Source organism: Sorangium sp. So ce185 (assembly GCF_051526825.1).
GTDB classification, from domain to species: Bacteria; Myxococcota_A; Polyangia; order Polyangiales; family Polyangiaceae; genus Sorangium; species Sorangium cellulosum_D.
This window is the reverse complement of sequence record NZ_CP150316.1, coordinates 10,571,991-10,687,333: the sequence shown is the minus strand read 5'-3', so window position 1 is coordinate 10,687,333 and position 115,343 is coordinate 10,571,991. Positions and strand designations below refer to the sequence as shown.

Genomic DNA, 115,343 nt, shown 5'->3' with positions numbered 1-115,343 from the left:
CACCGCGCTGTCGATCGCGCTCGTCATCGGCTCGAGCGCGCTCATCTCGGCCCGATGGGCGCCGGGGTACGTCCTTGTCTGGCTGATCGGCGCCTACGTCCTGCTCGGGGTGGTCGAGTCGCTCTGGCGCCCTCCGGCGCGGCGCGGGGGCGCGCCGGGCGAGCCCGCCGCCGCGCTGGGGGCGTGTCCCCGGGGCGGGGAGGAGCGGCTTTCGTCTCGACGCGGGCGCTGAGGGTCGCCGGGCGGCGCGGAGCGGCCTGGTTCCGAAGGCTCCGCGCGCTTTCAGACGGGTCGCCGGAGGCGCCGCGGACCCCTGAAACCCCGCGGATGCGCGAAAGCGAGGGCGGGCGCGAGGGCAGTGCTCAGAATTGAACATGAAGGCGGGGAGGCGGGAAGAAAAGATCAATGATCTTCCTGCCTTCCCGCCTTCATGTGAACTCTCTCCGGGCAAATTTGAGCACTACCGGCGCGAGGCACAAGGAGCGTCCAAGTCGAGGCTCGCGCGCGGAAGGCGTTGACCGGATGCCCAACCGCTGGGACGTTCGTCGTCGAATGATCACCCCCGATGCTCCCCTCGGCTCTCCCGCCGCGCTCGCGCAGAGCCCGCCCGCGGGGCTCGCGCCGCTCGAACGCCCCGGCTTCGGCGCGGGCCTCAAGGCCATGCTGGGCGGCTACGGGTATCTCTTTCGCACGCCGGACCTCTGGCCGCTCGCGCTCGTCCCCACGGGCATCGCGCTCGTGCTCACGATCGTGCTCTCCATCGTCGGCGTGAGGGTCGCGCCGTCGCTCGTCGAGCTGATCGTGAAAGAGCCGGGGACGGGGGGGCTCTGGACCGTGCTCATGGCCGTGCTGCGGATCCTGTCGCTCGCGGTGGTGCTCGTGGCCGCGCTCGCCATCTCGTTCGGGCTCGCGAAGCCGCTCTCGGGGCCCGCGCTGGAGCGGATGGTGCGCAGGGCCGAGGCCGATCTCGGGGCGCCCGCGTGGCCGGGGGTCGGCTTCTTCGCGGACATGTGGCGCGCGCTGCAGTCGTCGCTCGTGGCGCTCGCCTTCACGCTCCCGATCCTCATCGTCCTCGGCGTCGTGGGTTTCCTCTTCGCGCCGGCGAGCGTCGTCGTCGTCCCGCTTCAGCTCGCGGTGACGGCGCTCGCGGGGGCCTGGGACCTCTGCGACTGCCCGCTGTCGATCCGCGGCGTGCCCGTAGCGGCGCGGATCGAGTTCGTGCGCCGGAACCTCGCCGCGGTGATGGGCTTCGGATTTGGCCTCGCGCTGCTCTCGTTCCTGCCTTGCTCGCTGCTCATCGTGCTCCCGGCCGGCATCCTCGGGGCGGCTCGACTCGTCGTCATGCTGGAACGGTGGGAGGGCACGAAGCGAGCGCCGCGCTGAGCTCGGGCGACGATCGGGGCACCCACAGCTCCGGCGAGAGCTCCCCCTCCGGCGCCATCGCGAGCCCGCGCCGCGCAGAAGCGAGCGCCGGCGCCAGATCCAGGCTCCGCAGCGCGCGCTCCGCCGCCCTCGCGTGCCAGAGAGCCGCCTTCCCTCGGACCGCTCCTTGCTCGAAGTGCTCGGCGAGCACGACAGGATCCGGCTCACCCGCGCGTTCCAGCCAGGCCCCGGCGAGCCCGTGGCCGACCTGACGGTCGCGATCCAGGAGCATCGCGTAGGCCGCCTGCCGGACCAGCGCGTGCTGAAACGCGTATTCCTCCTCCCCTGCGAAGCGATGCTCGCCCCGCCGCGCCACGATCTCGCGCTGGGCGAGGTCCGCGAGCAGCTCGTCCGAACGCCTGGCGCCCACGCCAGGCGGCACAGGAGGACGCTTCCAGCGCCGCAGGAGGCCCCGCCGCCCCGCATCGTGACGACCTACGGCTTCGACGAACGTCACCAAGAGCGGCTGCTGGTGCCGGAATTCATCACCTATGCCTGGTGCGCTGCCTTCTGGTACCAGACGCCGTCGAAGGTGCGCGCGCAGGTGTCGAAGGCGCGCCGGAGCCAGTACGCACGGATCGCGCGGCTGCCGCCCCTTCTGGGTGAAAAACTCGATAAGGCCGGCGTCCCGTTCTACGCGCTGCGCTTCGTGGCGTACGCTGAGACGGTCTTGGAGCAGGAGGAGAGGGCCCGCAAGGTCCTCGCGGGCGAGCGTCCGCCGCGCCGGATGCCGCCACCCCCGGACGAGAAGGCCGCCAAGGCGACGAAGCGCCGGAGGGGGCGACCCGCCTACCCCCGCGCGCAGCCCGGCGAGAAGAAGCCCCGAGCCGAGGAGCAGGGCAGCCCCACCGCGCAGCCCCATGGAGACGATGCCACCGAGCAGCAGGCCAACCAGTTCGACGAGGTCATGTCCCTGATCGCCTTCCACCTCGCCGGCAAGCTCGAGTCCAACAGCGACCCCGACAACGAAAGCGCCGATGACGACCTCGACGAGGAGGCACCGCTCTAGTGAGCCCGCGCACCGATCGGGCAGCACCGCGGATCATGGTGCCTGGCACCCGCGCAGAATTACCAAATCGACCTCCCAAGATCGGCCCCTCGGGCGCTCCCTCGAAACGACCTAACTGCGTGTCACCAGAGCGTTTCTTCGCCTGACCAGATCCCGGTAACTCGCGACGAGTTACCGGATCATCAGAATTACCATTTCGGGCCTCCTCACGGGTTCTCGTTCAGGCTCCGTCCCGAACCCGAAACACTACAACAACGGAGGTTCGATACGGCAGTAGCAGCTACCCTTGCGCCGTCGGCGGCTCCAGACGCGCGGTCGGCGGGCCGCGTTGGCGGGCGACGCTGCTGCACGGGCCGCATCGTGCGCAGCCCCAGGCGTTCGGCCGTCAGCGCGCGGTGACCGTGACCTGCCCCATGGGGGCGCTCCGACGAGCCGCCCGCGCCCGGGGGACGTCGCGCAGCTCCAGGCGTGCGGTCGCCAGCACTCCGTCCAACGCCGTCGAGCGCCGTCCTGCCCACGATGCCGCGACGAGCCGCCCTGGCGGGCGACGCTCGTGCAGGGGCGACGTCGTGCAGTTCTAGACGCGCGGCACGAGCTCCCGTCGCAGCCTCACCGCTGGCTTCGCCCGCCGGTGAAGCGGCGCAGGTGCGAGCGTGAGCGCGGCTGCCGCGCTCTCGCCCATAGCCGAGGCAACTTTGGCCGGCTAGTATGCCCCAAAGTAAGAATTTTGACCACACTCGATCGAGGCTCGCGATGACTGAGCGCATTCCGTCATCCAGGCGCCAATTCTCGACAAAGCGGCCAAGACGTGGCGACTTCTGTCGATTGACGCCGAGCGGCCGGCGTCAGTACCGTGCCGGGATGCGTTACATTGCGCATTCGCTCTCGATTTTTCTCACACTCGGGGCCGCAACAGGCTTCACCAACTCGGCCAGTGCCAACGGCGTCCATCCGCAGGCGAAACCGAGCGGCAGTTCATCGGTGAAGGACCTTGTTCGGCGTGGTCAGCGAGCGCGCAGTGCGGGGCAGTGGACGGAGGCCTACGCCGCCTACAAGGCGGCCTTCGAGGCGGCAGACCCGGCGTCCAGCACGGGGCGAGAGCGTGCGGAGATCGCCGGGGAGCTCGGGTTGTGCGAGCTCGCGCTGAACAAACACCGTGACGCGGCCGAGCACTTGGCCTGGAGCCTTGGGCAGCTCGAGGCGCTCCCTTTGCCGCTGCAGAAAAGGTTCGAGGAGGGGCGACGCAAGGCAGAGTCGTTGGTGGCCGTGCTCATCCTGGCCGTGGATCCGCCGGACGCCGAGGTGCTCGTCGACGGCAAGCAAGTCGGCCGGCCCGCGCGCACCTACACGCTCTACTTGGAGCCGGGCCGACACATGGTGCGGGCCCGAGCACCCGGCCGCGAAGACGCGCTCCATGCCATCGGCGCCGTGGCAGGCGCGAAGCACGACATCGCGATGGTCTTGCCGCGCACGTCGGCGCGCGAAGCCAAGGAGGGCGGGCCGGTAGCACGGAACGACACGCCGCAAACCCCGAGCTCTCCGCCGGTTGCGCGCACAGGGCCTCCCAGCCCATGGGCCTCCTGGCCGGGGAGGGCGCGGATCGGCGGCATCGCGGTGACGACGGCGACGGCGGCGGCCGGTGCGATCCTTCTCCTGCGCGCTCACGTCGTCCACGGCGACCTGCGCGAGGGAGACGCCGCGCGTCGCGCGCAGGGATGGACGTCGCACACGTGCCGGGAAGCGAGCGCACCCGCGGCGTGCGCCGACATTCACGACCAGGTGAACGAGCGGGACTTGTTCGCCACGCTCGGCAAGGTGTCGCTGGTGACGAGCGCCGTGTTTGGCGCGGCGACGGCGGCCTCCTTTTTCACGGAGGTCGCCGTCTTCGGTGCCGGGCCGAGAGCCACTGGCGTCCGCGTCGTCCCCATGACAACGAGCGAACGGGCTGGGGTGCTCCTCGAAGGAGCATGGTGAGGCGGAGGCGAGGTCATGCGTTCTAGATCCGTGGGTCGCGGTCGAGGAGGCCTCCGCTCGCTGGCGTCCATCGCGCTCGGTCTGGCCGGCGCGGCCGGCAGCACGGGGTGCTACTCCGACAACTGCGCGGACGCCTACCTGTGCGAGGTTCCGCCGCCGGAGCCGTCACCTTGTGACGGGCATCCGGCGACGGCACTGGCGCTCGACATGTGCGGCGTGTTCGTCAGCGAGCAGGGCGACGACGAGAGTTCCGGCACGAAGGACGCGCCGGTGAGGACGTTGCAGCACGCGGTCGGCCTCGCCGCGCACGGTCGAGGCAACGGCCAACGGCCGACCCGGCGCGTGTACGCGTGCGGCGGGTTGTTCGAGGAGGAGATCGCGCTGCCCTCGGGGGTTGACCTCTGGGGCGGGCGTCTCTGCGATGACGGCGACGATTGGTCGTATGAGGGGTCGTTCGGCGGACCGGATCACCCGACGATCATTGCTCCGCCAGTGGGGATCCCGCTGCGGGTCCTCGGGGGAGACGATGCGATCATCGCCGGGGACGACGCGACGTCCATGATCTCCGGCGTGCGCGTGATGGCGGCCGACGCCTCCGCGAGCGACGGCAAGTCGTCGATCGCGATGATCCTGAGCGCCGGAGCCAGGGCCATCGTGCGGGAGAGCGACATCCTCGCAGGCGATGCCAGAGATGGAGAGCCGGGCGAGGACGCGCCGAGCTTCCGTGCGAGCTCCGGCTTGGTCGGGAACAACGGCGCGGACGCCTGCACCGCGGACGTGGCGCCGGGCGCCATTCCGGTCGTGACCGTGTGCGGCGATGGTATCGAGTCGAGGGGTGGCTACGGGGGCGACGGCGGCCTCGAGATGGGCGGCGATGGTGCTTCAGGGCTGCCGGAACCGGTCGGGAATCCGCCCGAGCTCGGCCTGGGCGGCTCCGGCGCGTCCACGATGCCGTGCAAGCCGGGGGAGAACGGAGCCAACGGCGCCGATGCAGAGCGCGCTGCCGGAGCGGTGGGCGCTGGCCGCCTGGACGTCAACGGATGGGTCGGCGTCCGCGGGGAGGACGGGAAGCGGGGCGGCGTCGGTCAGGGCGGCGGCGGGGGCGGCGGCGGCAAAGGGCGCGACGACATGAACGCGTGTCCGGCAGGTCGGCCGCAAGGCGGTGCGTCCGGCGGAGCGGGCGGCAGCGGCGGTTGCGGGGGCAAAGGGGGCCAGGGGGGCGACTACGGCGGAGCGAGCATCGCGATCGTGGCCTTGCAGGGGAGCGCCATCACGGTCGAGGCCGGCAGCAAGGTCCTCGGGGCCAAGGGCGGCGATGGCGGGGTCGGCGGAACGGGCCAGTGGGGAGGCTTGGGCCTTGCCGGCGGCAATGGTGGACGCGCTTTTCTGATCGAGGCGTCGCGAGGGTGCCGCGGCGGCTTTGGCGGCCGCGGCGGCCGCGGCGGCGATGCGGGCGGCGGTCTCGGGGGCCACTCGCTCGGCATCGGCTCCGTGGGCGCGTCCGTGGCCATCTTGGAGCACGCGACGGTCTTGCCCGGCGAAGCCGGCAAGGGCGGCCTCGGCGGCAGTGCAGCCGAGGAAAGCAACACCGGCCAGGGGGGAGAAGGGATTGCGCTGTTCTGGTACCGGTTCGACGCGCCAGCCCCGGAACCACCTCGATGAGACGCCCCGTGCTGGCGGCGCACGTCCGGAGACGCCCATGAAAAAGAGCACCGCGGCTACCTTGGTTCTTCTGCTGTCCCCGTGCGCGACCGGGTGCGGAACCGCCCCCGACGTGAACGACCCTGGCGTGACGCCCTGCGAAGGCACCTCGTGCGAGGACGAACCGCCCCCGGAGTCGGTCTGCATCGAGCACGTCGCCGCCGACATCCTCGACGACGGCTGCGGCGTGTTCGTCGCCGGAAACTACGGCGGCGGCGACGACATGAACCCCGGCACGAAGGCGAAGCCGGTGTACACCATCGCGCGCGCCGTCGAGCTCGCGCGCGTTGGACGAGGGCGCGTGTTCCTCTGCAACGAGGGGTTCATCGTGGAGCAGATCAATGTGCCCTCTGGCGTGGATCTCCGCGGGGGCTTCCACTGCCGGAACTGGGTGCGCGACCCCCTGCGCCCGTGGACCCTGTTGAACCACAGGGCGGTCCGCGGCCCCGTGGTGATCGTCGAGCCCGCGGGCCCCGAGGACAGCGGGGCCGCGGACGGGGTGTCGACGATCGCCGATCTCCACATCCCATCATGGGGCCCGGTCGGCGTGCTCGTTCAGTCGAGCACGGCGGTGGAGATCCTGCGGAGCGAGATCAGAGCCAACGGAGGAGAGGGGGGCATCGATGGCGAGCAGTGGCCGACCAAGCAACCGGACGCACCAGATGGCATGTTCGGTGGGGACGCGTGCTCGGCGACCGTCGTCGCCGGCGGGCCTGCGCCCGTGAACCGGTGCGAGAGCGGGCACACGAGCGTCGGCGGCAAGGGAGGGGACGGGCGGCCCGACAGCGCCGAGGATGGAGGCGACGGGGAGCCCGCCTACGCTTCGCCCTCGCGCGGCGGTCTCGGGGAGCGGGACAACCAGAGTTGCTCCATCGGATCCACCGGGGGCCCGGGGGCTCCGGGAACACAGGGCGCACCGGGCAAGGGCATCGGGCGCCTCACCGAGACAGGATGGGCGGGCGACACGGGGGGCGAGGGCACCTGGGGCACGCCGGGCCAGGGCGGCGGCGGCGGTGGCGGTCGCTGGGGTGGGCTGGCCCTGTGCGGCGTGGCCTCCAAGGGAGGCCCAGGAGGAGGCTCGGGCGGGGCTGGCGGTTGCGGAGGCCGCGGGGGCCGCGGGGGAGCGAACGGACAGCCGTCCATCGGCGTCCTCTCGCTTCACGCCCGGGTGACCGTGCGCGACACCAAGATCACGACGTCCCGCGCCGGCTCGGGCGGCGACGGCGGGCCACCCCAGGACGGCGGCAGAGGCGGCAGAGGCGCACGGGGCGGAGCGCTGGGGGATGGGTTCTACTCCTGTCTCGGCGGCCATGGCGGCGATGGCGGGCCCGGCGGCTACGGCGGCCCAGGGCGTGGCGGCGATTCGATCGGCGTCGCCTACCTCGACGAGGACCAGCTCACGCTCGATGGCGTCACCTTCGAGCTCGGACCGCCGGGCCCGGGCGGGACGAGCTGGAATCACGATGGCAGCACGACGCTGGGAGAGAGCGGCAAGGCCCACGAGACGCTTCGGTTTTCTGAATAGTCGCCAATCGCCTCCCGGAAGGACGACGGCACGGATCTCCATGACGGCTACGAGGGAGCTCCGGGATCGGCGTCTACGAGCCAGCTATCCAGGAAGCGGGAGGCCCACGCGACCATGGCGGCCGGCGGGTCGCCTTCACCGTCCCACGACGCGACCAGCGTTTCGAGCTCGCGCGCTGCGGCCTCGAGCTCGCGCTTGGAAGCGATGCCGCGTGGAGTCGTCGGCGGATCCATGAGCACCCGAATTTTTGCAAGTACCCTCAATACTTCCTCTTTGCGCAGGACCCCATCCGTCGTCACCACCCAGTAGGAAGAACCGCTCTGCACCTCAGGCATCAGGGCCCATGCGATTTGATAGAGCGCCGCGAGCACGGTAAGCACCGCAACGAGCGAATCTGTAAGCTTGCTCGCTTCGACATCTGCACCGGGCGCCGACACTTCAGACGGCGATGGCTTCACCCATGTATGCTGGTTCGAAAACAGGCAATCGTAGAGTCTTACCTCGCCGGGAAGCCGCAGGCCCGCTGTCACGTCCGGTACGAGCACGGTCCCGATCTCTGGCGGCATGGGCTCGCAACCGAAGGTCGCTTCAATATCACGGGAGATCCACTCCGCACATGGTTGCTCGTCGGGCAACAAATCGAAGGAGACATAGCGCTCTCTGACGGTAGCGAACCTGAGGCTATCGTCCGGACGCGACACGACACCTGGATCGAATGGGCTTCGATGAACAATGACATGCATGCCTCGAAATTTGACCGAGAACAAGTCCCTCGTTTGTTTGACGATCTCGATCGTGCGCGAGCTGTGGACGATGTAGTAAGGAGCCAGGAAGCTCACTTGGAACCACAGGGTTCGGTCAGTAGAATCGGGCAGATCGATCGTGAAGGAATAGCAGCCGTCCCAGCCGCCGGTGGGGAGATGTAGCGAGTGGTTCATGAGCATCCCAGGGAAGCGGTCTCCGATGCGACGCAGCATTGAGTGCCAGCGCTCGTCCTTTGATGCCTGGATCCGCGCTGCCACGAGCCGGGCGTGCTCTTCCGTCTTCTCGCAGAGCCGGTCGTCGATATCACCATTCTCGGTGACTCCGACCCCACGAGGATAGTATCGATAGACAATATCGAGCAGCTCACCGATGCTGTGCTTCATAGACCCCCAATCCTTGGGCCGATGTGTCTGTACTATCCATCCAGCAGCGGGCTCTGCAACAGGAGAACGACGGCGCGGATCTCCACGACGGCTACGAGGAAGCTCCGGGCCTCCGGTCGAACGGCCAACTCGCCAGGAACCTGGAAGCCCAAGCGACCATGGAGGCCGGCGGCTCGCCTTCACCATCCCACGCAGCGACCAGCGCTTCGAGCTCGCGCTTGGCAGCCATGGCGCGGAGAGTCTCTGGCGATTCGTCGTGCGGACGCATGCGCGCAAGCTCCTCTATCATCTTATCCTTGTGCAGGAAGCCATCCGTCGACGCCGACAAAAAGACGGCTGGCGACTGTCGTTCTGGCTCCGGCAGCTTTCGAACCATCGCCGGCAACCTGAGAATCAATCCAATCTGGTAGTGCGCCCGGAGCACGGTAAGCACATCGGCAAACCGTTCCGTGAGGCTGCTCACATCGACTTCTGCGCGACGTGCCGGCTCTTCGGACGGCGACGGTTTCACCCATGTATGCTGGTCCGAAAACAAGCAGTCGTAGAGTCTGACCTCACCGGGAAGGCGCACGCCTGGTGCCACATCCGGCACGAGCACGGTTCCGACCTCCGGTGGCATGCGCTCGCAACCGAAGGTTGCTTCGATCTCATGGGCGATCCAGTCCGCGCACGGCTGCTCGTCGGGCGACAGATCGAAGGCGACGTATCGCCGGGTTACGGTGACGGTCCTTGGGCTTTCATGGTCCGGGTTCGAGATGAGCCACGGATCGAGCGGGCTTCGAGACACGATGAATAGCATACCCCGAAAAGAGACCGTGAATGAGTCCCTTAGCTCCTTCACTATTTCGATTGTGCACGATCTGTGGACAATGTAGTAAGGAGCCAGGAAGCTTATTTGAAACCACAGCGGCTCACCGGTGGAATTTCGAAGATCAATCGTGAAGGAATAGCAGCCGTCGCAGCCACCGGCAGTGAGATGCAGCGAGTGGTTTCTGAGCGTACGAGGGAAGCGGTCTGCGATGCGACGCAGCATGGAATGCCATCGCTCATCCTTTGATGCTTGAATCCGCGCGGCCACGAGCCGGGCGTGCTCTTCGGTCTGACGGATGAGCTCTTCGTTGACATCATCGGCGATCCCAACGCCACGTGGGTAGTATCGGTACACAATGCCTAGTAGTTCGTCGAGACTGTGCTTCATGGATTCTGGACCCTGGCGCCGAGGGGTTTGTAAAAGTCGCTCGCAAATTGCTGTATCATCCTAGATTTGAGCGTCCTGCAGAATATACCAGGAGGGAGATCCTCGCCTCCGTCGTTCTTGTACACTTCATTCGCTGACCAGTTCGCCACATCGGCGCTGATACTGGCTGCCCTCTTCGCCGAGATCTTCCCCCAAACCTCGCTTTGCAATGGCATCCCGATGTGAACCATGCACGCATCGTCGCCCTCTTGATTGTGGGAAAAGACCAGATATGCCTTTGCCTCCTGCCAACCACCCGCGACTGTCCCATCGTGGGCAACGATCGTAACAAATTCGAAAGCCCGCGGGTCAATCGGCTTAGTACCTGTGCACCCCATCTGCGGAGCGCCGCTCTGCTGGCAGGGATCTGCCGGCTTCTCCGGGCTCGGTGTCGGGCGCGCTTCTTCTTCTTCTTCTTCCTCCGTCTTGTTGCACTGGAGCTTGCGCTCGCCGCCTTCCGGCGGCTCCGCCCCGAAGTCACCCGACGCGACGGAGGTGTAGACGGGAACGGGCGGCCCGACTGGTCCACCTGCGCCTTCACCCTTAACCCACTCCTCGCGGGGATAGCAGTCTCCTACCGTCCAGTTGCAGGCCGCCAGCATGTAGATGGCGACAGCCAGAATCGGAAGCAGAATTCCTTTTGCGTTCATTTTGCACTCCATCGAAGCACGGGGCCGACAACAACAAGCACCGATACGTGACCTGGGAGAACAAGGCTGCTCCCGCCGATCCAATCGACATTGGCGCTCACGGCCACGCCGAGCGGTCCTACGATGTACGCATTGATTTGCGCATGTGCCCCTGCCGCCATCCCGGCAACGTGCCCACACAATGTGCTTCCACAAGCCGGCATGATGTAGATCGCGACGGATGGGCCAGCGCTGAAATCGCCGTTCTTCCAACCATATCCAAGCGCGACGATGGTGCTATTGTAGACACCGGCCCCACCTATCTGGATTGGAGGCACGACGCTGAGCAGATCGTGAACATTTAATAGGATGTTGCCGTTAATGCGCCACGATATTCCCGCGTGCGGACTCACCGCCAGGTGCGTCACGGTGCCAGCCTGGATCCCCCCGAAGCCAATTCCGGCACTCAGCTCGGATGCGTCTGCCTGCGTCGGAACGACACTGAGCAGGAGAGCGAACACTGCCGACGATGAGATCTGCCGGTCTGTCGTCCTCATCGTCTCCCTCCCGGTCGTCCGAAACACGCGAGCAACGTGGCGACGCGGCCCATTCTTCTGATCACGGGATCGGCGTCAAACGGAATCTTGACGAGAACACTACACGGGCCAGGGCTCGTACCGTCCGGAGCGTGCGCCAGCGCGCAGCGACCTGCGCGGCTGCGGCGCGTGTCGGCCTGCTGGCGCCAGCTGCCTGTCCACGCCGCCGCGAGAGCGCGCTACCGGCCACACGCCCCGGGCTGCACGATGTCGGCTGCAAGCCCGACCCAGCGCGGCGCCTTGCACGGGCGGGGGTGACGGCGCGCTGTGACGGCCGCGCGCGGGGGCGCCGCACGCCGTCGCTCGCGCGGCCACGCCGCCCGCGAGCGCGGCGCCTGGCGGCGGCCTGCGCGATCAGCGACGACGACGCGCTAGCGCTCACGCGCCTGGAGCCGCACGACGTCGCGCTCGCGTCCGCGCCGGCCGCGAGCACCGCACGTCGCGGCGCCATCGGCGGGCGGCCACGAGACCGGCTACGGATCGTCCGATAGGGCTCCGCAGACCCCGCAGCCCCGACCATCCCGCGGCCCCCGCCGCTGCTCAAGGGCTTCGCCGCGGTAGTGTTGCGCAGGTGCGCAGGCGGCTACGCAGCGGGAGTGTTCGTCAACCAACTGGTGAACGAACAGCCTCCGCCCGGAGCTCCGCACGACGCCGCGGCCGCTCCGCAAGCGCTGACCTCGACGCCTGGGCTACGCTACCTGCTCGGGCGACTGCGCCGCGCGGATGACGGGCGCCGAGCTGGTCGACGCGCGCCGCACCGAGCTCGCGCGCGGGGGTCATCACCTCCGCCGCTCCCGAACTCGACCAGACGGGCCTCGACGCCGGCGATGGCCCCGAGCTCGCCGGCGCCCCGCGCTCGGGCGCATCGTGGGGGAGCTCGGCAGCTCGCCCTCGGCGAGGGGATCTTCTCCTCCAGGTAGAAGTGCCGCGCACGCTCGGGGCCGTCGCCGTCCACCTGGTCGAGTTCGGGGCCGTCGGCGAGCTCCTCGAGCGCGGGCGTCGAGGTGGACGCCGGCGCGCGGCGAGCCGACGCCCGGCGTGGAGGGCACCGGAGCTCGCGTCAGAGCGAGATGGTCAGCCGGTCGACGGGGAGCAGCCGCTCCCCCAGGCGATTGGCTATCGCACGGTAAATGGCTTCACCGATTGCGGTCGTGCGGCTGAGATCCACGTCGATCACGCGCGGATTGCTCAGGTGCACATCGAAGCTCGATCCATCGAGGGGGAGCACCTTGAGCGTGATGCGCACGGTGACCGTGCCGTGCGCGTCGCGCCGCAGACGGCGGTGGAGAGTCGCCCCCAGGCGCGCGGTCAGCTCGCAACCGCTCACGCTCACGTCCTCTGCACCGTGGATGACGAGCGTCTTGTTGCCGGCCGGACCCAAATCGTCGAGGCGAATTCCCGCTGCGACGGCGTCGACTCGCTCCAGCAGATCATCGTGGAACGCGGTACCCAGCAAACCGACGGACTCGCACGGCAGTGGCTCCTGGGCGTTGGCGGGCGCCAACGCCAACATCGAAAGCGCAGCAAACGCAAGGAATGCAAGAAACGGGGCGCGAAGCGAGAAGAAACGATGGACCATTGCACTCTCTCCTTTAACGATTCTCCTTTTCTGATTTTACTATACTGAGAGTGGCGCCGGTAGCGCTGGCCTACGGCTCGAAGGCTTGGACATTCAGGACGGACGACATGACAACGCTCGGGCTGAAGAGCCCACGGTTGTTCAGTACGAAGAGGTGGCGGCACCATCGTCGTTCAGTAGTGGGGGTGTTCGTCATTCGTCAACCGGGTGGTGGACGAACAGCACCCACACAGGAATCTGCCGCACCGCGCACGATGCCGCTTGACAACGGCGGCGGCACCGTTCTTCCCGGCATGCGCTTCAATCTCTACGACCGGAGCGGCGGAGAGTGGCCGCGCCGAGTTCGCGCCCGCGCTCCTCATCGCCGGCACCGCTCCTGTGCTCGGCCAGATGGGCGACGACGCCACGCTCGCCCCCGAGCTGCTCGTTGCCAGCGTCGCTCCTACGCTCGACCAAGTGTAGAGCCACTAGCCGAGCTGACCGACGTCCGCCTCGACATTTGTGGCGGCCCCGAGCGTGCCGAGGTGGACGACGGCGGCCCCAAGTTCGCGCGCGGCGACCTCGACGTTGGCTAGGCGTAGAGCGGCCCCCGGCCCGACGCCCGCACCGCGGGACCGCGCCGATCAGCTCCGGCGCCATGTGCTCGACGGCGGCCGCGCCGAGTTCCTCCTTGTCGAGCTGCTGGATGGTGAACGACCACAGCCCCGAGCGCGTGCCCCAGACGCAGCGATCCTAAGCCGCGCCGTTGATGACCCGCGACCGCTAGCACTGGCACGGGTGCGCGCCAATGGCCTCGTACAGCTCCCCCGACATCCCCGCGCTTGCCGCGCAGGCTGCCGGGTACAGCAGCCAACATTTCGAAACTCCTCAGAATTATTTCTGCGTCTCCGAATCGTTTCCCCCTTGCAGAAGCGATCCCCGAAGACGCTCGCCGCGCGCAGCAGGCGCCGGGCTTCCAGCGGGAGCGCCGACAGCCTCGCCTCCACCATCCCCAGCACCGTCTCCGGCAGCGTATCGCTGCGTCCGTCCACCGCCGCCCGGATCAGCTCCTCGATGAAGAATGCATTTCCCTCCGCCCGCTCCACAAGCGCCGCGACCTGTCGAGCGGCGGCTGGATCGCGCAGCGCGGCCGATACCATCGCCTCCGCCGCCCGCTTCGACAGCGGACCCAGGCGGACCTCCTGCGCGTTCCGCTCCGCCCACAGCCGGGGGAAGATGTCGTGCAGCTCGGGCCGCGCGAACGCGAGCACACCGAACGGCTCGTCCTCGAGCTCGCGCAGCGCCACGTCGCAGAGCTTCACGCTGGCCGGATCGCCCCAGTGCAGATCCTCGAGCACCCAGAGCAGCGGCCCCCTCCGCGTCACCGCCCGCATGAAATCCCATATGGCAGTCGACGTCCCGGGGAGCCCAGGCGAGGCCGACGCGCGCGCCCGCAAGCCAGCGCCGACGTCGGTGGTCACGGACCATCAGCGCCCGGGCGAGGCGGCTTGCGTCTGGACCTCACGGACACGACGCTGGCAGCGCTCGTGGTCGGCGCGGGCCTGCTCCTCCGGGAAGCCGAGCAGGCGCTGGCGGATGTCGAGCGGCATGCAGTAGTTGGTCGCGGTCCACAGCTTCGGGTCGTCGGCGCCCGAGAGCGGCTCGAGGTCGCTCCACACGATCACCGTCTTGTCGTCCGAGGCCGTGACGATGCGCCTTCCATCGGGGCTCCACACCGCCGTGTTGACGGCATCGTCGTGCCCAAGGAGCACGAGGGGTTGTCCCGTGCCGTCGGCCTTCCACACGCGCACAGTCTTGTCCTGCGACGCGGAAACGATGCGCTGGCCGTCTGGGCTAAACGCCGCCGCGTAGACGCGGTCGTCGTGTCCAAGGAGCACGAGGGGCTGGCCCGAGCCGTCGGCCTTCCACACGCGCACCGTCCTGTCCTCGGACGCGGAGACGATGCGCTGGCCATCGGGGCTCCACGCCGCCCTATAGACGACACCGTCGTGACCACGGAGCACGAGGGGCTGGCCCGAGCCATCGGCGTTCCACACGCGCACCGTCTTGTCTTTCGACGCGGAGACGACGCGCCCGCCATCGGGGCTCCACGCCGCCCCATAGACGACAGCGTCGTGACCACGGAGCACGAGGGGCTGGCCCGAGCCATCGGCGTTCCACACGCGCACCGTCCTGTCTTCGGACGCGGAGACGATGCGCTGGCCGTCAGGGCTCCACGCCGCTGGATTGACGCGACCGTCATGGCCACGGAGCACAAGGGGCTGGCCCGAGCCGTCGGCCTTCCACACGCGCACCGTCCCGTCCCACGACGCGGAGGCGATGCGCCGGCCGTCGGGGCTGAACGCCGCCCCATAAACGATATGGTCGCAACCACGGAGCACGAGGGGCTGGCCCAAGCCGTCCGCCTTCCACACGCGCACCGTCCTGTCAGAAGCGGCGGAGACGATGCGCTGGCCATCGAGGCTGAACGCCGCCGCGTTGACGCAGTCGCTGTGACCACGGAGCACGAGGGGCCGGACCGAGCCGTCGGCGTTCCACACGCGCACCGTCCTGTCTTCGGACGCGGAGACGATACGCTGGCCGTCGGGGCTCCACGCCGCCGTAGGGACGCGGTCTGCGTGACCACGGAACACGAGGGACTGGCCCGAGCCGTCGGCGTTCCACACGCGCGCCGTCTTGTCAAAAGACGCGGAGACGATGCGCTGGCCGTCGGGGCTAAACGCCGCCCCATAGACGCTACCGTCGTGACCACGGAGCACGAGGGGCTGGCCCGAGCCGTCGGCGTTCCACACGCGCATCGTCCTGTCTTCGGACCCGGAGACGATGCGTCGGCCGTCGGGGCTCCACGCTGCCGTATGGACGAAATCGTCGTGACCACGGAGCACGAGGGGCTGGCCCGAACCGTCGGCGTTCCACACGCGCACTGTCTTGTCCATCGACGCCGAGACGATGCGCTGACCGTCGGGGCTGAATGCCGCCGCATAGACGCGGTCGTCGTGACCACGGAGCACGAGGGGCAGTCCCGAGCCGTCACTGTTCCACACGCGCACCGTCTTGTCCCACGACGCAGAGGCGATGCGCTGGCCGTCAGGGCTAAACGCTGCTGCATAGACGACAGCGTCGTGACCACGGAGCACGAGGGGCAGTCCCGAGCCGTCAGCGTTCCACACGCGCACTGTCTTATCTGCCGACGCGGAGACGATGTGCTGGCCGTCGGGGCTGAACGCCGCCGCATAGACGTGGTCCTCATGACCACGGAGCACGAGGGGCAGTCCCGAGCCGTCACTGTTCCACACGCGCACCGTCTTGTCCCACGAAGCGGAGACGATGCGCTGGCCGTCGGGGCTGAATGCGGCAGACCAGGCCAGATCCTCGTGGAGGAGCACCATCGTGGCGACGCCTGCACCCCGTGCCCACCGCGCAAGCTCGCCCCATCCCGGCGGCGCCGGGCCCGGCTCGATCTCGCGGAGGAGCGCGAGCATCGTGGTGGGGTCTCCCTGGCACTCGCGGGCCGCGGCCATCCGCGTGGCATTCCGGGCGCTCGCGGCGCTGCGCTCTGCCTCGGCCCTCTCCGCCTCGGCCCTCTCCGCCGCCCGCTTCGATTGGACCGCCAGAGCGGAGACCAGGAGCACGACCAGGCTCAGGGCACCGAACAGCACCGCGACGACCTGCCTCCTCCTCCGTCGTTCCCGCTCCCCCAGCGCCACCACCGCCGCGAGGTAGCGCGCCTCCCGCGCGCCCTGCTGCGCGCCCGCCGCCGGGCCCTGCCGCTTCTGCCAGCGCCGGGCTTCCTCCGCCGCCTCGCCTCGCCAGAGCAGGCCGTCGGCGCAGCCGCTCGCCTCCCATTGCTTGGCCGCGGGGCGCACCCGCGCGAGGAACTCCGCCGCCTCCTGGTTGTCGTCCAGCCATCGCCCGAGCTTGGGCCAGCTCTCGATCAGCGACTCGTGCACGAGCTCCACCGTCGGGAACGCGCGCTCTTCGGCGGTTTCGATCAAGAGCAGCCGCGCCTCGCAGAGGCGGAAGACTACCCGGTCCACGGCGTCTACCTGTTCGTCGAGCTCTCGCAGGTCGGGCAAGCTCACCACGGCGCGCGTCCGCTCGGGTGAGACCAGCCGGAGGAAGATCGCCCGGCAGAGGCTCTGCTCGATCCCCGAGAGACCTGCGAGCACCGCGTCGGCATGGGTGGAGAGCGCCCCTGCGACCCCCCCGAGCTTTTCGTAGCTCTCCTGTGTCAGGAGCCGGCGCCCACGATCGCGCGCCTCCCACAGCTTGGTCGCGGTGAACTGCAAGAGCGGCAGGGGGCTCGCCGCGCTCTCCAGGGCGCGGAGCATCGCTAGCGTCATCTCGGCGGTCTCGAAGCGATAGCCGAGAGCCTCGACCGGCCGCATCAGCGCCGCCACGAGGCCGTTCGGGTCGAGGGGCGGCAGGAACCAGAGCCCGCGGGTCACCTCGGTCATGAGCCGGCGATCTTCGGCCAGCCGGTCGAGGAAGTCCGAGCGCATGCAGAGCACGACGCGGAGCGGGGACAACGCGTCGTCGGCGACGCCCTCCAGGCACGCGACGAACGCGGCCCGCTCCGCCGGATCGATGCCCTGCGTGTAAAGCTCCTCGAGCTGATCGACGAAGACGAGAATCTTGTGCTCTGCGCTCTGGCTGCGGCAACGCGCGCGCAGCCGGGCGCCCAGGAGGCCGGGCTGGGCGCGCAGGGCCGCGATGAGCGCATCGGGATCGCTCGCCGAGGAGAAGGCGTGCGAGCTCGACGCGTCGGGTGGAGCTCCCGTCGTCACCGGCGTGGCCGCGATCTGCGCGAGCAGGTCGGCGAGCGCGTGGAGCGGCCTTCGCCCCGGCCTGCGCGTGAACGCCTCCCAGGGCTCGCCCGAGCGCTTCAGCGCCGGGATCACGCCCGCGCGCACGAACGACGATTTTCCCGCGCCCGACGGCCCGGCAACCATCACGAGCGGCTGGCTGCGAAGACGTCCGACGAGCGCGGCGACGTCGTGATCGCGCCCAAAGAAGCGCCCGGCGTCCACCTCCTGGAACGCGCCCAGCCCGGCAAAGGGGCTCGCGTCCTCGCGGAGCGCCGGCGCCTTCGCGCCCGGCAGCAAGGGCTCGAGCGCCGCGATGAGCTCCTCGGTTCCGCCGAAGCGCTCGTCCGGGCGCTTCTTCAGGCAGCGATCGATCACGTCGCCCAGCGCGCCCAGGTCGGGACGCGTGTCGCTTGCGCGCGGCATGGGCACGTCGAGACGCCGAACCTGCCCGAGTTGCCCCACCGCGAACGGCGCGAGCGGGTGCGTCCCGGTGCAGAGCTCGAAGAGCATGATCCCCACGGCCCACAGATCCGTCCTGGGATCGACCTTCTCCGCCCGCCATTGCTCCGGCGCCATGTACGGGACGGTGCCGACGAGCGCTCCTTCCTGCGTCAACGCCGGTAGCCAGCGCGAATGCGCGCCCTGGGCCGCGAGCCGCTCGATCTCGTCGGCGTCGAGCTGCTTGGCGATACCGAAGTCGAGCACCTTGATCGGCCCCGCCTCGGTCAAGAAGACATTCTCCGGCTTGAGGTCACGGTGCACGATCCCGAGCGCGTGGGCGCAGCCCAGCGCGCGCACCACCGGGAGCATCAGCTCGACCGCGAGGCTCAGCGGCAGCGGCCCTCCTCGCTCGACCAGGAAGGCGCGCAGCGTGCGGCCCTCCAGGTGCTCGAGCACCATGTAAGGAACGCGGTCGACCTCGTCCACCTCGTGGATCACCACGATGTTCTCGTGCTTGCAGCGCGCCGTGGACCGCGCCTCGGCGAGGAAGCGCTCGGCGCTCCGGCCGTCGGACTCGAGGAGGACCTTGACGGCGACCAGTCGGCCCAGCTTGGTGTCGCGGGCCAGGTAGACCACGCCCATGCCACCCTGGCCCAGCTTGCGGATGATCTCGTAGTGCTTGAGGGTGGAGTCCACCTGCGGAGCCGCGACCGCCGGGTGCAGGGGTCGCGACCGCAGGGCTGCGGTGGCGATCCGCGCGCGACCGAGGGCGCCCGTCGCGTCGTCCTGATCGCTGGTCTGGAGGACCTCCCCCGGCGGCGATCCCTCGGCGACGCCACGCAAGGATTCTCCCGGAGGCACCGCCACGCTACTGAACTCCAGCTCGGCCAGCCGAGCGACGATGACGCGGCAAACCGCACATCCGTCGATGTGGTGCGCGATCGCCTCGAAACCTGACGGATACGCGGCGTACTCTGCGAGCTGGTTGTCCGTGGGGCAGTCCGACGTCGGCTCGATGGTGCCCGACTCTTACCACACGGAGCGGGACTGTCAGGCGGCACGCCTTCTTGACGGCGCGCCGACATCAGCCATTCTCCGCAGGTGGATCAAGCGAGCGGTCTCTCCTCTGCGTTCGCGGCGGGCCTCGGCGGGGGCGGGGTGATGCCCGAGGCCGATCCCGGCGCGACGATCGCGGCGCTCTTCGAGGCGGGGCAGGCGGCCTTCCCGGCCATCGCCGTCGAGGCGACCGCGCTGGCGCGCTACCTCGGCGAGCGTTGCTCGGCCGCGGGCGGCGCGCTGCCGCCTCCGTCGCTCGCGGCGGACGTCTACCTGGCGTGCGCCTGCGTCCTCGGGGTACCGGGTGCGCACGCCGCGTTCGAGCGGGAGTTCTCCGGGGTGATCGCGCGCGCGGCGGCCCGCGTCGAGCCGTCGCCCGCCTTCGCCGACGACCTCCGGCAGGTGGTCCTCGAGGGCCTCTTCAGCGCGCCGCCCTCGGCCACGCCGAAGATTGCCGGGTACGCGGGGCGCGCGCCGCTCCGGACTTTCCTGCGCGTGATCGCGGTACGCACCGCGATCAACCTGCGGCGGCGCAAGGCGGACATGGCGAGCACCCCGCTCGACGAGGCGCGGGAGATCGCCGCCTCCGTCGACGTGGAGGCCGCCTACCTCGAGGCGCGCTACAAGGCCGAGTTCGAAGAGGCCGTGCGCGTCGCGATGGGGCGCCTCTCGCCGAAGCAACGCGCGCTGCTTCGCCTCCACCTGCTCGACGGCCTGAGCATCGACGTCCTGGGCGCGCATTACCAGGTCGGGCGCGCCACGGCGGCGCGCTGGCTTGCGGCCGCGCGCGAGGCGCTGCGCGAGGGCACGCGCGCGGAGCTCGTCGCCAAGCTCGGCCTCACCGAGTCGCAGTACGCGAGCCTGGCCAGGTTGATCCGGGGCCGGCTCGACGTGAGCGTCGCCTCGCTCCTCCGCGAGTAGGCACACCTCGCCAGACTATTTTTGAGACTTCGTCCGCCTCACGGTGACTTCCCGGTAGGCACGCGGGTGTGAGCCCCCGGCCCTCCTGGCGAAGGAAGGGCCTGGCACCACGGCGAAACGCCGTGGACCGTTCGGCGACGTCGCACGTCGCACGTCGCACGTCGCCGATAGAGCGTGACGAGAAAATTGCACCCGAAAAGGATCAAAAAGGACGCGATCCCCCGCACGCCGCGTCCTCCTCGCAGCCGACCGAGGGGCGCGCCGCCAATCCCTCCTCGCCCTCGCCTCGCCGCTTTCCTCGCCACCGCCGCCCTCCTCGCGTCGGCGCCCCTCGCGTGCGCGCCCCCGGGCGATCCGAGAGGGGCAGATGGCTCGGACGCCGCGGGGCGACGGCCTGAGCATCGACGTCCTTGGCGCGCATTACCAGGTCGGGCGAGCCACGGCGGCGCGTTGGCTTGCGGGCGCGCGCGAGGCGCTGCGCGAGTTCACGCGCGCAGAGCTCGTCGCCAAGCTCGGTCTCACCGAGTCGCAGTACGCGAGCCTGGCCAGGCTGATCCAGGGCCGGCTCGACGTGAGCGTCGCCTCGCTCCTCCGCGCATAGAGCTCCTTTCGCAAACGTACGGCGCGAGGGCTGCGCTTCGCGTAGCGCACGTGGGTGCCGCCTTGTCTCGGGAGACAAAAGCTAGCCCCGCGCGCGCGAAGGACGTTTGCGGCCGTCGGGGTAGCCATGCCCTCGCCAAACTATTTTTGAGACTCCGTCCACGTCGCAGTGACCTTCAAGTGGGCAGAGCGATGTGGGCCCCGGTCCTCCTCCCGAGGGGAGGGATCTGGCCACGCGAGCCCTCACATCGTGCGAGATCACACGCCTCGTAAAGGAGACACCATGAGAAATACATTCGCCTTCGCCATGTTCGGAGCCACGCTTCTCGCCGCCACGGCGAGCGCCCAAGCGAGCACAAAGACTGTTCGTGTCCTCTACGTCGTGCCGAGCGACGCGCAGCGAAGTGACCGCGCCGCTCTCGTCGCGAACGCCGTCGAGCACAACCGTCAGACATGGCACAACTACGGCGCCACGATGACCACGGACGACGTCGTGACGGTTCGAAGCCATCATGACGTGAACTGGTTCCTGACCAACCCCGACGGCTTTCACGGCGCCTTCGCAGAGTGGTACTGGCTCGGAAACGCCTGCCACGCGGCCAGGGACGTGTACCCTGACGCCTGCAACTGGGACGCCAACCACAAGTACATCATCTTCCTGGAGGCCGACATCTCGAGCGTGAACAACAACGGCGCGGCCGCCAACTTCGGCGCAGCCGTCATGCCCAAGGGGATCATCGATGGAGCCGAGCAGGGGGACCTGCGCAAAATCGGAAGCATCGGCCACGAGCTCGGGCATACGTTCGGCATGCCGGATACCGAGGACTGCGATTCGCAATGGCCTACGAAAAGCATCATATGCAATGGCGGCTACTACCCGCACAACCGGCTGAACCACCGCGACTACCCCTACCTGTTCAGCGCTGCGAACAGTGCCTATTTCGAAGAGACTCCATCTGATCTGTTCTACGTCGGCCAGGGGCAGCGCTTCGCCGGAGAGCCCTGGAAGACCCAGCGCGGGCTCGACCTCGAGGGGTGCGCGCTCTCCTGCCTGCGCGACGCTGGCTGCAGCTCCTTTGTTCACTTCGGCACGACGTGCGAGTTCAAGGCAGGTCACCTGAACGAGGCCTCGAATGCCCCTGGGTATACCTCGGCTCAGATCAAGATACCCGCCGACGGCGCCGTCCAGAAGAAAGCTGGGCCGATCTGGGACCAGCATCACGCGACGCAGGTGTGCCCGCAGGTGTGCGACATCTGGAGGGACGTCCCCTGGACCGCGTCGAGCTGGACGGGGTCCTGGTGGACCACCCCGGCGAATGAATGGTCAGTTTGCTTCTGCGACTACAATCCTTACTACAATCGGTGAAGCGATACGCCGGGGCATGCGCTCGCGCATGCCCCGGCGGTGGCCGAGCTCGGCGCGAGCGACGTTGTATGAATCCCGCTATCGACCCCGGTCCACCCTACTCCACAGGAGTGTTCATGCACCTTCGTTATTCCTCCAGGTTCCCGTTTGCCGCGGCGGTCATGTGCGCCGCGGCGTCCGCCTCTCTGGCCGCGTGCGGCGACGCGGGCGCGCCCGGCGAGGTCGCCGGCATCGACGCCGAGGAGCGCGCCGCGGAGCGCCGGCAGGCGCTGTCGGCCCCGCTGGATATCGAGCCGCTGCGATCGCTGATCCTCACGAAGGTCACCGACCCGCAAGCCATGACCCGGTTCCCGCTCGAGTTCGTCCTCAATCAGCTCATCATGAGGGCGGGGACCTTCGATGAACAGACAGCCCTCGATCTCTACCGGCGCTGGTGGGACTTCTTCAACAAGTCCGTTGGAGCTCAGTTCCCCGACGCCATCCATTGCGACGACCAGACCAACAGCGAAGGTCTTCCCGCGCTCAACGGCTACCCGATCTCGTGCCCCCGGTGGGAGGGCCGCCTCGCCACGAGCGATCCGTTCGACCAGGATTCGCCGGACTTCGTGGAGCCGATCGCGGTCGTGAACCGCTTCGATCTGGCGCCGCTGGACGGTTCGCACTGCGGCGAGTACCGGATCGTCTACGCCAAGAAGACGGCCGGCATCGCCGACCGCAACCTGTTCATCTTCGAGGCCCAGCTCCCGAACCCCCACCCCGAATGCGGCCTCGCCGCATGCCTCCCGGTGGCCGAGTTCTGGGCGCGCCTCTCGACCCTGGACGCGGCCGAGCGCGCCAACGAGCTCGAGACGTTCTTCACCGTCGGCCTGCTCGACGCCGGCTTCGGTCCGGTGCTCCACCCGGACAACTTAGGCCGCGGCACGGGCCAGATCCGCACCAACCAGTTCATGGGCCCCCCCGGCGGCCCCGGGCAGGCCCAGCTCGGCCAGATCTGGCAGCTCCGTGAGTTCAAGATCGCGAAGACCTCCGACGGGCCGAACGGCGGGGCTCGGCTCACCTTCAAGCCGGTATTGCCGCCCAGTCTCGTTGATGCTCCAGCCCGTCGCACCGAGCATGCTGCGTGATGGTGAGGAGTTCTGCACCGCGAAGATGGCCATCATGGTGGGGGCTCGCTCCGTGTAGGCAACGAGGGCGGAGGACGTCCACGGAGCCACGGCCCCGAGCATTCCGGTTATCTACCAATAATTCTCACCAGAGAAGCAGCCGGCGCGTGGCTGCACCCTTTCCGATCACGGATCGGGAATTCCCACCCATCGTTGCTCCCACGCCCGCGTCACGACGGGGTAGGTCCACCAGCGGAGCGGAGCAGCGGCGCGGTGCCGGCCACAAAATAGGCGACGAGGTGACCTGATCTTGGCGGACAGCCTCCTCGTCGTGCTCCGGTTCTCTTGCCCAGGAATCGAAGCGGTCACAGTGTTATCCAGAGCGCCATCGACATCAAGCGTTGGCAGCAGCAACCCCCCACAGTCGTCGAAGCGCGCCCCGCTCGCTGCCCCGCCTGCGGCGCCGCGAGTTGTCCGCTCGGGGGCGCGATCCAGCTCCAAGGCCACGGCAGGCGCGAGCGACAGGTCTGGGGCCCTGCCAGCCCGGACCAGCCCCCCGAGGTGATCTCGGTGGCCGCCCGCCGCTACCGCTGCCTCGGTTGCAGCGCCGTGCTCCTCGTCGTTCCTCGCGGAGTGCTGGGCCGGCGCATCTACAGCGCCGCCGCGATCGGCTTCGCCCTCGCGCTCTGGGGCCTCGCGCTCGCGACGGCGATCGAGGTCCGGCGGCGCGTCGGCCCGGCGAGGATCCTCGGCGAGAGCGCCGTCACCGGCTGGGCCACGCTGCGCCGGTGGGCGCGCGAGGTCGCGCAGCGACGTCTGTTTGCTCAAGCCCCCGACCAAGGGCCGTCGGCGTCGCTCCGAAAGAGCGCGGCGACCGCGGCGGCCTCGCTCGCAGCGAGCGCGGACCCAACAACTCGAGCGTTGCCGATTGAGCACCGCGCCTTCCTCGGTGCCGCGCACGCGGCGTGAGGGGCTCTGCCCTTTCGGAGTCGGAATCGTACAGCCCACCTGAGAGGATCGCTGCCGAAAACGCCGCCGATCCCGGACAAGGACCGCGCGCCAGCAAGGCGCAGAAAGGACCTGTTCCAATGACTCTCGGCCCCGCCGACCACGCCGAGACCGTGGCGATCTATCGCGCCACGGTCATCGGCCCTCTGATGCACCGCGTGCTCACCCACGGCCAGCTCGCCGCCGAGCTGCGCACGCTCAGCGAGCAGCGGTTTCGACCGCCGGGCGCGCACAGCACGCGCACCTACTCGGTGCCCACGCTCCAGCGCTGGCTGTACGCCTATCGCGCAGCTGGCCTCGACGGCCTGCGTCCGCAGCCACGCAGCGATCGAGGCTTCGCGCAACAGCTCCCTGAGGAGTTGCGCGCGCTGCTGCTCGATATCCGGCGCGAGCATCCCGACGCCTCGGTGCCGCTCATCCTCAAGACGCTCGTGGACGAGGGGCGCCTCGAAGCGGGCAAGGTCTCCGAGCCCACCGTCCGGCGCCTGTACGCGGCGCACGGACTTCGCCGCCGCGCCGCGCGCGCCGAGGGCGAGCCGAAGACAAGGCTGCGCTGGCAAGCCGAGCGCCCCGGCGCGCTCTGGCACGGTGACGTCTGTCACGTGACCGGCTGCACCGTCGGCGGCAAAGCGATGCCGATCCGCATCCACGGGCTGCTCGACGACGCCTCTCGCTACGTCGTCGCGCTCGAGGCGCACACCACCGAGAAAGAGGTCGACATGCTCGGCATGACCGTCGACGCCCTGCGCCGTCACGGCAAGCCCGACGCGCTCTATCTCGACAACGGCTCGACCTACCGCGGCGACATCCTCAAGACCGCGTGCGCGCGGCTCGGCATCACGCTCCTGCACGCAAAGCCCTACGACCCTGAGGCGCGCGGCAAGATGGAGCGCTTCTGGCGCACGCTACGCGAAGGGTGCCTCAACTACCTCGGCGCCGTGGCCTCGCTCGTCGACATCAACACGACGCTCCGCGCCTTCCTCGACAGGCGCTACCACCCGGCGCCGCATGCGGGCCTGCTCGGCAAGAGCCCGGCGCAGGTCTACGCAGCCCGCCCCGCCGGAGACAGCGCCGTCGACGAGAAGGCGCTACGCAGCGCGCTCACCGAGCGTACCCGGCGCCGTGTCTCGGGCGACAACATCGTCTCGGTCGACGGCAACGCCTGGCAGCTCGACCAGGGCTACCTCGCTGGCCAGATCGTCTCTGTCGCCCGGTGCTTCATCGCGCCGGACGAGCCGCCGTGGGTCGAGCACGAGGGCAAGCGCCTTGTGCTGCATCCGGTCGACCCGCAGCGCAACGCGCGGCGCAAGCGGCCTCCGTGCGGTGGCCCTGCGGCGGACAAGCCGACGGGCCCGGTGGACTTCAACCCCGCGCGGACGCTCGGCCGCCGGGCGGGCGGAGGTGAGGACACGAGCGAGGCCGGAGGTGCAGCGTGAGCGAGTCGTATGTCCGCTTCTTCACCCTGTCGGCCGCGCCCTTCTCCAAGGAGATCCAGGACGGCGAATTGTGGCTGCCGCCCTCCAAGGAGCAGCTGGTCGACGAAGTATGCGAGGCCGTGCACGAGCACGCCCAGGTGCTGCTGGTCGGTGAGCCCGGGGCCGGCAAGACGTGTGTGCTGCGGGCGGTGCGTCATCGGTTGCCGCAGGCAGGCTTCCGGTTGACCTACTGCCACAACGCCACGCTGGGCCGTCGCGACTTCTATCGTCAGCTCTGCCATGCGCTCGGCCTCAACCCCGCTGCGACCGCGGCGGCCGTCTTCTATGCCGTCAGCGCGCATGTCGAGACACTCGGCCGCGAGCGTATCCACCCGGTCTTTCTGCTGGACGAAGCGCACCTGCTCCACCAGGACACGCTTGATCATCTCCACATCCTGCTCAACTACGAATGGGACAGTCGTGCCTTGCTGTCGCTGATCCTGGTAGGGCTCCCTGACCTCCAAGATCGGCTCGAGCTGCGCAAGAATCGCTCGCTGTACTCGCGGATCGAGCGGCGTCTGTCAATTGGTCCAATGGTCCCCGACGATACCGGCCAGTACGTGCGGCTACGGATGAGCCGCGCCGGCGCCGACCGCGAGGTCTTCACCGCCGATGCACTCCTCCTGCTGCACGAGGCGGCCGGCTCGAGCCTGCGCGAGATCGACCGCATGGCCACCGCCGCGCTGCGCGAGGCGGCGCGGCGCAAGAAGAAGCTCGTCGAGCGCGAGGTGATGTCCCACATCGTCGGCGACCTGGGGACAGACGGCAGCTGACGCTGGCCGTGATGACGGGTCCTCGGCGCCGGCGTCGTCGCCGGCGCCGGCGATGACGCCGGCGGTCAAGCGACGATGGCCATCACGAGGCCGCCAACGGCGCATGCCTGCGGGATGGCCATCGCTGTCCTTGACCTCGACCGCGCACGCTCGCGATGGCCATCAAGGAGCCTGCTCGACGAGCTATCAGCCAGCCTGAGCGTCAACAGCCGGTCACGGTGAAGGAGAACCCCTTCGGCGAGCTGTTCGGCACGAACTTCGACCAGAGCGACTTCCGCTACACGTGGTTCATGGACGACTTCCTCGAGTCGGTCGACAAGCTCACGACCCTCAGCGGCGACATCAACGACATCCAGCTCAAGAACTCGAGGGAGGCCCTCTACAACGCGGGCCAGAGCACCGTCGACGACAGCAACGACTACCTGAATCAGCTGCTGTCGGAGTTCAACCTCGATCTGCGCGACCGGATCCAGGCCGAGCTCGTGCGCCTCGGGCGGGACAGCGTCTTCACCCCCGCGGACGTGGTTAACCGCGCCACCACCCAGTCGTGCGCCGGGTGCTACCAGCTGAGCGCCGGCGACTCGCTCGGCAACAACGTGACGTGGCCCGTGGAGGATACGGCGCTCCGGTTCGTCCATGTCAAGGAGGACGGGGAGCTCTCGACGGCGCTCACCGATTTCTTCCTCCCGCACCGCGAGGGCGTGCTCGAGGATTTCCTCGCGGCGCACGCGGACGGGAACACGTGCTCCACGCCGACGACCTCGGCCGCGCTCGCGGTGGAGAGCGACGAGGCGGTCCCCACGCTCGGCGGCGCGACGACGCACTGAACGCTACGCGCGTGTCAGCGCGACGACGAACTCCAGGAACGCGCGGACCTTGACCGACATGAGCTGCGCGGAGTGATGGTACGCGTAGAGGGGATACGTCTCCTCGGCCCACTCCGGGAGCACTTGAACCAGCCGTCCGTCGGCCAGGTGCTCGCGCACGTAGAGCTCGATCACCTGCGCGATCCCTTGGCCTGCGAGGCACGCCGCGAGGAGCGGAGCGCGTAGGTCAAAGAAGCCGGATCGCAGCGCGAAGAAGTGGTGCGCAGCAAACCGAAAGGGTGGGACCGCGAGCGTCGTGATGGCTCGGTCCTGTGTCGAAAGAGCGTGGTCCGGGCGGCGCCGAGCGCGCTAGGGGCGCATCGGCGTGCCGTGGGCACACGTGTCCGTCCGGGCGTTGGTCTGGCCCGGGAGGCGCGTCGCGAGACGCTATGCGGCGTCACGCCCCGGAAGCGCGCGCGGAAAGCGGCCGACGGGCGGCGGAGGGGCATGACCTTGTCCGGTCGACCTGCGCCGGTACGTGGTCTCGACGCGGACCTCGCTCGCCTCGACGAGACTGAGGTTGAGCTTCCCGAGGCTCGCGCCCGTGGCCGCGGTGGCGCCGTCCGTGATGGAGGAGAACTGCACGTTCCGCGGGCTGTGGTGGACGACCGACCGTGCCGCCGTAATAGACCGAAGAAACCGCGGCCAAGAGCAACAACGCCGCGCAGCTCACCGTCTCCCGCATGCTCGATCCCTGTGCGGCAGGCGAAGTGTCCCCGATCCCTGGCGACATCAAGGGGGTCGCCCCCGGCGTCCCGCGCCGCTGCGCCGTTTGGGCGTCACTATCGTGCTTGTAGAACACTTCCGATCTTCAAGTAGGAGTACTCGCTTCTTCTATGCGGCGAAACGAATACACCGAGCATTGCTCCTTCGTAGATGACGGACGGGGCGTCATCTGAACCATCATATTTCACCGTCCAGTCGCCGTCGTCACGATCGATCGGCCGGTAGTATATCTCCGCTTCGCCATTTGTAAATTTATCTAAACGCCGAAGCCCAAACCTAAGCAGAACAATGCTAGTCCAGCACTTCATTTGGCTGTACTCTGACATGGTACAGGCGGGCGATTTAGGAGTGGTCGAGACATACCAACTGACGGATGCATCGAAATAGATATCAGGGGAATGCCACCCAGTCGCGTGATGCTGCGCATCGCGCAACTTCACCAAATTCCACTCCCGGGCACGAGTTGCGGCGACGCGAAGCAGCCCCTGTAGATCGTTCTTGGTCGTTGCTGCCCACGTTGTTCCTGGAGCGGCTTCGAGAAGCTGGCCGACGGGCACAATTGCATTTTGGGGGACCAACATCGCCCCGTACTCGATTTCACCGTTCTCCTGGATTGCACATACACAGTACTTCCCGTCGACTCCCTGCGGAATTGCCGTTGTGCCCAAGGCCCACGCGCGCTTCATTCTTGCCTCCCTTTTCGGTCTGGAACTTCCCGCTAGATTTTCGATCGATTTGCGGGATTGCTGCGAGGCGACGTGTCGATCGGACCGAGGCTCGGCGCTCAGCCATGTACCAAAGCTCGTTGGTAGCCGCTTGCCTACTCGTCATCAGCGGGATCAGCATCGAGTTCGGCATTTACCGGGACGCCACTATCCCCCGCCACCTTCAGCGCGGAGTACGCAGGAGGACTCTCGATGGCCGCACCCAAGCGGCGCATGTCCTTCTCGAAGTATGGCACGTAGTGCTTCCGGATCGACTCACAACTGGATTTCGGCAGCGGTCTACGGTTGATCTCGCGTAGGAGTTCGTTGATGCGCTCGTTGCTTAAGCCACCGAGAACACATCCGTAGATGATGGCACGCTCGGTGGGATGTCGCCTTTTGCCAGCCATATGCTTTCTCCCATTCCGTTGCGCATGGAAAGCCGGACCTTGGATGCATCGGCAATCTCTGGTCCGGCAAGTCCTTCTTCACAACATTTTCTCCATCATGTCGTCGATCGACTTATGCATTGCATATCCACGCTTTCTGTACCATCGAACGAGCGATGTCTTATCTTGGTCAGTATCGAGCGGATGTGGTTTCAGGATGACGCTCGAGTAGCCACGGGCGCGGCCGAGCGCTTCCGCCTGTTCGAGCAGAAAGGATCCTACCCCGTGCTGACGGCACTCTCTTGTGACGAATATCTCATACAACTCCAGCGGCTCCGATTTAGGCCGAAAGTCGATGGAGAGGAGACCAACTTGTTCGCTGTCCAGAAGGGCGACAAATAGCTCGGTAAATTTCGTAGCCCCTCCGATCCGGGAGCGCTCTCGCAATACTTCCGATCGGATCTCTTTCTGCGTGACCTTCTGTAGTACCAACTGCATTGAAGTGCCTCATCACCCCGAAAGACCCTCCCATCGACCGGCTCGCCGCTGCGGCCTGAAATTCTACTTGCAGAGATCCTCTGCAGCTGCGCGCAACAGCTTGGCGCGTTCCACGATGAAGGGTCCGTATTTATCGGCAAAGAGTGACGGCGGACACACCGCGCCAGCAAGGATGGGTGCAACATCGGTGGGCATTTTCGCGCGATAGACGCTGGGTGCCTCGCCGCCGAGTTGTCGATTATCGGCGCGCGAGATGAAGGCAAAATTTGCCAGGCAGTTCGGAGAGGCCGCCTTCGCCTGCTTTGACGCCTCCACGAATGCCTTGGGCATCAGGTGGTGGAACTCAGCCCGATTGCTTCGTCTGAGCTTCTCACCCAGATCGATCGCAGCACCAGAGACGAACGAGCGCGGGGACTGCTTCGCCAGCAGAAGCACAAATGTGTTTGTATTCGCCGTCCCCATAGTGAACCCGTTCTCGATGAAAAAGCTCTCCTGGATCGAGACGGCAAAGCCCCCGAGAGCACTCGGCTTGCCCTCCTTAAGCTTCTTCATCTCTTCGATGTCGGTGTTCAGATTCCGAAGCACGGCGTTCGCGTAGCGCTTGCTGAAGGCGGTACGCCAAAACCACCTATCGATCGTTCTGCGTTGATCGTCACTGTACTTCACCTCTTGGTCCCCAGGGACCGCAAAGAAGACGGAGAGGGGAACGAGGATAGCAGCAAACGGAATATAGCCGAGAGCATGGACGTTACAGTTCGTCCGCAGATAGTCAACCGCCCCCTTTACACCGTTCGTCACCTCGACGAAACGCTGTCGAACCTGACCTCCGTTCAACTTCATCAGCGAGTCCGGAGAGGCATCACCGTGAAGAATAGCTGAACAGCACCGAAGCAGCAGGTTCGCGTCAACTCCGACGTCCTTAAATCCAAATGGTGCAAGCTGTTCAGCGAGTTCTTCAAACTGAGACTGCAGCTGGAACTCCTCACTCCAAGTCCATGCCGAGAGAAGCTGAAGCGTGTCGAGGGGCACACCCTGGCGATTGACGCGCTCGAAAATAATAGCGACTGCAGCTTTTTCTTCCGTTCGGAACATCTGCAATGGAACACGCATTTCCTTAAACACTGATTGCATGTCGTCGACGCGCTTCGCGGTGACCTCATCGAACGCGGCCGTCGCCTTTCGATACGCAGTAGTATCGAAGAGGGTCTTCAGCGGAAAATGTCGACCCTCAATGACCTCGGTCGGCAGAAGCGCGCAAAATTGCGTTTCCTGCGCATTGGATGTGGCACCTAGGTCGAAGTACACGTCCCGCCAGAGCTCGGGCCTGGCGATCGGCAGCTCGTTCTGGAATACGCCAAAGATCGACGTGATGCGTTGCTGGCCGTCGAGCACATAGTCAATGGGGTAATCAGCGGTCGGAGCCGGCAGATCGAAGGGACCAAGCTCGCGCTCAGATTTGAGCTGCTCTTTCGTCCTCCAAAACAACAGAGAGCCGAAAGGATACTGCTTGTAGATGCTATCCATCAGATAGGCCACCCGGTCGGGTTCCCATACAAATCCGCGCTGAAAGGCCGGAATGCGAATCTGCCCCCGTAAAACTGTATCGATTACCTCTCGGATTGTGAGACTGTCCATAGGATCGCTCTTCGTGTCACGGGTTGGTCGGAATCTTACACATTAGTTCAAAAACTGGAAGCATCAAGAGCGGTGCGCTGGGTTGGCGTCGCGTAGGGCCGCAGGCCGGAGCCGGGATCCATGCAACAGCACAGTTCAGCAGCTCTTCGGCCGACTCAGGAAAGGCGCATAGAGCGTCAAGCAGCGACGCCTGCTGAACGACGTGATCGTGCTGGACGGCGGCGGAGGTCAACGCCGCTGCAGTCCGGTAGCGCGTTCGGTACTTGTGATCGCCCTCCGCCTCCGTGAGCTTCACAGTGCAACGCGAAGGAGGTGCCGCTAATGCGCAGGGTACAGCTCGAGCCCAAGGATTGCCCTGACCGCCGTCTATCTTGTTAGCGCTCCTCGTGATTGAATCGCCGACTACATCCGGTTGCTGATCACATAATCGACGATGCTCCAATGTGTCCCTCGAATATATTCGTCGCGACGGACCGAGTGCTGAACCCCCACCAGGCGCAACTCGTCGCCGCGCCGAGACCAAACTGGCGAGCCGCTGATGCCATCGAGCTTCGGAACTGGTTCGTCGGTGTCCGTGGGCCAGGAGAGGAAGATGTCGCTCGGCCGCACCGGCGCGACGTAGCCCGGTGGCGCCATCGCGCGCACGTTGTACGACATTAGCGTCGCCCTAAGCCCCCCGTCGACCGGCCTGAGCCGCGCGTGAGGCCACCCGCACACGACTGCGTGCGATAGTGGCCCGGTTTCAACGTCGTCATCTGTCAGTACCCGCCATCCGCCGTTTAGAACGTCCGAGATCATGCTGGAATTCTCCAGTCGATATACGGCAACGTCTTCCTTGTCCTTCGGCGTCGAAGTCAGGAGGCCGCCTCCGATTGTCCATAACTCGCTTTCAGCGGCCGGCGTCTTCGGTACCATGATTCGCCTCGGTGCATTGGGCATATCCTCGATGACGTGAGTTGCCGTAACAAGGAAGACCCGCTCTCCTCGCCTAAAGAAACAACCCGAGCCCAGGAGAGGTAGGGGAGTGTTTACGTGCTCCGTAACTGAAACCACAATTTTTGGCAAATCGCTCTCGTGAAGCATCAAGACTGTCCTCTTCCGGGGTGCTGAAGGATTGAAGCCGCACAGGTCAGGACTGGGGGCTCTCCGTCAGGCCAACGTACCAGGTTTGAGCTGCGTGGTGCGAGCGTCAGCTAGCACCACGTCTGCTGCAAACCGAAAGTTAGACCGCTGCATCATTCCGTAGTGGAAGCACCGACCGTAGCTCCGTTAAAATCGCGAACATCCACAGCAAGACCTGTGTTGAGCATCGCTGTGTGGCGAACGACACATCGCTACCGTGGAGAATCCCGTTGCGAGCCTTCGTTATCGTACTTTTGGGATCAGACGGCGTGAGAACTGCCCCCAGAAGATCACTGAATACCTCTGTGGTGTCAGCGACCTTTTTGTCGGCTGCTTGTACTTTCGCGTGCAAGCCGGGTAGCTGCCGGGGGTTGGACGACACGGGTTTTTCGGTCACGCCGCTCGGATAGGGCAGAGCATCCAAGGCGTCGGTTACGATGCCCTCGAACTGGGATATAAGCAATGGTATTGCGCCAGCGAATCTGCCTTCGCGGTGAAGAGCAATACCTTCGCCGATCAGTGCGGCGCGCTGGGGTTGCAGACCCAAGGATCGGTAGAGATCGAGGACAGCTTGCGCGAACTCTGGAGCGACAGTTTGCTCATATAGGCGTTCCTCGATCTCCTCAACCGACAGAACACCGAGGTCACGGGCATCCTGCATCGATACAATGTATCCGGTGCTTCCGTACCCTTCCCTGCGGAGCACTTCCAGGCCGTGCTCCACAAGTAGCCTGTTTGTCTGAAGATTGGCCTCCCACGCCGGAAGCTTCTCGAGGGCGCGGGACAGGTCTTGCCCGAGGCGCTGCAGCGCAGGTCGGTTCTTCTCTACCCAGTCGTCAATTCGCGTGGATACGCTGGCGAGCCACTCGCGAAGCGCGACGGCGTCATCCGAGGGCGCCTCAGTATCCTGAGACGCAACCAGTTCTTGAATAAACGACAGGACCCAGCCTGCACGAGCTTGCTGGTTTGATGATTCATCCGATGCCATTCTTGTCCCAGTCAGTCTAACGTCACAACCAGCTGTGCTGCGCGACATGTCTTCACGATTTCGCATGTAGGCTGCGAACCGTGGTACCCCATCACCGTATTCTCGCAGATGAATCTGTAGTGCAAAGGGCCGTGCCCAATGCTGGACGCGCGGCGGGCTCAAGAAGCGCGCGACATGCCATACCCTCCGCCACAGCTTCGCGACCCACCTGCTCGAGACGGGCACCTACATCCGGACGATTCAGACATCGCTCGGCCACAAGGATGTGCGGACCACGATGTTCTACACCCACATCGTCGACCTCGGCCCTCTCAACGTGATCAGCTCTCTCGATCGCTGACCGCTGCTTCCGCGTGGAGCGCCTTGAACCCCGACCCCACCCCCTCGTGCCGCCCCCACGCATCGTGGGAAGTTAGCGTATCCGACGGCTGCCCCACCTTGTCAAGGAGGCCAGCGCAGGACCGTGCGGTCTCTACGCCGGACGAAGGCGCGAGCGCGCCCTCGATGCCCTACCCCTCCGAAGCGAAGAAGTGGCCCTGCAACAGCCTGGCCAGTCATCGGCTGGGGCCCTCAAGTTGCTACGGCCTGTAGAGTTCGCCGCTACGCGGTGCGGCGTCTCCGCAAAGCACGCGCCAGTTCTGCGTCACGGCGAGGAGCACCGGCGATAGCCGCAGGCGGTCGACTGCGGGCAGCGAGGGATGGCCGTCAAGGGCTGGCGGGACGCTTGCGCGGCCTCCCGCGCGTCGTCTCCGGCATCGCGGCCGGCCGGAACAGTGCTGCTGGTGTCACGCCGAGGGCATTGGCGATCGCCACAAGCGCCGCGACGCTGACGTTGGTCTTGGCGCGTTCGAGGCGATGGAGAAGGGTAAGGCTCACGTCCGCCGCTGCCGCCAGCTCGTCTTGGGTCAACCCTCGCGTGACTCGAAGCCGCTGCACGTTCGCCGCGATGTACCGGAAAACCGTATCAGTTTCGATGGGTTCCATCGCCGCGGGCCGAGCCTGGACAGGCTTAAAAACGGTCGTGGATGACGGCTTCCCTTGACTCGGATCGCGCCTCGCACGTACCCTGAAGAAGCACAAAGTGCCCCCGCGACGGCTGGCACCGTCCGGAGGCGTGGCCGAACCCCGCGTTAACGAGGTCCGACATGGAAACCGTACGTCTACGCCCTGACCAGGGCCAAGAGATCGATCCGTCCTCCCGCCGCCGCCCCCGCCCCGCTGCTCGCAGCCGGCTCGCCCGCCCGCCCAAGACCCCTCACCAGCCCCCGCACCCCGCCGTCTACATCGACCCCACCGCGCTCCTCGAACAGCGCCCGCTCATCCGCAGCACCCTCCGCGCCCGCGGCGTTCTCCCCGCCGATCTCGACGACCTCACCCAGGACACCCTCCTCGGCGCCTGGCGCAGCCTGCGCGCCGGCCGCTTCCGCCCGTCCCCCGCGCTTCCTCCCGCCGACGCCCTCCGCCGCTGGCTCGCCGGCATCGCCTCGCGGCAGGCCTCGCACTACCGCGACAAGGCCCACCGCCGCCACGAGCTCCCCGCGGTCGACCCGGACCGCCTCGCCGCCTTCGCCGCCCCCTCTCCCGAGGCCCGCCTCGTCGCCCGCGGCCTCCTCCGCGCCTTCCACCGTCTCCGCCCCGAGCTGCGCGAGATCCTGGCGCTCGCCGCCACCGGCCTTTCCTCGCGCGAGATCGCCGCCTCCCTCTCGCTCCCGCGCCCCACGGTCGCCACCCGCCTGCGCCTCGCGCGCCGCCTCTTCGCCCGCGCCCTCACCCGCGCTCGGAGGTGGCCCCGATGAGCCCGATGAGCCGCGCCCCCGCCGAGACGGCGGCCGAGCTGCCGACCGCGACCGAGGCCGCCCTGCTCGAGATGGTGCTCGGCCTGCCCGGCGTCGGCCCGCGCCTGCTCGGCACGGCCGCTCTCCCCTCGCTCGGTCGCCTCTCGCCCGCGGCGCTGGCCGAGCGCACCCAGATCGCGCTGTTCGACGCGACCCGTCTCGCCGCCGCCTTCGAGCTCGGCCGCCGCTACCACGCTGCCCGCGCGCGCCGGGGCGCGCTGCTGACCGACGCCGCCCGCGTGGCGCGGTACTTCGGCCCGAGGCTCGCCTCCCTGGTCCACGAGGAGCTCTGGATCGCCGCGCTCGACAGCCACGGCCGCATCCGCGAGACGCGCCTGCTCGCCCGCGGTGGCGCTGACGTCCTGTACATCGACCGCGCGACCGTGCTGCGCACGGCGCTGGACATGGCGGCCCAGAGCTTCGTCCTGGCCCACAACCACCCGAGCGGCGACCCGACGCCGACCCGCGAGGACGAAGACATGACCCTGGAGCTGCGCCACCTCGGCTCGGAGCTGCACGTCCCGCTCACCGCCCACGTCATCGTCACCCCCAGCGGCCGCTACGCCGCCGTCCACGAGTAGGCCCTCGCAGGGCGCAGCGCCCCTGCGCATCGAGCTCATGCGTCCTTGGCCGGCAGTCCGGCAGTCCCGCCGCGTTCGCGCTTGTCGTGATGATTGGCCGGCGAGCAACGGGAGTGCTGCTCCTGTTAGACTCGAGGGCGGAGCGGTCTTGCCTCCCGCGTACACCCCAGCGCGATGCCACCGCCACCGGCATCTCGCCCTCTCGAAGAGCTCCACCAGCGGCAGAAGGAGACCGCGCTCGCGACCCGGGAACTTCGACAGGCGGCCCCACAGGGCGCCCTAACACCTGCACAGCTGCGAGGTAAGCGGACAAGGTGAAGAACAGTAGGAAGGGCGAGCGCTGGCCCACTGCTTGCGCTGCTGCTAGTCAACGCTGAACAGGTTGCCGAGCGTGCGGCGACCCGCGGCGAGTCTCCCTTGCAGTACAGTAACTGTCCGTAGCGCGACGGGTGCGCTGCACCGAGCAACGTGGAATTTCCTAAGCACTTCAACTTCAGCAATCGTACGTGGACCGGGCCCCGATCTGGCGAGTTCCAGCAACGCGAGGATGCGTTCCAGCAGCTCGTGGGGGACCTTCTACAAGAGACGCTCGGTCCGTGGGTACGGGTCATGCCGACGAAGGGGCGAGACGGCAGCATTGACGCATTCATCAAAGACAATGCGCGTCTGCCCTTCGATCCCGTGGAGCTCCCCGGGCCGATCATCGTCGAGTGCAAGGACAACGACGACAGTCGACCCCGTGTCCGCGATAATGTCGTGGCTGGTTGGAAGAAGGTAGCGCAGAAGCTGACGCAGCAGGCAGCCGAGGGCTGGCCGGGCATTTATCAGCCCTGGTCGAGCGCGCGGAGTTACGTCTACGTTACCAGTGCCGTGCTTCCGCACCAGCAGGCGCACCACGAACTTCAGAATCATATAAAACAGTTCTTTCATCAACTTTGCATCGAGGGGCGCTCGGATATCCAGCGCGTCGTAGTCGTAGATTGGAACGACCTGCGAGCGATTCTGGCGAAATGCCATCGCCTGGCCGATCGTTGGCTCGGTGTCGGCCTCACATCGCTGCGCTCCCACGCAGAGCAAGTTGCAACATTTGCGGATTTTCGTCGATACCTGGTAGACCTCCCGTTTGTTGCGCCGAATCCGGAAAGCCCAACCCACCCGGATCAACTTGTGCAGCTGGTCATTAAGCAGGCAGAAGTAAGCCGTGGCGTGATCCTCACGGGAGCTGGAGGTGTTGGCAAGACGCGTACTCTTATCGAGGTCGCCGATCGTGCAAACAAATCCGGCTGGAGGGTATTACACATTGTTCCGAACGGCAGCGAGATCTCGGTATCTGAGCTAGCTCAAGAAATATTTGCCGGGGGAACTGACACACTGGTTGTTTGCGATTATCTTGAGCGTATCAGCATAAACGTTGTCTCACTACGGCATCAACTTCTGCCTCAGGCACGTTCGCGTCAGATGCGGGTGGCGTTCCTCGCCTCCGCACGTACAGCACCCACGGAACGGGACCGTGACCCGGATCGTGCTTCATTCTTCGATGTTGTGGAGCTGGAGCTAGCACCCGATCAATCTCAACATATAAGCACGGCTATGGAGAAAGCCGTTGCACCCCAGGCCACTGCAGCGCTTGGCAGCAAGAAGATACGTGAACTCACAGGGGATCGACCGATTATTGCGCTCTTTATTCTTCAGGAACTCGAGCGAATTATCTTAGCGGGAACGCTTGACATGGCGCAGCTCTCGGCGATCCGGCCAGGAGACCTGACCGATTGGCTGCGTCGCCGCTTCGCAGAGGACGAGTTGCGGCCGGTGCGCCGTTCATTATGGGACAGCGATAGCGATGTAGAGCCTACACTCCTCGGAGCCGCAGCAGCGCTCGCCCTATGTCCAGCATCGGAGGAAATTCTCTGTGCACTTGTGCGAGATGTATTGACGCGGAACCGTTCGGAGATGGTGCCGGAACGGCGTGCCAAGGAGATTATCCGTGGGCTGCTGAAGTTACGCTGGATCCGCGACACGGGCGGGAGCCTCGATGTCGCACATGATGTGGTCACGGAATGCTTGCTGGACCAAGCGCTCCATGACGCCACAGACCACGTTCGCGAGGATATTCTATCTGCATTGCTCCAGCCGTGTTCAACTTCGTTACATGCGCTTACGCAGGTCACAGTTGCATTTGGACGCCTCGTGATCAGCGGCAGCTCATTCACCGAGGAACTGCGACTACATGCGCAGCGTTGGTTCACGGAAGTTGCGCCGACCATTGGACAGACGCTCAGCAAGGGATCGACGCCGGAAGCTTCCGCAGCATTGTGGGCGGTCGTGAGCGGTCCATTGTGGGGAGATACTGCTATCCGTTCCTGGGCAGATGTGATCGATCCCTGGCTGGAACACCATGGAACCACGAGTATGGCATGGATGGTGCTCTACTCTTTGTACGAGCGCGAGGACTTGCCGGAGCCGCATGCCGTTCGCTTGCTTGGCATTGCACACGACTGGATCCAGAAGCATCCAGAGAGCGAGTACGTCTCGACAGTACTACTAGCGCTCCTGAATCGGACGGACTTAGCCCCCCTGCCCGAGCCACTCTTTGAAATCGCCTGGTCGTGGTATGAAAGGCACCGATCACTCTCGTTCGTAGCGTTCGTTCTATGGGGTCTCCTCAAACGCCCGGAGCTTCCGCCGGCCATCCGTGCTCGCATCGGGAACGAAGCCTTAGCTTGGTGTGCCCAATGCACCGAGCCCCGGATGACCGGACCAGTACTGGCCAAGCTTCTCGAGCGTGAGGATATTAGCGCGGACATTGCTGATGCAGCGATCGCCTATGCATGGGAATGGCTTGAGCGCTATCGATCTACCAATGATGCCAGCTATGTAATTAGCGCTTTGGTGTCTCTGGGTAAGCAGCGCTTATGCTCTTGGTCACATCTGATTGATATGGCACTGGCGTGGCTCGATAGACACTTGCAAACAAACGAAGCCGCGAATGTTCTAGCGACGCTTTTGTATTTTGGCCACGAACATCCTGACCACGTTCCCCGCGTATCAGATCTCGCCTGGACCTGGTTAAAACAGCACGAGCATACGTTCGACGCTGTCTTTGTCTTGTCTGCGGCGCTGGAGATGCCGAAGCAGAAGCCGGACCAGGAGTACCGCATAATATGCAGTTCACTGCGATGGCTGCAGGTTCATGGGAGAGCGCCGAGCGCGCAAGGGTTAGTGCTCCAGCTTCTCAGTCTCTGCAGCACCGAGCACGAACTGGCTGACAAGGTGCAGGAAGCTGCCATTGCCTGGCTTCGGGCGAACGGCGATTTGAACCAGTCTGCTATGTTCATTGTGAAGGTGGTGGAATGTGACATTGTACCCAAGGATGTTAGCGTTCGTGCGGCAGTGGAATGGTTAATGAATAATGCAAGCTCTCTGGATGCTCCTAGGGTGATCGTGTCTCTGCTGTCGCGGCGTGACGCGATGGTTGACCATCTTCTAAGCCACCTTCTGATGGTGCTTATGTTAGCGCTGATTTGGGTCGGCGCCAATGGTCCTACCGTCGGCTCCGAGGATCTCGTGGCATTTCTTTTTGGAGGGCGCTCTCTGCAAGATCTCAGTGTCCGTCCCGATTTGGTTGTCGTAAAAGCGCTTTTGAGCTGCGTGCGAGCATCGTTAAACAATGGAGCTTTTGATGGTGCGTGTCTGGCGATTCCGACGATGCTTGCCGTAGCGATGCGCACCGACAGTACCAGAGTTCAGAGGGAGGCGTGCGCGCTCGCCAGGCGTGTGCTCCGCGATTCAAGGATGCGGGACGAATTGCTGGAGGATATGAGAGCGGGGTGCCAGCGACTGCTCGACGCCGGTGCCTGGCCGGATCGTGAACATGCGCTCCCGTTGCTAAATCAGCTCCGCCTGCTCAATTAAAATCAGCCGCCGCTCACACCTGCCTGTGGCGGGCGATCTCGCTTGACCTCCGGCGCGGTGCTGCGGAGAAAAACACCGGACGACACGTCGAGCGCGCTCGCGATCCTGACGAGTATGCCGAGTTCACGCGCTGCTGTCAGCGCATGATCTCATGCAGGGCGTAGCCGTCGTAGGTTCGTTACGATGTAGAGCAGAAGGGTGTCGAGCGTGAGCGCGTAGGTAAAAGAAGCCGGATCGCAGCGCGAAGAAGTGGTGCGCAGCAAACCGAAAGGGTGGGACCGCGAGCGTCGTGATGGCTCGGTCCTGGGCCGAAAGAGCGTGGTCCGGGCGGCGCCGAGCGCGCTAGGGGCGCATCGGCGTGCCGTGGGCACACGTGTCCGTCCGGGCGTTGGTCTGGCCCGGGAGGCGCGTCGCGAGACGTTATGCGGCGTCACCGGGCGCCTTGCGGCGCAGAACGGTGCTCTTCCAGTACGGCGGGCGCAACGTGGGCGTTGGGAGAGCGGTCCTCGGCGTCCCGCTCGGCGCCAACGGCCTCGCGCTCTCGGACAACGCCTTTTACGTCGCCAACACGGACAAGGCCGCGCTCATCAAGATCCCCATCGAGGCGGACGGGACCCCGGGCGCCGCGGTCGTGCTCTCCACGTCGGATCCGGCGACCTGCCTGCCGCTGAAGGGCGCCGACGGCATCACCGCTGACGCGGATGGGAGCATCCTCGTCGCTGGCAACGCGGGCAACGCGCTCGTCCGCGTCGGGCCCGAGGGGAACGAGACCGTGCTCGTCAAGGACGGGCCGCTCGATGGGCCAGCGAGCGTCGCGCTCGCGACGCTGGGCTCGAAGAAGTACGCGCTCCTCACCAACTTCGGGCTCGTGACGCTGCTCGCCATGATGACCCCTCGTACGGGCCTGCTCTCCTACGGCCCGATCGAGTGAGCGCTGGCCCGACTCGAAGCCGCTGAACGTCGCTGTCACGTGTGTCGTTGCGCCCGGCCATGCAGCCGGTATGCGCTGATTCAGCGCCGCGCGCCTGTCCCCTCGTCACATCGGCCGGCCGCCGCTCGCGCGGATGATCTCCCCGGTGACCGCGGTGTTCGCCGCCGAGCACAGGAAGACGATGGTCGGCGCCACCTCCTCGGGCCGCAATAGCCGGCCCACGGGGTACGCCTTCCCGCGCTGCGCCATCACCTCCGGCGATATCACCCCGATCATCTTGTCGGTCACGGTCAAGCCCGGGACCACCACGTTGGTCAAGATCCCGTGCGGCCCGAGCTCGCGCGCGAGCACCGCCGTGAGCCCGTGGAGCGCCGACTTGGCGGCGGCGTAGGGCCCGGTGCCCACCACGCCGTCGAGCGCCACGCCAGAGGAGACGTTGACGATCCGGCCCCAGCCCCGGGCGCGCATGGAGGGCACCGCGGCCTGGATCGCGGCGAAGGCGCCGTCGATGTTGTCGTGGAGGGTGCCCTGCCACTCGGCGAGCGGGATGTCCTCGAAGCGCGGCGCCTCCCAGGGCAGGCGCTCGCTCCAGCGGACCGCGTTGTTGACGAGGACATCGAGCTGCCCGAAGCGCGCCAGGGCGGCCGCGACAGCCGCCTTGATCGACTCCGTCGATCCGAGGTCGAGCTCCAGCGCCAGCGCCTCGCCGCCTTGCCGCTCGATCTCCCGGACGACCTCCGCGGCCTTCTCGCGCTCGCTCCGGTAGGTGAGCGCCACGCGGGCCCCCTCGGCCGCGAGCTGCAAAGCCACCTCCCTGCCGATCCCCTGCGAGCCGCCGGTCACCAGCGCGGCCCTCTTCTCCAGTCCCAGCTTCATGCGACACCTCGCTTTCGAGTGGAAGGTAGCCTGAGTGGAAGGAACTTCCAACAACAAATTGGAAGAATCTTCCATCTAGGCCGGCTGGTCAGCGGCGCGCAGCTGGGGTAGGGGAGGGGGCATGGCCGTGGCTCGACAGAGCGGCGTGGCCCGCCGGGAGGCGCTGCTGGACGCGGCGCTCCGCTGCTTCGAGCAGCGAGGCATCTTGCGCACGGGCATCGAGGACGTCCGCAAGGAGGCTGGGGCGAGCCCTTCGAGCGTGTACCACCTGTTCGAGGATTTCCCGGCGCTGGTGGCGGCGCTGCTCGGGCGGACCTTCGAGCGGCTTGTCGGGTACGTGACCGCGCGCGTGCTCGCCGCCAGGACGGCGCGCACGGCGGTGCGGGCGCTGGTGGAGGCGCACCTGACCTGGGTGTTCGAGCACGAGGCCGAGGCGCGCTTCATGTACCAGGCCCTCGCGCTGGAGCTGGACGGGCACCACCGCGCCGCGCTCCGGGACGAAAAGGCGCGGCTCAAGGCGGAGGTGACGGCGCACCTGACGGAGCTCGGCGTCTTCTCCGGGGCGCGCTCGTCCGAGGTGGTGCTCGACGTGGTGCTGCTCGGCCCGGCGCACCAGGCCTGCCGTCTGTACCTGTCCGCGCGCGGCGCCGTGGACCCCGCGTGGATGAGGGCGACCCTGCCCGACCTCGCGTGCGGAGCGCTGGCCACGGTCGAGCCCGCGGCCCGGGCGGCGCGGACCGGCAAGGGCGCGGGCGCCGCGGAGCCTGCTCAGGAGCCCGGCGGGAGAAGAAAGAGCAAGCCGAGCCGCGGATGACACACGGGTGAATCGCGGCGCAACTCGCCGCAGCGCAGACACAGGGCGCGTAGGTAAAAGAAGCCGGATCGCAGCGCGAAGAAGTGGTGCGCAGCAAACCGAAAGGGTGGGACCGCGAGCGTCGTGATGGCTCGGTCCTGGGTCGAAAAAGCGTGGTCCGGGGCGGCGCCGAGCGCGCTAGGGGCGCATCGGCGTGCCGTGGGCACACGTGTCCGTCCGGGCGTTGGTCTGGCCCGGGAGGCGCGTCGCGAGACGCTATGCGGCGTCACCGGGCGCCTTGCGACCGGGCGCCTTGCGGCGCAGAACGGTGCTCTTCAACGCTCGGGGCTCCGGGTCGCCTGCGGCGCCCTGCGCCCCGAACCCCCAGTACGGCGGCCGCCGCGTGGACGCTGGGAGAGCGTGCTGGGACGTCGGTCGGCTCGCCGAGCGCGGAGAGGAAGCGGGCGATGTTCCTTGGCTCGGTCACCATGGCGACGAGCTTCATCCGCCCCTTGCAAGCTGGGCACTCGAGGACGTCGATCCCGTCAGCGAAGGCTCGTCCATGCGCGGCGCGTCGAACTCGGCGCTCAGCAGCAGATCGCAGCGCGAGCGCGCCCAGCGGAGCAGCGCCGGCCGCTCGGCCGGGGCGATCGCGTGCAGGCAGAAGGTCGCCTGCGCGACCGCCCAGCTCCGCGACGCCATGGCGGGATCCGCGGCGAGGTCCTGGAATCGCCCGCTGAAGGCCTCGAAGCCGACGCCCCGCGCCGAGAGCGCCGCGGCGCACCGCTCGAGCAGCGGCGCCGCCGGCTCCACCACGGTCACCCGCCGCACCGCCGGCGTCAGCGCGGGCAGCAGGGCCATGCCGTCGCCAGCGCCTATGTCGAGCAGATCGAAGGGCGCCTCCGGGTACTGGCCGGCAAGCGCCGCGCTGGTCTCCCGGTAGAGCGGCACATTGCCGCCGCCGCGGATGAAGGCGGCGAACCCCTCCGCGGGCACGTAGACGTTGCGCTTCCCCTCCCGGCCGACCCGCGCGAGGTGCGCCGCGGCCGCGCGGAACAGCGGGTCTCCCGGCGAGGCCTCCGCGGCGCGGGCGGCGAAGGCCGCGGCGTCCGCGGTGCGCTCGTAGGCGAACGCCAGCATCGCGAGGTAGCAGAGCTCCTCCGGCGACGGCGCCGCGGCGGCGGCCGCAGCCTCGTCGAGCCCGGCGGCGCGATGACGATCCCAGATCCGCTTCAGCATGGTTCTCCTTTTCCTGCGCGTTGCCTCGCTCGTCCGGCGCGCGAGCGGAGCCCTCATCTCATGATCGGGAACGAGCCCGAGCGGCGCGGCCCGGACGCGCCGTGCTGTTCGCGAGCGAGCTCTCCTCTGCGGCCGCTGCAGCAGCGCCGCCGTGACTGACGCGCCTGGCCAGCGACCGCGTCAGCGCTTCGTGGTGGGCTGCTCCCAGCACACGACCTCGTCGGTCGCGACCCCCTCGCCGGCACCGCCGCCGGGGTGCGCGCAGGCCATGAACACCTCGTGGCCGCAGCCCTTCACCTCGAAGACGTCGAGCTCGTCCAGACTCTCCCGCGTCGCTGCGTCCTCTTCGGCCCGGTCCTTCTGCCATTTCGCCAGCCGGCCGGGGTCGTTCTTCACCTCGTCGGGCGGCGCCTCAGCGGGTCTTTTCGCGAGCACGATCGAGCCCCATTTCACGTCGTCGCGTGAGCGGACCGTGATGCGGTCCTCGGGACAGCTGTGCTTTCTCCCGAACTCCTCCCGCGCGCCGGTCTTGAGCCGCTTGCACCCGATGGAGAAGACGACCGCGAGGAGCATGAGGAAGGACAGACGGACAAGCGAGCGATAGGCGGCGTTGGTGTTCATGGATTCCAATCGCATGTCAATCCGTGTGCAGAAGAGCGCCTGTTCTGTGGATATGTTACAGGTTTTCATGCCGCTGTCGAGGTCGCGGAGCACGAGCGTGGTCGAAGGCGGAGGCCGCGAAGCTGCATGAGCTGCTGCTTCGTAGGCCGGCCGCGGCTAGCTAGAACAGCTTGTCGCTCGCTCCCGCCTTGGCGCGCATCTTGATGATGTTGATGTAGGCTGGCTGCTGCTTCAGCATCTGTGGTCGGGATGTCTCGCCCTCGCCGCTCGAGCGTGCAACGGTCCGGCGATTCCAGATCGACGCCCCCGCACAGATGAAGCTGACCATGATGGGATAGACGGCGCAGCGTTCGACGAGGCCGATGAGGACGTTGGCCCCCGAGCTGGCGACCACGAGGAAGGCCACCATCGAGGCGAGCCCGAACACGCCGAGGACGACCATGGCCCTCCCGGCTTTGGGAGTGACTCCGACTTGTTGACGCTGGCGTCCAAGGAGCATCGCGAGCACGTTGCCTCCGACGATAGACGCGAAGGCGCCCAGGGCGTGATAGTCGACTGCGCCGTCGGGCGGCTCTCCGGAACCGGGGTTGAACGCCAGCAAGACGCCGCCAAGCGCGACGAGAGCTCCCAGGATGAGCGCTGCCCAGCGGCGCCAGCTTCGCAGGCCCTTGAGCGCGGCGACACCGATGAAGAACATGATCCCGAAGAGAAAGAACCCGGTGTTCATGACCCACGCGAGTGGCGATTTCATGAACTGGCCAAGAGCCTCGAGGGGGCCACGGACTCCCAGGTTGCTGATGTAGTGATGCGTGTAGCTGTAGGGAGGATCCGTCCATGCCGCGGCGGCGATGAACTCGGCGAGGAAGAAGATCACTGCCCCGGCGACGAGCAGCGCGCCGGCGGGGCGACGTTGCATCATCTGGTTCGCCTCGGGTGCGGGCCTCGCGCGCTCCTTTGGTTCCGAGCTGGAGGTGGGGTTGTTCTCGGTCATGTTCGGGTTCTCTCGGTTGTCGGTCGCGAGGCTCAGCGAAACAGAAGCCCCAGCGTGTGCTTTGCGTCGGCGCTCGAGCAGTCGACGCGCGACGCCCAGCCGCGCGCCAGCTCAGCCGGCCCAAGAAAGCCGGGCGACAGCTTCTCGAACGTCTCGTGTCGCCTCATGTTGAACAGCCTGCACCGTCGCGCTCAAGACCACCAGGACATTGATCGCAACGGTTTCAGACCCTATAGGTCTGAATCATGGAGCTACGTCACCTGCGGTACTTCATCGCCGTCGCGGAAGCGGAGCACTTCGGAAGGGCGGCCGAGCGGCTTCACGTCTCGCAGTCGCCCTTGAGCCGGCAAATCGCTCAGCTCGAAGCTGAGATCGGCGTCGAGCTCTTCGTGCCCTCGGGACGCGGGGTGAAGCTGTCCGCCGCCGGCCGGAGCTTCCTCGAAGGTGCGCGCGCGACCCTGGCTCGCGCCGCGCTCGCGGTCGAGGACGCCCGCGCGACGGCGCAAGGCCGTATCGGGACGGTCGTGGTCGGATTCGACGGGGCCCTGGCTGACACCCTCCTGCTGCCGAGGATCGTGCAGACGTTCCGCGCGCGTCATCCGCGCGTCGAGGTACGCCTTCGGCCGCTGCCGAGCGAGGAGCAGGTCGCCGCGCTGCGCGATGGCAAGATCTCGGTCGGGTACGGCTACCATTCGCCGGAAGACAACCCGCTCTTCCGCTTCCGCGTGCTGTATCGCGAGCGCGTCGGCGTCGTGATGTCGAAGAGCCATCGCCTCGCTGCACGGCGCACGCTGAGGGTCGCGGACCTGAAGCAGGAGCGCTTTCTCTGGCCTCCGCGCAAGGAGGGCCCGCGCCTCCACGACGACATCATCGCCGCCTTCCGGGCGCATGATCTCACGCTCGAGCTCGCCCACGAGGAGGCCAGCAGCGATGTGATCCTCATGCTGGTGGCGAGCGGCGAAGGTCTCAGCTTGTGTCCCGAGAGCGCCGCGTCGACGCTCCTTGCCGGAGTGGTGTTCAAGCGGGTTCGGGACCTCAACGTCGTCATCCTTGGCCGCTCGGTGTGGCGCGCCATGGACGACAAGGACCCGCTCGTGCGGTCGCTCCTCGAGATCACGAATTCGGTGCATGGATCCTCACAATAGGCGTGCGCCAGGCGGGACTGGAGGCGGGCTCGCCGTCGCCGAGCGGCGGATAGGAAACCATAGAGCTCTCGCCCGTGTCGAGCCCCGCGGGAAGCGGATAGGAAACCATAGAGCTCTCGCCCGTGTCGAGCCCGCGGGAAGCGGATAGGAAACCATAGAGCTCTCGCCCGTGTCGAGCCCCGCGGGAACGACGCCGGGCGAGCCGTCTATCGCGCATCAAACACCCGCTCGCCCCGTCGCAGGGCCCGCGCGCCGTGCATTGGGTGCAGCTCTGGCTCGACGACCGCGACGTGCGTTCGCCATGACGGGCTCGGGCCGGGTGCCCACCTACGCCGCGTCGAACCCGAACGCCATCGGTTCCCACGTTGGATCGCGCGCGGGTGCTGCCGTTCGGGGCTGCGAGGGCAAGTTCAGATGATCGAGGATGCGGCGCACCACCGCTGAGTCGGTGATCGTGGAAAGCACGCGCATCCTCCGTTCGCATCTCGGGCAGCGGAGCGCATCGAAGCCGAACGAACGCTTCATGAGCACGACCCACTCGACGTAGCGCGACGTTGCCCAGTCGCGTCCATTGCGGGCCAGGCGCGAAGCTTCCAAGCAGAAGAGCGCGTAGGTAAAAGAAGCCGGATCGCAGCGCGAGGAAGTGGTGCGCAGCAAACCGAAAGGGTGGGACCGCGAGCGTCGTGATGGCTCGGTCCTGGGTCGAAAGAGCGTGGTCCGGGCGGCGCCGAGCGCGCTAGGGGCGCATCGGCGTGCCGTGGGCACACGTGTCCGTCCGGGCGTTGGTCTGGCCCGGGAGGCGCGTCGCGAGACGCTATGCGGCGTCACCGGGCGCCTTGCGGCGCAGAACGGTGCTCTTCCAGTACGGCGGCCGCCGCGTGGACGCTGGGAGAGCGTGCTGGAACATCGGTCGGCTCGCCGAGCGCGGAGAGGAAGCGGGCGATGTTCCTTGGCTCGGTCACCATGGCGACGAGCTTCATCCGCCCCTTGCAAGCTGGGCACTCGAGGACGTCGATCGCACATGTGCGGCGCAAGAGCTCGGCGCGGTTTGTCGACCGCCCGATAGCCGCCACGCTTGCGTTTCGAAGCGGCGTCTTCGTCCGCCTTCGTAGGCTCTTCTGGCTTCGCAGGGCGCGGTCCGATGCGCTTGCGCGCCAACGTGGGCGACTTGCCGAGGCGAGCACGCCCGCGTACTTGACGGTGTGAAAGCGCGGCGGCGGGACGCTGGCGGCGAGCCGGCACAGCAGCGAGAGCGGATCCATGTCCACCGCGACAGTTCCGTCAGCGAAGGCGCGCCTCCGCGACAGCCGCACCAGGCCGTCCTGCTGCGGCTCGACGCGCTCCTTTGCGATCGGGGGTCGCAGCACGTAACGCAGCAGCGCCTCCCTCGCCGCGGCATGGTGCGCACCGGCGCGCGTCGCTGCGTGCAAGGTGAAGCCATCGAGCGCAGCGCACAGCGGCTTGTCGTACGCGAGCGCGCTCGGCGAAGACGGCGAGAGCCCGCGGAGCCATTGCGGGGCGACGACGCGTATCGCGACTCTCGTCCCGAGACGGCGGAGGCACAGAGCGCTGCCTCGGGCTCGCCGTCCTCCTCGACGTCGTGCTCGATTTCGAGATGCCCGTGCCGCCGAAGGTAACGGAGCATCCGCCCGACGGCGTGCTCTAGGACCTGACCGACCGCGCGAGTCGGAAGATGACCGAGTTCGTTCCACACGAGCTCGGTGCCGTCTTCGTGATAAGCCCCGTCGAGGAAGACCACGTGCAGATGCGGATTGAGCCGCATGTCGCCGGACGTGTGTTGCACGGCACCGGAGCCGCGCGAACCCGCGGCAGAGCAGCCCGCAGTCGAGGTAGGCTTCGAGCTCCTTCTTCGCGTGCTTGGGTATCCGGACCGCGATGGCGCCGTCGTCGATGGCCCCGTACAGCGTCTCCACGTTGTCGCGCACGATCTCGTAGAGCGTCGTCTTCTCGGGGCGACGGCGCTCGTAGACGACGCCCGTGGTGCGAGCCGCGCTGGCCACACGGCGCCGACACCGCACGCCGCACGCCACGCGGTGAGGGCGCGTTTTCGCCGCGAATTTCGACAACCCGCCGGGCTATCGCCCATGGCGGCGCCATGGCGGAGCGGCGGGCCGGGGGGCGGCGGGCCGCGACGCTCGCTGCCGCGGCGGCGGAGGCGCTCGCCGAGCACCCGCCTCGCGCTCGATATGTCGGCGCGCGAGAACGCGAGAGCGCGAGCGCGCAGCGTTGCAGGAGGAGATCATCCGGGTGCAGCAGAGCCGGCTAGCGGAGCTGTCTACGCCGATGATCCCGATCACCAAGCAGGTGATGGTCATGCCTCTCATCGGGACCATGGATGAGCCGTGTCAGGCTCGTGCTTGAATCTGCGCTCTGGCGCCGAGGCGCATGGTGCGCGTGCCGCCTCCGCGCCAGCATGCAGGAGCCGCTTCGCCACTCGTTTTCCCACCGCTCCCCGTGGCGTCCGCAGTTCCGCCATGGCGTCGCCATGCAGCAACGCGGCGAGAGGGTCGTCGCCTGCGCACGCCGCCGCGCTTGCCTCCCGGCACAGGCCTGCTGCTTGCCGGCATCACTTTCCGGATGCCTCCGGGGCGCTTCGGCACGCAACCGCCGCGCGCGGGCGATCCCAGGTGAGCCTGCGGGCACTGGCGAGCGGCAAGGCTCCGGCAGCGAGTCGACGCGAGCGGCGGGCTCGACGTTCGGCCCAAGCTTGCTCACCGCTTCGGTGCCACCGGCAGCCCGAGCAGCTGACCGATCGCCTCGTGCACGACCCGGGCCGCCACGTCATCCCCGAGGGCGACGGCTCGGCTCAGGGTGGCGGCGAGCGACGCAACCACGGCGGCTCGAGGCGATGGATCGACCGTCGCGAGTTCTCCGGGCCCAGGGCTCGGCGGTTGGGCCGGGGTTGGGTCCATCCCTCCCGAGGGCGAGCGATCCGTCGTGTCGTCACGCCCCCCTGAAATCCCGAAGAAAGCGACGGTCCGCGACGGTTCGCCACCGCAGCGGAATCCTGGCGGGATTTCTGACACGCGGAACTAGCGGAGGTGGCCGACATCCGCGACAACCCGAGCGTGCCTAGGTAGACGACGGCGGCCCCGAGTTCGTGCCCGGGGACCTCGGCGTCGCCTAGGTGCGGAGCGGCCGTCCGGCGGCCCGACGCCCGCGCCGCGGCGAGGCACCGCGCCGATCGGCTCCGGCGCCCTGCGCTCGACGGCGGCCGCGCCGAGTTCCTCCTCACCGAGCCGCTGGATGGTGAACGACCACTGGCCCGAGCGCGTCCCCGGGCGCAGCGATCCGAAGCCGCGCCCTTGACGACCCGCGCCGCCGGCACCGGCACGGGCGCGCCCATGGCCCCGTACAGCTCCCCCGGCCTCCCCGCGCCTGCCACGCAGCTGTCGGGCACAGCAGCCAAAATTTCGAAACTATTCAGGTTTATTTCTGCGTCTACGAATCGTTTTCCCCTTGCAGAAGCGCTCCCCGAAGACGCTCGCCGCGCGCAGGAGGCGCCGGGCTTCCAGCGGGAGCGCCGACAGCCTCGCCTCCACCATCCCCAGCACCGTCTCCGGCAGCGTATCGCTGCGTCCGTCCGCCGCCGCCCGGATCAGCTCCTCGATGAAGAAGGCATTTCCCTCCGTTCGCTCCCTCGATGAGCCGCGGCGGCTCTTCCAGGAGGAGCTTGGCCAGGAGCGCCATCACCTGAAACGGGGAGGACCCGGCTCCGGCAGCGGCGTTCGCAGCGCACTTCACGGTGGGAGAAGGCGGTGGGACGCCGTCCCGTCCGGATTGACGCGCCCGCGCCGGCCTGCCACCGTCGCGCGCGGGGGTATCGCCATGCTCGCTCGCTTGCTTTCGCTGCCGCTCGCCGCGCTCGCCCTCGCGTGCGCCTCGCCGGAGCCCGTGCCCGCGTCCGCGCCCCTGGGGCCCGCGCCCGCGGAGCCCGCCGCGCCTGCGCCGTCTCCGGAGAGCGCCCCGCCCACGTCGGGCGGCGACCCGGGCTTCGACCACGATGTGTCGGGCGTCGTCGGGGCGCCTCCGCCGGCCTGGGACGTCGGGCCCTGGTACAACTCGCCGCCGCTCACGCCGGCGGACCTGCGCGGCAAGGTCGTGCTCGTCCGTTGGTTCATGTCGCCGAACTGCCCGTTGTGCAGCGCCACCGCCCCGGCGCTCAAGGCGCTGGACGAGCGCTATCGGTCACGAGGGCTGGTCGTCGTCGGGATGTATCACCACAAGGACGACGAGCCGCTCGATCCGGCGGCCGTCAAAGGCTATCTGTCGCACTTCGGGTACAGCTTCCCGGTCGCGATCGACCCGGACTGGCGCACGCTCAAGCGCTGGTGGATCGATGGCCATCCGAAGCGCCAGTACACGAGCGTCAGCTTCCTCCTCGATCGCGCCGGGCTGGTGCGGCACGTGCACCTCGGGGGCCAGCTCGCGCCCGGTACCCCCGAGTTCGCGACCGTCGAGGAGCGCGTTCGCGCGCTGCTCGACGAGCCGGCGCGGTGACACCACGCCCAGCCTCGCCTCGACCCCCGTGCCGGCCTCACGTCCAGTTGACGGTGGCCCACCCGTGGGCAGGGATGCTGAACTGGAGCTTCTTCCCGGCCACATCGAGGACGGTCATCTTCGCCGCATTGCCGGAGTTGTACAGGATCGTCACGATGCTCCCGTCGGGGTTCTTGAACGCCAGCGCGTCGCCGCCGGTCGCGGCGACGCGCATCGCCCCGGGATCGACGTACTCGGAGACGTGGCGAAAGACGTGGTAGACGGGGGTCACGTTCAGCGTCTTCGCCGCCGTGTCCACGGTGAGCAGCGCGTTCTGGGGCCACGGCCGCTCCGAGTCCAGGTTCTTCCCCGCCGTGTCCAGCACCATGTTCCAGGCGCTGTACGAGGTCACCCCTGCCTTGATCCAGTCGCGGATGAGCCCCCAGCTCTCCTCCGCGTACGCGTGATCGTTCGGCGCCTTCTGCGCGTCGAACGGCGGCGAGCCCGCGGGGTTCCAGGGGTAGTTGCCGCACTTGTGCTCCGTCTGCACGATCGGCAGATTGCGCGATCTCAAGCCGGACGCGCTGCTCATCATGTTCCACTGCAGCCCGAAGCCCTTGACGTATCCCATCGCGGTGGCGTCGCCGGTCACGGCGCTGATGATCGCCCCGTCTTTCCCGCTTTCGTTGTTGGACATCGTGCCGAGGTAGATCTGCGCCGTGAGCCCCCGGTCGGCGAACGTGGGCCCCAGATACGTGCCGATGAACTTGGCCATGAGCGGCCCCGTCCAGATGCAGCTCGGGTACCTCGTCTCGTAGTTCGGCTCGTTCTGGGGGTGAACCGCCTCGATGGTGATGCCCTCTCCGGCGTACGCCTCCACGAACTTCGCGAGGTACAGGGCATACGCCTGCAAGGTGCTCGCGTCGTCCTTCATGCGGCCGCCATCGAAGGCGCCGTTGCTCTTCATCCAGGTGGGGGGCGTCCAGGGGCTGGCCCAGAGGCGGAGGCCGGGCCTCACGGCGAGCGCCGCCTTGATGTAAGGAATCAGCCGCTCCTTGTCCCGGTCGATGGAGAAGCTCGCCATCGCGGTGTCGTTCGGCGTCTCGGCCAGGGTGTAGCGGTCCATCGCGTAGTCGCTGGCCCCGATGGGGATGCGCCCGTAGACGAACGCCGCGCCCTCGTGCTTGTCGAAGAGGAGCTCGATGGCCCGCGCCCTCTCCGCCTCGCCGAGCATCGAGAGCACGTTCCAGCCCGCCTCGTTGAAGGTGCCGCCGAACCCGTCCCATCGCTGGTGCGTCGTCGCGTCGTCGACGGTCACGTCGGCGTTGCCGCTCGTCACCTCCGTCGGCGTTCCTGTCTTCCAGTACTCGTCAGGACCGGACGTGATCAACGTGGGCTCGACGACGGGGGGCCCGCCGCCGGTGGACGAGCCGCCAGCGCCGCCGTCTCCGGTCGGCTCGCCGCCGGCGCCGCCCGACCCGGTCGAGCCGCTCGCGTCTGTTCCGCCCGAACCCGTCGAGCCGCCTGCGCTCGTCGAGCTGCTCGCCACCGACCCCGGGCCGCCCGCCCCCGATCCCGAGCCGCCCGGGCCCTCGGGCTCCGTCGCGCTGGTCGAAGGACCGCAAGCCATGAAGAAAAATGCGAGCAAAACGGCGGTGGTCGAACCTCGTGCCCTGTTCATCACTAAAATCCTCGCTCCTGGGTGCAAACCCGCGGCGGTGCCCGAAGCACACGGCCGATCGTCGTCAGACTATATGCCCGAGAGGCCCCGCGGTGATCCGCGCAGCGCCGCGGTTTCCGCGGGCGTCATTCGCGCGGGGCCCGGGGGCCGCCGGCGGCGAGCGCGTCGACGTCTCAACCCGCTCCGCGTCCTGGGCTAGAACGACGTGCCGTCCGCGCGCGTGCCCGGCGAAGAGCTCCTCTGGCCGAGGGCGCTGTGGAGGACGAACGATGTGCTCCCGTCGAGATCGATGCCGCGGTTCATCGAGACACCGTCCTGATCCGAGAGCGCGGACGTGTACGAGACGCTGCTCACGGCCGCGCCCGCGGCGTTTCGCAGCGTGACCGTATCGCTGCTGTTGTTGAGGCCCAGGGCTCCCGTGGAGGCGCCGACGGCTCCGATCACGCCAGCTGGCACCGCCGAGGCGTGGCCGTACACCACGACGGCGGTGAAGGGCGCGAGCGAGGCTCCGGCGGGGAAGGTGTGCCGCGTCCCCGTGCTGTCGGCGAGCTTCCACCCGCCGATCGAGGCGGTCGCCGTGCCGACATTGATGATCTCGACGAACTCGCCGTCAGGATCGCTGCCCGGCTCGTTCGCGAGGACCTCATTGATGATCACGTTGGCCGTGCCGCCGCCGGCGCCGCCGCTGCCGCCGCTGCCGCCGGCGCCGCCGCTGCCGCCGCTGCCGCCGCTGCCGCCGGCGCCGCCGCTGGAGCTGCTGCTGCTGACGCTGCTGCTGCTGGCGCTGCCGCCGCTGCCGTCGGGGATCATGAAATCGCGCACGACCCCCATGTGCTGCATGTTCGGGGCGCCGCTGTCCGACGAGCCCGCGGGGCTGATCTCCGAGAGCGGAGAATAGACGCGCGTGTCCACCACGAGGCCGTTCGCGAAGCTGCTCCCGCCGAGGACGACGGCGGTCTCGAGCGGCTCCAGATCGCTGTCGACGAGCACCCAGTCGTAGGGCTTGGACCGGCTGGCGTTGGTCTTGTCGTTCCCGTTCTTGTCGGCGGGATAGCTCCCGGGCTTGACCACCACGCTCGAGAGGGTCGTGACGCACGCCTCGTCCCGGCCCCCGGTGTTGAAGTCGCCGCCGATCACCAGGTAATCGTCAGGGTCGACGTGCGCCTGGATGAACGAGACGAGCTGCTGCGCCTCCGTGTTGCGCGCCCCCGAGCCCGACGTCAGGAAATGGACGCTGACCGCCCAGAGGTCGGCGGGGCCGGGGATGTCGATCTGCGCCCAGGCGAAATCCCGGTTGCCGACCGACGCGTCGTCCCACTCGCCAGACGCGATGATCGGCCACCGGCTCACGATCCCGTTCGGGATCTGCGCCCCGCTCTCGCGGTAATAACTGAACCCGGTGCCGAACGTGGCGTCCACGAAGCCGCGAATGGCGGACGTGGAGTTGTTGCCGTAGTTGAATTCTTGCAGCAGGACGATATCGGGCTCGACGCCCTGCATGATGCGCTGGCCGTGCCCCGGATCGTAGCTCTGGTTCGTGCCGCTCGTGAGGTTCGCGGCCATGAGCCGGACGCGCGTCGAGAGCGCGTCGCCGTGCTCGCCCAGGAGGGCCGCCTCCGGGCCTAGCTCCACGTCGAGCGGCGGCTCGGCCGCGCACGCGGCCGCGGCCAGCGCCCACACGAGCAATGGCACCCGAACCCCCACGAACCGCGCCAGCATGGAAGACGTCGATCGCATATCGTCGCACCGGACCTTTCTCGGGATCATCGCATTACAGCACGAAACAGGGGCAAAGCGGGCGTCATGCTCGCCCGGTCCGATGCTGAGATGATGCGGTTCCGGTTGAGAACGAGCGACATCGGGCTCGGGCCGCGCCTCCCGGAGGCCGCCGGCTCGTTCGGGACGGCCGCGCTCGTTTACACTCGTCTACGCTCGATCCAGCGCTCCGCCGCGCCCGACCCCGGGGCTCAGCGGCCCCTCATGGCGAACGCGATCCCGCTCTGCAGCGAGCTCTTCACGGCGAGCCGGCCGAGGTCCACGCCGCTCTCCGCGAGGCGGTGGGCGACCTCGGGGCGGATCCCCGTGAGCACCGCCCGAGCGCCGAGCAGGCCCACGACCTGCACCACCTCGAGCAGCGCCTCGATCGCCGCCGGATCGAGCGCGTCCACGCCGGTCAGATCGAGGATCGCGGTGCGCGTGCGGCGCTCCGCGATGCCGCGCGACAGCGCCTCGGCCACGCGACGCACGCGCCCGGCCTCGAGCGGGCCGATGAGCGGCAAGACCACCACGTCGTCGCCGATGGGGATGAGCGGCATGGAGAGCTTCGCCAGCGCCGCCTCCTGGGCCTGAATCACCTCTTCCTGCAGCCGCGCGCGCTCCTGCTCGGCGCGCTTGCGCTCCGTCAGGTCGATGCCGGTCATGATGACGAACCGGAACCCCTCGTCCTTGCCGCGCAGGACCGCGCCCGACCAGGCCGTCACCCGGCGGGCGCCGTCCCTCGCCGTCCACGGGACCTCCACCTGCTTCCGCGGCGCGCCGGCGCCGAGCTCCTCGAAGAGCGCCTTGAGCTGCGCCGACGCCCCCGGATCGGGCGTGAGCTCCCAGAGATAGCTCGGCTCCAGGTGCCCGCGCCCGCTGCCCAGCGCCCGCTCGGCGGCGCTGTTCATGCGCACGATGCGCCCGCGCGCGTCGAGCGCCACGATGAGGCCGTCGACGAGATCCATGACGCCGGCCATGAAGTCCCGCTCCCGGCTCAGCATCTCCTGCGCGTGCTTGCGCTCGAACAGGCGGCCGAGCTGCCGCGCGATCCGGCCGATGGTCGCGGCGAACTTCCCGTCGTCCGCGTACTCGGCGTCGGAGAAGAACTCGAGCACGGCCACCACCTCGGCCCCGACCACCACGGGGAACGCGAACCCCGCCTTGACGCCGAGATTCTTCGCGAGCCGGGCGCGCGGGAAGTTGGCGTCCTCCGTCACGTTGCGCACCCAGACCGGCTGCTTGCTGGCGAGCACCCGCCCGGGCAGCCCGACCCCCGGGGTGAACTGCGTCGCCTCCGTCACCGCCTTGAAGGTCGCGAACTTCACCTCATCGTTGAGGTACCAGAGCGCCGTCGGCAGGAGCAGCGAGGGATCGTCCGCCGCCGGCACGTACGCGTGCCCGACCGGCCAGCTCAGGTGATCGCAGATGTGCGCGATCGTGCGATGCAGCGCCTCCTCGACGCTCGCCGCCTCGTGCACGTCGACGGTGACCACCCGGAGCAGCTCCACGAGCGAGCGCTCATCGGTCAACACAGTGTCGAGCCTCCATCGCGCTCTCGTCGAGGTCTCCTCCGACCGTTTGATGAGACCGGTCATGATGGAAGGCGTAACACGCCCAATGTATCCAACCGGTTTCCGCGGCGAGGCGATCTCGGCGGCGATGCGCCGAGCCGCCGCGCGGTCGGCGCGCCGGCGCCGCCGCGGCGTCACGGCGCCGCGACGCCGCGGTGACCTCGCCGGGCCGGTCCACCGGCGCGCCGGGGATCTGAGGGGATCGCGGTCCGGCCGTCCATGTCATCGCTGGACGATGGCGCGCGGTTCCCCTTACTGTGTCCGCCGCCCCCGCGAGGTTTCCGTGCGGGCGCAGGGCCGTGCCGCGGGCGACCTTCGGGGCGTCCGCTTCTGCTTCCGACGAATTCCGATGAAACGAACGACGATGCTCTCGACCTGTCTTCGCCGGTGCGCGTTCGCGGTGACGTTGCTGGCCGCGTCGCCGGCGCTCGCGGCGAAGCCGCCGGAGGGCGCCTCGGCCGAGGCGCAGCAGCTCGCCCGGACCAAGGCGCACGAGGGGCTCAAGCTCTACGGCGCGGACCGCTGGCAGGAGGCGTTCGAGGTCTTCAAGGAGGCGGACGGGCTCTATCACGCGCCGACGCTCGTGCTCTACATGGCGCGGTGCCAGCGCAAGCTCGGCCGGCTGGAGGATGCGCGCGGCCTGTACGAGCAGGTCCTCGCCGAGCCGCTCCCGGAGGACCCGCCGGCGGCGTTCCTCGACGCGCGGAGGGACGCGGAGACCGAGCTCGCGGCCGTGCGCGCGGCGCTGGAGGCGCCCGCGGCGCCGGCGCCGGCGCCGCGCGCGCCCGCCCCGGGGGGTGCGGAGGGGGAACGCGGCTCGCTGCTGCCCGCGGGGCTCGCGTTCGGGCTCGGGGCGGTGGGCATCGGCGTCGGCGCCGCGACCGGCCTCGTGTCGCTCTCGAAGGTGTCCGACATCGAGGCGCGCTGCGACGGCAAGCGCTGCCCGCCCGAGCTGAAGGGCGACGCCGACGCCGCGACCACGCTGGGCCATGTGTCCACCGTGAGCTTCATCGTGGGCGCCGCCTCGGCCGCGACCGGGGTCGTGCTGCTCGTGGTCCGGCCCGGCGGCGACGCGGCGCCCGAGGCCGCGGGCGCGGCGCCGCAAGCGAAGCGCGGCGTGGTCTGGCGCGCCGGGGTGGGCCTCGGGCGGGTCGAGATCCAGGGAACGTTCTGATGGGCAGCGCCGCCGCGCAGGGCGGCGCCGCGCCGCAGGGCAGCGCCGCGCGGCGGCCGAGAGCCGCCCCGCGGCGCCGCGCCCGTTCAGGTCAGTCGCACGTGGCGACCTCGCAGGCCTCCATCTCGGGGGCGCACGCCGCGAGGATGCACGTGTTGCAGACCTCCCTGTCCCCGCCGCGGCAATCCTCGTCGCACGCGCCGAAGGCCCCGCTGGTCTGGCAATTGAGCGTCTCCGAGAGCTGAGGCCCGACCTTCTCGCAGGTGTTCACGATGCAGCCATAGAACGCGGCATCGTCGCCGGGGGTCACGCTGTTGATGCACGAGAACGCCTCGGCGCACGTGGTCTTCCCGGAGCCGAACCACGTCGAGGCGTCGAAGCCCTCCTTGTTCCGGCAGTTCTCGTAGGCCCTGGACCGCGGGAAGTACGGCCCGATGAGCATGCACATCTCGTCCTTCGTGGTCAGGCCCTGCGCGATGTCGCGATCCTCGGTGTTCTTGAAATCGCAGCGGTAGTCCAGGGCCTCTCCCGCCTTGACCTCGAGGAACGGCGAGAACTCCTGCGACGGGACCCCCTCCCATTTGTCGTGGGCGTACAGCTCCGTCATCTTGCCGTCGAGGTCGACCTTGTTGGCGACGTAGCCGACGCCGCGGCGGTGCATGTGCGACTGGATCCTCACGACCGAGATGTCCTCATCGGTGGTGCAGCGCATCCGCGCCGAGGACTCCCCGTGCGGCGGCACGCTGATGAACGGGTTGTAGTGGAAGAGCATGCCCGCCTCGACCTTCACCTCCTCGTCCGCGATCGTGTAGAGGTTGACGCGCGCGTCGGTCTCGAGGGGCGCGCTCGAGGCGTTCAGGTAATGGGTGTTCATGAGGAGCACCGTGCCCGGGGCGACCTTGAGCGCCACGCCCTCCGGGAGCTCGCCGAGGAAGGAGTTGCCGTCGGGGGACTGGGAGCCCGCGACCACGCCGGTGACGTCCCAGTAGGCCTGGGGGCCCTGGCTGCAGTCGTGGACTTGGGACCCATCGATGGGGTCACCGTCGCGCGTCTCGCTCGGGATCTCGGTGTACGGCGTTGCGTAGAGGAGGACGTGGTGGCTCCCGCGCGAGAACCGCACCACCTCCCGGTTGACGTTGAGCCCCTCCGGCGGCGCGACGAAGAGCTGGCAGCGCTCGACCTCCTGGCCCGGCTCGATCGTGGAGACCATTCGATACTGCACGCCGGCGCCTTCGGCCGGCGGCTCCAGCCCCTGGTCCCCCGGGGTCCCCGGCCCGGGGCCGGGTTCCGAGGACGAACAGCCGAAGAGCGCGACGGCGCCGAGGAGAGCGATGAGCGAGGTGGTTGTGCGCATGAGTCGATACCTGCTGTGTGGTGGTCTCACATCTTGCGCGCGCAGGTGATCGAGCGCGCGCATCGTTCCCGGGGTCGCGCGGCCGCGTCGCGCTCGCCCCAGGAAAATCTGTCGACGTCGGCTGGCCGGCGCCGGAGTGTCCGCGTCCGCCCTCATGCACGGGCGGGGCGGAGGCGGACGGGTAACGAGGTCATCTTCCGGATCGAGGGGCGCGGAGCGAACACCGCCGGCCCCGCGAGCTCCATCTCGGGAAAGCGGCTGACGAGCGCCTCGATGGCGATCCGCCCCTCGAGGCGAGCCAGCGTCGCCCCGATGCAATAGTGATGGCCGCCCCTGAAGGCAACTCCCGCGTCGGCGCCTCGCCGCAGATCGAACGTGGAGGCGCGGGTGTAGGCCGCCTCGTCGCGCAGCGCGCTGCTCAGCAGGGCCATGACCCTCTGTCCCTTCCGGATCCGCGCCCCCCGGAGATCGACGTCATCGAGCGCATACCGCGGGATCCCCAGCTTGCCGGGGTTGTCGTACCGGAGCGTCTCCTCGACGACATTCTTCACGAGCGTGGGCTCGCACCTGACCTCGGCCTGGATCAGCAGCGTCAGAATGTCGTTGTCCAGGGGCCTCCTCCGGCGCTCCTCGACGGTCTCGCTCACCACCTCGGTCCCTACGTCGAGCGCCGCCTCAAGCTTCCCCCTTTCTTCGGGCGAGAGCTGCCCCGCCATGGACGGGCGATGAATCGCGTCCGTGAAGCGGAGAGATAACGCAGTGTGTCATTCGGGATCTTGAACATCGAGGCGATCCCGCGGATCGGGATGGCCTCAACGTCGTCGCGCGCCACGTCGAGGGGGTCCCGGCCGCCGGCGGCGGCGCGGGTCTCGTAGATGTCCTCGTCGAACCCGTTGTTGCGTCGTGACGTGGCGCGCCGGGGTCAGCCGCACGTCGCGATCTGGCAGGCGTCGAGGTCCGCTTTGCACGCCGAGGCCATGCACGACTCGCACGCTTCGCCGGGCTGGCTGCACGCCTCGGCGCAGGCGCCGTACCCCGCGCTCCACTGGCAGCGAATGACGTTCGAGATCGCGGGCCCGACGGCCTCGCAGCTGTTCACGATGCAACCGTAGGACCTGGGCCCGTTGCCTCCGTCCACGGCCTTCGCCTCGTCGAGGCACGAGAGCGTCTCCGCGCACGCCGTTGCCCCGGAGCCGAACCAGGTCGCGGCGAGCAATCCCTCCTTGGTGTGGCAGTTCTCGTACATGGGGGAGCGCGGGAAGTACGGTCCGATGAGCATGCACATCTCGTCCTTCGTGGTCAGGCCCTGGGCGATCTCGCGCTCCTCGACGTTCGCGAAGTCGCAGCGGTAGTCGAGGGCCTCTCCCTTCTTGACCTCGAGGAAAGGGGAGAACTCCCGGGTCGGCACGTTCTCCCACTGGTCGTGGGCGTAGAGCTCCGTCATCTTGCCGTCGAGATCGACCTTGTGGGCGACGTAGCCGACGCCGCGGCTGTGCGTGTGCGACTGGATCCTCACCACCGAGATATCCTGATCGGCGGTGCACCGCATCCGCGCGGAAGACTCCCCGCGCGCCGGCACGTCGATGAAGGGGTTGTAGTGGAAGAGCATGCCCGCCTCGATCTCCACCGCGTCGTCCGGGATCGTGTAGATGTTGATGCGCGCGTCCGTCTCGATGGGCTCGGCCGAGGCGTTGATGTAGTGGGTGTTCATGAGGAGCACCTTGCCCGGCGGGACCTTGACCGCGACGCCGGGCGGGAGCTCGCCCAGGAAGGAGACGCCGTCGCGGGACTGGGAGCCGGCGAACACGCCGTTGATCTCCCACTCGCCCTGAGGTCCGTCCTTGCAGTCGTGGACCTGGGCCGCGTCGATGGGCACGCCGTGGCGCGTCTTGGTCGGGAGCTCGGCGTAGGGGGTCTCGTAGAGCAGGACATGGTGGCTCCCGCTCGAGAACCGCACCTCGTCCCGCTGGATGTTGAGCCCCTCCGGAGGCACGACGAAGAGCTTGCAGCGCTGGATCTCGACCCCAGGGTCGAGCATGGCGACCATTCGAAATTGCACGCCAGCGCCGGCGGGCGGAGGCGCCAGCAGATCGTCCTCGGGCACGTCCGAGGAGGGGGCCGAGGACGAGCAGCCGACGAGCGTGCACGTGCCGAGGAGAGCGACGAGCTTGATGGTTGTGCGCATAAGGTGGTCCTGCTGTGGGTTGATGCCGATTGCGAGGCGGTCGCCGACGATGAGGTGATCGAGCGAGGCGCGAACGTCACGTCTTGCGGACGATCAGCTGGTAGCCCTGCAGGACGATCTCGTGCCCTCCCTTGACGAACCCGAGGAAGGCATCGATGCCCGGCTTCGGGTCGACGGCGGCCGCGATCTCCTTTGGGTAGGAGCCGCCGATGGCGTAATCGTCGAAGATCGCGAGGCCGCCGCGCCGGAGGAGCGGCCAGACCGAGAGCGCGTCCTGGAGGGCGTCCACGGGGTGATGCGAGCCGTCGACGTAGGCGATATCGAACGTCGAGCCCGAGAGCAAGGGGAGCGCCTGGCGCGAGTACCCTTTCAGCTTCGTCACCTTGTGGCCGGCGCCCGTCTGCCGCATGTTGTGATCGAAGTGCCGCTCTGCCTGCAGCTGGCCCGGTCCGTCGAAGGGATCGACGCAGACGAGCCGGCTGGTCTCGTGCGTGAGGACGTTCTCGAGCAACCAGCAGGCGCTCAGCCCCTCGAAGGAGCCGATCTCCAGGCATCGCACGTCGGGCTTGCCGCGCAGCGGCGCGAGCACGGGCTCCCAGGACGTGACGTTGTGAGTGAACCAGTCCTGTGTGATCCGGTAGCGGGCATGGGGGAGCAGGTCGAACAGGCTCGAGCGGCCGAGCAGGCCGCCGACGGCGTCGCGCGCCCGGCCGCCCAGGTCGCTCCCCTTGGCGAGGTGGTGGACGACCTCGAACACGACGCGCTTCGCGAGCGAGAGCGCCGGGAGCGCGGCGGCGCCGTCCCGCTCGGCGCGGCGCGCGAGGCCGTCGAGCCTGGCTTCTAGCGTCGCCGCGAGGCGCTCGACGGCCGCGGTGACGTCCTTGCCGTCCGCCACGTCCTGCAAGATCCCGACGTACAGATCCATGGCGCCACGGTCGAATACGGAAGTCTCGACAGAGCCCTGGAGCTCTCCACGATCGACGCTATCCATGCGCTTGCTCTCCTCTCTCGGCCGCCCTCGCGGCCGCCTCGCGTCGGTGCTGCTGGACCACGCGAGGCTTGATGATGTTCCTGGCGACATAGGTGATCCACGGCGGCGGCATGGGCCTGAGCATCAGGCGCCACAGCTTCATCGAGAGCGGCGCGACGTCCGGGATCGGCTTGCCCATGGGGAGCGCGAGGTCCAGGAGCGCGCCGGGCACCGCGGGCAGCGCGTCTCGGCGGACGTAGATGAACGTGTTGAACCGGTACCAATACGACACCTCCGGGTCGCCCTTCACCGACGGGCGGATCGCGTCGAGGAGCAGGTACCCGCGCTCGTCGAAGAGCTCGCGCCAGTACCCGTACGGGCGCTCGTTGATGTGGAACTCTCCGCCCTGCCCCGGCGGCGCGGCGGAGAACAGGACGACGCTCCCGTGGCGCGTCAGCGAGCCCACGAAGTCCCTGGCGGCCTCTCGCGGCAGATGCTCGCCGACCTCCAGGCTCTGGACGAGATCGAACCGCCGCCCGAGCTGCACGGGCCGGGTCAGATCCGCGGCGCGGAACTCGGAGGGATCGACGAGCAACGCGCCGCTCTCCACGTGCGCTCCGTCGAGGCCGAGCACCTCGGGGACGCCGAGCTGCTTCCAGACCTTCAGCCACGCGCCGTGACCGCACCCGAAATCCACGACGCTGGTCACGTTGAACCACGTCAGGAGGAGGCGAAGGATAGGCTCGGCGGAGCGCATCGCCTCCCTGTTCATGATGTCGTAGAACTCTCTGTCGTAATCGTACATGGCGTCCACGCCCCGGTTCAGGTAGCTCCGCTCCACGTCGGCGGCGGCCTGTGCTCGGCAGGCCGCCCGCTCACTCGCCGCCGCCCTGCGCAATCATGCTGTCCGAGGCCCAGACGGGCGCCCTCTTGCCCGGCGCGGCGAGGACCTCGGGGGCAGCCTCGCCTCGGATCAGCGAGCGCAGCGCCTCCAGGAAGGCGCCGTTGAGCCGCTCGATCGTCCCGCGGCGGTGCACGTTCTCGCTGTAGTTCCAGAGCGCGGTCAGGCGGCCGCTGAAGATCCCCACCTGACATTGCAGGAGGAAGTCTCGCATGTTCTCCGGATCCTCCATGGCCGGAGGTATCTGAGGCACCGCCTTGACCAGCGCCGTATCCGATACGGGCAGCTCGAACTGTCCCACGTAGTTGAAGATCATCTCGCGCCTCGGCAAGGACTTGAGCGCTGCCACGATCTCCTCATCCTGGCTGAGCCAGCGCAGGGCTGCGTAGGTGCTCCCGTGGCGGAGGAGCCGATCGAACTGACCCTTGACGCTCTGGAGCGCCTCGAGCGGGGTCCGCGGGCCCCGCAGCTGGAGCAGGAGGGGGATGCCGTGCGCGAAGAGGCCCACCGTGCGGGCCAGGTCCATGTCGTCGGACGGGGCCTCCCGGCCGTGCACGATCACGTCGAGCAGCAGGGAGTCGAGGCCGGCCGAGCGCGCGAACGCCTGCCCGAGCGCCGAGAGCAGCGCGACCATGATCTGGGCGCGGTGGGCCCTCGGGAGATCCTGCAGCAGCGCGCCGGTCTCTTCGGCGGAGAGCGACGACGACAAGATCCGCGTGGACGCGATCGTGTTGGCCTCTCTCCCGCTCGGGTGATCGATCGGAAGAGGCGTCGCCGCGCCCCAGGGGAGGGAGCGCCAGTACTCCAGGTCGCGCTTTCTATCCGGCGATCGAGCGTGGTCGACGAGCCGCTCTGCCCATTGCTTGTACGACGTGGTCTTGGGGGGCAAGAGCACGGGCTGACCCTGCTTCAACTGGTGGTACGCCATCTCGATATCGGCGAGCACGATCTGGAGAGACACGACGTCGCTCACCAGGTGATGAAGGATGATGAGCAGCCTGTCGCGCTGATCGCCGCCCAGGCCGAAGTAAACGACCTGCACGAGCGGCCCGGCGAAGAGGTCGAGCTTCGTCTGGAGCTCGACCACCGCCGCGTCCATCGCGCTGGCCTGCTCCGCGGGGGGCAGCGCCGAGAGGTCGAGGTGGGTGAGCGGCACCGTGTCCTCCGGAGGCGCGATCCGCTGCCGCCACCCGCGCTCGTCGCGCGCGAACCGCGTACGGAGCGCGTCGTGGTGCAGGAGCACGGCCCGGAGCGCCTGCGACAGGCGCTCTGGCTCGAGCGGCCGGATCAGCTCCCAGAGCGTCGCGAGGTTCCAGTGATGAGGGTTCGGGAGCTCGCGCGACAGGAGCCAGCGCTGGTTCGGCCCCAGCGGGACCTCGCCGGTGACGAGCGCGCGCGCGGCGTCGACCGGCGCGGCGCCGCCGGCGGCCGCGCCGTCGGCGATCATCGCGCGGATCTGGCGGGCGAGCTCTCCGACGGTCACGCCCTTCAACAGATCGACGACCGGGACGGTGGCCCGGAGGTCGGTCCCGATCCGGTTCTTCAGCTCGAGCGCGAGCAGGGAGTCGAGCCCGAGGTCGTTGAGCAGCGAGCGCCGGTCGATCCGTGAGGCCGAGAGCCGCAGCACGCGCGCGACGAGGCCCTGGAGGTAATCGACGAGGCGCTCTTCCTGCTCGGCGGGCTCCGCGGGCTCGAGGATGGCCTGGAGCGGGTGCTTCGGCGGCGCGCTGGCGGTGCGCGCGGCCTCGCCGCCGGTCGCGGCGCCGTCGAGCAGGCGCGCGATGAACGGCACGACGCTGCCGGAAGAGAAGTTGTTCCGCGCGAATGTTTGAGGATCGGAGACCCACAGGACCGTCGCCTGGTCGATGTCCTGCTGCAGGACGTGCCCGAGCGCCTCCAGGCCGCGGCGCGGCGAGAAGGGGGGCATTCCGCGGTTGTTGAAGTAGTCTCCGAGCGTCGTGGCCATGCCAGCTTCGGCCCACGCTCCCCAGTTGATGCTGCTGGCCGGGAGGCCGCGGCCGCGCCGGTAATGCGCGAGGCCGTCGAGGAAGGCGTTGGCAGCGCCGTAGTCCGCCTGCCCCGCGGTGAAGGCGAGCGCGGCGATCGACGAGAAGAGCACGAAGAAGTCCAGCGGCTCCCGCTCGAGATGCCGGTGCAGCAGCCAGGCGCCCTGCACCTTCGGTCGCGCGGTCTCGAGGTACTCCTCCATGGTCATCGCGGCCATCAGGTGCGGTCTGCTCACGCCGGCGGCGTGGATCACGCCTCGGATCGGGGGATACCCCTCGTCCCGGTGCTGACCGAGGAACGCGGTGAGCTGCGCCTCGTCGGCGATGTCGAGGGCGGCCACGTGCACGCTCGCGCCCAGCGCCTCGAGCTCGCGGACGGCAGCGACGCGCTGCCCGAGCGGCGTATCGGCGGCGGCCTCGCGCCACGCCGCGCGCGGCGGGAGGGCGCTGCGACCGAGCAGGACCAGCCGGCGCGCGCCGTGCTGCACCATCCAGCGCGCGACAAGGAGCCCCAGCCCGCCGAGCCCGCCCGTGATGAGGTAGCTGGCGTCGGCCCGGAGCGAGAGCGCCGGCGCGGCCTGCGCGAGGTCGGGGCGCGCGACGAGCCGAGGCACATGACGCCGCCCGCGCCGGTAAGCCACCTGGTCCGTCACCCTGCCCGCGATCAGGTCGTCGGCGAGCAGCGCGACCTCGTCGAGCGGGCTGCTCGGGTCGAGGTCGATCAGGCCGCCGTAGCGATCGGAGTGCTCTTGATAGCCGACCATGCGCATCATGCCCCAGAGCGCGGACCCGGCGACCGCGGTCGGGGGGAGGTCGGGCGTGACCGGCTGGGCGCCGCGCGTCGCCGCCCAGATGCGCGGCAGCTCGCTGTGGCCGCTGCGGTCGAGGGCCTGGACGAGGTGCAACAAGGCGATCGGGCCGAGCGCCTGCGCGCGGTCGAGATCCCCGAGCGTGAGGCCCTCGGCGGGGATCGTGTCCAGGCTGAAGAGGTGGAGGATGCCGCGCCACGGCTGCCGCGCGCGCGCGAACACCGCGGCGACCAGCTGCTGCATGTCGTCGAGGGACGCCGGGTTCACCGCGAAGCGGCGCTGCGCCTCGTCCGCCTCGTAGCGCGCTCCGGCGAACACCAGCACGCACCGATCGCCCCGGGCTTCCAGCTGCGCCGCGAGCGCCTGCCCGAACCCTTGCCGATCGGCCAGCAAAAGCCAGCTGCCACGCCCGCGCGGCGCCTCCGGGGCCGCGTCGGGCTGAGGCTGCCATTCTATCTTGTGAAACAGGCTGCTCGTATCGACGGCATCGTCGGACCGCGCGTGCTCCAGCGAGCGGGCGACGGCGCCCCGCAGCTCCAGCACCACGTTGCCGGCGTCGTCGCAGGCGATCAGATCGCCGCGCAGGACGCGCTCGTCGAACTCCACGACCTGGGAGCGCACCCAGAGCTGCTCGGGCACCCGGCCGCGGAGCTGCAGCGACGCGATGTGGGTGGGCAGGTAGACCCCTCGGCTGCGATCGCCGGCGTCGTCCGCCGGCATGGTCGTCGCCAGCAGCACCTGGAAGCAGGCGTCCAGCAGCGCCGGGTGCAGCGCATACCCGCCCTGCGCGGCGCGCGCCTCCCCGCCAAGGGCGACGCGCGCCACGGCCGAGGCCGCGCCGCGCCAGAGCTGAGCGATCCCGCGGAACTCGGGGCCGTAGTGGAGCCCGAGGCTCCTCAGGTAGCGATAGCAGTCCTGCGTCGACGTCTCGCGCGCGTGCTCGGCGCGCCACTCGGCCAGCGGGAGCCTCCGTGCGCGGCGGTCCTCTGGCAGGAGGCGGAAGGTCGCGCTCGCGTGCCGCGCCCATTGCTGCGGGTCGGCGCTGGCGCGGCTCCCGACGCTCGCCGTCCCCTGCGCGCCGTCGCAGACCACCTGGAGGCGCGGCTGGGTGTCCGGGTGCACGAACAGCGCTTTGTGAAACTCGATGCCTGTGAGCTCGATCCCGCGGTCCCCCGCTCCGAACAGCGATCTGGCCGCGGCCAGCATCATCTCGATGTACCCAGCGCCCGGGTACACCACGGCGCCTTGCACCACGTGGTCCTTGAGGTAGGGCAGGCGATCGACGTCGACGACGCTCTCCCAGGTCGGCTGGAAGCTGGGCAGCCGATCGCCGAGCAACGGGTGGCCCGGCGCCCCCAGCCGGTCGCGCCGCGAGGCGTCCGACTCGACCCAGTGCGGCTCGTGCTGCCACGGGTAGCGCGGCAGCCGCACGACGCGCGCGCCGCGCGGATCGCCCGGGTGCACGCCGCGCCAGTCGACGGGGAACCCCGCGACGTAGAGCGCGCCCAGCGCCTCGAGCAGGGTAGCGCGCTCGCCCGCCTTGCGGCGCAACGAGGTCAGCACGCTGGCCTTCCGACCGTGCAGCGCGGCGCACTCCTGGATCGAGGAGCCCAGCACCGGGTGCGCGCCGAGCTCCAGGAACGTGTCGTAGCCCTCCTGGAGGAGCGCCTCGGCGGCGGGCGCGAACAGCACGGTGTCGCGCACGTTGCGCCACCAGTACTCGGCGTCCCACTCGCTCCCGTGCGACCGGGCGCCGGTCACCGTCGAGAAGAGCGGCAGCGCTGCCTGACGCGGTCGGATGTGCTGTAGCGCCTCGATCACCTCATCGCGCAGAGGATCCATGTAGTGGCTGTGGTACGGCACATCCACCTGCAAGAAGCGGACGAACACCTTCCGCTCCTCGAATGGCCGGACGAGCTCCGAGAGCGCGTCGTGGTCGCCGACGAGGGTCACCGCGCTGGGGCCGTTCACGGCGGCGATGGAGATGCGCGCTTCGCGGCCGGCCAGGGCGGCCCGGGCCTCGGCCAGCGGGATCCCCACCGCGACCAGCTTGCCCTGTCCGGTGGTCCGGTGCTGGAGGCGGCTGCGATGATAGATGATCTGGATCGCCTCCTCGAGGTCGAACACGCCGGCGCAGTAGGCCGCCGCCACCTCGCCGGCGCTGTGCCCCACGATGGCGTCCGGCGCGATGCCCCAGGACCGCCACAGCGCGGCCAGGCCGGCCTGGAGGGCGAAGCTCGCCGGCTGGGCGATCTGGGTCTCGGACATGCGCGAGCGCCCCTCGTCCGCCAGCATCTGCTCGAGCAGCGACCATCCGGCGTGCCGGCGCAGGAGGGCGTCGCATTCCTTGACGGTCTCGTAGAACACCGGCTCTCGGGCCAGGAGCTCGCGGCCCATGGCCCACCACTGAGGCCCCATGCCCCCGAACACGAACACGAGGCGCCCCGGGGTGCGCGGCCGACGCCCGATGGCCGCGCCGGGCGCCGCCTCGCCTGCCGCGATCGCGGTCAGCTGCTCGGCGAGCGCCTCGCAGGACTCGGCCCGCAGCGCCAGCCGGTGCTCGTGGTGGGTGCGGCGCGCGCCGGCGGAGCGGCAGAGATCGCGCAAGAAACCGGGCTCGTCCTCGTGCCGGGCGATCAGCGCGCGGTACGCGCGCGCGGTGTCCAGGAGCGCCTGCTCGCTCCGCGCGGACAGGGGGAGGAGCTCGCTCCGGGCCTCCTCCGCCGGCAGCGGCGTGGCCAGCTCGGCCGGCGCCTCCTCGAGCACCACGTGGGCGTTGGTCCCGCCGAAGCCGAAGGAGTTGACGCTGGCGAGGCGCGGGCCAGCCGTGCGGGGCCAGGGCTCGAGCGCGCGAGCGACCTTCAGGCCAAGCGCGTCGAAGTCGATCCCGGGGTTGGGCTGCTGGAGGTGGAGGTGCGGCGGAATGGCGCCGTGCTTCAGCGCCAGCGCGGTCTTGATGAGCCCCGCGACGCCCGCGGCGGCCTCGAGGTGACCGATGTTCGTCTTGACCGAGCCGATCCAGCACGGGTCGTCCGGCGCCCGGCCGCTCCCCAGCACGGCGCCCAGCGCATTCGCCTCGATCGGGTCGCCCACCGGCGTGCCCGTGCCGTGCGCCTCCACGTACTGGATCTGAGCCGGCGATACGCGCGCCCGTTCACACACCTCCCGGATCAGCGCCTGCTGAGCGTGGCCGCTGGGCACCGTGATGCCGTTCGTGCGGCCATCCTGGTTGACGCCGCTGCCGCGAATGACGGCGTAGACCGGATCTCCGTCGGCGAGCGCCCGGCGCAGCGGCTTGAGCACCACGATCCCGGCGCCCTCGCCGCGCACATAGCCGTTCGCGCGCGCGTCGAACGCCTTGCTGCGCCCGTCGGGCGAGAGCATCCCCGCCTTCGACTCGGCGATCGTGTAGTCCGGCCGGAACATCGCGTTGACGCCGCCGGCGAGCGCCAAAGCGCTCTCGTCGTTCCAGATGCTCCGGCACGCCAGGTGCACCGCGACCAGGGACGAGGAGCAGGCGGTGTCCAGCGCCACGCTCGGCCCGCGGAGATCGTACATGTAGGAGAGGCGATTCGCCAGCATCGTCATCGCGCTGCCGGTCGCGGCGTGCGGGCCGATGAGATCGCGATTGTTCGCGTCCAGCTGGAAGATCTTGATATCTTCCGTGAAGCCGCCGATGAACACGGCCGTATCGCTCCCGGCCAGCTGCTCGGGGACGATCCCTGCGTCCTCGAGCGCTTCCCAGCTGACCTCCATGAGCCAGCGCTGCATCGGGTCGAGAGACGCGGCTTCGCGCGGAGACATCCCGAAGAAGAGGGCGTCGAAGAGCTCGATGCGCTGCTGTACGAACCCGCCCCAGCGAGACACCGTCTTGCCGGGCTTACCTGGGCTCTGGTCGTAGAAGCGCTCGATGCTCCATCGATCGGGCGGCACTTCGCCGATGGCATCCACGCCGTCGCTCAGCAGTTTCCAGAAGCTGTCGGCGTCGTGCGCCCCGCCGGGGAATCGGCAACCGATGCCGACGATCGCGATCGGCTCCATGCGAGCGTCAATGCCATCGGAGCCGCGTGAGGACGTGGATGAAGCGGTGTTGCTGGGCATTTCTGATCCTTGTCTCGTCGGCCGCTGACCACGGCGCGAGGTACGCTCGAAGGCTGCGGATGCACGGAGGAGCGCTCGTGCGCTCGTCTCATGAGGCTTCGCGAACACGGATGCCGTACAGGGGGATCTCCTCCCTCGATCGCGGCGACCTGCGTCGCTGGCTGGCCGAGATGCAGGTGGTACGCCGGCGCGCGTCGGGCGCGACGATCCTCAAGAGCTCAGGGGGCCGCGTGAACAGGAGATGACGCGGCCGAGCCGGCGCCGCGCGCCGTCGGACCTGTCGAGGCGCGAAGATGGCGCCGCGCGTATGAGATAAACGTCGCCCTCCGTCCGTGTCGTTAACCACGTTGTCAGCTGCGGTGCAACTGATTCTGGTTCGATCTTGACAGTTCTTAACGGGTTCGCTTTATCATTCTTAACATGGCACGAGTCGTCTCTCTCTGCGGGGCGGCGACTCGGGTGCTCCGCCTGCCAGCGCGACGGTCGCGATGACGCCTCGTTGCGGACGTGGGCCGCGGTGAGGACGAGCCGCCTGCGCGGGGGCCGAGCGCGCGCGGCGCCGGCGCGCGTGTTCGGCCGAGCGCTCGTCGAACACCGCGCAGCGCCTCGGTCTGCTCTGCTAGCCTGGGCTGGTGAGACCCCGCCGTGACCGGCACCGCATCTCTCTGGCCCTCGCCCTCGCGACCGGAGTCGCGCTCCTCGCCCCGGCCGCGGCGCAGGCGGCGGACCCGGCGCCCGCCCTCGCGATCGACCTCGGGGGGGCGCAGCTCGACCTCGTGCTGGTGAAGGAGGGCCGCTTCCGCCAGGGCTCGCCGCCGGCGGAGGCGGGCCGCGGCGACGACGAGGCGCCCCGGGAGGTGACCCTGAGCCGCGGCTTCTACCTGGGCAAATTCCCGGTCACGGTCGGGCAGTTCAAGCGCTTCGTCGAGCAGACCGGCTACCGCACCGAGGCCGAGGTCGGCGCCTCCGGCGGGTTCGGCTTCGACGGCAAGGGCCTGTCGCAGCGCAAGGAGTTCACCTGGAGGGCTCCCGGCTTCCCGCAGACCGACCAGCACCCGGTGACGCTGGTGACGTTCAAGGACGCGGGCGAGTTCGCCCGGTGGCTCACGCAGAGGACCGGCCGCGCCTTCGATCTGCCGACCGAGGCGCAGTGGGAGTACGCCCACCGCGCGGGGACCCAGACGCGGTTCTACACGGGGAACGACGACGCGGCCGCCGCCGCCATCGGGTGGTTCAAGGGCAACGCCGGGAGCGGCACCCGGCCCGTCGGGCAGAAGCAGCCGAACGCCTTTGGCCTGCACGACATGAGCGGCAATGTCTACGAGTGGTGTCGCGACTTGTACGGTCCCTACGCGCCCGGCCCCGCGGTCGACCCCGAGCAGACCTCGGCGCCGGGCGGCGACAAGCCCCGGCGCGTGCTGCGCGGCGGCTCGTGGCTCAAGGACGCGAGGCACCTGCGCGCCGCGGCGCGGTACCGCAACGACCCCGGCAGCCGCAACGCGGACAACGGCTTCCGCGTGGTCGCCGCGCTGGAGGCGAGCGCCCCCGCGGCCGCCGCGCCTTCGCCGGCCGCGCCGGCGGGGTCGGCGCGCGCGCCGCGCTCGAGCTCGGGGTCGACCGCGGCGACGGTGGCGTTCGTCGGCGGCGGCCTCGTCCTGGCGAGCGCCGTCATCGGCCTCGTCGGCGTGCTCGTGCGCCGCGCGACCCGCCGCAAGCCCATGCCCGGGGCGCCGCCCGGCGTGACGTTCCGGCCGCAGGGCGACGGCTTCTGGCTGCACGCGCCCCCGCACCTGCACGGGTCGGTGCTCCACTACCGCTGCCTCGTGAAGGGCGCGATGCGGCGCACGTCCGTCCCGATCGAGGCGAGCCCGCGCGGGCAGTTCGTCTACACGGGCGGCGTCCCGTCGGCGGTGGAGGCGGAGCAGCTCGGCGCGGCCGCGTGGGCCGCGGCGCCGTCCGCCGCCGCGCCGCGCGCCGCCTGGGGCGGCCATCGCTCGCGGGAGCGCATCTCCAGCGCGCCGGACGTCGCCGTCGTCGCGCCCTTCCGCGGCTACCCCTCGGCCTACTGAGCCGCGCCGCTCGCGCCCGCATGCGCCCGCCGATCTGCGCCGTCTTCGCCGAAGCGCCCGAGCACCGCGCCCGCGCCGGCCGCACGCTGCGCGCGCTCCGGCTCGCCGGGCTCGCGCCGCTCGACCTCACGCCCGCGCCGCTCGCGGCCGCGGCGGACGCGATCGCGGCGGGGCCGGTGTGGCTCGTGCGCGGGGGCGCCTGGCCCGCGCCGTCCGCGGCGCTCGATCCGGACCCGTTCCCGCCGCCGAGCGACACCGGGCTGCCGGTCTGCGCGCTCGGCGCCGTGCTCGCGCCGCTCGACCTCGCCGCGGCGCCGGCTGCGGCCTCGGCGCCGCCGGCGCGCTCGGCGCCCACCCGCGCGGCGCCCTCCGCGGCCGCGTCCCCGGCGTCCGACGCCGCGGCGTGGGCCGAGCTGCTGCGGGCGACGGGCGGCGAGCTGAGCCGGGCCGCGCGCCGCGCGCCGGGGCGCCGCGCGCCGGGGTTGCCCCGCGCCGCGAGCGTGTACCTCGACGCGCCGCTCGCCGCGGGCGTCGCGGCGCGCCTCCGCGCGGGCGATCCGCTCGACGCCGCGCTCCAGGGCGAGCTCGGGGCGCGGCGGGCGCGCGTGGTGCGGCACGCGCCGCTCGACGTGTGCGACGACGCGGCGCTGCGGGTCGCGCAGGTCGTGACCAGCCTGCAGCAGGGCGGCGCCGAGCGGATCGCGATCGACCTCGCGACCGCGCTGCCGCGCCGCGGCGTGCGCTCGCGCGTCTGCGCGGTGTACCGGCCGACCCGCCCCACGTTCGGCGCGCCGCCGGGGACGCTCGACCTGTCCGGGGCGCCCGGCGATCGCGAGGCGCGCTTCGACGCGCTCGCCCGCGGGCTCGCCGCGTGGGGCGCGGATCTCGCGCACGCGCACCTGTTCGACGCCGAGGACCTCGGCCGGCTCTCCGCGCGCGGGTACCGGCCGCTCGTGACGGTGCACAACGTGGCCGCGGGGTGGCCGGCGGGGCTCGATCGCCTCGGCCCGGACGGCGCGGCGCTGCTCGTGGCGTGCGCGCGCGCGGTCGAGGCGGAGCTCGCCGCGCGCGGGCTGCCGGTCCCGCGGCGCACGGTGTGGAACGGGATCGACGTGGGGCCGGCGGAGCCCGGCGGCGCCCGATCGGCGGCGGCCGCGGCGTGGCGGCGGCGCCTCGAGATCGCGCCGGGCGATCTCGTCCTGCTCGCCGTGGCGAACCCGCGGCCGCAGAAGCGGCTGCACCTCCTGCCCGCGATCCTCGCGGCGACGCGGTCCGCGCTCGCCGCGGCCGGCGATCCGCGGCCGGCGCGGCTCGTGATCGCCGGGAGCGCCTCGCCCGGCAGCGAGCCGGCGCTCGCCGCGGAGGCGGAGATCCGGCGCGAGGTCGACCGGCTCGGCCTGCGCGCCGAGGTGCGCTTCGCCGGCGCGGTCGCCGACGTGGCCGGCCTGCTCGCGGCGGCGGACGTGCTCGTGTCGCCGAGCGCCCACGAGGGGCTGAGCCTCGCGCACCTCGAGGCGCTCGCCGCGGGCCTCCCGGTCGTCGCGACCGGCGCCGGCGGCACGGCGGAGATCGCGGCCGAGACGCCGGCGCTCGTCCACCTGCCGCTCGACGCCGCGCCGGAGCGGCTCGCCGAGGCGATCGCGGCGGCGGCGCGCGGCGCAGAGGCGGCGCGCGGCGCGGCGGCGGCGGGCGGCGCGGCGGCAACGCGCGCCGCGGCGGCGGGCGGCCGGGAGGTCGTGGCGCGGCACTTCAGCGTCGCGCGCATGGCCGAGGGGTACGCGCGGCTCTATCCGCGGGCGATCGCCCGGAACCGCGGCCCGCGCCGGGGGGACGGGCTGCTGCTCGTGACGAACAACTTCTCGACCGGCGGCGCCCAGTCGAGCGCGCGGCGGCTTTTGCTCGGCCTCGCCGCGGCGGGCGTGCGCGGCCGGGCGGCCGTGATCGAGGAGCAGCCGGAGTACCCGACGCCGGGCCGGCGGGCGCTCGCCGCCGCGGGCATCCCGGTGATGGCGGTGCCGCCGCCGGCCGACGTCGAGCCGGCCGAGGCGGTGGAGCGCCTGCTCCGCGCGATCGAGGAGGACCCGCCCGAGGCCGTGCTGATGTGGAATGTGATCGCGGAGCACAAGGTGCTGCTCGCCGACGGGCTGCTCGACGTGCCGCTCTTCGACGTGAGCCCGGGCGAGATGTACTTCGCCTCGCTGCGCCGCTATTTCGCGTCGCCGCGCCGCGGGCTGCCGTACCGCGCGCCGCGCGACTACGGCGCCCGCCTCGCCGGGGTGATCGTCAAGTACGGGGCCGAGGCGGCGCTTGCCGCCGAGGTGCTCGGGGCGCTGGCGCACGTGGTGCCGAACGGCGTCGCGCTCGGCCCGCGCCCGTCGCGAGACGCGCGCCCGCCGCGGCGCGCGCCGGGCGGCGGCGAGAGCGCGGCTCGCGACGGGCGCGCGCGGCTCGCGATCGGGACGGCGGCGCGCGTGCACCCGCACAAGAAGCTCGACGAGCTCCTTGCCGCGCTGCGGCTCGCGGCGCCGCGGCTGCCGCCGCACGTGCTGCGCATCGCGGGCGGCGTCGAGCGCGGCGCCGAGGCGCACGCCGAGGCGCTGCGGCGGATGGCGGAGGGGCTGTCGGTCGAGTGGGTCGGCGAGCTCGCCGACACGCGCGCTTTCCTGAGCGATCTCGACATGTTCGCGCTGATCGCCGAGCCCGCGGGGTGCCCGAACGCGTCGCTGGAGGCGATGGCCGAGGGGCTGCCGGTGGTGGCCACGGCGGTCGGCGGCATGGCCGAGCAGGTCGTCGACGGCGTGACGGGCCGGCTGGTGCCGCCGGGCGACGCCGGGGCGCTCGCGGGGGCGCTCGTGGAGCTGGCCGAGGATCCGGCGCGGCGGGCGCGCATGGGGGCGGCGGGGTGGGAGCGCGCGCGGGAGCGGTTCTCGCTGGAGCGGATGGTGGCCGACTACGCGCGCGTGTGCCTGGGCGGGGGGAAGGGGCGGGGAGGCGAGGGGAGCGGGGTGGGAGCCGGGTGAGAGCGGCCGCGGCCAGACGTCTGGTGGTGTCCGGCACCAGAGTCACGCAAGTCGGTTCCGGACACTCGCGCTTTTTCATCCCGGACACCTGAATGTCGACTTGTCGGGCACGAGCCCGTGGAGGTCCCGGATGGATGGATCAACGATCCACCACTGGGCATCGGCGAACGAGGACAGTAGGCTACACTACATACCTCCAACCCGGCGCCTGACATTGCCTACGTTGACACACATGTCTCTGGATCGCAGGATTGCGTCATAGCCGATTGAGGCTAGGACATTTTTCGGCCAAAACAGTTACTACGCAACGCGTTATGGTCCTGGCGGCAAGCGCGGGCGTAGCTATACTTTTGTTCAGATTGTCGGCGGCGGTGAGCAGCTTGCCACAGGCATGTGCGATGCACGAGACTGGATCGCGTGACCACGTGTGCGCCGCCGGACGACCTGATCATTGGAGCCGAGCATGAGCGCGCCTGATCCGAAGACCCTGATATGCGGGCTAATCGCGTGGATGCGGAATGAAGGCGTAGCGCCGACTCGTACGCGTCTCATGAAATTCTTGTATCTCGCGGATCTCCACTATGCGAGACACCACGCCGGGCAAACGCTCACAAGATGGAGATGGTACGTACACTCGTTCGGCCCGATGGCAAACGAGGCGTATAGCCTATTCGAGCGTGGCACGCGCGAGGGGTGGCTAAGCGCAAACGTGGAACCTAGGCGAGACGAAGAAGATTCGAAGACCGTATTCTACAACACCAACGAAGTTGTGCCATCTGACATGATGGTGTCAGTCGGGAAAGTCCGTGAATGGATCAAACGTTTTGGCGACGATACGCCGCGCCTACTCCGATACGTATATGGCTCCACGGAGCCCATGGACGGAGCTAGAGAGGGCGAACCGCTGGATTTTTCACGCGCACAACCACTTGATGCCGCGCCGCTAAAGGGCCGTTCTCCAACCAACGAAGAGAAGCGGCGCTTCGCCGAGATCTCTGCGAGGCTAAAGGCTCGCTATGATTCCATGGCGGCCGCAAACGCCACCGTCAGCGACGGCCCGCGTGACAGCGCGTTTTTCAGAGATCTTCCAGTCGACGACGAGCGAATAGGTGGTGAGGTAGTACTAACCTTCAAAGGGCGCTGAGCATGGGCTTCGCGGATGTGCTTTCCGGTAATAAGTTCTATGAAACCCTTGCCAGCACATCTTCGGCGCCTGTGATCGGCCAACTGGCATGGACGCCAGTTCCGCACCTGCCAGAGCAGCCAGACGTAATTGAGGCCATTCGCGTCAACGACTCCGACCACGAAGTGGCGATGGCCAAATACGCACGCATGACGGACGTTCATTTTAAACACCGTCCGTATAAGCGGTACCCAATCCTTAACATCAATCTGGAGCCAACCGAAGAGCTTGTTGCATTCAAGGCCAAGAGGCGTCCATGTGTCATCATCTGCGCCAACGCGACCCAGCTCGGTAACATAGACCGGAACGCGCCATCTCATCATGAGGAGAGGCGCATCGTGGCGGTGCCTATCTACGGAAGGCGTAGCGAGGACGAGCCGAAGGGTTTTGGACCGATCCTGGCGGTGCGCGTCGAGCACCTAATGTATCGCCAGTTCTTTCCGATCGCTCCGTGGCAGGAGCCGCGACGCGGTATTGATGGAGCCGAAAGTTTGAAAGGCGGAATCGCGCGATTTGATCGTCTTCAATTCGTCAATCCTGCGCCGCCTGGCCTGCGCCTGATGCCGCTCAAGGTTACCGACGAGGTGTTCCGATTCATGCACGCCATGCTGGTGATGTATCTAAACGGGACTTCAGACCCTGAGCTCGTTGCCGCCATGCAAGTGCTTCGGGAATTCCTGCCGAAGGAGGCGGAGCCGCCTGTGTAAGCGGCGTATGCTAACGACTGGCCGGAGGAGCCTCGGCTGCGAAGTGACAGCCCGCGTGATCTGCCATAGTCTGTCGTAGCGCTGCCACTTGGGTCTCGAAAGCGGCCGCGCTCGGCTTATCTTGGGCCCACTGACGAAAGCGCCCCGCCCTCGGCTGCAACCGGGAGCGGGGCTGCGAACACCCGGTGGTGGCCCACCGAATGGACCTCGCACGCGCATCATGGGCCGCTGCCTGGAGAAAGGCAAGGCCCGTCATGCCCGCACCGCTCCCGATGGACGCGCGCGTCCGCATCGCGTCCGCCCTGGTAGAAGGCAACTCGATTCGCGCAGCCGCGCGCATGGTCGGCGTCGACAAGGGAACCGTGATGGCCCTGGCGCTGCGCCTCGGAGAGGGCTGCATCCGATTCCACAACCGCAAGGTACGTAACCTGGCGGCGCATGTGGTCCAGATGGACGAAATGTGGAGCTTCGTCCAGAAGAAACAGGCCCGCGTGACCGCGAAGGACCCCGCCGAGCACGGCGACGCCTATCTCTACGTCGCGCTGGACGCGAACACCAAGCTGGCGATCTCGTTCCACGTCGGCAAGCGCGACGAGGAGAACACCGAGGCGTTCATCAAGGACCTCCGCGGCCGGCTCACGGTCGTTCCGCACGTCACGAGCGACGGCTGGCAGCCGTGCATCGCCGCGATGGCCGTCAACTTCCGGGGATCGGCCGACTACGGCCAATGTGTGAAACACTACAGCCGCAAACCCCGGCGCGACGATCACCGCTACGAGCCTCCGCGCGATCCGTTCATCACCAAGACGCCGGTCTTCGGTGCGCCCAAGGACGAGCTCCTCTCGACGCCCTACGTCGAGCGCTTCAACCTCCAGACGCGCCACACGGTCGGCCGGACACGGCGCCTCTGTTTAGCGTTCTCGAAGACGTTGCGCGGGCACCGTGCCGCGGTCGGTCTGGGGATCGCCGCCTACAACTGGGTCCGCGTGCACGGCACGCTCGGCACCACGCCGGCCGTCGCGGCGGGCCTGGCTGAGCCCCCGTGGACCATGGCCGAGCTCGTCGAGGCCGCCCTTGCCGCCCTTGGGGAGGAGGAGATGCCGCCGCGCGCATCGCAGCCGCTAAAGCTCCAGCCGCGCTCCGGCGAGGCGACGGGGGCCGCTCGCGAGCTCCCGGCCGGGAAGGGGTGGCTCCGGCTGGTGTCGGGCGGCAAGGCCGCTGCGTCGGCGCCCTCCGCCCCGCAGCCGCCGCCCGTGGCGTCCGTCGCGGCGCCCGCTCCGGAGCCCGCTCCGGAGCCCGAGCCCACGCCGCCGGCAGAGCCGCCGCCCGCGCCGGGGTCGCGCAGGATGGTGCAGTTGTTGCTGTTCGGCGACGTTCCGCACGACGCGGAGTAGACGCTCCGTGGTAATCTACGCGTTCGCGTAGATGTCAAGAACAAATCGCTCAATACGACGCACAACAAAAATCACAATAAATACAATAACTTGCATGGGTAGAACGACGCGGATAGTAGTTCGGTCGTGAGCGCGTGATACGGTAGCGGTCCTGGGAGCGTAAGGAGGATCACGTGGGACTGGCTGGCAGTTACTCGATCTGGAACAACAAGGGCGGCGTCGGCAAGAGCACCATCACTTTTCATCTTGCGAGCCGGTACGCAGAAGTTCACCCAAAGCGGAATGTTCTTGTTATCGACCTATGCCCTCAGTCGAACTCTTCCATGATGCTGTTGGGCGGCGGTGCACTGGGAGAGGACAAGGCCCTCTCCTTCTGCCAGGAAACTCCAGTTCCGCGCACAGTTGTCGGGTACCTATCGACCGTGTTCTCACGAGGTCCGGCCGCCCCGCGTCCGAAATGGAACGAGTTCCTTGTCAAGCCGTCCGACTTCAACAAAGCGCTGATGGATAATATCTACCTGCTGTGCGGAGATGGGAACTTGGAGCCGATGGCCCCACTCATCTCCGAGCAGGCAAGGCAGGCCGCGCTTACGCCTTCAGCGAACCCGTGGAAGTGGGTTCATCTCGCGATAAGGACGTTCATCAACGATGTCGTACACGAGAACGGCAAGGACTGGCTGGTCTTGATCGACACCAACCCGAGCTTCTCTATCTACACCGAGATAGCCATATCATCAGCTGACAAGCTCATCGTGCCTGTTAACGCCGACGATGCGTCCAGGGTCGCGGCGAACGCCATGTTCACGCTGATCTATGGAACCGATCCGCCGCATCCCATTTATGGTCAGTACACGTATGCCAAGCGCGCCGAGGCGGAGGGAATTCGTAAGCCGATAATCCACCTCATCATCGGCAATCGCCTAACGCAGTACGACGGACCAGCGACGGCGTTCGCTGCCATGTCGGACGCCACCGCGAACTCGCTGTTTGAGGCGTACCGATCGAACCCCGAGAGGTTTTCGCCGACCCAGAGGAAGATCGTGTCGATGGAGGGGTTCCGTAACGCATTTTCCGTCCCACTGCGAGACTTTAACACCGCTGGCGTTGTTGCTGCTCACGTCGGCAAGCCATTGTCCGTGCTGCGCGCGAATACGTACAACGTGCATGGCGTGCCTGTCGATCTGAAGGCAGATCGTTTACAGGAGTGCCGAGAAGCGATCGACACCGTCATTCGGCGCATTTGATGCCACATCCGCCGCCTTCTCGCTGAGCCTGGCTGAGGCTGTGCGGCGGTATCACGCAGCGCCTCGCCGGGCGTGCGTCTACTCGTCGTCGCGCACGTAGAGGTGGATCAGCGCATCGAGCACCTGGATGGCGCCGAGGGCCTGCTGGAAGGCGTCGCGGTCGGCCTTGGTCTTGGCCTTCAGGTGCAGGTCGAGCACGGCCGGGTGATGTCCGGAACCACATCGGCACTACCCGCGTTCCGGACACTCACCCAGCGCATTCCGGACAGTCGAATCTACTGAATGCACCGCACGCGCCTGGTATGGCTCCGATGAGCGCCTACGGAGTCCTCGCACACCGGGCCCCGCCGGAGTGGTGGGTGCGGTTCGACGGGACGCCGTAGTAGCGGGTGGACGAGAGCAGGTTTGCCGCATCGTTGCCGAAGCCCCCGCCGCGGATCACCCGGTATGAAGCGGAAGCTGCATTCGCGCAATCGTTGCATTCGCCAGCTGCGTACGAATTCGCGTACCAGTCCCAAGCCCACTCCCACAGGTTCCCAGCCAGGTCTGCATGTCCCCACCTCCCATCTCCTTTCGGCGACCGCGACCCGACCGGCTGGAGGTCACTGAGCGCGCACGGGACGTCAACCCCGCAGCCATACACCGCAAAACTGTCGTCGATCGTGGTCGAGCTTGCCGGATTCGACCATGGATACGCACGCTGCTCGCCTCCACCCGCTGCCGCGTAGTTCCACTCCGCCTCCGTCGGCAGCCTCCCCCCGTCCCACGCGCAGAACGCGAACGCCTCGTACCAGCTCAGGCAGTTCATCGGCAGATGCTCATTGCCGCCGACTTCATCCGTCCATGTCTGGAATGTTGGCTCGCACTTCACGGCTGCTATCAACTCCGGCGCGCCAGCTGGCAGGCTGCTCGCCCAATCCGCATTCCACCCGCTGTCCTCAATCCGCGGGTGCGCACCCGCTCCCGCCGCCGGCTTGCTCCCGGGATACGCCTCCACGAACCGACGGAATCGCCCCACCGTCACCTCGAACCGATCCAGCAAGAACCCGCTCACCGTCGCGGGATACGCTGGAGCGTTACTTCGGTCGAACGTGCCGCCGGGCACCGCCTCCGCGGTCGCGCAGCAACTCTCATCGCCCATGGGACCGCACGTCGCAGGCAGCTCACCACAGCTCGGCGGCACGCACGTCCCAGCGTCGCACAGGCGGGCTGTCGCAGGACACGGCGCTACGTCCTCCCACCGGCCGTCGACACAGCGCTGCGGAGTGTTTTCTGAGCACTTCGCCTCGCCGGCAGAGCAATCCTGTTTGCCCCCGCCGCCACCGGTCGTCGTGCTGCCTGCCATTCCGACACTGCCGCCAGCTCCGCCGGCGCTGTGGGCGTCGTCAGCGCCGCCATCGCCCCCGGTCCCGACGGTGGGGCTTGAGCCGCCTGCGCCGCCCATGCCGCTTCCGCCATCGCCTTGCGTATAGCTGGACCAGTCCACGCCGAGGATCTGGGCGCACCCTCCGGACGCTGCCGCGGCAGCGGCCCAGAGGCACGCCCTTGCCGCCGCAGCCTGTCTCCTGCCGCTCATGACGAGGAGCCTCTTGCGGTGTGGTCCGGGCGTCAAGGCGAACCGAGCGCCACACCGACCTGTACATGGGCTGTGATCGCGCGCGCGGGCTATGACACACGCTGTTCGAGCGTGGTCGCGCTCGACGAGCGGACGAACCCTCCAGTGCTACCTTGAGGGGCCAGACGAAAGCGCCCCGCCCTCGGTTCGCACCTGAGAGCGGGGCTGCGAAACATCCGGCGGTGACCGCGGCGCCCTCAGTGCGTCGTCGAGCCGCCGAGCGTGGGGACCTGCTCCGCGCCGTCCAGGAGAGCCTCATCGGCGCTGGCCGCGATCGAAGCGGCGCTGGCCGCCTCCGAGGAGCAGGCCGCCGTGCACGCTTTGTCCTCGATGAAGGACTTGAGGACCTGCGCGCGGTGGGGGAGGAACGTCCACTGGAGCGGCGCCGAGATCTCGCCCGCCTCGTTGACGTGCACGAACGTGCCCGGCGCGGTGGTCGGGAAATGCGCCGGCCACACGTGCACGCCGCCGACGTTCTCGTCGTCGCGGCTGCTCAGCTCGTGGCACCCGGCGCACGACTGGGTGGTGGCGCGATCGGCGGCGTTGTCCGCCGTGACCATGCCGGGCGGGAGGCCGCGGCTCACGAGGATCGGCCCGAGCGCCGTGGTGATGTCGGCGGCAAACGCGGTGTTCCCCTGCATGCGCGCCCGATAGTTGTTGTTGTTGGCGGCCCCGTCCGTGGGGTCCATGATGCTCTCGCCCGAGTTGAAGAGGCCCTGGTTCGGCAGCGTGCGCAGCGAGATGTCGTTCTCGTCGTCGCCGGACGGCACGAGCCCGTCGAGGGCGTCGAGGAAGCTGCTCTGGAACGCGGCCCCGCGGGGGTCGCTCGCGAAGCTGGCGTTGAACAGGCCGGGGAACGGGTTCTCCTTCACCGTGACCGGCTTGACGAAGAGCCTGGGCGAGCTGTCGTTGTCCAGCTCGAGCTTGAACTCGCGGAGCACCCAGGGCTGGAATCCTCCGCTCGACGCCATGAACTGGTTCGTGCGGATCTGGCCGGTGCCGGCCATGAAGTGGGACGCCTTGATGACCGGCTCGAAGTCGGGCAGCTCGGGCCGGCCGTAGAAATAGAACCCCTCGAGCGCGGCCTGGCGCTGGGCCGCGGTCATGTTCGGGTCCGAGAGGTTCGCCCAGAACTCGGCGACCGGGAGACAGGCCGCGATGCCGCACTCGGGGTGCGGGTTCGGGAGCTGGGCCTCGAAGATGATGAAGTTGCGGTCAGTGGCGCCGGCCGACTTCTTGGCGTAGATGATCCGGTACTCGCCGCAATGCGCGCCGCCCTCCTTCGGCGCGAGGTCGAACCGGTTCACGAGCGCGATCGGCTCCATGAAGTGGTTCCCCGCGGGATTGAACGGGCTGCTCATGCCGGGATCGGACGGGTCGGTCTGGGCGAGCACGCCCTCGTTCCTGGGGCACGTGTACGGGTACCCGTTGAGCGTTGGATTGCCGTTGCTGTCGGTCTCGTCGTCGCAGTGGATGGCGTCGGCGTCCGTGAAGACGGCGTTGGCGGCATCGTTCTGCGTGTCCCACCAGCGCTTGTAGACCTCCTCGGGATCCTGGCTGGAGCCGACGCTCGCAAGGAGCCGATTGAGGACGAAGCTGAGCGAGAACTCGGTAAAGAGGTCGGGGTCCGTCTCCTTCGTGACGATGAGGGACTTCCGCATGTCGATGACCGGCACGGACGCGGGGCACGTCAGCGCCTCCGCGCCCTCCGCCGTGACCTCCTGGGCCTCGCCGGCGGCGACGACGTCGTCGTCCACCGGATCGGCGCCGCCGCAGGCGCCCAGGGAGACCGACGCCGCGGCGCCCATGACCGCTGCGATGAGAGGGAACTTGGAGACATAACGAAGATGCATGATCGCTCCTGTGGAGTAAGGCGGACCGGGGTCGCTCCGAAGCGGCTCGCGCTCCTGCGTCTGCTCCGCCTCGCGCTGTACCTGCTCGGCGTGCCTCGCCGGGGAATGCCCCGGCCGCGACGGCCCGGCTGGGAGCGCGCTATCGCAACCGGTATGCCGCCCCGCGGCGTGACGGCCCCTCCGACGAGATCGGGCGGCGCGACGCGCCGAGCGCCGGCGCAGGAGCGGCTGCCGCCTCATCGAGCTCGCCCGCGGGTCCAGCTCGCGCGTGGCAAGCCTTGCCGTCATGGCAAAGATTGCCGTCCATGAAAGACACGGGCATGGCAAGGATTGCCATCGCGCCGCGCGCCCGTCCGACGGACACACCAATAGCACCTTTTCGACGCTTCGCCGGCACGGGTGCTCCTTGCTCGAGCCGGCCCGCGACCGATCGTCGCGACGTCTCGCCCCGAGATCAGCGGACCGGGAACGGCCAGATCAGCTGTTCCAGCTCGGAGAGCGACGAGGCCTGGGACTCCCAGCCTTCGATCCTGATCTGGTAGCCGAGGTTGCTGTACCGGTGCAGGAGCGCGAGCGCCATCAGCTTGCGGCTCAGCGCCGGGGTCAGGTCGGCGATCCCGGTTCCGCAGGCGACCAGAAAGGCGCGCTGGAGCTCCGCGCTGCCGGCGGCGAGGAAGAGGCACGGGCCCAGGAGGTCGTATTCGGCCGGCCCGAGGCACGCGTCCGCGAAGTCGATCATGCCGGTGACGCGCCACGCCCCGCCCGTCCGGGTCACGAGGAGGTTCTCGGGCGTGTATTCTCCCGTCAGGAGGACGGGAATCACGGACGTCGGCAGGAGAGGGCGGGCCGAGGCCAGGTACGCCGGGATCTGAGCGACAAGGCGCTCGGGCAAGCGCATTCGCCGGTGGCGGCCCTCGCATCCGGCGATCTGGCGCTCCACGAACGCGTCCCAGCCGAGATCGAGGCTCTCCAGCCCGCCGGTGGGCAGCGCGTGGGCGGCCGTCATGATCTCGCCGATGCGGGCGAGCGCCTCGGCGCGCTCCGCCCCGCCGAGCGCGGGCCAGACCTCTTCCAGGGTGCGCCCCGGGAGGCGCGACATCACGAGATACGGCCACCCGTCGAGCTCCCCTTCCCGGAGGATCTCCGGCGTGGCCACGGGGACGTTCCCGTGGACCCGCCCGAGCGCGAGGCGCTCGGCCTCGAACTGGTGCCTCAGGAACGGCGGGAACAGCTTGATGATCTGGCCCGCGTCGTTCGAAACAACGACGTTGGTCCCGCGCTCGAACGCGGCGAGGCCGCTCGCCGCGAGGCCGTGGCGCTCGCACACCGCGCGGATCGCCGGGAGAAAGGCGCCGAGATCGGCGCGGATCCGGTCGAAGCCGGCGGCGTCGTCGAACGGCGGGAACAGGGCCTGGTCGATCGGATCGGCGGTCATAGGAAGAGCGGCGGCCAGGGTAACCCGCGCGGGGCCTGCGGGGGAGAGGAAGGCAGACCTGACGACGCCGCAGCGCTGGCCATCCGAGCGACGTCCTGTATGCTCCCGCGCCGCCCGTGGGAGCCTCGCCGCCGCCATGCCGCTGATCGTCGTCGAGGACCTGCGCAAGGCCTACCGGGTGGCGGAGCGCCGCCCCGGCGCGTGGGGCGCGCTCGCCGGGCTCGTGCGCCCGCGCTACCGCGCCGTCGACGCGCTCGCGGGCGTCTCTTTCGCGATCGAGCGGGGCGAGCTCGTCGGGTACATCGGGCCGAACGGCGCCGGCAAGTCCACCACGGTGAAGATCCTCGCCGGCATCCTCGTGCCGGACTCGGGGCGATGCGAGGTGGACGGCCGCGTCCCGTGGCGCGAGCGCGTCGCGCACGTGCGGCGGCTCGGCGTCGTGTTCGGCCAGCGCACCCAGCTCCTCTGGGATCTGCCGGTGATCGACTCGTTCGAGCTCCTCCGGGACATCTACCGCGTCGGCGCGGCCGACCACGCCCGCGCGCGCGACGAGCTCGTCGCGATGCTCGATCTCGCGCCGCTGCTCGACACGCCGGTGCGGCAGCTCAGCCTCGGCCAGCGCATGCGCTGCGATCTCGCGGCCGCCCTGCTCCACGCGCCCGAGCTGCTCTTCCTCGACGAGCCCACGATCGGCCTGGACGCCGTCTCGAAGCTCGCGGTGCGGCGCTTCGTCCAGCGGCTGAACCGCGAGCGCGGCGTCACCGTGATCCTGACGACGCACGACATGGACGACATCGAGGCCCTGTGCTCGCGCGTCGTCCTCATCGCCGGCGGCCGGGTGCTCTCGGACGGCTCGCTCGAGGCGCTCCGCGCGCAGGTCACCGCCGAGCGCTGGCTCATCGTCGACCTGACCGACCCCGCCGCCGCGATCGCCGAGCCCCACGCCGAGGTGATCCGCCGCGAGGGCGACCGCGTGACGCTGCGCTTCGATCCCGCGGCGATCTCGACCGCGGAGCTCGTCGGGCGCGTCACGGCCCGCTACCCCGTGCGCGACCTCCTGGTGCAGAACCCGCCCATCGACGAGATCGTGGCGCGGCTCTACGGCGAGGCAGGCGGCCGGCCGTGAGCGCGCTCCTCGCCTACTGGGCCGTCTTTCGCGCGCGCTTCCGCGCGCTCTTGCAGTACCGCGCCGCGGCCGCGGCCGGGTTCGCCACGCAGCTGTTCTGGGGGCTCATCAAGGTGATGGTGCTCGAGGCGTTCTACGCGAACGCGCCCGGCGCGCGTCCGCCGATGGCCCTCGGGCAGGCCATCACGTACACCTGGCTCGGGCAGGCGTTCTTCCAGCTGATGCCGTTCTCGACGAACCCCGACCCCGAGGTGCGCGAGCTGATCCGCACCGGCGCGGTGGGCTACGAGCTCTCGCGCCCGCTCGATCTCCACACCCTCTGGCTCGCCCGCGCGCTCGCCGCGCGCGTCGCGCCGACGGTCTTGCGCGCGGTCCCGATGTTCGCGGTCGCGGTGCCGCTGCTCGGCATGTCGCTGCCGCCGTCGCTCGCGGCCGCGGGCGCGTGGGCGGCGGCCATGGTCTTCGCGTCGGCGCTCGTCGCCGCGTTCGCGACGGCGGTGACGTCGACGATGCTGTGGACCACGTCCGGCGACGGCATCGCGCGGATCGTGCCCTCGCTCGTCCTCATCGCCTCGGGCATGGTCGTGCCGCTGCCGCTGTTCCCGTCGTGGATGCAGCCCTGGCTCGACGCGCTGCCGTTCCGCGGCATGGTCGACGCCCCGTTCCGGCTCTACCTCGGCCACCTGCCGGCCGGGGCGCTCCCGGGCGTCTTGCTGCACCAGGCGCTGTGGACCGCGGCGTTCGTGGCGCTCGGCCGCGCGATGGTGGCGCGCGGCCTGCGGCGGCTCGTGGTGCAGGGCGGCTGAGGGGGCGAGGAGCAGGCGAGATGTGGCGGGACGCGACGACGCTTTACCTCCGGCTCGCCGCCGCGTCGCTGCGGGCGCAGATGCAGTATCGCGCCTCGTTCGCGATGTGGTCGATAGGCCAGTTCATCATGGTGGGCATCGAGCTGCTCGGCGTGTGGGCGCTGTTCGACCGGTTCGGCGCGGTCCGGGGCTGGCGCTTCGCGGACGTGGCGCTCCTGTTCGGGCTGGTCAACGTCTCCTTCGCGCTCGCCGAGACGTTCGGCCGAGGGTTCGACACCTTCTCGACGGTGGTGCGGTCCGGCGATTTCGACCGGATGCTCCTGCGCCCGCGCTCCACGGCGTTCCAGGTCGCGACGAGCGAGTTCCAATTCTTGCGCGCCGGTCGGCTCGCCGTCGGCCTCGTGATGCTCCTGTGGGCCGGCGCCGCGCTCGACGTCGGGTGGACGGCGGCCAAGGTCGGGCTGCTCGCCGGCGCGATCGCCGGCGGCGCCTGCGTGTTTTACGGGCTCCTCGTGCTCCAGGCGACGCTGTGCTTCTGGACGGTCGAGTCGCTCGAGATCATGAACACGTTGACCTACGGCGGCACGGAGGCGGCGCAGTACCCATTGACCCTGTACCGCGACTGGTTCCGGCGCTTCTTCACGTTCGTCGTGCCGCTGGCCTTCGTGAGCTACATCCCCGCGGGCGCGCTGCTCGAGCGCCCCACGGTCCCGGCGCTGCCCGAGGCCGCGCGCTGGGCGTCGCCGCTCGTCGGCGTGGTGTTCCTGCTCGTGTCGCTGCGCATCTGGCGCTTCGGCGAGCGGCGGTATCAGTCCACCGGCTCGTAGGCTGGAGCGGCGCGCGGAAGAGCACCCCGTCAAAAGGGCGGTAGCGGCATGGGGGCGCGATCCGGCTCCGGCGCTTTCGGGGTGTGATCCGGCTCCGGTGCTGTCGGCGGTGGCACGGGCGGCTTCGGGGCGGGGTTGGGGACAGCCGCGGGCGGTGCTTTGGGCCTGGCCGTCGATGACGGCCGCCGCGCTCCCGCGGTCGACGGCGGCGTCGCTGTCCGCGCCGTCGTGGCTCCGGGAGCGCCCGCACCCGACGTCGTCGGGGCGGAGGGGGGCTCGACAGGGGGCGTCGGCGCGTCGCGCGAGGACGGCGCGCCGGGGAACACGCTCGGCGGCGGCTCGGGCGGGCTCGGCGGTCTCGCCGGCATCCAGGCGGCGCTCCGCTCCGGCGCCGGCGCGGCCGCCGAGGCGGCCTCCACGCCCGCCTCGCCCCTGCCGCGCGTGCTGCCCTCCCTCAGGGCGACCGTGATGCCGACGCCGAGGAGCGTCGTCGCGACGCCGAGCGCCAGCATCGCGCGCGTGGGCGTCTGCGGCCTTGCCTCTTGCGCCGTCGCCCCCGCGCCGGTCAGGGTCCCTGGCGTCGCCGCCCGGGGCGCGGACGGCGGGACGCGGAGCTCCACCGGCCGCAGCGGTATCGTCCCGCTCCTCCTCGGCTGAGACGAGGTCGGCATGCCGGAGCATGGCGGTTGCAGATCCGGAATCGACGGCGACGCCATGCCCGCGAGCCGGCGGAGCTCGCCGATCATCTCTCCGATCGACTGGAAGCGCTGCGCCCGCTCGCGGGCCAGCGCCCGCGCGAAGAAGGCATCCATCGCCGGCGGCAGGTCGGGCGCGAGCGTGGAGGCGCTCGGCACGGGCGCGACAAGGATGTTGGCGATCACGGCGCCGAGCTGATCCCCCTGGAACGGCAGCTCGCCCGTGACGGCGCAGAAGAGGATGACCCCGAGCGACCAGAGATCGCTGCGCTGGTCCACGTCCTTTTCGCCCCGGACTTGCTCCGGGCTCATGTAGTGAGGGGAGCCGAGCAGCTCGCCGGTGCGCGTCACCTCCTCCGTGAGATGAACGCCGGTCTCCTTGACGATGCCGAAGTCGAGGACCTTCACGATCTCTTCCTGCTCCTCCTCCGCGCGCGCGAGGAACAGGTTGGCCGGCTTGAGATCGCGGTGGACGAGGCCGGCCTCGTGCGCGCGGCGGATCGCCTTGCCGGCCTGCATGAGGATGAGCGTGGCGTCCGCGAGGGAGAGCCGGCCGACGCGCTCGAGCCGCGTGCCCAGGTCCTCGCCCTGGAGCAGCTCCATCACGAGGTACGGAGTGTCGTCGTCGACGCCGTAGTCCTGGACATAGACCACGTGTGGGCTCTTCAGGCTCGCGGCGATCCTGGCCTCGCGCTCGAAGCGGGCCAGGAACGTGGACGACGTCGCAAACGTCGGTGCCATGAACTTGACCGCGACGGGAGATCCCAAGTTGATGTGACGCGCCGCCCACACAGAGCCCATCCCGCCGGCCGAGAGCGGTCGCTCAAGACGGTACTTCCCACCAACGACGGAATCTGGGGCGTAATGCATGGCGATGGCGTCCTCCTGGCTGCCGAGGGAGGTGAGATGAGCCTACAGGATAGGAAAGGTGCCGGCCATGATGGGCCGGGAGATGGCGGAACGATCGTGCTTGCGCGCGCCACGTTCCGGGCGACTCCGCGCTTCCCATCGCCGTGGGCGGCTGGCGATCGCCCGAGCTCCCGCCCGGGCCGCACGAGGCGGCCGTCTCGCCGGCTCGCACCCCCGCGACAGGCCTGGCTCGAGATCAGGCGCGCGTCAGTCCCTAACGGTCCATCCTTGCTGTCAAAATTCAGCAATATCTGGCGCAGCAAACGTGCTCTGTCGAGCGCCGGAGCGCGATTGTCCCGCGAGCGCGGGGGGCGGTCGCCTACGCTGTGCGGATGAAAATCATCGTCTGGCTCACTCTGGGTCTCCTGTGCGCCGCGTGCGGTGGCGGCGGCGATCCGTCCGGCCCGGGAGGAGGCGGAGCCACCGCCGCGACCGCGGGCAGCGGCGGCGGCATGGGGGGCGGCGGCAGCACCGGCAGCGGCGATGCCGGCGGTGGCGGCGGTACCGGTGGCGCCGGGACCGGGGGCGACGCGGCCGGCGGAGCGGCGAGCGTCGGTCTCGCCGCTCCGGACGCGATCTTCCTCCATCCGACGGAAGTGCAAGGCAACATGGTGCGGAACATCGCCGTCGCCGGGGCGGCCGACGGGGGCGCCTACGTGAGCGGCGCATCCTTTGGCGAGATCAGGCTGGGCGATCGGACGATCACCGATCTGGGCGCGTTTCTCGTCCGCCTCGATCGCGAGGGCGATCTCCTCTGGTCGGCGCCCATCGTAACGGCGCGGCAATCCGCGGTGACCGCCGTCACCGTCGACCGAGAGGGCAACGCGGTCTTCGCGGGCGAGCTCAATGGCGACGTCACGATCGGGAGCGAGACGCTGTCCGCCTCGACGGCCGATTCGGACGCGATGGTGGCCAAGCTCGGCCCCGCGGGCGACGTGCTCTGGGCGAGGCGCTTCGCGTCGGCGGCCACGGATCGCTGCCTCGCCATCGCGACCGACGCGACGGGCCATGTCTACGTGGGCGGCTATGTCGACGACGACATCGATTTCGGCGACGGCCTCCTGGAGGCGGATGGCGAGTCCCCCTTCCTCTTGAAGCTCGCGCCGAGCGGCGACGTCGCCTGGGCCAAGGTGTTCAACAACCCCGGCAGCACCGACAGCGCCGTGGCCGGCATCGCCGTCCACGAGGACGGCGACGTGTCGATCACGGGCTACGCCGACGGGCCGCTGACCATCGGCGGCACGGCGCTTACCTTGCCCGACGAGTCGACGATGATGGGCTTCATCGCCCGCTTCTCGAGCGCGGGGGAGGCCCGCTTCGCGCGGCGCTTCGGCGGGCCGGAGTTCGACATGGGCAACGAGATCGCCGTCGGCCAGGGCACGTTCCTCGCTGGCACGGTGAGCGGCGAGAGCGATGTGCTCGGGACGACGGTGGACGCGGACATCGAGGGGACGCCGTTCGTCGCGAAGCTCACCGAGAGCGGGACCGCCGAGTGGGTGATCACGCCGGAGCCGAGCGGCACGATGTATGGCCTCGCGCCCGACAGGGCGGGCGGCGTCTACGCGGCGGGTCGTTACGACGGTCTCGTCATCTTCAACTATACGCCGTTCGCGCTGCACGCACACGCGTCCTCCGAGGTCACGGCGCTCCAGCGCTACGCGTCGAGCGCCGGCTCCGCCCAGGGCATGGCGCTCACCCCCGACGGCACGCTCTGGGTGGCGGGCCTCTTCTTCGGTTACATCGACATCGGATCGGGGACCGTCGAGTCGCCGAGCACGAGCGGCTTCGTCCTCCGCATCTCCCCTCCCTGAACCTCCCTCACGGCGGCACGCCGCGCGGCGGAGGCCGCGCCTCGACGGCCGCCCGCTCCCTGCGCGGAGTGCGCCTTATCGCGATCCCTGCGCGGGCCCGCCGCCCCGAAGCGGCCGCGCGGGCCCAGGCGGCTGTCGCGCAGAGGCCGCGCTGGCGCAGCGCATCACGGCGGGCGCTCGCCGGTGCGCCATCGCAGCGGTGGAGATCGCGGCGCCCGAGCCCAGCGCGACAGCACGAGAACGCCTTCGATGGCTGTTGCGCTCCCCTCGACGACGTCTAGAATTCATAATGCCATGATAAAATTATTGTATCACTCGAATCTGACCGTCGTTGGGCTCACCCTCGCACTTGGCATCGCGGCTTGCGGGGGCGGCGACGGCGCGGGCGATCGCGCCGCGGGCGACAGCGGTACGGGCGGCGGCGGGGCGAGCACGGCGTCGGGCGGCGATCCCGATCCTGACCCCGCGGACGCGCGGACCTTCGACCACCGGCACGCGGCGCTGGACGGCATCCCGGCGAGCTGTATCGACGCGCTCAAGTCCGGCGACTCCGTCTTCCATTACGCCCATCGCTCGCACGGCTCGCAGATCATCGTGGGCGCCGAGAGCATCGAGGCGGGCTCTCCCGTCCACGGCTTCGAGGCGGAGTATTGCGGCGTCCCGGCGGAGACCGGCGTCTTCCGGATGTGGGACGGGATGATCGACAACAACCTCGTCGTGGGCGAGCAGTACTGGGCGAGCGAGGCGGGCGTCGACGAGGTGCGCGCCATCCTGGGCGATCACCCGGAGATCCGGTATTCGATGTGGGCCTGGTCCTCGGAGATCGCCGAGCAGACCGAGCAGGACGTGCAGCGTTACCTCGACGTGCTCGACGCGCTCGGGCAGGAGTTCCCGGAGGTGACCTTCGTTTACATGACCGGGCCCGGCGACGCGGAGTACAACGGCGTGAACCGCGCGAAGCGCAACCAGCAGATCCGCGACTTCTGCCGGGAGCGCGGGAAGATCCTTTATGACTTCGAGGACCTCGACGTCCACTTCGGCGGCGAGCGGCACACCGCGATGGTGGACGGCGTCGAGATCCCGATGCAGCACCCGCGTTTCGACGTGGAGGCGTCCGGCAACGCGGAGTACGAGCACACCCACACGACGCAGGACAGCTGCGAGATCAAGGCCATGGCGTTCTGGCGCATGATGGCCGAGCTCGAGGGGTGCGCGCAGTGACGCCCGGGCCTCGCGCGCGGGCGCGCGCCGCCGGCCGGCCCCGGTGAGCCGCGCTGTCGTGCGCCCCGCGCGCCGGGCCGTCGCGCCGGGCCGCCGCGCCGCCGAGAGGGCGGCGCTCGGCGGCGGCGATCACCTCGCGAGCCTCTGTCTTTCCTGTCGGTGAAGTCCCGGTTTCCGGAGGACGACTCTGCTGGATCGCGTCGCTCGCGCCTTGCGGGCGGCCTCGCGCCCATGCTACGCGCATCTCGCACGGGCACGCATCCCCGCGCCTCCGGCGCAGGGGCGACGCCTGGCAGCCGATCGGAGGCGGGCCATGGACAGCGCGATACCGCTCGGGAAGAAGCAGATCATCGACGGCCAGCTGCGGGTCTACTATTACGGCTACTGGATCAAGGCGTACGAGGCGCCGGCCGATACGCTGCTCGCGAAGAAGCGCCTCATCGAGGCGCTGACGCGGCGGCTGTTCAACCACGTCGAGCACGGGATCAACGTGCCGGGAAAGCGGCTGGACGAGGCGCGGCGCGCCTTCGAGTCCGAGGCCGATCCGCAGCGCAAGCGCGTCAAAGGCGCCATGCTCGCCGGCGCGATCTTCAACCGCGCGGCGGACATCTTCACCAAGCTGGTCGAGATCCAGGAGCTCGGCGTCACCATCGAGCCCGACAACGCCCTCATGCGCGAGTGCGGAGAGCACCTCCTCGAGGCGCTGACGCTCGGAAAGATGGTGCTCCACCGCAGCGGGGAGGAGGGGCTCGACGAGCTGTGGGGCGAGCCGTTCAAGGCGTTCTCCTTCCCGGTCGAGGCGTTCTACAACAGCCGGTACGTGAAGATCGCGCAGAGCATGAAGGCCATCGACGGCATCCGCGACGCGATGATCGACACCTTCGGGCCGCTGCCGATGTTCGCCGGGCTCGACCGCCTGGCCCGCGAGCTCGCGCACGCGGCCAAGGTCAAGTGCGAGACGCTGCGCACCGACGCCGAGATCTTCGAGGTCTGGACGTCGTTCGTCGTGTCGGCGGAGAGGCTCGCCGCCTTCCAGCCGGCGCTCGGCGCGGACGCCTCGCCCGCCGAGCGGGAGCAAGCGGCCCGCGGCGCCGAGCTGATCGTCCGCGGCAAGAACGTGATCTCGTACATCGCGCGCGCCCGCGTGCCGATGCCCAAGACCACGAGCGAGCTCCTCGACCGGTACGAGCGCTACCGCGCCGCCTACGGGTACGGCGCCGCGCCCGCGTCCGGGCCCGCGCGCAGCGTCGCCTGACGCCGGCCGGGGCGCGGCGCGCTCACCCCGCCCCGGCCGCCGGGACGAGCTGGATCGCCGTCTCCGGGCAGGCGACGACGCAAAGGCCGCTCGCGGCGCTCAGAAGCAGCTCGATCGGGCCTCGAAGCGCGCGGCGTAGTTCGCTCCGAGGTTGCTGTCCCAGAGGCCGTGGGACTCGGCGGCCACCTCGATGTCCCAGGCGTTCATGCGGCCGTATGCATCGTAGGCCCAGAAGAAGAGGTCCTCCTCGACGGCGGTCGGCTCGTTGCAGACCCAGGTGCCGCTCGACGCGGGCGGGAGCGGCGCGCCGCCGCAGAGGCGCTGGCCCGCGTCGTCGGGCGGCGGCGAGCACCACGCGCAGTCGCGGGGCGCGTTGCTGACGAGGACGTAGGCGTCGCCGTGCGCGCCCGCGCTCGCCGGGAGGAAGGCGTCGCTGCCGTTCAGCCGGACATAGAGGTTGATCTCGTGATCGGGATAATAGGCGCGCAGGTAGCCGCGGTAGGCCACCGTCAGCCTGGAGGCGTCGGTCCGCACCGGATCCTGGATGAGCTCGAAGGGGCCGGTGTGCACCGTCGCGGTGGGCCCGCAATAATCGTAGCTCGGCGGGTAGTTGGAGGCGGCGCCGTCGCGGGGGACGGCGGAGAGCGCGAGCGCGAGCGGGAGAGCAGCGGCGAGCGTCTTGCGGAACATGCGTGGACCTCCGAGGGCGCGTCGGCGCCGCGGCGGCGCGCGGCGCGGGCGCGCGGCCCTGCCAAGGGGGCTACCAGCTCCACCCACGCCGGTCAATGCGCCGCGGCCGGCTGGCCGCCGTCGCCGCCGAGCTCGCCGACGATCAGAGGCCCGAGTCGCCCAGGGACATATCGATTGAACGGGCAGCCCGGTCATCGGCGCGCCGTGTCCCATTCGGGGCTGCTCAGGAAATAGGTATCGTAGAGCTCCTGCACGTCGCGCAAGGTCTCGGGCGGCTCCTCGCCGCGGGAGATGCGCGTGAGCTTGCGGAAGTACTCGAAGCGCTCGACGCCTGGGGTGATGACGATCAAGAGCTCGGCGCTCTTGCCGCGGGCGGCGGCGAACGCGTGGGCGACGCGGGGCGGGACCACGAGGAGGTCGCCCTTCTCGGCCGTCACGATGTCGCTCCCCGAGAGGACCTGCACGGCGCCGTCGAGCACGTAGAACATCTCGGCCGAGCCGTCGTGGCGGTGCGGCCGCGCGCCGTCGGCGTCCTTCGCGAGCGTCACACGCACGGTGGAGAGGGCTCCGCCCGTCGCGCTGCTGTCCGCGAGGAGCTGGACCCGCGCGGTGGGGGCGCCGACGACCTCGGCGTCGGCGCCCCGGACGACGACCGACCGATCGAAGCCACGCTGGATGATCGACATGCCGTCCAGTGAAGCACCCGGGGAGGGAGCGTTCACCTGGAAAGAAGGCGCGCGGAGCGCTCCAGCAGGCTGCGGCGCGGAGGCGGTCGACGTGGCTCGTTCAGGAGATGGACGGGTCGCGCAAGGGAGCGCCCGTCCCCCGGGGCGAGCGGCGGTTCACGGGGCGCTGGGGCCGGGTGCGGCGCCATTTCCTGCGGCCATGCACGTCTTGAGGCCCTCCTGCAGGTTGCGCAGCGTGACGATCCGTTCGAGGTCCAGGCCGAGCGAGACGACGGTCTGCGCCACCGCGGGGCGGATGCCGGTCACCACCACGCGGGCGCCGAGGAGCTCCACCGCGCGCACGATGCGGATCAGGTGATCGGCGGTGCCCGTGTCCACGGCGTCGACCGCGGTCAGGTCCAGGATGACGTGGCGTGTCTGGCTGTCGACGATCGCGCCGAGCAGCCGCTCCATCAGCGCGGACGCGCGCTGGCTGTCGAGACCCCCCATGACGGGCACGGTGAGCACGCCGTCCCACACCTGGATGATCGGCGCGACCATGGTGCAGAGCGCCGTCTCCTGCTGATCGATGAGCTGCAGCTTCTCGCGCAGCGCGAGCTCGGTCCGCTCCCGCTCGGCGACCTCCTTCTTGAGCGTGGCGAGCGCGACCGCGAGGTCCGAGCTCGTGGCCCGATCGGTCTCGAGGAGCGCGGCCAGGCGGGCCTCGACGGTCTCGTCGGTCGGGCGGACGACGAACTCGTCGTACTCCGCGCCCTGCGTCACGAACGCGGTCTGCTCGGCCCAGCAAGGGACCCCGAACAGGCGCTCGGTGATGCCGGCCAGCTTGCCGGCCGTCATCGAGCTCCCCCAGACGACCCCGAGCGCGCGCTGGTAGATGGACTCCCAGTTGTTGAAGGTGCGATACCGGGCCTCACGGCGCTCGCGGTCGACCGCGACGAGCTCCCATCGCCCCCAGCCGGCCGGGCTGCAGATCTCGCTGAGCCGACCGAAGCCCTCCTCGAACGTCGGTTGCGTGTTGATGATGGCCCAGTCGCCATCGACGCTCTGCCGTCCCCCGAGCTGGAGACACAGATTGAAGCGCTCGACCCCCACCATCGCCACCATGCCCGACATCAGGCCGGCCACCGAGCTCGGGATCCACATGCTCAGGGTGGGCATTCCAGCCCACAAGTTGATGCCGTCTTTCAGGTTCCATTCGATGTCGAAGCCGGCGATCGTGATTCGGGGGGTTGTCATAGGCTCGCGGTCAGCGTGATTGGGCGCGGAGCCGAGGCGCCGCGTGCGCTGCGACCCCACCCCGCAGGTGCTCCTTGCCTCACGCGCGCCGGAGCGGCAAGCCCGAGCGCAACCGCGCATCGCGTCGGCGCCGGGGGCCGTTCCGAGCGCGCGCAGGCGTCGTGCCCCGGCGCAGGCGGTGCCGTCGCGAGGCGCGCGGGACCGCAACCTGGGTCGGGCGGCGGGACCGCGACCTGGGTCGGGCGGCGGGACCGCAACCCGGGTCGGGCCGCGGGACCGCAACCCGGGTCGGGCGGCGGGACCGCAACCCGGGTCGGCGCGCGGGTACCCCGACCTGGGTCGAACCGCGCCTCACGCGGTGAGCGCCGACGGACCGGCGTTGTGCGCGGCCCCCCGACACGTCGTTGTCTGTTGTCGTGGAATGTTTCCGTTGACGCTGAGGTGCGCGTCTCTGTATCACCGCACCATGAGGTCCGCTTCGATTCTCTTGGCGACTCTCTCTATCGGCCTCTCGCCGCTCTCCGCCAGCGCGCTGATCACGCAGCCGAACGGCACCATCATGCCGCTCGACTCGAGGAACGGCGAGGTCCAGCTCTATACGCTGTTCGAACGTCGGGGCGAGGCGATCGACTACCAGGCTGATGGGAACACCGCGCCGTCCACCTTCTCGCCGCTCTGCGGCTTCACGGCGGAGCTCGTGCTCACCCAGACCGGGGCGCGCCTCGGCGTCGGCTGGTACAACGTCGACCCCGCCGCCACGGCGCCGCCGGCGCTCGACGACATCCACGCGATCGTCCCCGTCGGCGCCCCCGTCGGCACCATCGTCACCGCCGCGGACATCCGGAGCGATCCCGACTATGCGGGCGGCCAGATCGGCTTTGCGCTCATCGGCGCGCAGACGCACTACTCCGAGCAGCAGTGGAATCAGGTGTGCACGGGCTGCACCCCGCCCGGCCCCTGGGTCACGGCCGTCATCTACACCTCGGTGGTCACGCCCAACGCGTTCTACGTCGCCTTCGAGGACGGCAGCGTCGGCCCAGACCCCGACGACTTCAACAACGACGGCGACTACAACGACTACGTCTACTTCTTCAGCGGACTCACCTGCACCGGCGGCGGCGAGCCGTGCGACACCGGGCTGCCCGGCGTGTGCGCGCCAGGGGTGACCCAGTGCGCGGCGGGCGGGCTCACCTGCCAGGGGCTCGTGCCCGCGTCGCAGGAGACCTGCGACGGGCTCGACAACGACTGCAACGGCACCGCCGACGAGGGCGATCTCTGCCCCGCGGATCACGTCTGCGACCGGGGCGTGTGCGTGCAGGCGTGCGGCAGGGGCGAGTTCGTGTGCCCGCCGGAGAAGGAGTGCAACGGCGCGGGGTTCTGTGTCGATCCGGCCTGCGCCGACGTCGTCTGCGACGCGGGGCAGGTGTGCGCCGGCGGGCAGTGCCGCGCGGCGTGCGATGGAGTGCAGTGCCCCTTCCCGACGGTGTGCCGGGTCGGCGTCTGTGTCGACCCGTGCAGCAACGTGACCTGCGAGGAAGGCACGGTCTGCGACGGCGGCGTGTGCAAGCCGAGCTGTCCGTGCACGCCGTGCCCGAGCGGGCGCGCGTGCGAGGAGGAGAGCGGGCTTTGCAGGGAGTCGGCCTGCGTCGGCGTCGCGTGTCCGCCCGGCCAGCGCTGCGACGCCGGGGCGTGCGTGGACGCGTGCGCCGGAGCGGTGTGCCCGAGCGGGCAGACCTGCGCCGGCGGCGCCTGCGTGGACGCCGCGAGCGCGACCGCGACCAGCGGGCCCACCGGCTCGACGGGCGCGAGCCTGGACTCCGGCGCGGGCGGCGGGGTCACGGATCCGGCCGGCAGCGGCGGTACGGGCGGCAGCGGCGGCGCTGGCGGCGCCGGGGGCGCTGGCGGGGCCGGCGCGGATGGCGCCGGGGCGGACCGCGGCTGCGGCTGTCTCGTGGCCGGCGCGCAGGGCTCGCGCGGGGCGCCGCTCGCGGCGATCGCGCTGGCGCTGGCCGGCGCGGTCCGCCGGCGGCGCCGCAACGCCTCTGCGAAGGCCGGGCTCGCCTGCCTGTGAACCGCGCTCCTTGGCTCAGCGCGCTTCCGGGGTCGAGCTCCCGGAGCTCTGGGCCTTGCTGGACGTGGCGCTCACCGGCGATATGCGCGATTGCACGGAGCCGCGCACGCCGGGCGAGGAGGGGCGTTATCCCGTGACCGGCGCCGCTGGCACCCTGTCGTGGGAGCCCGAGCCGAACACCGGCATCCCGTGCGTCATCGACATGGACATCACGGTCACGCTCAATTACAGCACATGAGCAGCGCTTGCCAATACCCGCGCGGACGGCGCAGAGACCCGCCACCGAGGGCTGATCGCGGTGCTCGGGACGTCGACGCTGCCGCAGCCGGCAGGCTCCGGTCACGGCGCGGGCTTGCGGCCTTCCGGCGGCGCCGCAGGGGCCTCGGCGCCCGCGCCTGCCTCGGCGCCCGCGCCTGCCTTGGCGCCCGCGCCTGCCTCGGCGCCCGCGCCTGCCTCGGCGCCCGCGCCTGCCTCGGCGCCCGCGCCGGCTGCGGCCCTCGCGACGCCGGCCGCGATGCCCTCCCAGTGGCTGCCCTTCCACAGGACCTTGCCGCAGCGCTCGCAGCGCCAGAACTCGTCGTAGCGATCCACCACCACCCCGGGCACCGCGCCGCGCACCGTGTCCTTCGGCGCGGCCGCGAGCGCGCCGCCGCACGCCATGCACCGCGGATCCCGCACGGGCAGCCCGAGCTCGCGCAGCACGAAGCCCGCCTGTTCCATCGGCCGCAGCCCGCGGGGCACGTAGAGCCCGCGCACGGCCGCGGTGCGCAGCGGGCGCCGCTCGAACACCCCCGCGTCGGAGCTCAGCAGCACCCGGCCGGTCTGCTGCGCGAGCCGCACGAGATCGCCGTCGTCGATTCCGTGCTCGAACGTCGCGTCGTACCCCGCGCCGCGCAGCCAGCGCGACAGGCCGCCGAGCATCGCGTCGCACAGGAAGCGCGGCGCCGCCGCCCCGCCCGGGACCGCAGGCGCCTCGCCCGGCGCCGGCTCCGCGCCCTCCGGGGCCGCGTCCGCCCCGCCGCCCGCCTCACCCACGAGCACGCCCCATGTGCTCAGGATGGCGCCGGGCCCGCGGCCGGCAAGGGCGCCGGCCGCGAAATCCCCACGCTCCCCTCGCGCGCTGGTACCGTCGCGGTACGGTCAAGCGATCGTGGAGGAGTCGATGTCGACGAAGAGTGCGAGGTGCCTCGGCGCGGCTGCCGCGCTCGCCGCGCTGGCGACCGCGCAGCAGGCCTCGGCCTACTGCCGCTCGAACACCTGCAAGGTCTCGGAGCTCTGTCTGCAGGACGACCTGCCGGTCGGCTATTGCAGGCCGCTCCGCTGGACGAGCAACTGCATCGGATTCAACGTCCAGGAGGACGCGTCGGGCGAGATCTCCTACCAGGAGATCTCCGACGTGCTCGATGCCGCGTTCAGGACATGGCAGGAAGCGCCCTGCGACGGGGGAAGGCCCCCCGGCATCCGCGTGCAGAACCTCGGCCCCGTGAGCTGCGGCGCGGTGGAGCTGAACGCGCGCGACGGCAAGACGAGGATCGTCGACGGGCTCGTGCCGGGCAACGCCAACGTGGTCGTCTTCCGCGATATGGACTGGCTCGCGGCCGCCGGGCACAGGTCCGAGATGCTCGCGCTCACGACGGTGCAGTTCGACAAGAACACCGGTGATCTCTGGGGCGCCGACATGGAGATCAACACCGATCTCTACGACTTCACCGTCGGGGACGACTCCGCGGCGCCGAGGGAGGATCTCCTCGCCGTCGTCACGCACGAGGCCGGCCATTTCCTGGGCCTCGATCACACCCTGGCCGGCCCGGAGGCGACCATGCACGACCGGTACGACAGGTCGGATCCGATGAACTTCCGGACGCTGCACGCGGACGACATCGCGGGCATCTGCCAGATCTACCCCCCTCGGGATCTCTCCACGGAGGAGTGCAACCCCATCCCACCTCACGGGTTCTCGTCGGAGTGCGCGGACGACCAGCTGGTCGCCTGCGGCGTGGCGCCGCCCGGCGCCGGCGGCTCGGGGTGGAGCGTCCCGCTCGCCGCCGCCGCGCTCGGCGCCGCCGCCTGGCTCCGCGCCGGCGCGCGCGGCCGGCGCGAGCGGCCCCGGCGGGGGCGCCCCGCCGCCGGCGAGCGCGGCGCGCCGGCCGTCGGCTGACGGGCGCACGGGCGCACGGGCGCACGGGCGCGCGGCGCTAGCCCGACGCGGCGCCGGGGCTGCGGCGGGAGAGCGCGTAGGCGACGCCCCGCTCCAGCGTCCCCTTCGTGACGATGCCCCCGAGATCCGTCGCGGCGCCGACGAGCGCCTGGGCCACGCTCGGCCGGATCCCGGTGATCACGATCTCGGCGCCCAGGAGCCGCACGCTCCGGGCGGCGCGGACCAGCGCGTCGATCACCTCCGCCCCCGCCTCGGGCATGCCGGTGACGTCGAGGAGCGCGATCCTGGCCTGCTGGGCCGAGATCCCGTGGAGGAGCACCTCGATCACCCGATCGGCCCGCTCGCGGGTCATCGTGCCGACGAGCGGCATGACGAGCACGCCGGCGGCGATCGGCAGGAGCGGCGTGGCGATGGACTGGAGCGTCTCCTCGCGGACGCGGAACATCTGCTCCTGGAGCATCAGGCTCTGCTGCTCGGCCCGCACCCGCTCGGTGATGTCGGCCGAGATGCCGCAGACGCCCGTGGCCTTGCCGTCCTCGTCGCGGAGCGCGAACTTCGTGGTGAGGTACACGCGCATGCCGTCGGGCCGCTCCACCTGGTCCTCGAGGGTCATCGGCGCGCTGGCGACGAGCGCCTCGCGGTCCTGCGCGTCGAACCGATCCGCGGTCTCCCTGGGCACGAGATCGTGGTTGCGGAGCCCCAGGACGCCGCCCCGGGGCCTGCCGAGCGCCGCCTCGAGCTGGCGGTTCGCGACGGTGTAGCGGCCCTCGGTGTCGCGCGCGTAGATGAGCAGGGGGGCGTTGTCGATGATGGCCTCCAGCAGCGCGTCGCTGCGGCGCTGCTGCGCCTCGGCCTCCTTGTGCGCGGTGACGTCGCGGGTCAGCGAGGCGACGTACCTGGCCCCGTACTCGTCCCGGAGCGGCAGGTACGTCACCTCGAGCCAGCAGCGGCGGCGCTTCCCCGCCGCGCCGTCCCCGGGGATCTCGTACGGGGTGGCCGGGAGCGTGGCCACCTCGCCGGCGACCGCGCGCAGGAATGGACCGGTGAACCCCTGCGTCACGGCCTCGGGGTCCTGGAGGAGGTTGAACTTGTCGACCACGTGCTCCCGCGAGACGTTGAACCACGTACGGCAGGCCTCGTTGATCGTGGCCAGCAGCCCGTCGGCGCGGTAGACGAAGATCGGCATCGGCAGCAGATCGAAGAGCGCCTCGAACGGCACGCGGGGCCCGCTCGCGGAGGGCTGCGCGTCGGGCGACGGCGCCGCGGCGCCGAGCCGGCGCTCCAGCTCCTCGATGCGGGCGCGCAGGCGCGCGTTCTCGGCCCTCGTCTCCTCGTCGCTCCCCTCCGTGGTCATGGTCGTCTCCATGGCTCTATGCTGCCCTGGGGCGCTCCACGCGGAGCTCGGTCCAGGGAGAGGTCAGCTCGGCCAGGGTGCGGTAGGCGAGCGCGGCGGCGCCGACGAAGAACAGCGCGAGCGCCGCCGGGCCGACGCCGATGCCGCCGGCGGGGTCGACGCCGATGCCGCCGCCGAGGCCGATGTCGCGGAGGACGCTCGCGTGGAACGCCCGGAAGAGGCCGACGTGCAGCGCCGCGAGCGCCGCGCCGAGCGCGAGCGCCCAGGCGCGGTGGAAGCGCGCGCGCCGCGCGTGGTGGGCGATGACCGTGTCCGAGGAGACGGAGAGATTGCCGTACGTGGGCGCCCGGAGCACCCAGGCCTTCGCGGCGTCGCGGTACCCCTTGCCGGCGGCGCTCGGGTCGATCTCGCGGCGCACCGAGCCGGCGATGTAGATGGTGTCGCCCGGGCGGACCTCGGACACGTAGACGGGCACGCCGTCGCGGCTCGCGGGGACGAAGGTCGTGTCGAGGTTCAGCCGGCCGCGCACCGGCTCGACGCGCAGCGCGGCGCCCGAGGGGAGCCGGAGCGAGAACGCGCGCGCCCGGGTGTGCCACGCGCCCGGCGCGATCTCGACCGCGATCACCGCGTCGTCCGGCGCGGCGTCCTCGGCGGCGACCTCGCCGCGGAGCAGGGCGAACCCCTCGCGCATCGCCTCGGGCGGGGCCGAAGGGCTCCGCGCGTACGCGGCGACCTGCGAGCGGCGCTGGTGGTGCAGCCAGCGCGCGATCGCGATCGCGACCGCGGCGCCCAGCGCCACCCCGGCGACGCCGTAGACGATGAAGAGGCTGGCGACGAACCCCATTGCGTGAGAGTAAACGCGCGGCCCGAGGGCGTCGAGGTGGGCTGTTCGCTGCGCCGGGCGGGCGCCGGGGCGGGTTGCCGAGGCGGGCGGCTCGCTGGAGCGAGCTCCGCCGGTCGTCGCCTCACTGCGGTGCGGATTGGCCTCGGGGTCTTGCCACCGGCCGCGAAGCTCTGGGATCCGTCCACCTTGACGGCCCACGCCTGAGCCCAACGTCCGCGGTGCACATCCATCGAGGAGATGAACCGGTTGTGCGTCTCGCCGCCTCGCCGAGAGCGTGATGGCGAGCTCCACGAGAGATGCCCACCGGGAGCGTTCTGAACCAGGCGGGGCACAAGCACCTTCACGGTCAACCAGCCTACCGGCCGGCGTTCGACTCCTTGGCCGGCGCGCTCGCGCTCAAAGATGACCTGCTCGCCCTGTTTCCATGGGCTGAGGTCGTCCTCACTGATTCCGAGGCAGATCCGTCGATTCGGACGTGCACATTCTATCCGAGCTCACGAGCCGAGGTTGAGTTCAGAAGGCTGAAGCAGCGGTACTTCGCGTACCGTTTGGTGGTGGCCCAATTTGCCCCGGAGTGATTCACATGAAGGCGGGAAGGCAGGAAGATCATTGATCTTTTCTTCCCGCCTTCCCGCCTTCATGTTCAAATCCGGCCACCACCTACCGTTTCGCGTCGCCTTTGCGGCGCGTATTCATGTCCCTGCCCCTCGATCCGTGGAGCCCCAATTCGTACTGGCCGCAGCGCTCACGGGGCGCGTTCCGACCTGCGTGGCTCGAGATCGATTGACGGGAATGTGCGGCGCCTTGCTTCCTGGACAGCCGCGTGGCACCCTCGAAGGCCCCGATGCGTCACTCTTCGAATCGTTCGCGGCACGCCGTCCGAAAGCCCATGGAGAGACCGCACGGGTCGAGCGATTTGGCTCCAAGGGCCCGCGCGACATCCAGCGACGTCCATGCACGGGCAGCCAAGCGCGGCGCCCCGCTGCACCCCGAGGGGTCCATCAACGCGATCCGACTCTCCTCCTTCGTGCGGTACGCCTTGCGCACCGGCTGGTCCGAGGACGCGCTCGTCGACCTGTGCGCGCGCCACGGCGTCAGCCGCGCCGCGGTCGACAGCATCACGGCCCGCGTACCGCAGGACGGCGCCTTCGCGCTCGTCGAGGAGATCTGCGCCGCCAGCGACGACGACAACCTCGGCCTCCACCTCGCGCTCGAGGCGAACCCGAGCATTGGCATCCTCGGCGTCCTCGGCATGAGCCTCACGAACGTCCGCGAGGCGCTCGAGATCTGCACCGACTATCTTCATCGCTTCAACCCGAAGCCGTCGACGACCAGGTTTACCGTCGACGAGAACGGCCTGCTCCACATCCGCGTCGGCCCCGAGCCGCCGGAGCCGGCGTGGCCACGCCATTTCGCCGAGACAATCGTCACCGCCGCCCTTTTGACGCTGCGCCGCTTCACGGGCGCGCAGATCAAGGCCCGCTGGGTGAGCTTCCGCCACGCGGCGCCCGTCGGCGTCACCGAGCACGCAGCGCTGTTCGGGACGACCGACCTGCGCTTCCGAGCGCCGGCGACCGAGCTCGTCCTCCCGGCGTACGCGCTCGATCTCCCGCACTGCAACGCAGATCCAGCCCTGGCGGCGTACATGCGCAGCCAGGTGGATGCGCTGCTCGAGGCGACGGGAGGCGTCGATCTCGCTGGCGCGGTCCGGCGATGCCTGCGCGACGCGCTCGAGCAGGGCGCCAAGCCGTCGATCGGCCACGTGGCGCGCAGCTTCAAGATGACGAGCCGCACGTTGCAGCGGCGCCTCGCCGAGGCTGGCGTCCAGTTCTCCACCCTCCTCGATCAGGTCCGCTGCGAGTGGGCCATCGCGCTCCTCCAGCGCCCCGACGGCTGCCTCAAGGACGTCGCCGAGCGCGTCGGCTTCTCGGACGTGCGCTCTCTCCGCCGCGCGTTGAAGCGGCGAACCGGCCGGACGCCCTCGGAGCTCCTGCGGCACGATCGCGAGGACGCCGGCTCGTGAGCGCCGCTCCCGTCGCCGCCCGCGCGCCTGGGGCGCGCAGGCGGCGCTCCGCGCCGAGCGCTGGGCCTTAGCGCCTCGAGGCGAGCGCGAGTCGGCGGCGCCCGGACCGACTGGCGCGTTCGGTCCGCATTTTGACGTCTGGCGTCCTGGCACGGTGTTCCCAGCCAGCCAACCTTCACCGCATGAGACCTAGCCAGCCGAGCCTGGTCGCCACGACGGTCGTGCTCACCGCGCTGCTCAGCATCGGTGACGCGTCCGCCCGGCCTCCAGCGATTCAACTGTTCTGCGAGAGCTATCCTGACGCGCGGCTCTGCGCGGCCAGCCGCGTCGATTGCTCCTTGTGCCATACCCGCACTGAATCGCCTGTCGCCTGGAACGCTTATGGCGACGACGTGCGGTCGGCCTTCTCGAAGTCGTCGACGTCGGACGAGACGTTCGCGGCCGCGTTGCCCGAGGCGCTCGCCGCCGTGGAGGATCGCGACTCGGACAAGGACGGCGCATCCAACGGCGACGAGATCACGGCGGGGACGCTCCCGGGAAACGCGGCCAGCGCGCCGGCGAGCGAGGCGGCCTGCGGACCCGCGGAGGTCTCCACGACCTATGACGTGTGCCGCTATGACGGCCGGTATGCGCTGCGCAAGGTCACGCTCGAGGCGTGCGGTCGGTCGCCGACGCCTGCGGAGCTCGCGGCCATGGCCGACACCCCGCTCGAGCTGCAGCCGGACGCCGTCGCGGACGCGCTGACCACCTGCATGCAAAGCGAGTTCTGGCGAGGGCGCGACGGCGTGGTGTGGAACATCGCTCACGCCAAGATCCGGCCCACCATCTTCGTCGATGAGCCAGAAGAGAACACCGACGGCCACTACACCAGCGAAGAGGACTTCGACTACTTCCCCGATTACGCCCTCTTCGTCTATACGCAGATCGACGGCCACGATAGCCGTGATCTGCTGAATGCCCGTTACTATGTCCAGCGTTTGATCGTCGACGGGCGCTCGGTTTACAAGCCGGTCGACGATCTCCCGAGCAGGCAGAAAATGCCGACCGAGCGCCGCGCCGGCATGCTGACCACACGTTGGTTTCTGCTGTTCAACAACATGTTCACGGCGCTGCCGCGCACCGCCGCCGCCCAGGCCTACCGAGCCTACCTCGGCCTCGATATCGCGCTGGGCGAAGGCCTCCACCCCGTGCCCGGCGAGCCCGCCGACTACGACTACAAGGGCGTCGCCGCCCCGACCTGCGCCGGCTGCCACTCGACCCTCGATCCGCTCAGCTATCCGTTCAGCCGCTACGACGGCGTGACCGTCACCAATTTGGACGAAAAAGGCCGCTACCTCCCGACCCGACTCGAGGACTCCTATGAAGCCTCGCTCCCCGGCGTCAGCGCGATGCCAGAGGCAGGGATGCTGCTCGGGAAGCCCGTGAGCTCGCTGACCGAGTGGGCCGAAGTCGCGACGAGCAGCCAGGAGTTCGCGAGCTCCCGCGTCGCTGACTACTGGCAGGTGTTCTTCCACGCCGAGCCGTCCGGCGCGGAGCTCGCCACCTTCGACACGCTGGTCCAGGCATTCCGGACCGAGCACGCCTTCGCGATCGAACCCATGTTGCGCGACCTCGTTCGCACGGAGGCCTTCGGTGCACCGTAATCTCTCGACGCTCTTCCTCGCCGCGGCGCGGTCGCTCTCGCTCGTCTTCGCCGTCTCCGCCGCGTCGTGCGCCGGCGACGACCCCGCGCGCGAGCCGGCTCCCGCGACGCAACACGCTTCACGGCACGCCCGCGTGCACTTCAAGGGCGGGACGCGCCTGCGCAACGACCTGGCGCAGGTGCTCCAGCTCGACCCGGAAGAGGTGTGCAACGAATTCGGCACGATGTCCTGCTCGGAGGGCGTGCACACGGTGGCGCTCGGCGGCCTCGACCCATATCGGAGCCAGATCTTCGAAGCTTCCCCCACGACCGGGCTGAGCACGACGCTCATCGTCGAGCGCATTGCCCTTCAAGCCTGCCGTCGACGCGCTGAGCGGGATGTGGCCGGAGGCGAGGCGAATCCTCTGATCTGGCGCGACGTGGCGACCGCTCAGGGCCGCGCGGCGAGCCTCGACGCGCTCTATGCCTCCGCGCTCGGGCGGCCGCCGGCGGCGCGTGAGCGCGGAGGCTTCGAGTCGCTGTACGCGCGGGCCCTGGCGGAGGGGCCCGACGTCGCCGAGGCGGAGACGGGCTGGGCGACGCTGTCCTGCCTCGCCGTCGTGACGAGCACCGAGTTTCTTTTCTACTGAGGAACACCATGAAACCAGCTCAATCCAAGATCAAGCGGCGACAGCTTCTCCAGTGGGGTGTCGCGGCAGGCGGTGCGCTCGGCGTCTCCAGCCTCGTCTCATCCCGCGGTCGCGCGGCGGGCATACCGCCGCGCTATCTGCTCGTCATAGGCGCTCATGGCGGCGCCTCCATCGTCGACGGCATGCTCGCCGTGCGCCACAGCGAGTCGGCGCGCTGGGAGACGATCAACTCGTTCCCGGACGACGAGGTGAAGGGCTTCGACGGCTCGCCGCTGCGCGCGGTCGACATCGAGCGCCCGACGGCGGGTCCGTTCCCCTTCCCGCTGCGGGCGAAGCAGTCGTCGTTCGTACAGGCCCACCGCGAGCAGATGCTCGTGGCGACGCTGACGGGATCGAGCGTCAATCATTTCGTCGGTCAGCGCCGCTCGATCACGGGCAACGAGGCGTGGCGTGGGCGCACCCTGCAGGAGTGCGTGGCGAAGGAGTACGGCGATGACTTCTCCATCCCGAACATCAACATGTCCTCTGGAGGCTTCGCGGATCGGGGCCACGACGAGACGCTGCCGTCGCGCTGCTTCTCGGAGCTGATCGCCCAACCCTCGACCTGGTCCCTCGGGCTCGACGCGCGCAAGGGCATCAAGGCGGCTCCGTCGCCGGCGCTGCTCGACGAGGCCCGGCGGCTGCGCGACGAGCAGATCGAGCCAGAGAGTCCGTTCCTCCAGGCGTTTGGCCAGGCCGAGCCGCTCCGGCTGTGGGCCGAGCAGCGCGCAAAAGCGCGGACGAACCTCGAAGCTCGCGGTCTGCTCGAGAAGCTGTGCCTCTTGCAGGACTCGAAAGACTACCCGCTCTCGGATTACAACGTCGAGTCATCCCCTGAAGCAGCGACGCTGCGAGAGGCTTTCCCGCTGCTCGACGCCGATCCTCTGGAGGCGCAGGCCGCCTTGGCGTATCTGTTGTTCAAGAACCAGGTCTGCGTGACGGCGACCATCTGGCCGACCACCCGCGTCCTCATCGATAAGAGCTCCAACACCCTCGTCAATGCGCCGGTCGCCTTCGATTACTCTCACAATTACCATCGTTCGATGCAGGCCGTGATGTGGAGCCGGATCCTGAAGGTGACCGACGCGCTCATCGGGCTGCTCAAGCAGACGCCGGCCGACGACAGCGGCGCGTCGCTGTGGGACCGCACGCTGATCTACGTCGCCACCGAGTTCGGGCGCACGAGGGCCCGGGTCGGGGGTCAGGATGATTTCGGTAGCTCGCACGATCTGAACAACGGCGTCCTGCTGGTGTCGCCGATGCTCAAGGGGAATCGCGTCCTCGGCGGCGTCGATCCGGATACGGGCCTGACCTATGGGTTCGATCCGACGACGGGCGCGCCGGACAAGGGGCGGCAGACCAGCGAGGCGGAGATCTTCAGCGGGATCCTCGATGTGATGCGCGTCGACACCTCTGGCAGCGGGCTGCCGGCGGTGACCGCGTTGCGAGGTTGAGCTCGCGTCATGCAGCGGCGCGTGACGCCAACCGCTCCAGGCCCGGTGGTGGTGGCGTGCAACAAATCCTCTATCATGGCGCCCACCTGCGGCTAGGGTGTCGGGATGTCGTCTCAGCGTACACTGCTGCCGCGCTCGACCCCGGCCGCCGCGAGAGTGTCGTCCCGTTCGATCGCCGCGATGCTGGACCGCCTCGAGGACCGTTCCGTCGAGTGCCACTCCATCATGGTCGTGCGCTGCGGGCACGTCGTCGCCGAAGGGTGGTGGGCGCCGTACTCGGCCGATCGCCCGCACCTTCTCTACTCGCTGACCAAGTCCTCGTGGTCGCCGTGACCGGCGCCCAGCAGGCCGTCCAGCATGCGCAGGACGTGCTCGACGCCGTATGGGAGTGCCTGCTCCCCGGCGTCGGCCATCCGGACGGCTCGCGCGACGACGAGCTCCTCGCCGACCGGCTGGGAGGGCTGTCCCTTGCGCAGGTACGGGGTTCAACCGGCCCGCAGCGCTCCGTCACGGCGAGGCTCGACGCCTCCGCTGGGGGCTCGGCCCTGCCCGACGGAATCACGGTGGTCGTCGATCCGACCGACGCCGGGTGGCTCCTGCGACTCGGGTCGCTCCTCGAGCTCGAGGTGGGCCACGGTGCCTGGCGGGAGAGCTCGCCGCTCGGCCGGCCCGTCGTCGCGTCTGGCGCCTGGCAGGGCGGGACGTTCGTCGCCGAGCTCCACGTCATCACCAGCCCGCACCGGGTCCGGGTGGCGGTCGACGCCGACGCGGGGACCGCGACGGCCACCTGGGTCACGCTGCCCCTGACCACCTCCGACCTGGAGCTGCACCTGCGCTCGCCCCTGATGACACGGCCCGACGTCGCCTAGGACAAAGCCGGCTGCGGCCGCAGAAGGGGATCGCATCCGGCGGCTCCGCGCCGCGTCGGGGCGCGGAGCCGCCGCCAGCGTCACGGCACGCGGTAGCCGTGGCGCAGGACGGGGAAGAAGCCGAGGTAGAGGTCCGAGCTCGGCGATACCGCCCCGATGGCCGGCCACTCGATGTCGATCCGCATGCCGCCGAGCTCGGCGACCTGACCGCGCAGGAGGTGGCGATAGAAGTGCACGAAATTCACCTCGCCGTTGGAGTTGTCGTAATAGCCGTGCTGATGGCCGCCGTGCAGGCCGTCGATGCCGTTGTAGAGGCGCAGCGCGTTTTCGTTGTAATCCTCGTAGTTGTGCATCACCTCGTGAAGGAACTCGGCGTTCAGGAGGTCCGGCTTCCCTGAGGTGTAGCTGGTCGAGAACCCGACGTTCGTGCCGTCGAACGCCCACACGATGTTGCACACGTCATCGACCGAGGAGCCGTCGGCCCGGTGCTGCGAGAAGAAATACACGATCATGTCGTACTGGCTGGCCAGGTGCGCGGTCCCGGCCTCCGCCAGGAAGCGCGTTGTGTCCCACCCGTCGTGGGTCCTCTCGTAGATCGGCACGTCCTCGATGGTGGGCAGGACCTCGAACTCCCAGGTCGCGAGACCGTAGGACAGCGGCCGGAACCATTGCTCGTTGGTCGCCTCGGCCTGCGCCACGAGGTCATCGACGTCCTCCTCGAAGAGCACGCCCGTGTTCGACGCGTCCGGCCTGCCCAGCGAGGAGACGTAGTTGACGCTGTTCCGGATGGGCAGGATCGCGATGCGCGTCACCTCCTGGATCCCGAGCGGCGCGCTCGCCGTGGCGTCGACGTTCACGGGCGCGGAGCCGACGGTCACGTCCTGCTCGTAGAACGAGCCGGTGTAGTCGGCCGGCGGCAGCTCGCTGCCGATCCCGACGCCGATCGTGTAATCGCCCGGCGGGAGCGAGAGGGTGGTGGGCGTGGTCCGACCGGTGAAGACGTCGTTCTCATACACGTTGCCGGGCGTCGCGCCTTGAGCCGTCACGGTGACGGGCTGGAACGCGGGCCGGTTCGGGGTGCTCACGGAGAACGTCCGATCCCACACGATCCCCCGCCACACGTCCGACCCGTTGCACTGCGTCGCCGGGCACGACTCGCTCACGACGAGCGCGTCGTCCACCCAGAGCTCGACGCCGGCGCTCGCCGGGCCTCCGGTGTTGAGCAGCTGAACGCGGAGATCGTTGGCGCCGCTCCCGAACCAGTCGCTCACGTCGATGCGCTGGCCAAGGTCCGACTCGCCGAAGTGGAACATCCTCCGCTGGATGCCGCCGACCGAGACGGCGATCCGATCGTCGGCGTCCGAGAGGCGCAGCTCCACCTTCGAGGGAACGCCAGACGTGCCGCCCACGAAGCGCAGGTTGTCGATCAGGTAGTCGACGGTGGTGTGCGGGACGTTCAAGGCGATCTTGAACGTCAGATCGCTGTAGGTCTGTTGCAGGGCGGTGACGATGCTCGCCGGTACGCTGAACGAGAGCGGCGCGTACGTGCCCGCGGCGAGCCCGGCGAGGCTCACCTGGCCCAGGTAGACGCTGTGGACGCCGCGGGACGGGATATCGACATAGAGCTGCGCGGTGCCGAAGGCGGGCGAGACCGGCGGCTTCAGGTCGAAGGCGAGGGTCGATGTCACGCCCGACACGGTCGAGAGCGGCGCGGACCGGAGCTCCGCGAAGTTGAAGCTCCGCAGCGCGAGCGCCGAGGCGCCCTGCGAGGTGTCGGCGCTCGCGCTCTTCGTGGCGCCGGTCACGGTCCAGTCGGCGGCGCTCTCGAACCCGAGCACCGACGCCGGGGTCGTGAGGGCCTGCCCCACCTGATCGATAAGCTGCTCGTCCGCGTCGGGCGCCTGCGCGCAGGCGCCGAGCACGAGGGCGCAAGAGGTCGTTATCATGAAGCTCACGCGTCGCATGAAATGATCTCCTTCGTGGGATTGACGGACCGTCGCCCGCCTCCGCCGTCTCTGGAGACGGCGAGCCGGACAGCCCCTCGCTGAGCCGCGGGGCAAGCCGCGTGGCAGCGATCGGTCCTCCAACGCGCCACGGAGACCGGAGCGACCGTGGGCGGCCGCATGGCGTCCGCCTCGGCCTGCGATGGCCCGTGGCGCGTCGTTCGATGGTGCTACGCGTCGCGCGCGGGTCGGTTTCGCCAAATTCTCACGCGGCTGCGCGAGCTTGGCCACGTGGGCCACGTGGATCGGGTTCGGGTCGGCCGGGGTGCACCGCGAGCGGCCGAAGCCGTGCCTCACGCTACCCGGACGCGCCGCGCCTCTGCGCCGCGCTCCGCCGCCACTCCGGCAAGCGGACGACCAAGAGCGCGATCCCCGGGAGCAGCACGATCCCCGCGAAGAGCAGCAGCGCCGACGTGAGCCGCGCGGCGGACGCCCCCACGGCCGCGTAGGTGGCCGAGATGCCCAGGTTGGCCAGGGCCGTCACCGTGAAGAACGCGCGGAGCGGCATGCGGCCCGCGCCCGCGAAGACGACCGACGCCTCCGAGAGCACCGGCACGCCGCGGAACAGGAGCAGGAACCAGGGGCCGTGCCGCTCGGCGGCGCGCGTGAGCCGCGCGAGCTCCGACGCCCCCGCCATCCGCTGCAAGGCCGGCGCCCCCGCCCGCGCGCCGAGCAGGTAGCCGAGCCCCGCGCCCGCCATCATACCCGCCCACGACACGGCCGTTCCGCGCCAGAACCCGAGCAGGCCGCCCGCGGCCGTGCTCACGAAGCTGGACGGCACCGGCAAGACCACGTCGCTCGCCAAGAGCCCCCCGAGCACCAGCCCCGCTGCGACGCCGGAGGGCGGCGAGGCGAGGAGCGCTCGCGCCGCCGCCTCGATGCGGTCCGCGAAGAGGAAGAAGGGCACGAGGATGGCCAGGAGGAGCACGCAGAAGAAGCCGGCCCACCCCAGCCAGGAGCGCCGCGAGCGCGCCGGAGCGCCGGGGGGGCGGGAGCTCCCGGGAGGCGGGGTCGATGCAGGGGAGGGGGGCATGCGGGCTCGAGTCCGGGGAGGGGTCGGCGCGCCGCGAGGGCGGGCCGGCCGGCGGCCGAGTATAGGCCTCCGGACCCGAGCGGCATAAGCTCCATGGACGCCCGCGGACCGGGGCTCCCCGGCGCCGGGCGATCGCGCTTCGTTCGCGCGATCTCGCTAGAGCAGGAGAAACTTAGCATGAACGTCCCTGACGACCTGCGCGCCGCCGTCGGCGCCCATGACCTCTACCACCCCAGCCACACGGCCGATCCGTACCCGTTCTATGCGGAGGCCCGACGCGGCGCCCCCGTCTTCTTCAATGCGTCGGCGAACAGCTGGTTCGTCACGCGCCCCGAGGACGTCCTGACGGCGCTGCGCGACACGGAGCGCTTCTCCTCGGAGCACGTGATGAAGCCCAGGACCCCGCTGGCGCCGGAAGTGGTCGCCCTGCTCGGGGACCCGAACGCCCGGCTGCCGACGATGCTCACGACCGATCCGCCCGACCATACGCGGCTGCGGGCCCTCGTCAGCAAGGGATTCACGCCTCAGCGGGTCGCCGCGATGGAGCCGCAGCTCCGCGCCATCGCCGATGAGCTGATCGGCGGCTTCGCCGCCGAGGGTCGGGCGGATCTGATCCAGCGGTTCGCGTTCCCGTTCACCGCGTTCGTGATCGGCGACATGCTCGCCATGCCGCGCGCCGACATTGCCCGGCTCAAGCGCTGGTCCGACGACTGGATCCGGCTGGTCTGGAACGCGGAGCCGCTGGAGCGGATGGTCGAGGCGGCGAAGGGGCTGCTCGCGTTCCAGCGCTACTTCGCCGAGGTGATCGCGGAGCGCCGGCGGAGCCTGGGCGACGACCTGCTCTCGGCGGTGATCCGGGCGCAGCTCGACGACGGCGCGCAGCTCAGCGAGGAGGAGCTGATCGCCCTGCCCATGCAGCTGATCATGGCCGGGCACGAGACGACGCTCCACCTCATCGGCAACGCGCTGGTGCTGCTGCTGGAGCGCCCAGCGCACCTCGCCGCCGTGCGCGAGGATCCGGCGCGGATCGGCGATGTCATCGAGGAGACGCTGCGGCTCGACGGGCCGCTCCTCTGGATCGGGCGGCACACGACGGTGGAGGTCGAGCTCGGCGGGGTGAAGCTGCCGGCGGGCGCGATCGTCCAGCTCGCGGTCTGCTCGGCCAACCACGACGAGGGTCTCTTCAGCGGGCCGACGGCCTTCAACCCCTGCCGGGCGAACGCCGATCGACACTTCAGCTTCGGCCGGGGCGCCCACTTCTGCCTGGGCGCGCCGCTCGCGCGGCTCGAGGGCCGCGTCGCGCTCGAGCAGCTGCTCGCGCGGCTGCCGAACCTGCGCCTCGATCCGGATCAGCCGCCGGTGCGGGCCGCGGCGATCGGGTTCCGGGGCTTCGATCACCTGGCCGCGCGCTGGGACGCAACGCCCGGGGAGAGCCGTTTTCCGTCTCGACGGCGGTGACGCGGTCCACCTCGAGCTCTGGTATGCACCGATCGCCGGATCCACCCCCGGCGACCCTCCGTATGCAGCTCGCCAGCTCGCACGCCCTCGAGCACGATCCGCGCGCCGCGGCCGGCCATCCGTCGCGCGGCGCCCGGCTCGGCCGTCTCCTCGCGCTCGCCGTCGCGCTCGCCTGCGCCTGCGCCTGCGGCGAGCGCGGCGCTCCCGGCGCCCCGGCCGGCGGTGACGGAGAAGGCGGGAGCGCGGGGGGAGGAGGGCAGGGCGGGAGCGCGGGGGGAGGAGGGCAGGGCGGCGGGTCCTGCTACGACTACGCGGCGTTCGAGCCGGGGGCGCCCGTGGACTTCAGGGCGGAGGTGCTGCCGCTGCTGCAGCGCTCGTGCGCGACCGGGGCCGCGTGCCACGCGCGCAAGAACGGCTCGTCCCTGCAGCCCTACCTGGGTCCGACCGCGGACACGCCGCCCGACCAGGTCGGCGACGCGGAGCTCGCCGCCCTCCGGGAACAGAACGTGAACGCCGACGCCGGCGGCGCGGTCGGGATGAAGCGCGTGGCGCCGGGAGATCCGGAGCACAGCTTCCTCATGCACAAGATCGACGGCACGCTAGCGTGCGAGATCCTCACGTGCCGCGAGACCTGCGGCCTCGCCATGCCGCCGACGCTCAAGCCGCTCTCCGCCGGCGAGAGAGACACCGTCCGCCGCTGGATCGCGCACGGAGCCGCGATCGAGTGAGGGGATGCCTTCATCCATCGAATCGTTCTCGACCCAAGGAGATCCGTCACGATGTCGCACCGGAATCGATCGCACCGTTTCACGTACCTGGCGCTCGCCGCGGCGAGCGCGCTGATGGCCCTCGGCTGCGGCGACGAGGGGGTGCAGCCGGTCGATGGGAAGGAGGAGCCCGAGGCGCCGGAGGTGAAGACGGCGCGCAACTACCCCGATCTCGTCGAGGCGGTCAGCTCGTTCGGCGCCGTCCTCGTGGACAAGACGCTGTATACCTACGGGGGAAAGCTCGGCGACGGGGACTTCGCGGCCGAGAACCAGTCGAGCGCGTTCCGGCGCCTCTCGCTCTTGCCCGGCGGCGCGTGGGAAGACCTCGGGACCGTCGAGCACCTGGAGAGCACGGCGCTCACGGTGGTCGACGGCCGCGTGATCCGGGTCGGCGGGCTCCGCGCCGACAACGCCGCCGGCGAGCCCGAAGCGCTCACCTCGGTGGCGACCGTGGAGCGCTACGATCCGGAGGCCGGGGCGTGGGAGGCGCTGCCGGACATGCCCGAGGGGCGCTCGGGGCACGGGGCCGTGGTCGTGGGCGATCGCCTCTATGTCGTGGCGGGCTGGGAGCTCAAGGGGCCGGGAGAGTTCCTGACCGGAGGGTTCATGCTCGACCTGGCCACGCCGGGCGCAACGTGGGTCCCCATGCCGGAGCCGCCGTTCAAGCTCCGCTCGCTGGGCGTCGCGAGGCGCGGCGACGTGATCTACGCCGTGGGAGGCGTCGGCGAGGACCAGTCGTTCTCGGGCGCGGTCTATTCGTTCGACACGAAGACCGAGACGTGGGCGGAAGGCCCCGAGCTCCCCTCGGAGATCCCGATCAAGGGATTCGGCGCGACCGCGTGCAACGATGAAGACGACCTCTACGTCAACTACGCCGACGGCCTCTTCCGGCTCAACGACGCCGGCGACGGCTGGGAGCCCGCGGGAGAGCTCGCGTTCACCCGCTACTTCAGCCCCCTGATCTGCCCGGGCGACGGCGAGGTGATCGTCGTCGGCGGGCGCTCCGCGGCGGACAACGAGCTCACGGCGTCCGTCGAGTCCGTCGACGTGGCGCAGTGACTCAGCCGCTCGGCCGGTCGACGCTCCGGAGGAGCCGGTACCAGGCGAGCATCCGGGGGAGGCCCTGCTCGAGCGAGATCGTCGGCGTGTACCCGAGCTCCCTCGACGCCTTGGTGATGTCCGGGCAGCGGCGGTTCGGGTCGCCCACCGGATACCCCTCCGGATAGCCCGCGAGCGCGATGTCGAGCGGCTCGCCGGCGGCCTGCTCGACCCGCTTCGCCAGATCGCGCATGGTGATCTCCTCGGCGTCGGAGCCGATGTTGTAGACCTCGCCGGGGCGGCCGAGCAGCAGCACCCGCAGGAAGCCGTTCACCGCGTCGGTCGCGTAGCAGAACGTGCGCGTCTGCGCCCCGCCGCGGTGGATCTCGATGGGCCGCCGGTCGAGCGCGGCGTTCAGGAAGCTCGGCAGCACGCGGGAGTCGTCGCGCCGCATCCCCGGGCCGTAGACGTTGAAGGGGCGAACGACCGTGACCGGGACGCCGAACTGGCGGTGATAGACCATCGCGAGGGTCTCGCCGAGGCGCTTCGACTCGTCGTAGCAGGCGCGGAGCCCCGTGGGCGAGACGCGCCCGGGGTAGTCCTCCGGCGTGGGGATGAACGCGGGATCCGGATCTCCGTAGATCTCGCTCGAGCTGAAATACAGCACCGCCTCGGGGCGCGTGCGGCGCGCGAGATCGAGGACGTTGCGGATGCCGTCGACCGCCACGGTGATGGTCTCGAGCGGGTACCGGGCGTAGTACACCGGAGACGCGATGCCGGCGCCGTGAAGGATGAAGTCGGGCCTGATGTCGCGCAGGTACGGCTTCGTCACGTCGTGCGTCTCGAAGACGAGGTTCGGGTCGCCGAGGTCGAAGAAGCCGCTCTCCTTCGTCCCGGTGATGAGGTTGTCGAGCGCGACGATCTGCGCGGGCCGGCGGAACCGGCT

89 protein-coding genes and 3 pseudogenes (2 of these 92 cut by a window edge) are annotated in these 115,343 nt (G+C 69.5%); 47 read left to right on the top strand and 45 right to left on the bottom strand.

The genetic code is table 11. The features are described from left to right. The 6 genes from pssA to WMF26_RS39295 form a co-directional block, all read left to right on the top strand. A protein-coding gene (gene pssA / locus WMF26_RS39320) for a CDP-diacylglycerol--serine O-phosphatidyltransferase (RefSeq protein ID WP_437996907.1) crosses the window boundary here: on the top strand, positions 1–232 show its end. It extends 725 nt beyond the left edge of the window; only the last 232 of its 957 coding nucleotides appear in the window; the start codon falls outside the window, past its left edge; it ends in the stop codon at positions 230–232. A gap of 320 nt (positions 233–552) precedes the next feature. Beyond that, a complete protein-coding gene (locus WMF26_RS39315; RefSeq protein WP_437996906.1) occupies positions 553–1,383 on the top strand; it encodes an EI24 domain-containing protein in 831 nt (276 codons plus the stop codon). A gap of 166 nt (positions 1,384–1,549) precedes the next feature. Beyond that, positions 1,550–2,431: a hypothetical protein gene (locus WMF26_RS39310; protein WP_437996905.1), complete on the top strand. Its 882-nt coding sequence runs from the start codon at positions 1,550–1,552 to the stop codon at positions 2,429–2,431. An 861-nt stretch (positions 2,432–3,292) separates the two neighbouring features. Further along, positions 3,293–4,405 (top strand): hypothetical protein, encoded by a 1,113-nt coding sequence (locus tag WMF26_RS39305; RefSeq protein WP_437995667.1) that lies wholly within the window; start codon positions 3,293–3,295, stop codon positions 4,403–4,405. Positions 4,406–4,420: 15 nt separating this feature from the next. Next, positions 4,421–6,067 carry a hypothetical protein gene (locus tag WMF26_RS39300; RefSeq protein WP_437996904.1) on the top strand — a complete coding sequence of 549 codons (1,647 nt, stop codon included), beginning with the start codon at positions 4,421–4,423 and terminating at the stop codon, positions 6,065–6,067. A gap of 37 nt (positions 6,068–6,104) precedes the next feature. Beyond that, positions 6,105–7,631, top strand: a complete 1,527-nt coding sequence (locus tag WMF26_RS39295) for a hypothetical protein (protein ID WP_437996903.1) — start codon at positions 6,105–6,107, stop codon at positions 7,629–7,631. A 47-nt stretch (positions 7,632–7,678) separates the two neighbouring features. On the opposite strand, the gene WMF26_RS39290 is transcribed toward WMF26_RS39295, so the two are convergent. The 7 genes from WMF26_RS39290 to WMF26_RS39260 form a co-directional block, all read right to left on the bottom strand. Continuing rightward, on the bottom strand, positions 7,679–8,779 hold the full coding sequence (locus tag WMF26_RS39290) for a hypothetical protein (RefSeq protein ID WP_437996902.1): 1,101 nt from the start codon (positions 8,777–8,779) through the stop codon (positions 7,679–7,681). Positions 8,780–8,870: 91 nt separating this feature from the next. Continuing rightward, positions 8,871–9,977: a hypothetical protein gene (locus tag WMF26_RS39285; protein ID WP_437996901.1), complete on the bottom strand. Its 1,107-nt coding sequence runs from the start codon at positions 9,975–9,977 to the stop codon at positions 8,871–8,873. Next, positions 9,974–10,666: a hypothetical protein gene (locus WMF26_RS39280; protein ID WP_437996900.1), complete on the bottom strand. Its 693-nt coding sequence runs from the start codon at positions 10,664–10,666 to the stop codon at positions 9,974–9,976. The genes WMF26_RS39285 and WMF26_RS39280 overlap by 4 nt, the downstream gene beginning before the upstream one ends. Beyond that, positions 10,663–11,202 (bottom strand): hypothetical protein, encoded by a 540-nt coding sequence (locus WMF26_RS39275; protein WP_437996899.1) that lies wholly within the window; start codon positions 11,200–11,202, stop codon positions 10,663–10,665. The genes WMF26_RS39280 and WMF26_RS39275 overlap by 4 nt, the downstream gene beginning before the upstream one ends. Positions 11,203–12,301: 1,099 nt before the next feature. Beyond that, on the bottom strand, positions 12,302–12,820 hold the full coding sequence (locus tag WMF26_RS39270) for a hypothetical protein (RefSeq protein WP_437996898.1): 519 nt from the start codon (positions 12,818–12,820) through the stop codon (positions 12,302–12,304). A 623-nt stretch (positions 12,821–13,443) separates the two neighbouring features. After that, positions 13,444–14,280: a hypothetical protein gene (locus tag WMF26_RS39265; RefSeq protein WP_437996897.1), complete on the bottom strand. Its 837-nt coding sequence runs from the start codon at positions 14,278–14,280 to the stop codon at positions 13,444–13,446. A 6-nt stretch (positions 14,281–14,286) separates the two neighbouring features. Beyond that, complete coding sequence (locus tag WMF26_RS39260; RefSeq protein ID WP_437996896.1) at positions 14,287–18,912, bottom strand: nSTAND1 domain-containing NTPase; 4,626 nt, start codon at positions 18,910–18,912, stop codon at positions 14,287–14,289. A gap of 258 nt (positions 18,913–19,170) precedes the next feature. On the opposite strand from WMF26_RS39260, the gene WMF26_RS39255 reads away from it, so the two are divergent. The 8 genes from WMF26_RS39255 to WMF26_RS39220 all read left to right on the top strand — a co-directional run bounded on the left by WMF26_RS39255 (position 19,171) and on the right by WMF26_RS39220 (position 27,198). Beyond that, positions 19,171–20,046, top strand: a complete 876-nt coding sequence (locus WMF26_RS39255; protein WP_437996895.1) for a sigma-70 family RNA polymerase sigma factor — start codon at positions 19,171–19,173, stop codon at positions 20,044–20,046. A 367-nt stretch (positions 20,047–20,413) separates the two neighbouring features. After that, complete coding sequence (locus WMF26_RS39250) at positions 20,414–20,647, top strand: hypothetical protein (protein WP_437996894.1); 234 nt, start codon at positions 20,414–20,416, stop codon at positions 20,645–20,647. A 282-nt stretch (positions 20,648–20,929) separates the two neighbouring features. Further along, entirely contained in the window at positions 20,930–22,012 is a 1,083-nt protein-coding gene (locus WMF26_RS39245; RefSeq protein WP_437996893.1) for a hypothetical protein, read from the top strand. 116 nt (positions 22,013–22,128) lie between these two features. After that, on the top strand, positions 22,129–23,136 hold the full coding sequence (locus tag WMF26_RS39240; RefSeq protein ID WP_437996892.1) for a hypothetical protein: 1,008 nt from the start codon (positions 22,129–22,131) through the stop codon (positions 23,134–23,136). A 324-nt stretch (positions 23,137–23,460) separates the two neighbouring features. Further along, the gene (locus WMF26_RS39235; RefSeq protein WP_437996891.1) at positions 23,461–24,084 is read left to right on the top strand and encodes a hypothetical protein; all 624 of its coding nucleotides are present in this window, start codon (positions 23,461–23,463) and stop codon (positions 24,082–24,084) included. Positions 24,085–24,203: 119 nt separating this feature from the next. Further along, a complete protein-coding gene (locus tag WMF26_RS39230; protein ID WP_437996890.1) occupies positions 24,204–25,559 on the top strand; it encodes a DDE-type integrase/transposase/recombinase in 1,356 nt (451 codons plus the stop codon). Continuing rightward, a complete protein-coding gene (locus WMF26_RS39225) occupies positions 25,556–26,371 on the top strand; it encodes an ExeA family protein (protein WP_437996889.1) in 816 nt (271 codons plus the stop codon). Before WMF26_RS39230 ends, WMF26_RS39225 begins: the two co-directional genes overlap by 4 nt. 218 nt (positions 26,372–26,589) lie before the next feature. Then, a complete protein-coding gene (locus tag WMF26_RS39220; protein WP_437996888.1) occupies positions 26,590–27,198 on the top strand; it encodes a hypothetical protein in 609 nt (202 codons plus the stop codon). Between the two features lie 3 nt (positions 27,199–27,201). Here WMF26_RS39220 and WMF26_RS39215 read toward each other — a convergent pair. The 7 genes and pseudogenes from WMF26_RS39215 to WMF26_RS39185 form a co-directional block, all read right to left on the bottom strand. Next, positions 27,202–27,411 (bottom strand): annotated as a pseudogene (locus WMF26_RS39215) (LysR substrate-binding domain-containing protein); the annotation flags it as partial. A 608-nt stretch (positions 27,412–28,019) separates the two neighbouring features. Then, positions 28,020–28,649: a hypothetical protein gene (locus tag WMF26_RS39210; protein WP_437996887.1), complete on the bottom strand. Its 630-nt coding sequence runs from the start codon at positions 28,647–28,649 to the stop codon at positions 28,020–28,022. 134 nt (positions 28,650–28,783) lie between these two features. Further along, on the bottom strand, positions 28,784–29,077 hold the full coding sequence (locus WMF26_RS39205) for a hypothetical protein (RefSeq protein ID WP_437996886.1): 294 nt from the start codon (positions 29,075–29,077) through the stop codon (positions 28,784–28,786). Between the two features lie 78 nt (positions 29,078–29,155). Beyond that, positions 29,156–29,554 (bottom strand): GNAT family N-acetyltransferase, encoded by a 399-nt coding sequence (locus tag WMF26_RS39200; protein WP_437996885.1) that lies wholly within the window; start codon positions 29,552–29,554, stop codon positions 29,156–29,158. 63 nt (positions 29,555–29,617) lie between these two features. Next, on the bottom strand, positions 29,618–31,189 hold the full coding sequence (locus tag WMF26_RS39195; protein ID WP_437996884.1) for a GmrSD restriction endonuclease domain-containing protein: 1,572 nt from the start codon (positions 31,187–31,189) through the stop codon (positions 29,618–29,620). A 402-nt stretch (positions 31,190–31,591) separates the two neighbouring features. Beyond that, a complete protein-coding gene (locus WMF26_RS39190; protein ID WP_437996883.1) occupies positions 31,592–32,104 on the bottom strand; it encodes a hypothetical protein in 513 nt (170 codons plus the stop codon). A 307-nt stretch (positions 32,105–32,411) separates the two neighbouring features. Further along, entirely contained in the window at positions 32,412–33,299 is an 888-nt protein-coding gene (locus tag WMF26_RS39185) for a hypothetical protein (RefSeq protein WP_437996882.1), read from the bottom strand. Between the two features lie 110 nt (positions 33,300–33,409). Between WMF26_RS39185 and WMF26_RS39180 the strand changes: the two are divergent. Then, positions 33,410–33,639, top strand: a pseudogene (locus WMF26_RS39180) (tyrosine-type recombinase/integrase); the annotation flags it as partial. A gap of 365 nt (positions 33,640–34,004) precedes the next feature. On the opposite strand, the gene WMF26_RS39175 reads toward WMF26_RS39180, so the two are convergent. Then, positions 34,005–34,283 carry a helix-turn-helix domain-containing protein gene (locus tag WMF26_RS39175; RefSeq protein WP_437996881.1) on the bottom strand — a complete coding sequence of 93 codons (279 nt, stop codon included), beginning with the start codon at positions 34,281–34,283 and terminating at the stop codon, positions 34,005–34,007. Positions 34,284–34,444: 161 nt separating this feature from the next. Here WMF26_RS39175 and WMF26_RS39170 point away from each other — a divergent pair, with 161 nt between their 5' ends. From WMF26_RS39170 to WMF26_RS39155, 4 genes are all read left to right on the top strand, one after another. Then, positions 34,445–35,095, top strand: coding sequence for an RNA polymerase sigma factor (locus tag WMF26_RS39170; protein ID WP_437996880.1), 651 nt, complete (start codon positions 34,445–34,447; stop codon positions 35,093–35,095). Next, a complete protein-coding gene (locus WMF26_RS39165) occupies positions 35,092–35,715 on the top strand; it encodes a JAB domain-containing protein (protein WP_437996879.1) in 624 nt (207 codons plus the stop codon). The genes WMF26_RS39170 and WMF26_RS39165 overlap by 4 nt, the downstream gene beginning before the upstream one ends. A gap of 468 nt (positions 35,716–36,183) precedes the next feature. Further along, complete coding sequence (locus tag WMF26_RS39160) at positions 36,184–39,627, top strand: hypothetical protein (RefSeq protein ID WP_437996878.1); 3,444 nt, start codon at positions 36,184–36,186, stop codon at positions 39,625–39,627. Positions 39,628–40,111: 484 nt separating this feature from the next. Further along, a complete protein-coding gene (locus tag WMF26_RS39155) occupies positions 40,112–40,558 on the top strand; it encodes an SMP-30/gluconolactonase/LRE family protein (RefSeq protein ID WP_437996877.1) in 447 nt (148 codons plus the stop codon). A gap of 105 nt (positions 40,559–40,663) precedes the next feature. On the opposite strand, the gene WMF26_RS39150 is transcribed toward WMF26_RS39155, so the two are convergent. Continuing rightward, on the bottom strand, positions 40,664–41,434 hold the full coding sequence (locus WMF26_RS39150; protein WP_437313653.1) for an SDR family NAD(P)-dependent oxidoreductase: 771 nt from the start codon (positions 41,432–41,434) through the stop codon (positions 40,664–40,666). A 121-nt stretch (positions 41,435–41,555) separates the two neighbouring features. Here WMF26_RS39150 and WMF26_RS39145 point away from each other — a divergent pair, with 121 nt between their 5' ends. Beyond that, positions 41,556–42,248 (top strand): TetR/AcrR family transcriptional regulator, encoded by a 693-nt coding sequence (locus WMF26_RS39145; protein ID WP_020739857.1) that lies wholly within the window; start codon positions 41,556–41,558, stop codon positions 42,246–42,248. A gap of 480 nt (positions 42,249–42,728) precedes the next feature. Here the strand turns inward: WMF26_RS39145 and WMF26_RS39140 are convergent, their stop codons facing one another. The 4 genes from WMF26_RS39140 to WMF26_RS39125 form a co-directional block, all read right to left on the bottom strand. Further along, positions 42,729–43,466 (bottom strand): class I SAM-dependent methyltransferase, encoded by a 738-nt coding sequence (locus WMF26_RS39140; RefSeq protein ID WP_437996876.1) that lies wholly within the window; start codon positions 43,464–43,466, stop codon positions 42,729–42,731. Between the two features lie 180 nt (positions 43,467–43,646). Continuing rightward, positions 43,647–44,102: a hypothetical protein gene (locus tag WMF26_RS39135; RefSeq protein WP_437313651.1), complete on the bottom strand. Its 456-nt coding sequence runs from the start codon at positions 44,100–44,102 to the stop codon at positions 43,647–43,649. Positions 44,103–44,247: 145 nt separating this feature from the next. Next, a complete protein-coding gene (locus tag WMF26_RS39130) occupies positions 44,248–45,078 on the bottom strand; it encodes a DUF998 domain-containing protein (RefSeq protein WP_437996875.1) in 831 nt (276 codons plus the stop codon). Positions 45,079–45,110: 32 nt separating this feature from the next. Next, positions 45,111–45,245, bottom strand: a complete 135-nt coding sequence (locus WMF26_RS39125; protein ID WP_437284697.1) for a hypothetical protein — start codon at positions 45,243–45,245, stop codon at positions 45,111–45,113. A gap of 78 nt (positions 45,246–45,323) precedes the next feature. On the opposite strand from WMF26_RS39125, the gene WMF26_RS39120 reads away from it, so the two are divergent. Continuing rightward, a complete protein-coding gene (locus WMF26_RS39120) occupies positions 45,324–46,223 on the top strand; it encodes a LysR family transcriptional regulator (RefSeq protein WP_020739852.1) in 900 nt (299 codons plus the stop codon). Between the two features lie 327 nt (positions 46,224–46,550). Here the strand turns inward: WMF26_RS39120 and WMF26_RS39115 are convergent, their stop codons facing one another. The 3 genes and pseudogenes from WMF26_RS39115 to WMF26_RS39105 all read right to left on the bottom strand — a co-directional run. Then, positions 46,551–46,880 carry a hypothetical protein gene (locus WMF26_RS39115; RefSeq protein ID WP_236644176.1) on the bottom strand — a complete coding sequence of 110 codons (330 nt, stop codon included), beginning with the start codon at positions 46,878–46,880 and terminating at the stop codon, positions 46,551–46,553. Between the two features lie 167 nt (positions 46,881–47,047). Continuing rightward, positions 47,048–47,935 carry a transposase gene (locus tag WMF26_RS39110; RefSeq protein WP_438002480.1) on the bottom strand — a complete coding sequence of 296 codons (888 nt, stop codon included), beginning with the start codon at positions 47,933–47,935 and terminating at the stop codon, positions 47,048–47,050. A gap of 1,767 nt (positions 47,936–49,702) precedes the next feature. Further along, positions 49,703–49,882 (bottom strand): annotated as a pseudogene (locus WMF26_RS39105) (hypothetical protein); the annotation flags it as partial. A 190-nt stretch (positions 49,883–50,072) separates the two neighbouring features. On the opposite strand from WMF26_RS39105, the gene WMF26_RS39100 reads away from it, so the two are divergent. Then, positions 50,073–50,744, top strand: a complete 672-nt coding sequence (locus WMF26_RS39100) for a TlpA family protein disulfide reductase (RefSeq protein ID WP_437996874.1) — start codon at positions 50,073–50,075, stop codon at positions 50,742–50,744. A gap of 37 nt (positions 50,745–50,781) precedes the next feature. Here WMF26_RS39100 and WMF26_RS39095 read toward each other — a convergent pair whose 3' ends face one another. The 3 genes from WMF26_RS39095 to WMF26_RS39085 form a co-directional block, all read right to left on the bottom strand. Next, on the bottom strand, positions 50,782–52,353 hold the full coding sequence (locus tag WMF26_RS39095; protein ID WP_437996873.1) for a glycoside hydrolase family 30 protein: 1,572 nt from the start codon (positions 52,351–52,353) through the stop codon (positions 50,782–50,784). 246 nt (positions 52,354–52,599) lie between these two features. Next, positions 52,600–54,141 (bottom strand): lamin tail domain-containing protein, encoded by a 1,542-nt coding sequence (locus WMF26_RS39090; RefSeq protein ID WP_437996872.1) that lies wholly within the window; start codon positions 54,139–54,141, stop codon positions 52,600–52,602. Between the two features lie 230 nt (positions 54,142–54,371). Then, the gene (locus tag WMF26_RS39085; RefSeq protein ID WP_437996871.1) at positions 54,372–55,694 is read right to left on the bottom strand and encodes an STAS domain-containing protein; all 1,323 of its coding nucleotides are present in this window, start codon (positions 55,692–55,694) and stop codon (positions 54,372–54,374) included. A gap of 388 nt (positions 55,695–56,082) precedes the next feature. Between WMF26_RS39085 and WMF26_RS39080 the strand changes: the two genes are divergently transcribed. Further along, positions 56,083–56,907: a tetratricopeptide repeat protein gene (locus tag WMF26_RS39080; protein WP_437996870.1), complete on the top strand. Its 825-nt coding sequence runs from the start codon at positions 56,083–56,085 to the stop codon at positions 56,905–56,907. A gap of 91 nt (positions 56,908–56,998) precedes the next feature. Here the strand turns inward: WMF26_RS39080 and WMF26_RS39075 are convergent, their stop codons facing one another. The 6 genes from WMF26_RS39075 to WMF26_RS39050 form a co-directional block, all read right to left on the bottom strand. Beyond that, a complete protein-coding gene (locus tag WMF26_RS39075) occupies positions 56,999–58,261 on the bottom strand; it encodes a hypothetical protein (protein ID WP_437996869.1) in 1,263 nt (420 codons plus the stop codon). Positions 58,262–58,413: 152 nt separating this feature from the next. Then, positions 58,414–58,977 carry a cytochrome P450 gene (locus WMF26_RS39070; RefSeq protein WP_437996868.1) on the bottom strand — a complete coding sequence of 188 codons (564 nt, stop codon included), beginning with the start codon at positions 58,975–58,977 and terminating at the stop codon, positions 58,414–58,416. Positions 58,978–59,183: 206 nt separating this feature from the next. Then, entirely contained in the window at positions 59,184–60,446 is a 1,263-nt protein-coding gene (locus WMF26_RS39065) for a hypothetical protein (protein ID WP_437996867.1), read from the bottom strand. Positions 60,447–60,522: 76 nt separating this feature from the next. After that, positions 60,523–61,437: a class I SAM-dependent methyltransferase gene (locus WMF26_RS39060; RefSeq protein ID WP_437996866.1), complete on the bottom strand. Its 915-nt coding sequence runs from the start codon at positions 61,435–61,437 to the stop codon at positions 60,523–60,525. After that, the gene (locus WMF26_RS39055; RefSeq protein ID WP_437996865.1) at positions 61,430–62,257 is read right to left on the bottom strand and encodes a methyltransferase domain-containing protein; all 828 of its coding nucleotides are present in this window, start codon (positions 62,255–62,257) and stop codon (positions 61,430–61,432) included. Before WMF26_RS39055 ends, WMF26_RS39060 begins: the two co-directional genes overlap by 8 nt. Before the next feature lie 34 nt (positions 62,258–62,291). Next, positions 62,292–69,173 (bottom strand): SDR family NAD(P)-dependent oxidoreductase, encoded by a 6,882-nt coding sequence (locus WMF26_RS39050; protein ID WP_437996864.1) that lies wholly within the window; start codon positions 69,171–69,173, stop codon positions 62,292–62,294. 692 nt (positions 69,174–69,865) lie between these two features. Between WMF26_RS39050 and WMF26_RS39045 the strand changes: the two genes are divergently transcribed. The 6 genes from WMF26_RS39045 to WMF26_RS39020 all read left to right on the top strand — a co-directional run bounded on the left by WMF26_RS39045 (position 69,866) and on the right by WMF26_RS39020 (position 78,850). Continuing rightward, positions 69,866–71,302, top strand: coding sequence for a formylglycine-generating enzyme family protein (locus WMF26_RS39045; protein WP_437996863.1), 1,437 nt, complete (start codon positions 69,866–69,868; stop codon positions 71,300–71,302). Positions 71,303–71,322: 20 nt separating this feature from the next. Then, the gene (locus WMF26_RS39040) at positions 71,323–74,322 is read left to right on the top strand and encodes a glycosyltransferase (protein ID WP_437996862.1); all 3,000 of its coding nucleotides are present in this window, start codon (positions 71,323–71,325) and stop codon (positions 74,320–74,322) included. Between the two features lie 550 nt (positions 74,323–74,872). Then, positions 74,873–75,466: a hypothetical protein gene (locus WMF26_RS39035; RefSeq protein WP_437996861.1), complete on the top strand. Its 594-nt coding sequence runs from the start codon at positions 74,873–74,875 to the stop codon at positions 75,464–75,466. 2 nt (positions 75,467–75,468) lie between these two features. Beyond that, positions 75,469–76,212: a hypothetical protein gene (locus tag WMF26_RS39030; protein ID WP_437996860.1), complete on the top strand. Its 744-nt coding sequence runs from the start codon at positions 75,469–75,471 to the stop codon at positions 76,210–76,212. A 254-nt stretch (positions 76,213–76,466) separates the two neighbouring features. Then, a complete protein-coding gene (locus tag WMF26_RS39025) occupies positions 76,467–77,606 on the top strand; it encodes an IS1 family transposase (RefSeq protein ID WP_437996859.1) in 1,140 nt (379 codons plus the stop codon). A gap of 173 nt (positions 77,607–77,779) precedes the next feature. Beyond that, positions 77,780–78,850 (top strand): ParA family protein, encoded by a 1,071-nt coding sequence (locus tag WMF26_RS39020; protein ID WP_437996858.1) that lies wholly within the window; start codon positions 77,780–77,782, stop codon positions 78,848–78,850. A 319-nt stretch (positions 78,851–79,169) separates the two neighbouring features. Here the strand turns inward: WMF26_RS39020 and WMF26_RS39015 are convergent, their stop codons facing one another. The 3 genes from WMF26_RS39015 to WMF26_RS39005 all read right to left on the bottom strand — a co-directional run bounded on the left by WMF26_RS39015 (position 79,170) and on the right by WMF26_RS39005 (position 83,753). Continuing rightward, positions 79,170–79,991 (bottom strand): formylglycine-generating enzyme family protein, encoded by an 822-nt coding sequence (locus WMF26_RS39015; RefSeq protein ID WP_437996857.1) that lies wholly within the window; start codon positions 79,989–79,991, stop codon positions 79,170–79,172. 671 nt (positions 79,992–80,662) lie between these two features. After that, positions 80,663–82,318 carry a hypothetical protein gene (locus WMF26_RS39010; protein ID WP_437996856.1) on the bottom strand — a complete coding sequence of 552 codons (1,656 nt, stop codon included), beginning with the start codon at positions 82,316–82,318 and terminating at the stop codon, positions 80,663–80,665. A 454-nt stretch (positions 82,319–82,772) separates the two neighbouring features. Continuing rightward, positions 82,773–83,753: a phosphotransferase family protein gene (locus WMF26_RS39005; protein WP_437996855.1), complete on the bottom strand. Its 981-nt coding sequence runs from the start codon at positions 83,751–83,753 to the stop codon at positions 82,773–82,775. A gap of 136 nt (positions 83,754–83,889) precedes the next feature. On the opposite strand from WMF26_RS39005, the gene WMF26_RS39000 reads away from it, so the two are divergent. The 3 genes from WMF26_RS39000 to WMF26_RS38990 are packed head-to-tail and all read left to right on the top strand — an operon-like array spanning position 83,890 to position 86,512. Next, positions 83,890–84,879, top strand: a complete 990-nt coding sequence (locus WMF26_RS39000; protein WP_437996854.1) for an ABC transporter ATP-binding protein — start codon at positions 83,890–83,892, stop codon at positions 84,877–84,879. Further along, positions 84,876–85,685: an ABC transporter permease gene (locus WMF26_RS38995; protein WP_437996853.1), complete on the top strand. Its 810-nt coding sequence runs from the start codon at positions 84,876–84,878 to the stop codon at positions 85,683–85,685. The genes WMF26_RS39000 and WMF26_RS38995 overlap by 4 nt, the downstream gene beginning before the upstream one ends. 20 nt (positions 85,686–85,705) lie before the next feature. Next, entirely contained in the window at positions 85,706–86,512 is an 807-nt protein-coding gene (locus WMF26_RS38990) for an ABC transporter permease (RefSeq protein ID WP_437951220.1), read from the top strand. A 29-nt stretch (positions 86,513–86,541) separates the two neighbouring features. Here the strand turns inward: WMF26_RS38990 and WMF26_RS38985 are convergent, their stop codons facing one another. Then, positions 86,542–88,077 carry a protein kinase domain-containing protein gene (locus tag WMF26_RS38985; protein ID WP_437996852.1) on the bottom strand — a complete coding sequence of 512 codons (1,536 nt, stop codon included), beginning with the start codon at positions 88,075–88,077 and terminating at the stop codon, positions 86,542–86,544. Between the two features lie 371 nt (positions 88,078–88,448). Between WMF26_RS38985 and WMF26_RS38980 the strand changes: the two genes are divergently transcribed. The 3 genes from WMF26_RS38980 (at position 88,449) to WMF26_RS38970 (ending at position 92,403) form a co-directional block, all read left to right on the top strand. After that, positions 88,449–89,927: a hypothetical protein gene (locus WMF26_RS38980; RefSeq protein ID WP_437996851.1), complete on the top strand. Its 1,479-nt coding sequence runs from the start codon at positions 88,449–88,451 to the stop codon at positions 89,925–89,927. Between the two features lie 294 nt (positions 89,928–90,221). Then, the gene (locus WMF26_RS38975) at positions 90,222–91,148 is read left to right on the top strand and encodes a hypothetical protein (RefSeq protein ID WP_437996850.1); all 927 of its coding nucleotides are present in this window, start codon (positions 90,222–90,224) and stop codon (positions 91,146–91,148) included. Positions 91,149–91,461: 313 nt separating this feature from the next. Next, positions 91,462–92,403 carry a hypothetical protein gene (locus WMF26_RS38970; RefSeq protein ID WP_437996849.1) on the top strand — a complete coding sequence of 314 codons (942 nt, stop codon included), beginning with the start codon at positions 91,462–91,464 and terminating at the stop codon, positions 92,401–92,403. Positions 92,404–92,502: 99 nt separating this feature from the next. Here the strand turns inward: WMF26_RS38970 and WMF26_RS38965 are convergent, their stop codons facing one another. The 3 genes from WMF26_RS38965 to WMF26_RS38955 form a co-directional block, all read right to left on the bottom strand. Continuing rightward, positions 92,503–93,093 carry a hypothetical protein gene (locus tag WMF26_RS38965; RefSeq protein WP_437996848.1) on the bottom strand — a complete coding sequence of 197 codons (591 nt, stop codon included), beginning with the start codon at positions 93,091–93,093 and terminating at the stop codon, positions 92,503–92,505. Positions 93,094–93,284: 191 nt separating this feature from the next. Continuing rightward, entirely contained in the window at positions 93,285–93,779 is a 495-nt protein-coding gene (locus WMF26_RS38960) for a cupin domain-containing protein (RefSeq protein ID WP_437314902.1), read from the bottom strand. A 156-nt stretch (positions 93,780–93,935) separates the two neighbouring features. Then, complete coding sequence (locus WMF26_RS38955; protein WP_437333248.1) at positions 93,936–95,015, bottom strand: STAS domain-containing protein; 1,080 nt, start codon at positions 95,013–95,015, stop codon at positions 93,936–93,938. Positions 95,016–95,502: 487 nt separating this feature from the next. Between WMF26_RS38955 and WMF26_RS38950 the strand changes: the two genes are divergently transcribed. Both WMF26_RS38950 and WMF26_RS38945 read left to right on the top strand, forming a co-directional pair. Beyond that, positions 95,503–97,086 carry a MopE-related protein gene (locus WMF26_RS38950; RefSeq protein ID WP_437996847.1) on the top strand — a complete coding sequence of 528 codons (1,584 nt, stop codon included), beginning with the start codon at positions 95,503–95,505 and terminating at the stop codon, positions 97,084–97,086. Positions 97,087–97,096: 10 nt separating this feature from the next. Then, a complete protein-coding gene (locus WMF26_RS38945) occupies positions 97,097–97,324 on the top strand; it encodes a hypothetical protein (protein ID WP_437996846.1) in 228 nt (75 codons plus the stop codon). A 101-nt stretch (positions 97,325–97,425) separates the two neighbouring features. Here WMF26_RS38945 and WMF26_RS38940 read toward each other — a convergent pair whose 3' ends face one another. Beyond that, positions 97,426–98,127: a Mut7-C RNAse domain-containing protein gene (locus WMF26_RS38940; RefSeq protein ID WP_437996845.1), complete on the bottom strand. Its 702-nt coding sequence runs from the start codon at positions 98,125–98,127 to the stop codon at positions 97,426–97,428. Between the two features lie 121 nt (positions 98,128–98,248). Between WMF26_RS38940 and WMF26_RS38935 the strand changes: the two genes are divergently transcribed. Then, positions 98,249–99,244 (top strand): matrixin family metalloprotease, encoded by a 996-nt coding sequence (locus WMF26_RS38935; RefSeq protein WP_437996844.1) that lies wholly within the window; start codon positions 98,249–98,251, stop codon positions 99,242–99,244. A gap of 37 nt (positions 99,245–99,281) precedes the next feature. Here WMF26_RS38935 and WMF26_RS38930 read toward each other — a convergent pair whose 3' ends face one another. Together WMF26_RS38930 and WMF26_RS38925 are read right to left on the bottom strand one after the other, a co-directional pair. Continuing rightward, the gene (locus WMF26_RS38930; RefSeq protein WP_437996843.1) at positions 99,282–100,610 is read right to left on the bottom strand and encodes a PAS domain-containing protein; all 1,329 of its coding nucleotides are present in this window, start codon (positions 100,608–100,610) and stop codon (positions 99,282–99,284) included. Between the two features lie 4 nt (positions 100,611–100,614). Next, positions 100,615–101,442, bottom strand: coding sequence for a hypothetical protein (locus WMF26_RS38925; protein WP_437996842.1), 828 nt, complete (start codon positions 101,440–101,442; stop codon positions 100,615–100,617). Between the two features lie 1,027 nt (positions 101,443–102,469). Here WMF26_RS38925 and WMF26_RS38920 point away from each other — a divergent pair. From WMF26_RS38920 to WMF26_RS38895, 6 genes are all read left to right on the top strand, one after another. Continuing rightward, on the top strand, positions 102,470–103,465 hold the full coding sequence (locus WMF26_RS38920) for an AraC family transcriptional regulator ligand-binding domain-containing protein (protein WP_437996841.1): 996 nt from the start codon (positions 102,470–102,472) through the stop codon (positions 103,463–103,465). Positions 103,466–103,647: 182 nt separating this feature from the next. Next, the gene (locus tag WMF26_RS38915) at positions 103,648–105,108 is read left to right on the top strand and encodes a hypothetical protein (RefSeq protein WP_437996840.1); all 1,461 of its coding nucleotides are present in this window, start codon (positions 103,648–103,650) and stop codon (positions 105,106–105,108) included. Further along, positions 105,098–105,736, top strand: a complete 639-nt coding sequence (locus WMF26_RS38910) for a hypothetical protein (RefSeq protein ID WP_437996839.1) — start codon at positions 105,098–105,100, stop codon at positions 105,734–105,736. The genes WMF26_RS38915 and WMF26_RS38910 overlap by 11 nt, the downstream gene beginning before the upstream one ends. Positions 105,737–105,744: 8 nt before the next feature. After that, a complete protein-coding gene (locus tag WMF26_RS38905; RefSeq protein WP_437996838.1) occupies positions 105,745–107,229 on the top strand; it encodes a hypothetical protein in 1,485 nt (494 codons plus the stop codon). 180 nt (positions 107,230–107,409) lie between these two features. Beyond that, complete coding sequence (locus tag WMF26_RS38900) at positions 107,410–107,562, top strand: hypothetical protein (RefSeq protein ID WP_437996837.1); 153 nt, start codon at positions 107,410–107,412, stop codon at positions 107,560–107,562. Beyond that, entirely contained in the window at positions 107,550–108,098 is a 549-nt protein-coding gene (locus WMF26_RS38895) for a hypothetical protein (RefSeq protein ID WP_437996836.1), read from the top strand. Before WMF26_RS38900 ends, WMF26_RS38895 begins: the two co-directional genes overlap by 13 nt. 80 nt (positions 108,099–108,178) lie before the next feature. On the opposite strand, the gene WMF26_RS38890 is transcribed toward WMF26_RS38895, so the two are convergent. Together WMF26_RS38890 and WMF26_RS38885 are read right to left on the bottom strand one after the other, a co-directional pair. Then, complete coding sequence (locus WMF26_RS38890; protein ID WP_437996835.1) at positions 108,179–110,062, bottom strand: hypothetical protein; 1,884 nt, start codon at positions 110,060–110,062, stop codon at positions 108,179–108,181. A 337-nt stretch (positions 110,063–110,399) separates the two neighbouring features. After that, a complete protein-coding gene (locus WMF26_RS38885; protein ID WP_437996834.1) occupies positions 110,400–111,134 on the bottom strand; it encodes a TVP38/TMEM64 family protein in 735 nt (244 codons plus the stop codon). A gap of 177 nt (positions 111,135–111,311) precedes the next feature. On the opposite strand from WMF26_RS38885, the gene WMF26_RS38880 reads away from it, so the two are divergent. The 3 genes from WMF26_RS38880 to WMF26_RS38870 all read left to right on the top strand — a co-directional run bounded on the left by WMF26_RS38880 (position 111,312) and on the right by WMF26_RS38870 (position 114,418). Continuing rightward, positions 111,312–112,592: a cytochrome P450 gene (locus WMF26_RS38880; protein ID WP_437996833.1), complete on the top strand. Its 1,281-nt coding sequence runs from the start codon at positions 111,312–111,314 to the stop codon at positions 112,590–112,592. Between the two features lie 62 nt (positions 112,593–112,654). After that, positions 112,655–113,320: a hypothetical protein gene (locus WMF26_RS38875; protein WP_437996832.1), complete on the top strand. Its 666-nt coding sequence runs from the start codon at positions 112,655–112,657 to the stop codon at positions 113,318–113,320. 51 nt (positions 113,321–113,371) lie between these two features. Then, complete coding sequence (locus WMF26_RS38870) at positions 113,372–114,418, top strand: Kelch repeat-containing protein (RefSeq protein WP_437996831.1); 1,047 nt, start codon at positions 113,372–113,374, stop codon at positions 114,416–114,418. 1 nt (position 114,419) lies between these two features. Here WMF26_RS38870 and WMF26_RS38865 read toward each other — a convergent pair whose 3' ends face one another. Next, positions 114,420–115,343: the 3' portion of an NAD-dependent epimerase/dehydratase family protein gene (locus WMF26_RS38865; protein WP_437996830.1), read on the bottom strand. The gene runs 150 nt beyond the window's last position; the window shows 924 of its 1,074 coding nt (coding positions 151–1,074); its start codon lies beyond the right edge, outside the window; it ends in the stop codon at positions 114,420–114,422.

Excerpts from the sequence above, each read along its gene's own strand:
- WMF26_RS39315 (WP_437996906.1), top strand. The coding sequence starts at position 553 with ATGATCACCCCCGATGCTCCCCTCGGCTCTCCCGCCGCGCTCGCGCAG.
- WMF26_RS39305 (WP_437995667.1), top strand. The coding sequence starts at position 3,293 with ATGCGTTACATTGCGCATTCGCTCTCGATTTTTCTCACACTCGGGGCC.
- WMF26_RS39300 (WP_437996904.1), top strand. The coding sequence starts at position 4,421 with ATGCGTTCTAGATCCGTGGGTCGCGGTCGAGGAGGCCTCCGCTCGCTG.
- WMF26_RS39295 (WP_437996903.1), top strand. The coding sequence starts at position 6,105 with ATGAAAAAGAGCACCGCGGCTACCTTGGTTCTTCTGCTGTCCCCGTGC.
- WMF26_RS39290 (WP_437996902.1), bottom strand. The coding sequence starts at position 8,779 with ATGAAGCACAGCATCGGTGAGCTGCTCGATATTGTCTATCGATACTAT.
- WMF26_RS39285 (WP_437996901.1), bottom strand. The coding sequence starts at position 9,977 with ATGAAGCACAGTCTCGACGAACTACTAGGCATTGTGTACCGATACTAC.
- WMF26_RS39280 (WP_437996900.1), bottom strand. The coding sequence starts at position 10,666 with ATGAACGCAAAAGGAATTCTGCTTCCGATTCTGGCTGTCGCCATCTAC.
- WMF26_RS39275 (WP_437996899.1), bottom strand. The coding sequence starts at position 11,202 with ATGAGGACGACAGACCGGCAGATCTCATCGTCGGCAGTGTTCGCTCTC.
- WMF26_RS39270 (WP_437996898.1), bottom strand. The coding sequence starts at position 12,820 with ATGGTCCATCGTTTCTTCTCGCTTCGCGCCCCGTTTCTTGCATTCCTT.
- WMF26_RS39250 (WP_437996894.1), top strand. The coding sequence starts at position 20,414 with ATGGCTCGGACGCCGCGGGGCGACGGCCTGAGCATCGACGTCCTTGGC.
- WMF26_RS39245 (WP_437996893.1), top strand. The coding sequence starts at position 20,930 with ATGAGAAATACATTCGCCTTCGCCATGTTCGGAGCCACGCTTCTCGCC.
- WMF26_RS39240 (WP_437996892.1), top strand. The coding sequence starts at position 22,129 with ATGCACCTTCGTTATTCCTCCAGGTTCCCGTTTGCCGCGGCGGTCATG.
- WMF26_RS39230 (WP_437996890.1), top strand. The coding sequence starts at position 24,204 with ATGACTCTCGGCCCCGCCGACCACGCCGAGACCGTGGCGATCTATCGC.
- WMF26_RS39210 (WP_437996887.1), bottom strand. The coding sequence starts at position 28,649 with ATGAAGCGCGCGTGGGCCTTGGGCACAACGGCAATTCCGCAGGGAGTC.
- WMF26_RS39205 (WP_437996886.1), bottom strand. The coding sequence starts at position 29,077 with ATGGCTGGCAAAAGGCGACATCCCACCGAGCGTGCCATCATCTACGGA.
- WMF26_RS39200 (WP_437996885.1), bottom strand. The coding sequence starts at position 29,554 with ATGCAGTTGGTACTACAGAAGGTCACGCAGAAAGAGATCCGATCGGAA.
- WMF26_RS39195 (WP_437996884.1), bottom strand. The coding sequence starts at position 31,189 with ATGGACAGTCTCACAATCCGAGAGGTAATCGATACAGTTTTACGGGGG.
- WMF26_RS39190 (WP_437996883.1), bottom strand. The coding sequence starts at position 32,104 with ATGGTACCGAAGACGCCGGCCGCTGAAAGCGAGTTATGGACAATCGGA.
- WMF26_RS39185 (WP_437996882.1), bottom strand. The coding sequence starts at position 33,299 with ATGGCATCGGATGAATCATCAAACCAGCAAGCTCGTGCAGGCTGGGTC.
- WMF26_RS39175 (WP_437996881.1), bottom strand. The coding sequence starts at position 34,283 with ATGGAACCCATCGAAACTGATACGGTTTTCCGGTACATCGCGGCGAAC.
- WMF26_RS39170 (WP_437996880.1), top strand. The coding sequence starts at position 34,445 with ATGGAAACCGTACGTCTACGCCCTGACCAGGGCCAAGAGATCGATCCG.
- WMF26_RS39165 (WP_437996879.1), top strand. The coding sequence starts at position 35,092 with ATGAGCCCGATGAGCCGCGCCCCCGCCGAGACGGCGGCCGAGCTGCCG.
- WMF26_RS39150 (WP_437313653.1), bottom strand. The coding sequence starts at position 41,434 with ATGAAGCTGGGACTGGAGAAGAGGGCCGCGCTGGTGACCGGCGGCTCG.
- WMF26_RS39145 (WP_020739857.1), top strand. The coding sequence starts at position 41,556 with ATGGCCGTGGCTCGACAGAGCGGCGTGGCCCGCCGGGAGGCGCTGCTG.
- WMF26_RS39140 (WP_437996876.1), bottom strand. The coding sequence starts at position 43,466 with ATGCTGAAGCGGATCTGGGATCGTCATCGCGCCGCCGGGCTCGACGAG.
- WMF26_RS39135 (WP_437313651.1), bottom strand. The coding sequence starts at position 44,102 with ATGCGATTGGAATCCATGAACACCAACGCCGCCTATCGCTCGCTTGTC.
- WMF26_RS39130 (WP_437996875.1), bottom strand. The coding sequence starts at position 45,078 with ATGACCGAGAACAACCCCACCTCCAGCTCGGAACCAAAGGAGCGCGCG.
- WMF26_RS39125 (WP_437284697.1), bottom strand. The coding sequence starts at position 45,245 with ATGAGGCGACACGAGACGTTCGAGAAGCTGTCGCCCGGCTTTCTTGGG.
- WMF26_RS39120 (WP_020739852.1), top strand. The coding sequence starts at position 45,324 with ATGGAGCTACGTCACCTGCGGTACTTCATCGCCGTCGCGGAAGCGGAG.
- WMF26_RS39100 (WP_437996874.1), top strand. The coding sequence starts at position 50,073 with ATGCTCGCTCGCTTGCTTTCGCTGCCGCTCGCCGCGCTCGCCCTCGCG.
- WMF26_RS39095 (WP_437996873.1), bottom strand. The coding sequence starts at position 52,353 with ATGGCTTGCGGTCCTTCGACCAGCGCGACGGAGCCCGAGGGCCCGGGC.
- WMF26_RS39090 (WP_437996872.1), bottom strand. The coding sequence starts at position 54,141 with ATGCGATCGACGTCTTCCATGCTGGCGCGGTTCGTGGGGGTTCGGGTG.
- WMF26_RS39080 (WP_437996870.1), top strand. The coding sequence starts at position 56,083 with ATGAAACGAACGACGATGCTCTCGACCTGTCTTCGCCGGTGCGCGTTC.
- WMF26_RS39075 (WP_437996869.1), bottom strand. The coding sequence starts at position 58,261 with ATGCGCACAACCACCTCGCTCATCGCTCTCCTCGGCGCCGTCGCGCTC.
- WMF26_RS39070 (WP_437996868.1), bottom strand. The coding sequence starts at position 58,977 with ATGGCGGGGCAGCTCTCGCCCGAAGAAAGGGGGAAGCTTGAGGCGGCG.
- WMF26_RS39065 (WP_437996867.1), bottom strand. The coding sequence starts at position 60,446 with ATGCGCACAACCATCAAGCTCGTCGCTCTCCTCGGCACGTGCACGCTC.
- WMF26_RS39060 (WP_437996866.1), bottom strand. The coding sequence starts at position 61,437 with ATGGATAGCGTCGATCGTGGAGAGCTCCAGGGCTCTGTCGAGACTTCC.
- WMF26_RS39050 (WP_437996864.1), bottom strand. The coding sequence starts at position 69,173 with ATGGAGCCGATCGCGATCGTCGGCATCGGTTGCCGATTCCCCGGCGGG.
- WMF26_RS39040 (WP_437996862.1), top strand. The coding sequence starts at position 71,323 with ATGCGCCCGCCGATCTGCGCCGTCTTCGCCGAAGCGCCCGAGCACCGC.
- WMF26_RS39035 (WP_437996861.1), top strand. The coding sequence starts at position 74,873 with ATGAAATTCTTGTATCTCGCGGATCTCCACTATGCGAGACACCACGCC.
- WMF26_RS39030 (WP_437996860.1), top strand. The coding sequence starts at position 75,469 with ATGGGCTTCGCGGATGTGCTTTCCGGTAATAAGTTCTATGAAACCCTT.
- WMF26_RS39025 (WP_437996859.1), top strand. The coding sequence starts at position 76,467 with ATGCCCGCACCGCTCCCGATGGACGCGCGCGTCCGCATCGCGTCCGCC.
- WMF26_RS39015 (WP_437996857.1), bottom strand. The coding sequence starts at position 79,991 with ATGGGCGATGAGAGTTGCTGCGCGACCGCGGAGGCGGTGCCCGGCGGC.
- WMF26_RS39010 (WP_437996856.1), bottom strand. The coding sequence starts at position 82,318 with ATGCATCTTCGTTATGTCTCCAAGTTCCCTCTCATCGCAGCGGTCATG.
- WMF26_RS39005 (WP_437996855.1), bottom strand. The coding sequence starts at position 83,753 with ATGACCGCCGATCCGATCGACCAGGCCCTGTTCCCGCCGTTCGACGAC.
- WMF26_RS39000 (WP_437996854.1), top strand. The coding sequence starts at position 83,890 with ATGCCGCTGATCGTCGTCGAGGACCTGCGCAAGGCCTACCGGGTGGCG.
- WMF26_RS38990 (WP_437951220.1), top strand. The coding sequence starts at position 85,706 with ATGTGGCGGGACGCGACGACGCTTTACCTCCGGCTCGCCGCCGCGTCG.
- WMF26_RS38985 (WP_437996852.1), bottom strand. The coding sequence starts at position 88,077 with ATGCATTACGCCCCAGATTCCGTCGTTGGTGGGAAGTACCGTCTTGAG.
- WMF26_RS38980 (WP_437996851.1), top strand. The coding sequence starts at position 88,449 with ATGAAAATCATCGTCTGGCTCACTCTGGGTCTCCTGTGCGCCGCGTGC.
- WMF26_RS38975 (WP_437996850.1), top strand. The coding sequence starts at position 90,222 with ATGATAAAATTATTGTATCACTCGAATCTGACCGTCGTTGGGCTCACC.
- WMF26_RS38970 (WP_437996849.1), top strand. The coding sequence starts at position 91,462 with ATGGACAGCGCGATACCGCTCGGGAAGAAGCAGATCATCGACGGCCAG.
- WMF26_RS38965 (WP_437996848.1), bottom strand. The coding sequence starts at position 93,093 with ATGTTCCGCAAGACGCTCGCCGCTGCTCTCCCGCTCGCGCTCGCGCTC.
- WMF26_RS38960 (WP_437314902.1), bottom strand. The coding sequence starts at position 93,779 with ATGTCGATCATCCAGCGTGGCTTCGATCGGTCGGTCGTCGTCCGGGGC.
- WMF26_RS38955 (WP_437333248.1), bottom strand. The coding sequence starts at position 95,015 with ATGACAACCCCCCGAATCACGATCGCCGGCTTCGACATCGAATGGAAC.
- WMF26_RS38935 (WP_437996844.1), top strand. The coding sequence starts at position 98,249 with ATGTCGACGAAGAGTGCGAGGTGCCTCGGCGCGGCTGCCGCGCTCGCC.
- WMF26_RS38930 (WP_437996843.1), bottom strand. The coding sequence starts at position 100,610 with ATGGAGACGACCATGACCACGGAGGGGAGCGACGAGGAGACGAGGGCC.
- WMF26_RS38925 (WP_437996842.1), bottom strand. The coding sequence starts at position 101,442 with ATGGGGTTCGTCGCCAGCCTCTTCATCGTCTACGGCGTCGCCGGGGTG.
- WMF26_RS38915 (WP_437996840.1), top strand. The coding sequence starts at position 103,648 with ATGAGACCTAGCCAGCCGAGCCTGGTCGCCACGACGGTCGTGCTCACC.
- WMF26_RS38905 (WP_437996838.1), top strand. The coding sequence starts at position 105,745 with ATGAAACCAGCTCAATCCAAGATCAAGCGGCGACAGCTTCTCCAGTGG.
- WMF26_RS38900 (WP_437996837.1), top strand. The coding sequence starts at position 107,410 with ATGCTGGACCGCCTCGAGGACCGTTCCGTCGAGTGCCACTCCATCATG.
- WMF26_RS38890 (WP_437996835.1), bottom strand. The coding sequence starts at position 110,062 with ATGCGACGCGTGAGCTTCATGATAACGACCTCTTGCGCCCTCGTGCTC.
- WMF26_RS38885 (WP_437996834.1), bottom strand. The coding sequence starts at position 111,134 with ATGCCCCCCTCCCCTGCATCGACCCCGCCTCCCGGGAGCTCCCGCCCC.
- WMF26_RS38880 (WP_437996833.1), top strand. The coding sequence starts at position 111,312 with ATGAACGTCCCTGACGACCTGCGCGCCGCCGTCGGCGCCCATGACCTC.
- WMF26_RS38875 (WP_437996832.1), top strand. The coding sequence starts at position 112,655 with ATGCAGCTCGCCAGCTCGCACGCCCTCGAGCACGATCCGCGCGCCGCG.
- WMF26_RS38870 (WP_437996831.1), top strand. The coding sequence starts at position 113,372 with ATGTCGCACCGGAATCGATCGCACCGTTTCACGTACCTGGCGCTCGCC.